96 protein-coding genes, 8 tRNA genes and 2 pseudogenes (2 of these 106 running past the window's edge) are annotated in these 112,964 nt (G+C 61.3%); 50 read left to right on the forward strand and 56 right to left on the reverse strand.

The genetic code is table 11. The annotated features are described in order from the left end of the window. Together brnQ and ACP7CJ_RS04230 are read left to right on the forward strand one after the other, a co-directional pair. A protein-coding gene (gene brnQ / locus ACP7CJ_RS04225; protein WP_276197236.1) for a branched-chain amino acid transport system II carrier protein crosses the window boundary here: on the forward strand, nt 1–994 show its 3' portion. It extends 320 nt beyond the left edge of the window; 994 of the gene's 1,314 nt are visible here — the last part of the coding sequence; its start codon lies off the left edge, out of view; it ends in the stop codon at nt 992–994. Between the two features lie 159 nt (nt 995–1,153). Further along, nucleotides 1,154–1,894 (forward strand): DUF599 domain-containing protein, encoded by a 741-nt coding sequence (locus ACP7CJ_RS04230; RefSeq protein ID WP_276197237.1) that lies wholly within the window; start codon nt 1,154–1,156, stop codon nt 1,892–1,894. 121 nt (nt 1,895–2,015) lie between these two features. Here ACP7CJ_RS04230 and ACP7CJ_RS04235 read toward each other — a convergent pair whose 3' ends face one another. After that, nucleotides 2,016–2,267, reverse strand: a complete 252-nt coding sequence (locus ACP7CJ_RS04235) for a hypothetical protein (protein ID WP_247396461.1) — start codon at nt 2,265–2,267, stop codon at nt 2,016–2,018. A gap of 157 nt (nt 2,268–2,424) precedes the next feature. Between ACP7CJ_RS04235 and ACP7CJ_RS04240 the strand changes: the two genes are divergently transcribed. The 4 genes from ACP7CJ_RS04240 (at nt 2,425) to ACP7CJ_RS04255 (ending at nt 6,139) form a co-directional block, all read left to right on the forward strand. Then, nucleotides 2,425–2,901, forward strand: coding sequence for a PaaI family thioesterase (locus ACP7CJ_RS04240; RefSeq protein WP_276197238.1), 477 nt, complete (start codon nt 2,425–2,427; stop codon nt 2,899–2,901). Beyond that, complete coding sequence (locus ACP7CJ_RS04245) at nt 2,898–3,350, forward strand: PaaI family thioesterase (RefSeq protein ID WP_276197239.1); 453 nt, start codon at nt 2,898–2,900, stop codon at nt 3,348–3,350. The genes ACP7CJ_RS04240 and ACP7CJ_RS04245 overlap by 4 nt, the downstream gene beginning before the upstream one ends. An 89-nt stretch (nt 3,351–3,439) precedes the next feature. Beyond that, a complete protein-coding gene (htpG, locus tag ACP7CJ_RS04250) occupies nt 3,440–5,344 on the forward strand; it encodes a molecular chaperone HtpG (RefSeq protein WP_276197240.1) in 1,905 nt (634 codons plus the stop codon). Nucleotides 5,345–5,410: 66 nt separating this feature from the next. Then, nucleotides 5,411–6,139 carry a dienelactone hydrolase family protein gene (locus tag ACP7CJ_RS04255; RefSeq protein ID WP_276197241.1) on the forward strand — a complete coding sequence of 243 codons (729 nt, stop codon included), beginning with the start codon at nt 5,411–5,413 and terminating at the stop codon, nt 6,137–6,139. A gap of 97 nt (nt 6,140–6,236) precedes the next feature. On the opposite strand, the gene ACP7CJ_RS04260 is transcribed toward ACP7CJ_RS04255, so the two are convergent. Together ACP7CJ_RS04260 and ACP7CJ_RS04265 are read right to left on the reverse strand one after the other, a co-directional pair. Next, nucleotides 6,237–7,103 carry a pirin family protein gene (locus ACP7CJ_RS04260; RefSeq protein ID WP_426099395.1) on the reverse strand — a complete coding sequence of 289 codons (867 nt, stop codon included), beginning with the start codon at nt 7,101–7,103 and terminating at the stop codon, nt 6,237–6,239. Between the two features lie 64 nt (nt 7,104–7,167). Continuing rightward, nucleotides 7,168–7,584 carry an OsmC family protein gene (locus ACP7CJ_RS04265; protein ID WP_276197243.1) on the reverse strand — a complete coding sequence of 139 codons (417 nt, stop codon included), beginning with the start codon at nt 7,582–7,584 and terminating at the stop codon, nt 7,168–7,170. Nucleotides 7,585–7,755: 171 nt separating this feature from the next. Here ACP7CJ_RS04265 and ACP7CJ_RS04270 point away from each other — a divergent pair. Continuing rightward, a pseudogene (locus tag ACP7CJ_RS04270) lies at nt 7,756–8,007 on the forward strand (HAMP domain-containing protein); the annotation flags it as partial. A 92-nt stretch (nt 8,008–8,099) separates the two neighbouring features. Here ACP7CJ_RS04270 and fabB read toward each other — a convergent pair. The 5 genes from fabB to ACP7CJ_RS04295 all read right to left on the reverse strand — a co-directional run bounded on the left by fabB (nt 8,100) and on the right by ACP7CJ_RS04295 (nt 15,046). Further along, nucleotides 8,100–9,320 (reverse strand): beta-ketoacyl-ACP synthase I, encoded by a 1,221-nt coding sequence (fabB, locus tag ACP7CJ_RS04275; protein ID WP_276197244.1) that lies wholly within the window; start codon nt 9,318–9,320, stop codon nt 8,100–8,102. Between the two features lie 11 nt (nt 9,321–9,331). Then, nucleotides 9,332–9,847: a 3-hydroxyacyl-[acyl-carrier-protein] dehydratase FabA gene (fabA, locus tag ACP7CJ_RS04280; RefSeq protein ID WP_247396474.1), complete on the reverse strand. Its 516-nt coding sequence runs from the start codon at nt 9,845–9,847 to the stop codon at nt 9,332–9,334. Between the two features lie 249 nt (nt 9,848–10,096). Next, the gene (locus tag ACP7CJ_RS04285) at nt 10,097–11,998 is read right to left on the reverse strand and encodes an ATP-binding protein (protein WP_426099393.1); all 1,902 of its coding nucleotides are present in this window, start codon (nt 11,996–11,998) and stop codon (nt 10,097–10,099) included. Next, nucleotides 11,995–12,924 carry an ABC transporter substrate-binding protein gene (locus ACP7CJ_RS04290; protein ID WP_426099392.1) on the reverse strand — a complete coding sequence of 310 codons (930 nt, stop codon included), beginning with the start codon at nt 12,922–12,924 and terminating at the stop codon, nt 11,995–11,997. The genes ACP7CJ_RS04285 and ACP7CJ_RS04290 overlap by 4 nt, the downstream gene beginning before the upstream one ends. 1 nt (nt 12,925) lies before the next feature. Further along, nucleotides 12,926–15,046 (reverse strand): TonB-dependent receptor plug domain-containing protein, encoded by a 2,121-nt coding sequence (locus tag ACP7CJ_RS04295; RefSeq protein ID WP_426099390.1) that lies wholly within the window; start codon nt 15,044–15,046, stop codon nt 12,926–12,928. A gap of 195 nt (nt 15,047–15,241) precedes the next feature. Here ACP7CJ_RS04295 and ACP7CJ_RS04300 point away from each other — a divergent pair, with 195 nt between their 5' ends. The 9 genes from ACP7CJ_RS04300 to ACP7CJ_RS04340 all read left to right on the forward strand — a co-directional run bounded on the left by ACP7CJ_RS04300 (nt 15,242) and on the right by ACP7CJ_RS04340 (nt 23,104). Then, nucleotides 15,242–16,267, forward strand: coding sequence for an NAD(P)H-dependent glycerol-3-phosphate dehydrogenase (locus ACP7CJ_RS04300; RefSeq protein ID WP_276197248.1), 1,026 nt, complete (start codon nt 15,242–15,244; stop codon nt 16,265–16,267). Nucleotides 16,268–16,277: 10 nt separating this feature from the next. Then, the gene (locus ACP7CJ_RS04305) at nt 16,278–16,625 is read left to right on the forward strand and encodes a DUF4389 domain-containing protein (RefSeq protein ID WP_276197249.1); all 348 of its coding nucleotides are present in this window, start codon (nt 16,278–16,280) and stop codon (nt 16,623–16,625) included. Beyond that, nucleotides 16,622–17,071, forward strand: a complete 450-nt coding sequence (gene sixA, locus ACP7CJ_RS04310) for a phosphohistidine phosphatase SixA (protein ID WP_426099389.1) — start codon at nt 16,622–16,624, stop codon at nt 17,069–17,071. The genes ACP7CJ_RS04305 and sixA overlap by 4 nt, the downstream gene beginning before the upstream one ends. An 85-nt stretch (nt 17,072–17,156) precedes the next feature. After that, complete coding sequence (locus ACP7CJ_RS04315) at nt 17,157–18,812, forward strand: AMP-binding protein (RefSeq protein ID WP_426099388.1); 1,656 nt, start codon at nt 17,157–17,159, stop codon at nt 18,810–18,812. A 29-nt stretch (nt 18,813–18,841) separates the two neighbouring features. Continuing rightward, nucleotides 18,842–19,285, forward strand: coding sequence for a hotdog fold thioesterase (locus tag ACP7CJ_RS04320; protein ID WP_247408308.1), 444 nt, complete (start codon nt 18,842–18,844; stop codon nt 19,283–19,285). 97 nt (nt 19,286–19,382) lie between these two features. Next, complete coding sequence (locus tag ACP7CJ_RS04325) at nt 19,383–20,186, forward strand: alpha/beta fold hydrolase (protein WP_276197252.1); 804 nt, start codon at nt 19,383–19,385, stop codon at nt 20,184–20,186. After that, a complete protein-coding gene (locus tag ACP7CJ_RS04330; RefSeq protein WP_276197253.1) occupies nt 20,183–21,037 on the forward strand; it encodes an alpha/beta hydrolase in 855 nt (284 codons plus the stop codon). The genes ACP7CJ_RS04325 and ACP7CJ_RS04330 overlap by 4 nt, the downstream gene beginning before the upstream one ends. A gap of 114 nt (nt 21,038–21,151) precedes the next feature. After that, complete coding sequence (locus tag ACP7CJ_RS04335) at nt 21,152–21,970, forward strand: DUF4892 domain-containing protein (RefSeq protein WP_276197254.1); 819 nt, start codon at nt 21,152–21,154, stop codon at nt 21,968–21,970. 72 nt (nt 21,971–22,042) lie between these two features. Continuing rightward, nucleotides 22,043–23,104 carry an AI-2E family transporter gene (locus tag ACP7CJ_RS04340; RefSeq protein ID WP_276197255.1) on the forward strand — a complete coding sequence of 354 codons (1,062 nt, stop codon included), beginning with the start codon at nt 22,043–22,045 and terminating at the stop codon, nt 23,102–23,104. A 64-nt stretch (nt 23,105–23,168) separates the two neighbouring features. Here the strand turns inward: ACP7CJ_RS04340 and ACP7CJ_RS04345 are convergent, their stop codons facing one another. Beyond that, complete coding sequence (locus ACP7CJ_RS04345) at nt 23,169–24,203, reverse strand: sensor histidine kinase (RefSeq protein WP_276197256.1); 1,035 nt, start codon at nt 24,201–24,203, stop codon at nt 23,169–23,171. Beyond that, nucleotides 24,203–24,967 (reverse strand): response regulator, encoded by a 765-nt coding sequence (locus tag ACP7CJ_RS04350; protein WP_276197257.1) that lies wholly within the window; start codon nt 24,965–24,967, stop codon nt 24,203–24,205. Before ACP7CJ_RS04350 ends, ACP7CJ_RS04345 begins: the two co-directional genes overlap by 1 nt. A gap of 259 nt (nt 24,968–25,226) precedes the next feature. Between ACP7CJ_RS04350 and pyrF the strand changes: the two genes are divergently transcribed. Continuing rightward, nucleotides 25,227–25,925 (forward strand): orotidine-5'-phosphate decarboxylase, encoded by a 699-nt coding sequence (gene pyrF, locus ACP7CJ_RS04355; protein WP_253394462.1) that lies wholly within the window; start codon nt 25,227–25,229, stop codon nt 25,923–25,925. A 59-nt stretch (nt 25,926–25,984) separates the two neighbouring features. Here the strand turns inward: pyrF and ACP7CJ_RS04360 are convergent, their stop codons facing one another. Further along, nucleotides 25,985–26,992, reverse strand: coding sequence for an NADP-dependent oxidoreductase (locus ACP7CJ_RS04360; protein ID WP_276197258.1), 1,008 nt, complete (start codon nt 26,990–26,992; stop codon nt 25,985–25,987). 228 nt (nt 26,993–27,220) lie between these two features. On the opposite strand from ACP7CJ_RS04360, the gene ACP7CJ_RS04365 reads away from it, so the two are divergent. The 4 genes and pseudogenes from ACP7CJ_RS04365 to ACP7CJ_RS04380 all read left to right on the forward strand — a co-directional run bounded on the left by ACP7CJ_RS04365 (nt 27,221) and on the right by ACP7CJ_RS04380 (nt 31,679). Further along, complete coding sequence (locus tag ACP7CJ_RS04365) at nt 27,221–27,982, forward strand: SDR family oxidoreductase (RefSeq protein ID WP_247405964.1); 762 nt, start codon at nt 27,221–27,223, stop codon at nt 27,980–27,982. Nucleotides 27,983–28,184: 202 nt separating this feature from the next. Next, nucleotides 28,185–29,597, forward strand: coding sequence for a PLP-dependent aminotransferase family protein (locus tag ACP7CJ_RS04370; RefSeq protein WP_276197260.1), 1,413 nt, complete (start codon nt 28,185–28,187; stop codon nt 29,595–29,597). Nucleotides 29,598–30,656: 1,059 nt separating this feature from the next. Beyond that, nucleotides 30,657–30,818: pseudogene (locus ACP7CJ_RS04375) on the forward strand (HAMP domain-containing protein); the annotation flags it as partial. An 18-nt stretch (nt 30,819–30,836) separates the two neighbouring features. After that, nucleotides 30,837–31,679: a methyl-accepting chemotaxis protein gene (locus ACP7CJ_RS04380; protein ID WP_426120543.1), complete on the forward strand. Its 843-nt coding sequence runs from the start codon at nt 30,837–30,839 to the stop codon at nt 31,677–31,679. Between the two features lie 39 nt (nt 31,680–31,718). Here ACP7CJ_RS04380 and ACP7CJ_RS04385 read toward each other — a convergent pair whose 3' ends face one another. After that, nucleotides 31,719–32,531, reverse strand: a complete 813-nt coding sequence (locus ACP7CJ_RS04385) for an alpha/beta fold hydrolase (protein WP_426099387.1) — start codon at nt 32,529–32,531, stop codon at nt 31,719–31,721. Nucleotides 32,532–32,648: 117 nt separating this feature from the next. Next, entirely contained in the window at nt 32,649–33,419 is a 771-nt protein-coding gene (locus ACP7CJ_RS04390; protein WP_276197263.1) for a hypothetical protein, read from the reverse strand. Nucleotides 33,420–33,776: 357 nt separating this feature from the next. Here ACP7CJ_RS04390 and ACP7CJ_RS04395 point away from each other — a divergent pair. From ACP7CJ_RS04395 to ACP7CJ_RS04410, 4 genes are all read left to right on the forward strand, one after another. Next, nucleotides 33,777–33,852: transfer RNA gene (locus tag ACP7CJ_RS04395), tRNA-Glu, on the forward strand. Between the two features lie 2 nt (nt 33,853–33,854). Beyond that, nucleotides 33,855–33,930: transfer RNA gene (locus tag ACP7CJ_RS04400), tRNA-Gly, on the forward strand. A 104-nt stretch (nt 33,931–34,034) separates the two neighbouring features. Further along, nucleotides 34,035–34,110 (forward strand) — tRNA-Glu (locus tag ACP7CJ_RS04405). 3 nt (nt 34,111–34,113) lie between these two features. Next, nucleotides 34,114–34,189: transfer RNA gene (locus ACP7CJ_RS04410), tRNA-Gly, on the forward strand. Between the two features lie 294 nt (nt 34,190–34,483). Here ACP7CJ_RS04410 and ACP7CJ_RS04415 read toward each other — a convergent pair. Then, the gene (locus ACP7CJ_RS04415) at nt 34,484–36,106 is read right to left on the reverse strand and encodes an acyl-CoA synthetase (RefSeq protein ID WP_247398764.1); all 1,623 of its coding nucleotides are present in this window, start codon (nt 36,104–36,106) and stop codon (nt 34,484–34,486) included. Between the two features lie 261 nt (nt 36,107–36,367). Here ACP7CJ_RS04415 and ACP7CJ_RS04420 point away from each other — a divergent pair, with 261 nt between their 5' ends. Together ACP7CJ_RS04420 and ACP7CJ_RS04425 are read left to right on the forward strand one after the other, a co-directional pair. Next, on the forward strand, nt 36,368–37,867 hold the full coding sequence (locus ACP7CJ_RS04420; RefSeq protein WP_276197264.1) for a PAS domain-containing sensor histidine kinase: 1,500 nt from the start codon (nt 36,368–36,370) through the stop codon (nt 37,865–37,867). 16 nt (nt 37,868–37,883) lie between these two features. Continuing rightward, a complete protein-coding gene (locus tag ACP7CJ_RS04425; RefSeq protein WP_276197265.1) occupies nt 37,884–38,519 on the forward strand; it encodes a response regulator transcription factor in 636 nt (211 codons plus the stop codon). Between the two features lie 6 nt (nt 38,520–38,525). Here the strand turns inward: ACP7CJ_RS04425 and ACP7CJ_RS04430 are convergent, their stop codons facing one another. Together ACP7CJ_RS04430 and ACP7CJ_RS04435 are read right to left on the reverse strand one after the other, a co-directional pair. Beyond that, entirely contained in the window at nt 38,526–39,140 is a 615-nt protein-coding gene (locus ACP7CJ_RS04430; protein WP_247398758.1) for a TetR/AcrR family transcriptional regulator, read from the reverse strand. Next, nucleotides 39,133–39,984, reverse strand: coding sequence for a 3-hydroxybutyryl-CoA dehydrogenase (locus tag ACP7CJ_RS04435; RefSeq protein ID WP_426099386.1), 852 nt, complete (start codon nt 39,982–39,984; stop codon nt 39,133–39,135). The genes ACP7CJ_RS04430 and ACP7CJ_RS04435 overlap by 8 nt, the downstream gene beginning before the upstream one ends. A 161-nt stretch (nt 39,985–40,145) precedes the next feature. Between ACP7CJ_RS04435 and ACP7CJ_RS04440 the strand changes: the two genes are divergently transcribed. Next, the gene (locus tag ACP7CJ_RS04440) at nt 40,146–41,192 is read left to right on the forward strand and encodes an AraC family transcriptional regulator ligand-binding domain-containing protein (RefSeq protein WP_426099385.1); all 1,047 of its coding nucleotides are present in this window, start codon (nt 40,146–40,148) and stop codon (nt 41,190–41,192) included. A 1-nt stretch (nt 41,193) separates the two neighbouring features. Here the strand turns inward: ACP7CJ_RS04440 and ACP7CJ_RS04445 are convergent, their stop codons facing one another. Continuing rightward, complete coding sequence (locus tag ACP7CJ_RS04445; RefSeq protein WP_276197269.1) at nt 41,194–42,213, reverse strand: AraC family transcriptional regulator; 1,020 nt, start codon at nt 42,211–42,213, stop codon at nt 41,194–41,196. A gap of 259 nt (nt 42,214–42,472) precedes the next feature. On the opposite strand from ACP7CJ_RS04445, the gene ACP7CJ_RS04450 reads away from it, so the two are divergent. Then, a complete protein-coding gene (locus tag ACP7CJ_RS04450; RefSeq protein ID WP_426099384.1) occupies nt 42,473–44,251 on the forward strand; it encodes an acyl-CoA dehydrogenase in 1,779 nt (592 codons plus the stop codon). Between the two features lie 43 nt (nt 44,252–44,294). Beyond that, on the forward strand, nt 44,295–45,800 hold the full coding sequence (locus ACP7CJ_RS04455; protein ID WP_426099383.1) for an acetyl-CoA hydrolase/transferase family protein: 1,506 nt from the start codon (nt 44,295–44,297) through the stop codon (nt 45,798–45,800). Nucleotides 45,801–45,852: 52 nt separating this feature from the next. Here the strand turns inward: ACP7CJ_RS04455 and ACP7CJ_RS04460 are convergent, their stop codons facing one another. The 3 genes from ACP7CJ_RS04460 to ACP7CJ_RS04470 form a co-directional block, all read right to left on the reverse strand. After that, nucleotides 45,853–47,592, reverse strand: coding sequence for a dipeptidase (locus ACP7CJ_RS04460; RefSeq protein WP_426099382.1), 1,740 nt, complete (start codon nt 47,590–47,592; stop codon nt 45,853–45,855). Between the two features lie 258 nt (nt 47,593–47,850). Further along, on the reverse strand, nt 47,851–49,590 hold the full coding sequence (locus tag ACP7CJ_RS04465) for a dipeptidase (RefSeq protein WP_426099381.1): 1,740 nt from the start codon (nt 49,588–49,590) through the stop codon (nt 47,851–47,853). 214 nt (nt 49,591–49,804) lie between these two features. Beyond that, entirely contained in the window at nt 49,805–50,431 is a 627-nt protein-coding gene (locus tag ACP7CJ_RS04470; protein WP_426099380.1) for an alanyl-tRNA editing protein, read from the reverse strand. Nucleotides 50,432–50,520: 89 nt separating this feature from the next. Here ACP7CJ_RS04470 and ACP7CJ_RS04475 point away from each other — a divergent pair, with 89 nt between their 5' ends. Next, on the forward strand, nt 50,521–51,453 hold the full coding sequence (locus tag ACP7CJ_RS04475) for a LysR family transcriptional regulator (protein WP_276197275.1): 933 nt from the start codon (nt 50,521–50,523) through the stop codon (nt 51,451–51,453). Between the two features lie 112 nt (nt 51,454–51,565). Here ACP7CJ_RS04475 and ACP7CJ_RS04480 read toward each other — a convergent pair whose 3' ends face one another. Then, nucleotides 51,566–51,973, reverse strand: coding sequence for a PA2817 family protein (locus ACP7CJ_RS04480; RefSeq protein WP_276197276.1), 408 nt, complete (start codon nt 51,971–51,973; stop codon nt 51,566–51,568). Nucleotides 51,974–52,047: 74 nt separating this feature from the next. Beyond that, the gene (locus ACP7CJ_RS04485; RefSeq protein WP_426099724.1) at nt 52,048–54,495 is read right to left on the reverse strand and encodes an acyl-CoA dehydrogenase; all 2,448 of its coding nucleotides are present in this window, start codon (nt 54,493–54,495) and stop codon (nt 52,048–52,050) included. 205 nt (nt 54,496–54,700) lie between these two features. On the opposite strand from ACP7CJ_RS04485, the gene ACP7CJ_RS04490 reads away from it, so the two are divergent. From ACP7CJ_RS04490 to ACP7CJ_RS04505, 4 genes are all read left to right on the forward strand, one after another. Next, the gene (locus ACP7CJ_RS04490) at nt 54,701–55,360 is read left to right on the forward strand and encodes a transglutaminase-like domain-containing protein (protein ID WP_128192615.1); all 660 of its coding nucleotides are present in this window, start codon (nt 54,701–54,703) and stop codon (nt 55,358–55,360) included. A 56-nt stretch (nt 55,361–55,416) separates the two neighbouring features. Continuing rightward, complete coding sequence (locus ACP7CJ_RS04495) at nt 55,417–56,034, forward strand: glutathione S-transferase family protein (RefSeq protein ID WP_426099379.1); 618 nt, start codon at nt 55,417–55,419, stop codon at nt 56,032–56,034. Nucleotides 56,035–56,168: 134 nt separating this feature from the next. Next, nucleotides 56,169–57,101 (forward strand): ABC transporter ATP-binding protein, encoded by a 933-nt coding sequence (locus ACP7CJ_RS04500; protein ID WP_247402100.1) that lies wholly within the window; start codon nt 56,169–56,171, stop codon nt 57,099–57,101. Beyond that, on the forward strand, nt 57,098–57,877 hold the full coding sequence (locus ACP7CJ_RS04505; protein ID WP_276197279.1) for an ABC transporter permease: 780 nt from the start codon (nt 57,098–57,100) through the stop codon (nt 57,875–57,877). Before ACP7CJ_RS04500 ends, ACP7CJ_RS04505 begins: the two co-directional genes overlap by 4 nt. A gap of 132 nt (nt 57,878–58,009) precedes the next feature. Here the strand turns inward: ACP7CJ_RS04505 and ACP7CJ_RS04510 are convergent, their stop codons facing one another. Further along, on the reverse strand, nt 58,010–58,552 hold the full coding sequence (locus ACP7CJ_RS04510) for a TetR/AcrR family transcriptional regulator (RefSeq protein ID WP_426099378.1): 543 nt from the start codon (nt 58,550–58,552) through the stop codon (nt 58,010–58,012). Between the two features lie 91 nt (nt 58,553–58,643). On the opposite strand from ACP7CJ_RS04510, the gene ACP7CJ_RS04515 reads away from it, so the two are divergent. The 3 genes from ACP7CJ_RS04515 to ACP7CJ_RS04525 all read left to right on the forward strand — a co-directional run bounded on the left by ACP7CJ_RS04515 (nt 58,644) and on the right by ACP7CJ_RS04525 (nt 63,026). Next, entirely contained in the window at nt 58,644–59,837 is a 1,194-nt protein-coding gene (locus tag ACP7CJ_RS04515) for an MFS transporter (RefSeq protein WP_426099377.1), read from the forward strand. A 107-nt stretch (nt 59,838–59,944) separates the two neighbouring features. Then, entirely contained in the window at nt 59,945–61,093 is a 1,149-nt protein-coding gene (locus ACP7CJ_RS04520) for a TDT family transporter (protein WP_276197282.1), read from the forward strand. A 58-nt stretch (nt 61,094–61,151) separates the two neighbouring features. After that, entirely contained in the window at nt 61,152–63,026 is a 1,875-nt protein-coding gene (locus tag ACP7CJ_RS04525; RefSeq protein ID WP_426099376.1) for an MFS transporter, read from the forward strand. A 117-nt stretch (nt 63,027–63,143) separates the two neighbouring features. On the opposite strand, the gene sugE is transcribed toward ACP7CJ_RS04525, so the two are convergent. The 3 genes from sugE to rdgC all read right to left on the reverse strand — a co-directional run bounded on the left by sugE (nt 63,144) and on the right by rdgC (nt 65,543). Beyond that, the gene (gene sugE / locus ACP7CJ_RS04530) at nt 63,144–63,458 is read right to left on the reverse strand and encodes a quaternary ammonium compound efflux SMR transporter SugE (protein ID WP_017136389.1); all 315 of its coding nucleotides are present in this window, start codon (nt 63,456–63,458) and stop codon (nt 63,144–63,146) included. A gap of 106 nt (nt 63,459–63,564) precedes the next feature. After that, complete coding sequence (locus tag ACP7CJ_RS04535) at nt 63,565–64,530, reverse strand: bile acid:sodium symporter family protein (RefSeq protein ID WP_276197284.1); 966 nt, start codon at nt 64,528–64,530, stop codon at nt 63,565–63,567. A 92-nt stretch (nt 64,531–64,622) separates the two neighbouring features. Beyond that, the gene (rdgC, locus tag ACP7CJ_RS04540) at nt 64,623–65,543 is read right to left on the reverse strand and encodes a recombination-associated protein RdgC (RefSeq protein ID WP_276197285.1); all 921 of its coding nucleotides are present in this window, start codon (nt 65,541–65,543) and stop codon (nt 64,623–64,625) included. Between the two features lie 159 nt (nt 65,544–65,702). On the opposite strand from rdgC, the gene ACP7CJ_RS04545 reads away from it, so the two are divergent. Together ACP7CJ_RS04545 and ACP7CJ_RS04550 are read left to right on the forward strand one after the other, a co-directional pair. Then, nucleotides 65,703–65,778: transfer RNA gene (locus tag ACP7CJ_RS04545), tRNA-Val, on the forward strand. Nucleotides 65,779–65,797: 19 nt separating this feature from the next. Beyond that, a tRNA-Asp gene (locus ACP7CJ_RS04550) sits at nt 65,798–65,874 on the forward strand. Between the two features lie 210 nt (nt 65,875–66,084). On the opposite strand, the gene ACP7CJ_RS04555 is transcribed toward ACP7CJ_RS04550, so the two are convergent. The 12 genes from ACP7CJ_RS04555 to ACP7CJ_RS04610 form a co-directional block, all read right to left on the reverse strand. Beyond that, nucleotides 66,085–66,840 (reverse strand): ABC transporter ATP-binding protein, encoded by a 756-nt coding sequence (locus ACP7CJ_RS04555; RefSeq protein ID WP_276197286.1) that lies wholly within the window; start codon nt 66,838–66,840, stop codon nt 66,085–66,087. Continuing rightward, on the reverse strand, nt 66,834–67,880 hold the full coding sequence (locus ACP7CJ_RS04560; protein ID WP_276197287.1) for a FecCD family ABC transporter permease: 1,047 nt from the start codon (nt 67,878–67,880) through the stop codon (nt 66,834–66,836). The genes ACP7CJ_RS04555 and ACP7CJ_RS04560 overlap by 7 nt, the downstream gene beginning before the upstream one ends. Further along, on the reverse strand, nt 67,877–69,031 hold the full coding sequence (locus ACP7CJ_RS04565) for an ABC transporter substrate-binding protein (protein WP_426099375.1): 1,155 nt from the start codon (nt 69,029–69,031) through the stop codon (nt 67,877–67,879). Before ACP7CJ_RS04565 ends, ACP7CJ_RS04560 begins: the two co-directional genes overlap by 4 nt. Nucleotides 69,032–69,090: 59 nt before the next feature. Then, entirely contained in the window at nt 69,091–71,505 is a 2,415-nt protein-coding gene (locus ACP7CJ_RS04570; protein WP_426099373.1) for a TonB-dependent siderophore receptor, read from the reverse strand. Between the two features lie 101 nt (nt 71,506–71,606). Then, complete coding sequence (locus ACP7CJ_RS04575) at nt 71,607–72,584, reverse strand: FecR domain-containing protein (protein ID WP_276197290.1); 978 nt, start codon at nt 72,582–72,584, stop codon at nt 71,607–71,609. Further along, nucleotides 72,585–73,100 carry a sigma-70 family RNA polymerase sigma factor gene (locus ACP7CJ_RS04580; protein ID WP_276197291.1) on the reverse strand — a complete coding sequence of 172 codons (516 nt, stop codon included), beginning with the start codon at nt 73,098–73,100 and terminating at the stop codon, nt 72,585–72,587. An 85-nt stretch (nt 73,101–73,185) separates the two neighbouring features. Further along, on the reverse strand, nt 73,186–74,370 hold the full coding sequence (locus ACP7CJ_RS04585) for an aminotransferase class V-fold PLP-dependent enzyme (protein ID WP_426099372.1): 1,185 nt from the start codon (nt 74,368–74,370) through the stop codon (nt 73,186–73,188). Between the two features lie 15 nt (nt 74,371–74,385). Next, entirely contained in the window at nt 74,386–75,630 is a 1,245-nt protein-coding gene (locus ACP7CJ_RS04590; RefSeq protein WP_426099371.1) for an MFS transporter, read from the reverse strand. A 16-nt stretch (nt 75,631–75,646) separates the two neighbouring features. After that, nucleotides 75,647–77,497, reverse strand: a complete 1,851-nt coding sequence (locus tag ACP7CJ_RS04595; protein WP_426099370.1) for an IucA/IucC family protein — start codon at nt 77,495–77,497, stop codon at nt 75,647–75,649. Between the two features lie 37 nt (nt 77,498–77,534). Continuing rightward, the gene (locus ACP7CJ_RS04600) at nt 77,535–78,683 is read right to left on the reverse strand and encodes an NAD/NADP-dependent octopine/nopaline dehydrogenase family protein (RefSeq protein ID WP_276197295.1); all 1,149 of its coding nucleotides are present in this window, start codon (nt 78,681–78,683) and stop codon (nt 77,535–77,537) included. Nucleotides 78,684–78,711: 28 nt separating this feature from the next. Beyond that, the gene (locus ACP7CJ_RS04605) at nt 78,712–79,755 is read right to left on the reverse strand and encodes a PLP-dependent cysteine synthase family protein (protein ID WP_276197296.1); all 1,044 of its coding nucleotides are present in this window, start codon (nt 79,753–79,755) and stop codon (nt 78,712–78,714) included. 14 nt (nt 79,756–79,769) lie between these two features. Then, nucleotides 79,770–81,164: a Y4yA family PLP-dependent enzyme gene (locus tag ACP7CJ_RS04610; RefSeq protein ID WP_276197297.1), complete on the reverse strand. Its 1,395-nt coding sequence runs from the start codon at nt 81,162–81,164 to the stop codon at nt 79,770–79,772. Nucleotides 81,165–81,774: 610 nt separating this feature from the next. Between ACP7CJ_RS04610 and ACP7CJ_RS04615 the strand changes: the two genes are divergently transcribed. The 3 genes from ACP7CJ_RS04615 to ACP7CJ_RS04625 all read left to right on the forward strand — a co-directional run bounded on the left by ACP7CJ_RS04615 (nt 81,775) and on the right by ACP7CJ_RS04625 (nt 85,390). Beyond that, entirely contained in the window at nt 81,775–82,665 is an 891-nt protein-coding gene (locus ACP7CJ_RS04615; protein WP_276197298.1) for an HpcH/HpaI aldolase/citrate lyase family protein, read from the forward strand. 2 nt (nt 82,666–82,667) lie between these two features. After that, complete coding sequence (locus ACP7CJ_RS04620) at nt 82,668–83,093, forward strand: ParB N-terminal domain-containing protein (RefSeq protein WP_276197299.1); 426 nt, start codon at nt 82,668–82,670, stop codon at nt 83,091–83,093. 98 nt (nt 83,094–83,191) lie between these two features. Then, nucleotides 83,192–85,390 (forward strand): TonB-dependent receptor, encoded by a 2,199-nt coding sequence (locus ACP7CJ_RS04625; RefSeq protein ID WP_426099368.1) that lies wholly within the window; start codon nt 83,192–83,194, stop codon nt 85,388–85,390. Nucleotides 85,391–85,824: 434 nt separating this feature from the next. Here the strand turns inward: ACP7CJ_RS04625 and ACP7CJ_RS04630 are convergent, their stop codons facing one another. From ACP7CJ_RS04630 to ACP7CJ_RS04670, 9 genes are all read right to left on the reverse strand, one after another. Beyond that, nucleotides 85,825–86,442, reverse strand: coding sequence for a PqiC family protein (locus ACP7CJ_RS04630; RefSeq protein WP_426099366.1), 618 nt, complete (start codon nt 86,440–86,442; stop codon nt 85,825–85,827). Beyond that, nucleotides 86,439–88,118, reverse strand: coding sequence for an intermembrane transport protein PqiB (locus ACP7CJ_RS04635; protein ID WP_276197302.1), 1,680 nt, complete (start codon nt 88,116–88,118; stop codon nt 86,439–86,441). Before ACP7CJ_RS04635 ends, ACP7CJ_RS04630 begins: the two co-directional genes overlap by 4 nt. Next, nucleotides 88,111–88,725 carry a paraquat-inducible protein A gene (locus ACP7CJ_RS04640; protein ID WP_276197303.1) on the reverse strand — a complete coding sequence of 205 codons (615 nt, stop codon included), beginning with the start codon at nt 88,723–88,725 and terminating at the stop codon, nt 88,111–88,113. The genes ACP7CJ_RS04635 and ACP7CJ_RS04640 overlap by 8 nt, the downstream gene beginning before the upstream one ends. Next, nucleotides 88,722–89,351 (reverse strand): paraquat-inducible protein A, encoded by a 630-nt coding sequence (locus tag ACP7CJ_RS04645; protein WP_276197304.1) that lies wholly within the window; start codon nt 89,349–89,351, stop codon nt 88,722–88,724. The genes ACP7CJ_RS04640 and ACP7CJ_RS04645 overlap by 4 nt, the downstream gene beginning before the upstream one ends. A gap of 319 nt (nt 89,352–89,670) precedes the next feature. Next, on the reverse strand, nt 89,671–90,063 hold the full coding sequence (locus ACP7CJ_RS04650; protein WP_426099365.1) for a hypothetical protein: 393 nt from the start codon (nt 90,061–90,063) through the stop codon (nt 89,671–89,673). Between the two features lie 68 nt (nt 90,064–90,131). Beyond that, nucleotides 90,132–91,865 (reverse strand): FAD-dependent oxidoreductase, encoded by a 1,734-nt coding sequence (locus ACP7CJ_RS04655; RefSeq protein ID WP_426099364.1) that lies wholly within the window; start codon nt 91,863–91,865, stop codon nt 90,132–90,134. Between the two features lie 68 nt (nt 91,866–91,933). Continuing rightward, entirely contained in the window at nt 91,934–92,254 is a 321-nt protein-coding gene (locus tag ACP7CJ_RS04660) for an NIPSNAP family protein (protein ID WP_079443204.1), read from the reverse strand. Beyond that, nucleotides 92,223–94,001 carry an FAD-dependent oxidoreductase gene (locus tag ACP7CJ_RS04665; RefSeq protein WP_426099363.1) on the reverse strand — a complete coding sequence of 593 codons (1,779 nt, stop codon included), beginning with the start codon at nt 93,999–94,001 and terminating at the stop codon, nt 92,223–92,225. The genes ACP7CJ_RS04660 and ACP7CJ_RS04665 overlap by 32 nt, the downstream gene beginning before the upstream one ends. Before the next feature lie 35 nt (nt 94,002–94,036). Further along, the gene (locus ACP7CJ_RS04670; RefSeq protein ID WP_247401665.1) at nt 94,037–94,855 is read right to left on the reverse strand and encodes a shikimate dehydrogenase family protein; all 819 of its coding nucleotides are present in this window, start codon (nt 94,853–94,855) and stop codon (nt 94,037–94,039) included. 145 nt (nt 94,856–95,000) lie between these two features. Between ACP7CJ_RS04670 and ACP7CJ_RS04675 the strand changes: the two genes are divergently transcribed. Then, the gene (locus tag ACP7CJ_RS04675) at nt 95,001–95,774 is read left to right on the forward strand and encodes an IclR family transcriptional regulator domain-containing protein (RefSeq protein WP_247401664.1); all 774 of its coding nucleotides are present in this window, start codon (nt 95,001–95,003) and stop codon (nt 95,772–95,774) included. Nucleotides 95,775–95,803: 29 nt separating this feature from the next. Here ACP7CJ_RS04675 and ACP7CJ_RS04680 read toward each other — a convergent pair whose 3' ends face one another. Beyond that, a complete protein-coding gene (locus ACP7CJ_RS04680) occupies nt 95,804–97,561 on the reverse strand; it encodes an FAD-dependent oxidoreductase (RefSeq protein WP_426099362.1) in 1,758 nt (585 codons plus the stop codon). Continuing rightward, nucleotides 97,558–98,412 (reverse strand): IclR family transcriptional regulator, encoded by an 855-nt coding sequence (locus tag ACP7CJ_RS04685; protein WP_426099361.1) that lies wholly within the window; start codon nt 98,410–98,412, stop codon nt 97,558–97,560. The genes ACP7CJ_RS04680 and ACP7CJ_RS04685 overlap by 4 nt, the downstream gene beginning before the upstream one ends. Before the next feature lie 385 nt (nt 98,413–98,797). On the opposite strand from ACP7CJ_RS04685, the gene ACP7CJ_RS04690 reads away from it, so the two are divergent. From ACP7CJ_RS04690 to ACP7CJ_RS04715, 6 genes are all read left to right on the forward strand, one after another. Next, complete coding sequence (locus tag ACP7CJ_RS04690; protein WP_426099359.1) at nt 98,798–99,622, forward strand: sugar phosphate isomerase/epimerase family protein; 825 nt, start codon at nt 98,798–98,800, stop codon at nt 99,620–99,622. 70 nt (nt 99,623–99,692) lie between these two features. Further along, nucleotides 99,693–100,622 carry a pca operon transcription factor PcaQ gene (gene pcaQ / locus ACP7CJ_RS04695; RefSeq protein WP_247401656.1) on the forward strand — a complete coding sequence of 310 codons (930 nt, stop codon included), beginning with the start codon at nt 99,693–99,695 and terminating at the stop codon, nt 100,620–100,622. Between the two features lie 130 nt (nt 100,623–100,752). Beyond that, nucleotides 100,753–101,472 carry a protocatechuate 3,4-dioxygenase subunit beta gene (gene pcaH, locus ACP7CJ_RS04700; RefSeq protein ID WP_426099357.1) on the forward strand — a complete coding sequence of 240 codons (720 nt, stop codon included), beginning with the start codon at nt 100,753–100,755 and terminating at the stop codon, nt 101,470–101,472. Nucleotides 101,473–101,484: 12 nt separating this feature from the next. Next, nucleotides 101,485–102,087, forward strand: coding sequence for a protocatechuate 3,4-dioxygenase subunit alpha (pcaG, locus tag ACP7CJ_RS04705; RefSeq protein ID WP_276197314.1), 603 nt, complete (start codon nt 101,485–101,487; stop codon nt 102,085–102,087). Nucleotides 102,088–102,359: 272 nt separating this feature from the next. Then, nucleotides 102,360–102,435, forward strand: a tRNA-Val gene (locus ACP7CJ_RS04710). Nucleotides 102,436–102,454: 19 nt separating this feature from the next. Further along, nucleotides 102,455–102,531 (forward strand) — tRNA-Asp (locus ACP7CJ_RS04715). Between the two features lie 221 nt (nt 102,532–102,752). On the opposite strand, the gene ACP7CJ_RS04720 is transcribed toward ACP7CJ_RS04715, so the two are convergent. The 7 genes from ACP7CJ_RS04720 to kdpA all read right to left on the reverse strand — a co-directional run. After that, the gene (locus tag ACP7CJ_RS04720; protein ID WP_276197315.1) at nt 102,753–103,706 is read right to left on the reverse strand and encodes a sensor domain-containing diguanylate cyclase; all 954 of its coding nucleotides are present in this window, start codon (nt 103,704–103,706) and stop codon (nt 102,753–102,755) included. Nucleotides 103,707–103,709: 3 nt separating this feature from the next. Beyond that, nucleotides 103,710–104,723 (reverse strand): response regulator, encoded by a 1,014-nt coding sequence (locus ACP7CJ_RS04725; protein ID WP_276197316.1) that lies wholly within the window; start codon nt 104,721–104,723, stop codon nt 103,710–103,712. A gap of 333 nt (nt 104,724–105,056) precedes the next feature. Continuing rightward, a complete protein-coding gene (locus ACP7CJ_RS04730; RefSeq protein ID WP_426099356.1) occupies nt 105,057–105,749 on the reverse strand; it encodes a response regulator in 693 nt (230 codons plus the stop codon). Further along, nucleotides 105,746–108,397: a DUF4118 domain-containing protein gene (locus tag ACP7CJ_RS04735; RefSeq protein WP_426099355.1), complete on the reverse strand. Its 2,652-nt coding sequence runs from the start codon at nt 108,395–108,397 to the stop codon at nt 105,746–105,748. Before ACP7CJ_RS04735 ends, ACP7CJ_RS04730 begins: the two co-directional genes overlap by 4 nt. 130 nt (nt 108,398–108,527) lie before the next feature. Then, entirely contained in the window at nt 108,528–110,597 is a 2,070-nt protein-coding gene (gene kdpB / locus ACP7CJ_RS04740) for a potassium-transporting ATPase subunit KdpB (protein ID WP_276197320.1), read from the reverse strand. Nucleotides 110,598–110,609: 12 nt separating this feature from the next. After that, the gene (kdpC, locus tag ACP7CJ_RS04745) at nt 110,610–111,269 is read right to left on the reverse strand and encodes a K(+)-transporting ATPase subunit C (RefSeq protein ID WP_426099354.1); all 660 of its coding nucleotides are present in this window, start codon (nt 111,267–111,269) and stop codon (nt 110,610–110,612) included. Between the two features lie 10 nt (nt 111,270–111,279). Next, nucleotides 111,280–112,964 carry the 3' portion of a potassium-transporting ATPase subunit KdpA gene (gene kdpA / locus ACP7CJ_RS04750; protein WP_426099353.1) on the reverse strand. Its footprint extends 22 nt past the window's final position, so only the last 1,685 of its 1,707 coding nucleotides appear in the window; its start codon lies beyond the right edge, outside the window; the stop codon is at nt 111,280–111,282.

A 112,964-nucleotide genomic window follows, 5' to 3' on the forward strand; every position in this document is an offset into this window, starting at 1 on the left:
AGTGGGCCTGGCGCCGTTGACCGGCGAAAGCCCGCTGGCCCTGTTCCTCTACAGCGCTGTGTACTTTCTGGTGGTGTTTTTCGTCTCCCTGTACCCCGGCCGCCTGCTGGACACCGTGGGCCGTTTCCTGGCACCGCTGAAAATTCTCGCGCTGTCCATCCTCGGCATCGCCGCGTTTGCCTTGCCTGCCGGTGAAGTGGGGGTTGCCACCCCGGAATACGTGGCTGCGCCGTTCTCCCAAGGCTTTATCAATGGTTACCTGACCATGGATACCCTGGGCGCGCTGGTGTTCGGCATCGTGATCGTCAACGCGATCCGTTCCCGTGGGGTCGAATCGCCTAAGCTGATCACCCGTTACGCGATCATTGCCGGGTTGATCGCCGGCGTCGGCTTGGCGCTGGTTTACATCAGCCTGTTCCGCCTTGGGGCGGGCAGCCATGAAGTCGCTGCCGGTGCCGCCAATGGCGCCGCTGTTCTGCATGCCTACGTGCAACACACCTTTGGCTCTCTGGGCAGCGGTTTCCTAGCTGTGCTGATCTCCCTGGCCTGCCTGGTCACCGCCGTCGGCCTGACCTGTGCCTGCGCCGAATACTTCAGCCGAATCCTGCCGCTGTCCTACAAGACCCTGGTGGTGATCCTGGCGCTGTTCTCGCTGTTCGTGTCCAACCTGGGCCTGACCAAGCTGATCGCGTTCTCGATCCCGGTGCTCACCGCAATCTACCCGCCGTGCATCGTGCTGGTGGCTTTGAGCTTCTGCAAAGACTTCTGGCAGGAGCAAAGCCGTATCGTGGGCCCGGTGATGCTGGTTTCGTTCATCTTTGGCTGCATCGATGCGCTCAAGGGCGCCGGGCTGGCGGGTTGGATGCCGTCGCAATTGGCTAACCTGCCGTTGAGCGAGCAGGGCCTGGCGTGGCTGGTGCCATCGGTGATGATCCTGGTGGTTGCTGTGGTGGTGGACCGGATGCTCGGCAAGCGCAGCGAAGCCATCGCGTAACGCACGCTTCACGTTGTACCGAAATGCCCCGTATCAATCGATATGGGGCATTTTTTTTTCGTGACGGGCAGTGTCTTTTCCAGTGGGCTAACGTCGAAGGGGTAACGAAAAGCTCCAGCCAGCTCCCACAGTTTCCCTCTACTGTGTATAAGGACCCGCATGCCGTTTATCGAAGCCAACCTGATCCACCTGCTTGCCGCACTCTGGTTTGTTATCTGTTGGGGCGGCTACACCCGTTACGCGACCTGGAAAGCCCGCGACACCGCCTGCCTGGCCAGTGTGCTGCACCTGTATCGCGAAGACTGGATGCGTCGCATGCTGCTGCGCGACAACCGCATCGCCGACGCCAGCGTGATCGGCAACCTGGAGCGTAACGCCTCGTTCTTCGCTTCGAGCACCTTGATCATCCTTGCCGGCATTCTCACGGTGCTGGGGGCGTCCGAGCGAGCCGTGTCGTTGTTGGCGGACATCCCCATGGTGCAGCAGGCGTCCCAGGGCATGTCGGAGATCAAGCTGCTATGCCTGGCGCTGGCGTTTGTCTACGCGTTCTTCACGTTCAGTTGGTGCATGCGCCAGTACAACTTCGCGGCCGTGCTGGTGGGGTCGGCGCCGATGATCGGTGAGCGGCACGTGTCGGAGCAGGAGCGCAAGGCGTTTGCCCTGCGGGCGGCGCGGGTCATTTCGATGGCGGCCAACCAGTTCAACTTTGGCCTGCGCGCTTATTACTTCGGCATGACCATGCTGGCGTGGTTTGTCAGCCCCTGGCTGTTCATGTTGATGAGTGCCGGGGTGGTATTGGTGCTGTATCGCCGGGAGTTTCATTCCGACGTACTGCAAGTGATGGTGTATACGCAGACCGACACGCCGCTGCCGGACCTGGCGAAAGAACCGCTGGTATAGAACGCTGCGGGTTTTGGCCGACTTATCGCGCCTCGCCCAAGGGCTAAATACCTCAGGCAAAGTAAAGCCCGCTATCTAAGCGGGCTTTCTTTTTGCAGCCAAGCTATTTCAAGCCCCGGTATCAAGAACCGGTTGCTGGGGTAGCCGGTGCTGCTTCTTGTGTTGCGGCTTTGTTCGATTCGGCCTGAGCTTTGGCAGCATCGGCGTTTTCTTTCGCAGCGTCGTTCACTTTATCTTGTGCTTTCGCCATATCTTTCTGAGCTTGCTCAGAATGCGCGGCAGCATCTTGGGCTTTGTCTTCGGATTTTTTATCGCAGGCAGCCAGACCGAGTGCGGCGGCCAACATCATGGAAATAGCTAAAGTCTTGCGCATGGGTGTTTCTCCTTAGTGAAGATATCTACTGGCCTTTCGAGCATATGGGGCCAGCATTAGTTCCTTTTATCCCACAGATATATAAAGCATTTTTCCAAGGAACTTTCCCCGACGGTCCATACTCCGCCGGACCCACACTCATAAGAGTCTGAACCGAATGACCGAAAATTCCTTGTTGGAGCGTGCCAAACGCTTTATTTCGGCTCTGCGCCATTGCCAGGTGCTGGGCATTACCGTTCATCACGCCTGCGAGGAGGGGATCACCCTGGTCCTGCCCTACGGCCCGACGATCGTTGGCGACCCCCAGACGGGTGTCATCCATGGTGGCGCGTTGACTTCATTGATGGACACCGCCTGCGGCATGGCCACCCTATGTGTGTTGCCGGAGTTCGAGGTGTGCCCGACCCTGGACCTGCGCATCGACTACATGCATCCCGCCGAACCGCACAAGCCGGTATATGGCTTCGCCCAGTGTTACCGCGTGACCAGCGACGTGATTTTTACCCGTGGTTTCGCTTACCAGGACGACCCGCAACAACCCGTCGCTCACGCGGTGGGCACGTTCATGCGCATGGGCAAGCGCCTCAAGGGCACGCAAGGGTTGGGCAGCACGATCAAGGGAGAGCAGGCATGACTCACTCATTCAAGACGCGTCTGGAGCAGGCCCATGAGTGCGGCAACTATGAGGCGCTGCTCGACCTGATCCCCTATGCCAAGCTGATCGGCATCGAATGCACGCGGATAGGCGATGAGCTGCTGTTCCGCCTGCCGGCCAACAAGGACAACATTGGTAACCCGATATTGCCGGCGCTGCACGGCGGCGTGATTGCAGGCTTTATGGAACTCTGCGCCGCGTTGCACCTGCTGGTGTTCACCGGCGCTCCGGGCTTGCCGAAAATCATCGACTTTTCTCTCGATTACCTGCGTGCCGGCCAGTTTCGCGACACATACGCCAAATGCCAGGTCTGGCGCCAAGGTCGACGGGTGGCAAATGTGGCGATCACCGCCTGGCAAACCACTGCGGCCGAACCCATTGCCACCGCCCGCGCGCATTTCAAGATCGAGGAAGTGCCCCGCCCTTGAAATTCTGGTCTTAGCCCCCAACTTTGATGACAACCCGCCGCCAACCCTCTCGGGCGCGGCCACTGCCATCCAATTGGAGTTTGATGACCATGAGTGTGGAAACTCAAAAGGAAACCCTGGGCTTCCAGACCGAGGTGAAGCAACTGCTGCACCTCATGATCCATTCGCTGTATTCCAACAAGGAAATTTTCCTTCGCGAATTGATCTCGAACGCCTCTGACGCTGTCGACAAATTACGCTTCGAAGCCCTGTCCAAGCCGGAGTTGCTGGAAGGCGGCGCAGAACTCAAAATCCGCGTGAGCTTCGACAAAGACGCCAAGACCGTTACCCTCGAAGACAACGGTATCGGCATGAGCCGTGACGATGCGATCACCCACCTGGGGACCATCGCTAAATCCGGCACCGCCGACTTCATGAAGCACCTTTCGGGTGACCAGAAGAAAGATTCGCACCTGATCGGCCAGTTCGGTGTGGGCTTCTACTCGGCCTTCATCGTCGCCGACAAGGTTGAAGTGTTCAGCCGCCGCGCGGGCCTCGCTGCCAGTGAAGGTGTGCATTGGTCTTCGAAAGGCGAGGGCGAGTTTGAAATTGCCACCGTCGAAAAGGCTGATCGTGGTACGCGTATCGTGCTGCACCTCAAGGCCGCTGAAGATGAATTCGCCGATGGCTGGCGCCTGCGCAATATCATCAAGAAGTACTCCGACCATATCGCCCTGCCGATCGAGCTGCCGAAAGAGCAAGCAGCCGCCGAAGGCGAAGAAGCGCCGGCCGTTGAGTGGGAAACCGTCAACCGTGCCAGCGCCCTGTGGACCCGTCCGCGTACCGAGATCAAGGACGAGGAATACCAGGAGTTCTACAAGCACATCGGGCACGATTACGAAAACCCGCTGAGCTGGAGCCACAACAAGGTCGAAGGCAAGCTGGAATACAGCTCGCTGCTCTACGTACCGGCCCGCGCTCCGTTCGACCTGTACCAGCGCGAAGCGCCAAAGGGTCTGAAGCTCTACGTGCAGCGCGTGTTCGTGATGGACCAGGCGGAATCGTTCCTGCCGCTGTACCTGCGCTTTATCAAAGGCGTGGTCGACTCCAACGACCTGTCGCTGAACGTATCGCGGGAAATCCTGCAGAAAGACCCGATCATCGACTCCATGAAGTCGGCGCTGACCAAGCGCGTTCTCGACATGCTGGAAAAACTGGCGAAGAACGAGCCTGAGCAATACAAAGGCTTCTGGAAAAACTTCGGCCAGGTCATGAAAGAAGGCCCGGCTGAAGATTTCGCCAACAAGGAAAAAATCGCTGGCCTGCTGCGCTTTGCGTCCACCCTGGGCGAAGACGGCGAGCAGGTGGTGTCCCTGGCCGAGTACCTGGCACGCGCCAAGGAAGGTCAGGATAAGATCTACTACCTGACCGGCGAAACCTACGCTCAGGTCAAGAACAGCCCGCACCTGGAAGTCTTCCGCAAGAAAGGCATCGAAGTGCTGCTGCTGACTGACCGTATCGATGAGTGGCTGATGAGCTACCTCAGCGAATTCGACGGCAAGACCTTCGTCGACGTGGCTCGTGGTGACTTGGACCTGGGCAACCTGGATTCCGAAGAAGACAAAAAAGCCGCTGAAGAAGTGGCCAAGTCTAAGGAAGGCCTGGTTGAGCGGATCAAGGCGTCCCTGGGCGATGCCGTCAGCGAAGTGCGGGTTTCCCACCGTCTGACCGACTCCCCGGCGATCCTGGCCATTGGCGAGCAGGACCTGGGCATGCAGATGCGTCAGATCCTCGAAGCCAGCGGGCAGAAGGTGCCGGACTCCAAGCCGATCTTCGAATTCAACCCGGCTCACCCGCTGATCGAGAAACTCGACGGCGAACAGAGCGAAGAGCGTTTTGGCGACCTGTCGCACATCCTCTTCGATCAGGCGGCCCTGGCCGCTGGTGACAGCTTGAAAGACCCGGCCGCCTATGTGCGCCGACTGAACAAGCTGTTGGTTGAACTGTCAGTTTAAACCCGTTGTAGAAAAACCCGCTTCGGCGGGTTTTTTCGTTCTTGTGCACCTTAACTGGAGTAAATGATGAGCCAAGTCACTGTGCGTTCCGTGGTCTATCAGATTGATGGCCAGTCCTATGAAAGCCGCCTGGCCTTCGATGCCAGCCAAACCGGCCCGCTACCGGGCCTGCTGATGGCGCCGAACTGGATGGGGGTGAGTGCAGGTGCCGAAGAGATCGCCAAGAGCGTCGCCAGTAAAGGCTACGTGGTACTGATCGCCGACCTGTACGGGCAAACCGTGCGCCCGTCGAATAACGATGAAGCCGCTGCGGCAATGATGCCGTTGAAGAACGACCGTCCCTTGTTGAACACGCGCATGCAGGCGGCCTTTGAGCAACTGCAAGGCCAGACCGAAGCTGCGGTGGACACGTCCAAATTGGCCACCTTCGGTTTCTGCTTTGGCGGTTGCTGCTCGCTGGAGCTGGCGCGCACCGGCGCACCGTTGAAGGCGGCGGTTTCGTTCCACGGCAGCCTCGACACGCCAAACCCGGCGGATGCGAAGAACATCAAGGGTTCAGTGTTGGTGTTGCATGGCGCCTCCGACCCGCTGGTGCCGAAAGAGCAACTGCCGGCGTTCGAAGATGAGATGAACGCGGCCGTTGTGGATTGGCAGCTGCTGAGCTATGGCGGTGCGGTGCATTCCTTCACCGACCCGCATGCCAATGTGCCAGGCATGATGATGTACGACGCGAAGACCGCTGCGCGGGCGTTCCAGTCGATGCATAACTTGTTGGATGAAGTGTTCAAGGGCTAAGTCTCTAGCGTCTGTCCTGGCCTCATCGTGAGCAAGCCCACTTCCACATTTAACCGCGTTATGCGGTCGAATGTGGGAGCGGGCTTGCTCGCGAATGCTATCTCACAGGCAACTCAATTCTTTCGGTTTCACCGGGCACCGTCGGCCAATCCGCCGCCGCCCAACGCTGCCTGGCCTGCTCGATCACGGCCGGATCGCTCGCCACAAAATTCCAGTTGATCCGGCGTGGCCCATCCAGCGGCGCGCCGCCGAACACCATCAGGTGACAATCGGTCTCGGCAGACAGAGTCATCTCCTGTCCGCTCGGCAGCACCACCAGGCTGTGTACCTCAAGTGGTTCACCGTCCAACTGCACGTCACCCTCCAGCACGTACACCGCGCGTTCCTCATGCTCGTCGGGGATCAGCAGGGTGGTGGCCGTCTGCATCTGCACGTTGGCATACAGCGTGGGCGACAGGACCGGCACCGGTGATTTGAGGCAGAAGCCATTGCCCGCGATCAGGCGGATCTGCACGCCCAGGTTGTCACTGGCCGGCAAGCTAGCCGCCGGATGGTGGCTGTAGTGCCCTGGCCCGGTCTCGTGGTCCTTGGGTGAGGCGAGCCACACTTGCAGCCCGTGCAGGCTGAATCCCTTGACCTTGAGTGCTTCGGGCGTGCGTTCGACATGGGCAATCGCGCTGCCGGCAGTCATCCAGCTCACGTCGCCGGTCTCCACCAACTGGTCCGAACCGAGGCTGTCCTTGTGCTGCAAGGCGCCTTCAAACAGGTAGGTGAGGGTCGACAGGCCGATATGCGGGTGCTGGCGGATATTCATACCGCTGCCCGGCGCATAGCGGGTCGGCAGCATATGGTCGAAAAACACGAACGGCCCGACGCTGCGACATTCCCGCGATGGCAGCGGGCGCAGGATGGGCTGGCCTTCGACATCTTCGAGGCGAGGGCGGATCACGGTGAGGGTGGTCATGGTGCGTCCCAGTCTGAGCGGGTTGGATAGCCCAGAGCATAACCCGCTCGACCAGAGGTTGCCGCTACTGGCTGAAGGCACCTTCCGCCAATTTTGTCTCGATGCTCACCTCGGCGGTGGTCATCAGTTTGTGTATCGGGCAACGGTCGGCGATGCGGTGCAGTTCGTCGCGTTGCTGATCGGTGAGCACGCCCTTGAGCGTCAGTTTGACGTTGAGCACGTACTTGCCCTTTTGCTCTTCGCTGTCGTCGTGGGTGACTTCCACGGTTACGCCGGTCAGCGGGATGCCCTTTTTCTGCGCATACAGCTTCAGGGTCAGGGCCTTGCATGACGCCAGGGCCGCATCGAAATAGCCATGGGGCGAGGGGGCGGAGTCGTCACCGCCGAGGCTTTTGGGCAGGTCGGTGAACAACTCGTGGTTATCGATGTTGAGGCTGTGGCGGAAGTTGTCGGCATTCAGGGTGTTGACGGTAACAGGCATGGCGAACCTCACAAGCGTGGCAGGAAGAAAGTCATGCAGTTATAGAACATGCTGGCACTCAGGCGTTCCAGGATTTTTTCCAGGAAGCTGCGGGCATGATTCCCAGCATTCGCGAGCTTCAGGCGCTCGCGCAGAACGAGCAGGAAATCATTCAGGTCAAAAACAGCCTGCAGCATCGTGCTGTCGCTGGGGCGGTCGCTGAGAGCCGCCCAGAACGTCGTCGGTGGCGATCTGGCCGGCGAGATCAGCCCGAGTGGCCGGGATGAGGCGGCGCGTCTACAACAAGCGCTCAAGGGCATGCAGGAAAACCTTCGCGATACCCTGCGGCGCATTTCCGAATCATCCAGCCCGCTCGCGTCGGCCCCCGAAGAGCTCAGTTGCGTGATCGAAGACGCCACCCGCGGGTTGCACCGGCAGCGCCAGTAAATCGAACAGATGATCGGCGGGATTCAGCAAAAATCCATAAAAAAACCCCGAACCAGTCGGGGCTTTTTCATGTGATCAACCTGCGGGGCTTACTTGCCCTGCCAGCGTTTCAGCACCAGGGTGGCGTTAGTGCCACCGAAGCCGAAGCTGTTGCTCATCACGGTGTCGATTTTTACGTTTTCAACGGTCTTGGTCAGGATCGGCATATCGGCGACGACCGGATCGATCTCTTCGATATTAGCCGAGCCAGCCATGAAGTTGCCTTCCATCATCAGCAGGCAGTAGATCGTTTCGTGAACGCCTGCGGCCCCCAGGGAGTGACCGGACAGGCTCTTGGTGGAGCTGATGGCGGGTGCCTTGTCGCCGAATACCGCGCGCACGCCTTCCATTTCCTTGGCGTCGCCGACCGGAGTCGAGGTGCCGTGGGTGTTTATGTAGTCGATCGGGGTATCCACGGTGGACATGGCCATCTGCATGCAGCGGATGGCGCCTTCACCGCTTGGCGCAACCATGTCGTAGCCGTCGGAAGTGGCGCCGTAGCCGACGATTTCCGCGTAGATCTTCGCGCCACGGGCCAAGGCGTGTTCCAGCTCCTCGACCACCACCATGCCGCCGCCGCCGGCGATGACGAAACCGTCACGCTTGGCGTCGTAGGCGCGGGAGGCCTTTTCCGGGGTGTCGTTGTACTGGGTGGACAGGGCGCCCATGGCGTCGAACAGGAACGACTGGCTCCAATGTTCTTCTTCACCACCGCCGGCGAACACGATGTCCTGCTTGCCCAGCTGGATCTGCTCAACTGCGTTACCGATGCAGTGAGCACTGGTGGCGCAGGCAGAGGAGATCGAGTAGTTCACGCCCTTGATCTGGAACGGCGTGGCCAGGCAGGCGGAAACGGTGCTGCCCATGGTCCGCGTGACACGGTACGGGCCAACGCGCTTCACGCCTTTCTCGCGCAGGATGTCCAGCGCTTCCATCTGGTTCAGGGTGGACGCGCCGCCGGAGCCGGCGATCAGGCCGGTACGCACGTTCGAGACCTGATCGTGGCTCAGGCCGGAATCGGTGATGGCGTCCTTCATGGCCAAGTAGGCGTAGGCGGCAGCGTGGCCGACGAAGCGGTAGATCTTGCGATCTATCAATTCTTCGAGGGGCAGGTCGATGGAGCCGGAAACCTGGCTACGCAGACCCATTTCGGCATATTCCGGGTTGAAGCGGATGCCAGGGCGACTTGCACGCAGGTTAGCGGTGACGGTCTCTTTGTCATTGCCCAGGCAAGAAACGATGCCCAGACCAGTGATAACGACGCGGCGCATGCGGATAACCCTTAAAAGTTTTCAGTGGAAGTGAATACGCCGACCCGAAGGCCTTCGGCAGTATAGATCTCGCGACCGTCGACAGTCACCGAACCGTCGGCGATGGCCAGGTTCAGCTTGCCCTTGAGGACGCGCTTGATTTGAATGTTGTAGGTGACTTTCTTGGCGCTTGGCAGAACCTGGCCAAAAAACTTCACTTCGCCCGAACCCAGGGCGCGACCGCGGCCGGGCAAGCCTTGCCAGCCGAGGTAGAAGCCGACCAGTTGCCACATGGCGTCGAGGCCCAGGCAGCCCGGCATGACAGGGTCACCTTCAAAATGGCAGGCAAAGAACCACAGGTCCGGAGTGATATCCAGCTCGGCGACCAATTCACCTTTGCCGTACTTGCCACCCTCTTCGCTGATATGGGTGATGCGATCCACCATCAGCATGTTCGGGGCGGGCAGTTGCGCGTTACCTGGGCCGAACAGCTCACCGCGACTGCAGCGCAGCAGGTCTTCCCGAGTAAAGGCGTTTTGTTTGGTCATGCGAGCTCCTCAATAATCCCATGCGGCAGGGTAGGGCAAATCTTCCCGATACCGACGACGCGTTCATGCCTCATATCGGCAGCCTACACATAGACTATTGCGTTGTAGTGAAAGTCACAGCGTCAAGGCACTCAATGTACACTTGTTCACTGAAATTATAAACCGGGCCTGTTTAGCGGTCCGTTCGGGTGCCTAAGACTGCCGCACTTTCGTCTTTCACGCCAGTCGCAGTTGGCTAATGGCGCGGCGCTATTGCACCCAGCGCTGCAGGATTTGCTGCAAATCCGTGCGTTTGAACGGCTTGGCCAGGTAATCGTTCATTCCGGCGGCCAGGCAGAGTTCGCGATCGCCCTGCAAGGCGTTGGCGGTGAGGGCGATGATCGGCAGGTCGGCGCAGCCCGGCAGGTGGCGAATCTGCCGGGTGGCTTCGTAGCCGTCGATCAGCGGTAACCGGCAGTCCATCAGGATCGCAGTGAAAATCAGGCTCTCGGCGCTGCGGATCGCCTCGGCGCCGTCGGTGGCCAGGCTCACTTCAAAACCCAGGCTGCGCAGCATGGCTTCGACCACGGTACGGTTGACCGGGTTGTCTTCCACCAGCAACACATGCCGGCCATTGCCCGCGCTGGCTTTGCCTTCGGCGTTGGCGGCAATGGCCGGCACGCTGTGCTGGTTGATGGCCAGCGGGATTTCCAGGGTGAACACCGAACCACGGCCTTCTTCGCTCTGCGCGCGCAGGGTGCCGCCCATGCGTTCGGCCAGGGTCCGGGCGATGGGCAGGCCCAGGCCGGTGCCGCCGTAACGTCTTGAAATGGAACTGTCGGCCTGCTGGAAGGCATCGAACATCCGTTCCAGGCGCTCGGCGGAAATGCCAATGCCGCTGTCGCGCACGGTGCAGGTGAACCACACCAGTTCAGGGTCGAGGGGTTGCCAATGGGGCTCGACGCTGACGCTGCCGTGTTCGGTAAACTTGAGCGCGTTGCCGATCAGGTTCACCAGAATCTGGCGGATACGCGTCGGGTCGCCCTTCACGCGCAACGTGTCCAGGCCCTGCGGGATCGGTAATTCGAGGCTCAGCCCGCGCTGCTGGGCGCTGTGCTGGAAGGCCTGGGCGCAGCTGTTGATCAGGTCCGCGGGGTTGAACGGAATGTGTTCCAGCTCCAGGGCCGCGCGTTCGATGCGCGAGAAGTCGAGGATGTCATTGATGACCTTGAGTAAATGTTCCGTGGACTCGGAGGCCAGCGCCGCATATTCGGTCTGCTCTTCGGTCATCTCGGTGGTTTCCAGCAGTTGCAGCATGCCCAGCACACCGTTCATCGGCGTGCGCAGCTCGTGGCTCATCATCGCCAGGAAATCCGACTTGGCGTTGTTCGCCCGCTCGGCTTCCTCACGGGTCTGGATCAACTGGGCCATGGCCTGCTGCTGTTCGCGGCTGGCCTGGTTGAGGCCTTCGGCAAGGTTGTTGATGTGTCGCGAGAGGTCGCCGAGCTCTGAGTCGTCGACAATCGGCAGCGGGGTCTTGTAGTCGCCTTGCTGGATCGCCTTGACCGCATGGCCCATGGCGCTGATCGGCTGCGACAGGCTGGCGGCCAGGCGCCGCGCGAGCAGGAAGGTAAACAGCAGGGCGAACAGCGCGAGCACGCCGGCCTTGAACAGAATCTCCTGCTGGCGCTGGCTGAAGGCATCGTTGGACATGCCGACGATCACCCGGCCCAGGTAGTCGGCACGCGGCGCCTTGGGTTCGTTGAGGTTGTCCTGGAAAAAGTCATTGCCCAGTTGGATATGTTGCAGGCGGATCGGTGCCTGGAACACTTTGACCGACAGCGAACGGTCGTGATTTTCCGAGGGTTGCTCGACGTACACCAGGATGTTCTCGGCGCTGTCCTGAATCTCCAGAAAACGCACATGGGGCGTGGCCAGCGTCGCGCGCAGCAGGCTGTCGAGCACGTCGTTGTTGCCGGAGATCACCCCATATTCGGTGGCCGGTGCCAATTGGTTGGCGATCAGTTGGCCTGTGTGGTCCAGTTCCTGGCGCAGGTCCTGGATGCGCACGAAGGTGAAGAAACTGATCAATAGCAGCGTCAGTAACAGTGCCGGGCCCAGGGTGATGAGCTGGGTGCGGGTGTTGATGTCCCAACGACGACGCAAGGTCATGGGCGTTTTTCTCCTTCGGCCAGGCGGGCGGCGACGTTGGCTTCGTCGACCTGTTCGATGCCCAGTGAGCGTGCGACTTGCGGGTTGCCCATGACTTTGAACTGTTCCGGGTACAACGTGCGCGCCCAGCCGGTTGGCGGGTGATCGAGCAGGCGGTCGAGCACGGCCAGCCAGTCGGTCTGGTCGCTGTAGGTGCTGGCTAGGCTGCCGGCCTTGACGAACCCGGCATTGGGCCCCACCAGCGGCAGTTGCCGGGCGTAACTGCTCAGCAGCAGGTTCTTCGCGGTTTTCGGGTTGTATAGCTGTGGGTCGTCAAGGCCGAGCAGCACATCGCTGTTTCTGAACAAATGCAGCAGTGGGCGGCTGTCGTTAATGTCGTCCCAGCGTTGGGGCACGATCTCCAGGCCCATCGGCGCGGCGTACTGGCGCAACTCGCGGAGCAGGAATTCACTGTCGGCGCCGTAGAGCACGCCGATGCGCCTGGCCTGGGGCAGGATTGTGGCGATTAGCCGCAGTTGGCGTTCCAGCGGCGGATCACTCCACAACAGGCTGATTTTGGCCGGTATGCCCTGGCCCAGGCGCTGGCGGGCCTGCAGGCGGCTGATGCGCAACACCAGGGTCGACGGGCCCTGGGCATCCTGCAGGCGCCAGTCGAGGCTGGGCAGGTCCAACAGGATCAGGCGCGTACCGGCGGGTAATTGGCTTGGCGCGGGTAGGTCAGTGAGCGGCGTGAACGTCACGTGGTCGTCGGGGCGCTGCAGGGCAAGCGCCTGGACGAACGCCTGCACCCCGGCGCCGTCTTCGGCGGCGGTCAGCAGGATATCGGCGCTCCAGGCCGGTATGCTTAGCAGCAGGCACAGCAGCAGCAGGCCGCGCTGCCAGCGTCTGGTGGGAGAGAGGAGGGGCATCCGTGACTGATCGCCCATGTCAGAACTCTAACTCCGCGCTGAAGTAGAGCACTTGGCGATGGTCGTAGTTGTTGTCGGCCCAGGTGGTGGGCTGGTCATCCAGGCGTTGTTGCAACATGCCGGCCAGCTCCACGTTGGCTTTGCCCAAGGCGATGCGCTTGGCGACGCGCAGGTCGACCCGTTCGAAGCGATAGCGGTTAAGGGCGTCGTCGCCATAGTAGAACAAGGCGCTAGACCAGCCGTGCCCCCATTCGCGCAGCCAGCCGGCCGAACCGCTGTTGCGTGCGGTTTGCGCCTTGTCCAGCGGGTTGCTGGAGCTGGCGTCGACGTAAGCATAGGTCAGCCGCAGGCGGTCGGCGTTGCTCATGCGCCAGTCGAATTGGGATTCGGCGCCGGTAAAGCGCGAGCTGTTGGCGTTGCTGGCAATGTACTGATTATTGCGCAGCGGCGAGCTGATCATGTCGGTGATTTCGTCGTAGAACAGTTTCACGTCCATGTTCAGCCCGATGTCGGCAAAAAAGCCGTTATAGCCCAATTCGCGGGATTTCATCAGCTCTTTATCGAGGTTGCCCGGGCCGCGTGTCGCCACGAAGTACTGTCCGGAATTTTGTCCGTAGGCCGGCGAGCTGAGGTTGGTGACGCGGTAGCTCCAGTTGACGTTGTTCTCGAACATGTCCGGCGAGCGGATCGCTTCGGAGTACACCGCGCGCAGGCCGTGGCGCGGGTTGATCAGGTAGTTGACCGCCACCCGCGGCGTCAGCGAGTTACCGCTCAGGTGGGTGTCTTCGTACATGGTGCCGCCCTGCAGCAACCAATGCTCGCTGGCGCGCCATTCAAGCTGGCCGAACAGGCGCCAGGTGGTGTCATTCTGGGTGCCGTTGAAATAGGTGTCGGAGTCGGCGCGGTCATAGCGATAGTTCATACCGCTGACCAGGCGCAGGCTGTCGGACAGGCTCAGGGTGTCCTGGACCTCCAGGTCGTAGCGGCTTTCGCGGGTGCTTTGGTCGATGTCACCGCACACGCTCTGGCTGGCGCCGTTGCGCCATTGGTCCAGTACTTGGTTGCCGAGTGCTTGTTCGTCGACACTGCCGGGGGGCGCAACACCTTGGCTGTAGGTGTCCATGTGTCGGGCCAATCGTTCGGCGTAATTGGGGTTGAGCTGCCACAGTCGGGTCAGTTCCGGGCTGAACGACACCTTGGCATCACAGGCTTTCCAGATCTGCCGGCGGTCCCATTGCTGGGCGGAGCCCTGGATATACAGGCTGTGTTCGGGATTGAAATCGAAATTCCAACGCAGCGAACCGGCATAGTCCTTGGCGGCAACGTCGGAATTGTTGCCGCCTTCGGTAACCCCCGCGAATATTGGCACGTAGGTATAAGGACGCTGATTGGTCCCTTCCTTGGCATTCAGTTGCCAGTCGATGCTTTGTTGCGCGTTCAGCGTCTGGCTCACCGCCAGACTGAAGCGGTTGAGACGCCGACCGTCACGGCGGTCGGCGCCCACCGCGTTGCTGTCAAAGCCATCGTCCTGCTGCCCGGACATGGACAGGCGCAGGTCGCCGGTTTCCCAGCCCACGCCCTGGCTGGCATAGAAATCATTGATCCCGCGTTCGCCGCGTACCACTTTCATCCTTGAACCGTGGCTGTTAGCCGGTGAGCGCGTGAGGATATTCACCACCGCCATCAACGCGTTGGCGCCGTAGCTGACGGTGTTGGGCCCGCGGAACACTTCGATCCGCTCGATGTCTTCCATGGCCACTGGAATATCGCTCCAGTCCACCGTGGCCAGGCCCGCGCGGTAAACCGAGCGGCCATCGATCAAAACCTGCATGCGTCGCGCATCACTGGCACTGGTGCCGTGGTAGTTCACCGCCGCCTGATTGCCGCTGGTGTAGCCGACCATCATGCCCGGCACCAGCCGCAGCAGCTCGGCGATGTCCCGTGCACCGCTGGCCTTGATCAGTTCGCTGTCGATCACGGTCATGCTGCCGGGCACGGCGGCGGCCGATTGTTTCAGGCGTGTGGCGGTCAGCACCTGCGGCAGCGGTTGGTTGTCGAGGAACAGGTCGTCGGCGAGCGCCACGCCGCTGCACAGCAACATCAACCACAGAGATGAACGGGGAGGAGGGCCCAAATACACGACACGGCCTTGATAATTACGAATAGCCGACCATGTTAACCGAGGCTGGGCCATTTGCCAGTCGTCGCCTTTGCAATTCCCCCGCGCCGATATGGCATTTTCCGACAGGCGTGTGAATTGATACGGGGGCTGGCCGCAAGCGGGGGGCTCCGTATAATGCTGCCATCGCCACTGGTATGGATTAACGGATTGCATATGACTGAACAGCGCCCTATTGCGGTCCTGGGAGGCGGAAGTTTTGGTACCGCCGTGGCTAACCTGCTGGCTGAGAACGGTCATCCGGTGCGCCAGTGGATGCGCGATCCCGAACAGGCCGAGGCCATTCGCGTCCATCGAGAAAACCCGCGCTACCTTAAAGGCATCAAGATTCATCCGGCGGTCGAGCCGGTCACCGACTTGCAGGCGACCTTGGAGGCCTGCGAGCTGTGTTTCGTCGCGCTGCCTTCCAGTGCCCTGCGCTCGGTGCTCGCACCCCACGCCGAACGCCTGGCGGGCAAGCTGCTGGTCAGTTTGACCAAGGGCATCGAGGCGCACACCTTCAAGCTGATGAGCGAAATCCTCGCAGAGATCGCCCCACAGGCGCGCATTGGCGTGCTGTCCGGGCCGAATCTGGCGCGGGAAGTGGCCGAACATGCGCTGACCGCCACCGTGATCGCCAGTGAAGACGAAGCACTGTGCGAGCGGGTCCAGGCCGTGCTGCATGGGCGTACCTTTCGCGTGTACGCCAGTGGCGATCGCTTCGGCGTCGAGCTGGGCGGTGCGCTGAAAAACGTCTACGCGATCATTGCCGGCATGGCAGTGGCGTTGGGCATGGGCGAGAACACCAAGAGCATGCTGATCACCCGCGCCCTGGCGGAAATGACCCGCTTCGCGGTGAGCCAGGGCGCCAACCCTATGACCTTCCTGGGGCTGGCGGGCGTGGGCGACCTGATCGTCACCTGCTCGTCGCCGAAAAGCCGCAACTATCAGGTCGGTTTTGCCCTCGGCCAGGGCTTGAGCCTGGAAGACGCGGTGACGCGCCTGGGCGAAGTGGCCGAGGGGGTCAATACCCTCAAGGTGCTCAAAGCCAAGTCCCAGGAAGCGGGTGTTTACATGCCGCTGGTCGCCGGGCTGCATGCGATCCTGTTTGAAGGGCGCACCCTGAACCAGGTCATCGAATTGCTGATGCGCGCCGAGCCGAAAACCGATGTCGACTTTATTTCCACCAGTGGTTTCAACTGAGGAACGCGTCATGAACGATCCGAAAGCAGCCCCCAAGTACGAGTCCATTGTCCTGCGCATCCTGTGGATGCTGGTGTTTGCCCTGGTGTGGCAAGTGGCGCAGTTCCTGCTCGGTGCGCTGGTGGTGGTGCAACTGATTTACCGGCTGGTCTACGGCGCGCCGAACCTGGGCCTGATGAATGTTGGCGACAGCCTGAGCCAGTTCCTCGCGCAGATCGGCCGCTTCGGCAGCTTTCACACTGAGCAAAAGCCTTGGCCATTCGCTGACTGGCCGACGCCGCGTGCGCCGGAAGGCGAAGCCGCCCACAGCGTGCCGCCGGCACCGCACCCGGTACGTGATGAAGAGCCAAAACTGTGAAACTGTGGATTTTGCGTCACGGCGAAGCTGAAGCGCACGCCCGCACCGATGCTGAGCGCAAGCTGACCGAGCAGGGCCGGGCCGAAGTCTTGCGCAGCGCGGCGCACCTGATCGGCCAGCCCATCAGTGCGATCATTGCCAGCCCGTATGTACGGGCGCAGCAGACCGCGCACCTGGTGCGTGAGGCGTTGGGCTTCGCGCCGGACATCAGCACCGTGCCCTGGCTGACGCCGGACTGCAATCCGCAGCAGGCGCTGGAGAAACTCGACACTGATGACAATGTGCTGCTGGTCAGCCATCAGCCGCTGGTCGGCAGCCTGATCAGCTTTTTGCAGCATGGCCATCAACGTCAGCCGTCGCCGATGTACACCGCCAGCCTGGCAGAGTTGGAGGGGGAGTTCCCGCTGGCGGGGCTGATGAGCCTGGTCGGCGTGAAGCATCCGTAGGCACTTTCGCTGTTTTGTGTGTGCTATATAGTCAGCCGAGCAAGTGCTTGGTTGGCTATCATCGGATCACAAAGGAGCGCGTCCCATGCCCGTCGCTTTTCGTTTGCCGTTGCAGGTCTTCTTCGAACGTGAAGCGCGGCATCCGCGCAAACCCTTCCTGGTGCAGCCCGTCGGCGGCGGCGAGGTGCAGACCCTGAGCTGGGGCGAGGTCGGCCACCAGGCCCGTTGCGCCGCCCATTGGCTGCGCGCCAGGGAGCTGCCCCAGGGTTCGCACATTGCCCTGATCTCGAAAAACTGCGCGCACTGGATCATTGCCGACCTGGCCATCTGGATGGCCGGGCATGTCTCGGTGCCGCTCTATCCCAACCTCACTGCCGATTCCATCGCCCATGTGCTGAAGCACTCCGAGGCGGTGCTGGTATTGATCGGCAAGCTCGATGACTGGCCCGCCATGGCGCCCGGGGTTCCAGCCGACGTGCCAACCATCAGCCTGCCGCTGTGCCCTGCGGGCGACTTTGATTTCAGGTGGGCCGACCTGCAAGCCTACTCACCGATCCCGGATGAGCCGCTACCTGCCGCTTCGGACCTGGCCACCATCATCTACACCTCCGGCACCACCGGTCTGCCCAAAGGCGTGATGCACAGCTTCGATGCCTTGGGCTTTGCCGCCACGCGAGGCACCGAATTGTTCGGCCTGGGGGAGGGTGACCGGCTGCTGTCATACCTGCCCTTGTGCCATGTGGCGGAACGGATGTTTGTGGAGATGGCTGCGATCTATACCGGGCAAACCGTGTATTTCGCCGAAAGCCTCGAGACTTTTCTGACAGACCTGCGTCGGGCGCGGCCGACGGCGCTGTTCGGGGTGCCGCGTATCTGGACCAAATTCCAGATGGGCGTCTACAGCAAGATCCCGGCAACGCGCCTGGACCGCCTGTTGCGGCTGCCCTTCATCGGCAAGCGCGTGGGCCGCAAGGTGCTCGCCGGTCTGGGCCTGGACGCGGTACGCATTGCGCTGTCCGGCGCGGCGCCGGTGCCTGAAGCCTTGCTGCGCTGGTATCAGCGTCTGGGGCTGGATGTGCTGGAGGTGTATGGCATGACCGAGAGTTGCGGCTATTCCCATGTGTGTCGTCCCGGCCAGCAGGTGATCGGCTGGATCGGCCTGCCGTGTCCGGGCGTTGAAGTGCGGATCGACCCGCAGGGCGAAGTGCAGGTGCGCAGTGGCGCGACCATGCTCGGCTACTTCAAGGACCCGGAAAAAACCGCCGAAGCCCTCACCCCCGACGGCTTCCTGCGCACCGGCGACAAGGGCGAGCAGGACGCCGAGGGCCGGCTGCGCCTGACCGGTCGCCTCAAGGAAATCTTCAAGACCAGCAAGGGCAAGTACGTGGCCCCGGCGCCGATTGAAAACCGCCTGGCCGAACATGCGCGGATCGAACAGGTGTGTGTGGTCGGCGACGGCCTGCCCGCGCCGATGGGCCTGTGCGTGCTGTCGGCGGTGGGGCGGGCGGATGTGCGCCAGGCTTTGCACAGCAGCCTTGAGCGCTGGCTGGAACAGGTCAACGCGGCGCTGGACAAGCATGAGCGCCTGCGTCAATTGGTGGTGGTGAAAGACAGTTGGGCGGTGGAGAACGGCTTTCTGACGCCGACCTTGAAGATCAAGCGCAACGTGATCGAATCGACCTACGGCCCACAGTTTCAGGTGTGGAGCGAGCGCACCGAAGTCATTCTGTGGCAGGATTAGGGCCATCATAAAACCAATAGGACAACGGTATGAGCCTGTGGCGCACCCAACCCGATATCGAGCAACTCAATGCCCAGCAGAAAAACACCATCGGTGAGCTGCTGGATATTCGCTTCGAAAGTTTCGACGAAGAGTCCCTGACCGCCAGCATGGTCGTCGATCACCGTACTCATCAGCCCTACGGCCTGCTGCACGGCGGCGCGTCGGTAGTCCTGGCCGAAAGCGTTGGCTCAGTGGCGGCCTACCTGTGCATCGATACGAGTAAGTTCTATTGCGTCGGCCTGGAGGTCAACGCCAACCACTTGCGCGGGGTGCGCAGCGGGCGGGTGACGGCGGTGGCCAAGGCGATTCATATCGGCCGCACCACCCAAGTGTGGGACATCCGCCTGACCAATGATGATGGCAAGTCCAGCTGCGTCTCGCGCCTGACCATGGCTGTGGTGCCCCTGGGCGAGAACCCGCCGGCGCGATAGGCGTGGCGTGAGTGTCATCATTCCTGGCGGTTACGGTCATTGCTGTAACGGCCGGGCGTGGTGACAATCAGTGTCTGTTTTTATAGATGGAACCGGTATGTCGCAGCACGTGTTTTTTGCCCACGCCAATGGCTTCCCTTCGGCCACCTACGGCAAGCTGTTTGCCGGCCTGGCCCCGGAATATGCAGTCGCGCACCTGCCGCAGCACGGCCACGACCCGAGGTTTCCGGTGGACGATAACTGGCAGAACCTGGTGGACGAACTGATCCACCATCTGGAGCAGCAGCCCGAGCCGGTGTGGGGCGTGGGCCATTCCCTCGGCGGCGTATTGCATTTGCATGCGGCCATGCGTTGCCCGCAGTTGTATCGCGGCGTGGTGATGCTCGACTCACCGGTGCTGACCCGGGCCGACCGCTGGGTGATTCGCGCCGCCAAGCGCTTTGGTTTTATCGACCGCCTCACCCCGGCCGGGCGCACCCTGGGCCGCCGTGAAGAGTTCGCCGACCTGGACGCCGCGCGCAGTTACTTCGCCGGCAAGACCCTGTTTCGCAGCTTCGACCCGGAATGCTTCGACGCTTACCTGCAACATGGCCTGCATCAGGTCGGTGATCGCTTGCGCCTGCGCTTCGACCCGGCCACTGAGATCAGCATCTACCGGGGCGTGCCCCACACCAGTCCAGGCCAGGTACGCCAGTTGAAAGTGCCGCTGGCGGTGGTGCGCGGACGTCAGAGCCGGGTGGTGATGCGCCACCACGCCAGCGGCGTCGGTCGCCTGCCCATGGGGGAAATGCTCACCATGCCCGGTGGGCACATGTTTCCCCTCGAACGCCCCCAGGACACCGCGACCTTGCTCAAGCAGCTGTTCGCCCGCTGGGAAGCTCGTGAGCGCAGTTGCGCATGAGTACGCCGGTCGAAGAAGTGCGCCTGAGCCTGCCGCATATCGAATTGGCCGCGCATCTGTTCGGTCCCGAAGACGGTCTGCCGGTGATCGCCCTGCATGGCTGGCTGGATAACGCCAACAGCTTCGCGCGGTTGGCGCCGAAACTGCGGGGGATGCGTATCGTCGCCCTCGACATGGCCGGCCACGGGCATTCGGCGCATCGTCCGACGGGGGCCGGTTATGCCTTGTGGGATTACGCCTACGATGTGCTGCACGTCGCTGAACAACTGGGCTGGAAACGTTTTGCATTACTTGGCCACTCCCTCGGCGCCATTGTCTCCCTGGTATTGGCCGGTGCCTTGCCGGAGCGAGTGACGCACCTCGGTTTGATCGACGGTGTGATCCCGCCGACCGCCACCGGCGAGAACGCCGCCGAGCGGCTGGGCATGGCGTTGCAGGCGCAATTGAACCTGCAGGGCAAGCGCAAGCCGGTCTACAGCAGCCTTGATCGCGCCGTCGAAGCGCGGATGAAAGGGCTGGTGGCGGTCAGCCGCGAAGCCGCTGAACTGCTGGCCCTGCGCGGTTTGATGCCAGTGCCGGGCGGTTACACCTGGCGCACGGACAGCCGCTTGACCCTGGCATCGCCGATGCGTCTGACCGACGAACAAGCCATGGCTTTCGTGCGCCGCGTAGGTTGCCCTACACAACTGGTGGTCGCCGCTGATGGCATGCTGGCGAGACATCCCGAGTTGCTTTCCCAGCTACCCTTTACGGTGACGACCCTGCCCGGTGGCCATCATTTGCACTTGAATGACGAGGCTGGCGCGGTCCTTGTTGCAGACTGTTTCAATCGGTTCTTCTCTGCGCCTTGACTTGGCGCGGTCAACTGCCGAGGCTGGGCGGATTGAAAGGGAGTCAACCATGAACGATCTCAACACCGATCTTGAAACTGCTGCGACCTCCGATGGCCAGGGCTCAACTATCCGATGAGCGTGCGTAAAGGCTGTATCCGTGTTCTGGGGCTGTGTGTGTTCAGCCCGTTGGTGTTCGCCGCCGATGTGCCGGGTAGCCAGGACTTGCCCGCCGTGGCCCGCGAGGTTGACGCGCAAATTGTCGACTACCGCCCCGCCGAAGCAAAAGAGCGCATTTACCCCATGGGCGCGATCCGCAAGATCAGCGGCCAGTTGCGCTACGAGGCCCAGGCCACCGCACGTGGCCAGGTCACCGCCATCACCTATGAACTGCCCGCCGAGCACACATCCAGCGCTGCGTTCACCGCCACGCGTGAAGCGTTGCAGCAGCAGGGCGCGCAACTGTTGTTCTGGTGCCAGGCCCGCGACTGCGGTGAAAGCAGCCTGTGGGCCAATGAAGTGTTCGGTAACGCCAAGCTGGTCGGCGCCGATGGCCAGCAGGAATACCTGCTGCTGCGTCTGGCCGCCCCGCAGGACAATTCCCTGGTGGCGTTGTACGGCATCACCCGCGGTAATCGACGGGCTTACCTGCATGTCGAACAGATTGATGCCAGCGCACCGCTCGGGGAGCTGCTGCCGACCTCCGCCACCCTGTTGCGCGAACTCAGAAGCACCGGCGAGCTGGACTTTCCGGCATTGGGCGCGGACCCGGATGCCACCTGGTTGACCCTGATTTCCCGCGGGTTGAACCTCGACACCACCCTGCGTGTCAGCTTGACCGGACCCCATGCCGAAGCGTGGCGCCAGGCCCTGGTTGACAAGGGGGTGCGGGCCGCACGCCTGGAAACCGGCACTGAGCCAGCCAAAGGCCTGCACCTGCATCTGATACGCTGACCGTAACAGGGCGAACGGACCCGCGCCGTTCGCCTAAACTAGCTGCCTACAGCCTTATCCTAGAGAAAATCCATGCTCAATAACGATCGCCTGCTGGTGCAAATCCTGCTGCTGGTGCTGTTTGGTGCCAGCTTCTGGGTGATGGCGCCGTTCTGGTCGGCGCTGTTCTGGGGCGCGGTGCTGGCGTTTGCCAGTTGGCCGCTGATGGTGTTGCTGACCCGCTGGCTGGGCGGCCGAGAATCCCTGGCCGCCGGCATTCTGACCTTGGGCTGGATGCTGCTGGTGGCGGTGCCGCTGGTATGGCTGGGGTTCAACCTCGCGGACCATGTGCGCGATGCTGTGGCGTTGATCAAGGATATTCAGGTCGACGGTTTTCCTGCGGCGCCGGCCTGGTTGGGGTCGATTCCTTTTGTCGGAGAACGGCTGGTGGCGATGTGGGGGAGCATCGACGAGCAGGGCGCGGCGCTGATGGTCAGCCTCAAGCCGTACCTGGGGCAGATGGGTAATTGGCTGCTGGCGCGCAGCGCGCAGATCGGCGGTGGCATCCTGGAGTTGACCCTCAGCCTGGTGTTCGTGTTCTTTTTCTACCGTGACGGACCGCGCCTGGCACTGTTCGTACACCGCTTGCTGGAGCGCTTGATCGGCGAACGTGCCGGTTACTACATCGAGCTGGTGGCCGGCACCGTGCAACGGGTGGTCAATGGCGTGATCGGTACGGCGGCCGCGCAGGCCGTGCTGGCGTTGATCGGCTTCCTGATCGCCGGTGTGCCGGGCGCGCTGGTGCTGGGTATGGTCACGTTCCTGCTCAGCCTGATCCCCATGGGGCCGCCGCTGGTGTGGATTCCGGCCACGGCCTGGCTGGCGTGGAAGGGCGATTACAGCCACGCGGTGTTCCTCGGCGTGTGGGGCACGTTCATCATCAGCGGCGTGGACAACGTGCTCAAGCCGTACCTGATCAGCCGTGGCGGCAACCTGCCGCTGGTGATCGTGCTGCTCGGGGTGTTCGGCGGCTTGATCGCATTTGGTTTCATCGGCCTGTTTATCGGCCCGACCTTGCTCGCAGTGGCATACAGCCTGCTGATGGATTGGAGTGCGACCCAGGCCCAGGGCCGCCGCGAAGACAACATTCTGTAGCTGATGGGCGAAGGCCGGTGTGGGAGCGAGCAAGCCCGCTCCCACAGTGACCGGTGTTGGCCTTCTAGGCGCGGGGCAACCACATCACGGCGGTCAACCCGCCGCCTGGGGTTTCCTCCAGGCTCAAGCGCCCGCCCAGGCGCTCGACCGCGTCCTTGGCGATGGTCATGCCCAGGCCCACGCCGCCGGAGTTGCGGTTGCGCGAGCCTTCCAGCCGATAGAACGGCTCGAACACCGCCTCACGCTTGTCGGCGGCAATCCCGGGACCGTGGTCGATCACACGGATGACCAGGGCCTCGCGGCCGTCTTCCAGCTCCACGCGGGCGGCGCCGGCGTAGCGCAAGGCGTTGTCGATCAGGTTATTGAGGCACGAGCGCAACGCCATCGGTTGTACCTGCAACGGCGCACTGGTGCCGGCACATTGCACATCGGCACCTTGGTCCTGGGCGTTCTCACTGATCGACTCCACCAGCGCCTGCACATCCAGCCAGTGCCGGCTTTCGCTGGTGCGTTGTTCGTGCAGGTAGCTCAAGGTGGCGTCGAGCATACCGATCATGTCGTTCAGGTCCTGGCGCATCTGGCCTTGCAGCTTGGTGTCTTCGATCTGCTCCAGGCGCAGCTTCAGGCGCGACAGCGGAGTGCGCAGGTCATGGGAGACCGCGCCGAGCATGCGCGCGCGCTGGCCGACTTGTTCGCGAATGCGTTTTTGCATCAGGTTGAAGGTCGACGCGGCCTGCTTTGCTTCACGGGGGCCGGATTCGTCGAGAGGCGGGCTGTCGAGGTCAAGGCTCAAGCGCTCGGCGGCCTCGCTCAGGCGCTGGATCGGCCGGCTCAACAATTTGGCGCCATACCAGGCGGCGATGATCAGCGAGAAAAACTGAAACGTCAGGGGCACCACCGGCCCGCCAAACCATGGGCGAGGACGTTTCTGCAGAGGTCTCAGCGTGCCGTCCGGTTGCTCGACGAAGGTGTCTTTGGTCGGCGGCGGAGGCGGGTCGTAGTGGTGGAACCAGAAAAACGCCAACGCATGGGCCAGTACAATCGCCACTAGCAACACACCGAACAGCCGCCCGAACAGCGTGTTGAAGGCATTGCGCATCAGCCGATATCCCGTGCGTCGAACAGATAGCCTTCACCGCGCACGGTCTTGATCAACTGCGGTGCTTTCGGGTCATCGCCCAGTTTTTGGCGCAGCCGCGAGACCAGCAGATCAATGCTGCGATCGAAGGCCTCGATGGAACGACCACGGGCAGCATCCAGCAACTGCTCGCGGCTCAATACCCGGCGCGGCCGCTCGATAAACACCCACAGCAGGCGGAACTCGGCGTTGGACAGCGGCACTACCAGGCCGTCGTCGGCCACCAGTTGGCGCAACACGCTGTTGAGCCGCCAGTTATCGAAGCGGATATTGGCGCGCTGCTCGGTGCGGTCGTCACGCACCCGGCGCAGGATAGTCTGGATGCGCGCCACCAATTCACGCGGCTCGAACGGCTTGGACATGTAGTCGTCGGCGCCCAGTTCCAGGCCGATGATGCGGTCGGTGGGCTCGCAGCGGGCGGTGAGCATCAGGATCGGGATGTCCGACTCGGCGCGCAGCCAGCGGCACAGCGTCAGGCCGTCTTCGCCCGGCAGCATCAGGTCGAGCACCACCACATCAAAGGTTTCGGCTTGCATCGCCACGCGCATCGCGGCGCCGTCGGTGACGCCGGTGGCGAGAATATTGAAGCGTGCCAGGTAGTCGATCAGCAGTTCGCGGATCGGCACATCGTCGTCGACAATCAGCGCGCGGGTGTTCCAGCGCTTTTCATCGGCGCTCACCGCGCCTTTTTGCTCGTCGTTCAGCGGGACGGAAGGGGTATGCATAGTGCGATCATCTGCCTGGTGGTGGCGGTCAGCATAGGCGCCCAGCCACATGGCTGGAAGTGCTGGTCGTTGGGTCGTGCGGGCGAGGCTAGCGGTAGGGCGTGTTGAGGGCATGTCGTGAATGTATCTGTTTTGATACAAATGCCCGAAATGTCCGCTTGGGCGCGCTTGGTCAGTATTTACCGATCATCGGATCCCGCAACGGCGTCGCTTGCGCTACAATCCGCGCCGATTTCGACTTGCCTGAGAGCCCATTCCAATGTCCGTCTGCCAGACTCCTATCATCGTCGCCCTGGATTACCCCACCCGTGACGCCGCACTGAAGCTGGCTGACCAGTTGGACCCGAAGCTGTGCCGGGTCAAGGTCGGCAAGGAACTGTTCACCAGTTGCGCCGCTGACATCGTCGGCACCCTGCGTGACAAAGGCTTCGAGGTGTTCCTCGACCTGAAATTCCACGACATCCCCAACACCACCGCGATGGCGGTCAAGGCCGCCGCCGAGATGGGCGTGTGGATGGTTAACGTACACTGCTCCGGCGGCCTGCGCATGATGACCGCCTGCCGTGAAGTGCTGGAACAGCGCAGCGGCCCTAAACCCTTGCTGATCGGTGTGACCGTGCTGACCAGTATGGAACGCGAGGACCTGGCAGCGATCGGCCTGGATATCGAACCTCAGGAGCAAGTGCTGCGCCTGGCGGCCCTGGCGCAGAAAGCCGGCCTCGACGGCCTGGTCTGCTCGGCGCTGGAAGCCCGGGCCCTTAAGACCGCCCACCCGTCGCTGCAATTGGTCACCCCGGGGATTCGTCCGGCGGGCAGCGCCCAGGATGACCAGCGCCGTATCCTCACGCCGCGTCAGGCGCTGGACGCGGGCTCGGACTACTTGGTGATCGGTCGCCCGATCAGCCAGGCGGCCGATCCAGCCAAAGCGTTGGCCGCAGTTGTCGCCGAGATCGCCTGATCGATCACCGATCAATAATGTGGGAGGGGGCTTGCTCCCACATTTACATCTGCTGTGTATCAGCTGACTTTCAGCACCAGCTTGCCGAAGTTCTCCCCGTTGAACAGTTTCATCAACGTCTCCGGGAACGTCTCCAGCCCCTCCACGATATCTTCCTTGCTCTTGAGCTTGCCCTGCGCCATCCAGCCGGCCATTTCCTGCCCGGCGGCGGCAAAGTTCGCCGCGTGATCCATCACCACAAAGCCTTCCATGCGTGCGCGATTGACCAGCAATGACAGGTAGTTGGCCGGGCCTTTTACGGCTTCCTTGTTGTTGTACTGGCTGATCGCGCCGCAGATCACCACGCGGGCTTTCAACGCCAGGCGGCTGAGCACTGCGTCGAGAATGTCGCCGCCGACGTTATCAAAATACACATCCACGCCCTTAGGGCACTCGCGCTTGAGCGCGGCCGGCAGGTCTTCGTGCTTGTAATCGATGGCGGCGTCGAAGCCCAGCTCATCGACCAGGAACTTGCACTTGTCGGCGCCACCGGCAATGCCCACCACACGGCAGCCTTTGATCTTGGCGATCTGTCCGGCAATGCTGCCCACCGCCCCCGCTGCGCCGGAGATCACCACAGTTTCACCGGCTTTCGGTGCGCCGGTGTCGAGCAGCGCGAAATAGGCGGTCATGCCGGTCATGCCCAGCGCCGACAGGTAGCGCGGCAGGGGCGCAAGCGTGGGGTCGACCTTGTAGAAACCCCGCGGCTCGCCGAGGAAGTAATCCTGCACCCCAAGGGCGCCATTCACGTAGTCCCCGACCGCGAATTTCGGGGTGTTCGAGGCGATCACTTTGCCCACGCCCAGCGCCCGCATCACTTCGCCGATGCCGACCGGCGGAATGTAGGATTTGCCCTCATTCATCCAGCCGCGCATCGCCGGGTCGAGGGACAGGTATTCGTTGCGCACCAGCACCTGGCCGTCCTGTGGGGTGCCCAGCGGCACTTCCTGGTAGGTGAAGGTCTCCCGCGTGGCCGCGCCGACCGGGCGTTTGGCAAGCAGGAACTGACGGTTGGTCTGGGCAGTCATGGCAAGGACTCTTGAGAAATGAAGCCTGATTGATAGACCCATACTGGCTTGCGGGCAAGGTCGGCGGAGGGCTGCGAATGCTCGTCGATAGGCCTCGATGATAGTGGCGCGGCCGGTCTTATCATTGTGATTCATGCAGCGCTAACCGGCCTTCTGATAGTGCTGACGCGCCCGTCCCGGGGTTGGCTAGACTCGCGCCACGGCTATTTCTCCCATAGGACATCCCCCATGAGCATGACGTTTTCCGGCCAGGTCGCCCTGGTCACCGGCGCCGCCGCCGGTATTGGCCGCGCCACCGCGCTGGCGTTTGCTGCCGAAGGCTTGAAGGTAGTGGTTGCCGACCTCGACGTGGCGGGCGGCGAAGGCACTGTCGCGCTGATCCGCGAGGCCGGTGGCGAAGCGCAGTTCGTGCGCTGCAACGTCACGCTGGAAGCCGACGTGCAGCAATTGATGGCGCAGACCATTGCCGCATATGGCCGCCTGGACTACGCCTTTAACAACGCCGGGATCGAGATCGAGAAAGGCAAGCTGGCGGACGGCACCCTCGATGAGTTCGACGCCATCATGGGCGTCAACGTCAAGGGCGTGTGGTTGTGCATGAAATACCAATTACCGTTGCTGCTGGCCCAGGGCGGCGGAGCGATCGTCAACACCGCGTCGGTGGCGGGGCTGGGCGCCGCGCCAAAGATGAGCATCTACGCGGCGTCCAAACACGCCGTGATCGGCTTGACCAAATCGGCGGCCATCGAATACGCGAAAAAGAAAATCCGCGTCAACGCGGTATGCCCGGCAGTGATCGATACCGACATGTTCCGCCGTGCCTATGAAGCTGACCCGCGCAAAGCTGAATTTGCCGCCGCCATGCACCCGGTTGGGCGCATTGGCAAGGTCGAGGAAATCGCCAGTGCCGTGTTGTACCTGTGCAGCGACGGTGCGGCCTTCACCACCGGCCAGGCCCTGGCGGTGGACGGCGGCGCCACCGCGATCTAGGACTCCAAGCCGCACCGCTCTCGAAAAAGTTTGAGGTGCTGTGGGGCGTTTCCATAGCTGGCAAAACGCCGTGATCCAATGTGTATCAGGAGGTAAATAAGTCAATAAAATCAATACTTTAGTAACTGTTGACGACCTGTTTTGGCGGGCTTCTGTGCTTAACTGTTTTGGGTTGAATAACAGATAGTTAAGTGAGTGGGTCATGGATTTAGGGATCGATCGACAAGCCCTTGTACCGGTGGTGCAGCAAATCGTCAGCGCGGTGGCGGAATGGATTCGCAAGAGCGGGGTCAGCCCCGGCACACGATTGCCGTCCATCCGCCAACTGGCCCTCGACAACCTGCTCAGCCAGTCCAGTGTGATCGAGGCATTCGAGCGCATGGAGGCCCAAGGCCTGCTGACCTCGAAGCAGGGCTCTGGGTTTATGGTGGCGCAGCCGCCGGTGGCTCAGGAACGCCACTGGTATGAAGGCGCGGAGCGAGAGTGGGGCGCTTTTACCGACAGCCCGTTGGGCGAGTTGAAATTGGGCTGCGGCTGGTTGCCGGACGCCTGGCGCGAAAGCGATGACATCAGCTACGCGATCCGCGAAGTCAGCCGCACCGATACCGGAGGCCTGTTCAACTACAGCACGCCACTGGGGTTGCCGGCGCTGCGCGAGCAATTGCTCAAGCGCCTGACCCGAATTCACGTGGTCACCAGCCTCGACCGCATCCTCACCACCCATGGCGCCAGCCACGCTCAGGACCTGTTGATCCGCACGTTGCTCAAGGCCGGCGACACCGTGGTCGTAGAAACCCCTGGTTATGGCAACCTGTTTCGTCAGTTGGCCTTCCACGGCGTCACGCTGCTGGAAGTGCCGCGCACCCAGGGCGGCCCGGACATCCCGGCGCTGGAAGCCCTGCTGCGCCGTCATCGTCCCAAATGCCTGTTTATCAACAGCCTGTATCACAACCCCACCGGCACCAGCCTGTGTCGCAAGGTGGCCGAACGTTTGCTGGAGCTGGCGCACAGCGAAGACTTTCTGATTATCGAAGAAGATGTCTACGCCGACCTGCAACACGCCAGTTGCACGCGACTGTCGGCGCTGCCCCATGAAGATCGGGTGATCTATGTCTCGAGTTTCTCCAAGACCCTCAGCAGTGCCTTGCGCGTCGGCTACCTCAGCGCCAGTTCGCCGATCATTGCGCAATTGGTACACCTCAAGACCCTCACCGGCATCGGCACCTCGCGGTTTGCCGAAGCGGTGATGGCCACGTTGCTGGCCAACGGCACCTATCGCAAATGGGTGCAACGCCTGCGCAAACGCCTGAACACGCAAATGGCCGCGACCTTGCAGGTATTGGAGGATGAGGAATGGCAGGTGTTCGCCGTGCCCGCCGGCGGCATGTTTGTCTGGGCGCGGCCCTGCGTGGGCGACCGTTCGCGGTTGCAGGCGTATGCACGGCAACTGGGTGTGCTGATGTCACCGGGGGCGCTGTTCAGCCCAACGGGTGAACACAGCGAGTGGCAGCGCATCAATGTGGCCTATGCTGCTGATCAGCGGGCCCTGGCGTTGTTCCGCGCTGCCGGGCCTGCCAGATCGACCTCGACCATTCTGAAAACGACGCGGATGTAGCTTTTTGCCATTATTGTGGCGCCAACGACTTGTGTTCAGTGCCTCGTGGTTGCGAATCTCGCTGCTGGGAAACCGGGCTTGATGGCATCCGCCATTGCAAGAGGATTCAAGCGCATGATTTCGGCCGTGCAACGACGTTTCGCCAACCTTGGTATGGCGAAAAAACTGGGTTTGGGCTTCAGCCTGGTGCTGCTGTTGACTGCGTTGGTGGCAGCGATCGGCGTGTGGTCCCTGCAAACCGTTGGCCTGCGTTTCGAGGGCCTCAAGAGCATGTCTGCGCTCAACAGCGGGCTGCTCAAGGTGCGTTTGATCGAGCAGGACTACGCGCTGCACGCCGACCCCAAGTCCGTCGACGCCCTGCATGAACGTGTCGACGCCTTGGCTGCCCTGGCCGGCAGCCTCAAGGCCGGGTCTGCGGCCAACGTGCCGCTGATGACCGAGGTCGAGCAGGCCTTGGCCGCCTACCGCAAGGCGTTCGATGAGTTCGTCGAGCTGACCCAGACCAAGGACCTGGCGCTGGAAATGGCCAGTTGGTCGGTGTCCAGCGTGGCCAATAACCTCGATGTGTTGCAGGCCGGCCTGGCCGACGATGGCGCCTATGGCCTAAAGGAAAGCCAGGGCAAGGAGGGCGCCGAGTTTATCGAGCAGGCGGGGCAGGTCAGTCAGGTTTCACGGTTGATGCTGCAAGCCATGAACGAAGCTCATGTGCGCCTTGATCAGAGCCGCAAAGGCGAGGAAGACAGCGCCGAACAGGGCAAGATCGAACAGGCCGAGCAGGCGCTGGCCCAAGTTGAGCTACTGAAAACCTCGGTCAAGGACTCCGGTTACCAGACGGTGCTCAATGAGGTCGCCGGGCATATCGCCGCGTTCAGCGAAAAACTCGGCGAATACACCGGCCTGCTGGCCCAGGAAAAAGTGGTCTACAAACAATTGCATGATCGCGCCGACCAAGTCGTCAGCCGGGTCGACCAGGCGTATGCCGCTGAAGACCAGTCGATGCAAGCGCAACTGAAGAAAAGCGCGCTGCTGATCATCGGCTCGTCGGCCCTGGCGCTGTTGATGGGGTTGATTGCAGCGTGGGTGATTACCCGGTTGATCGTCGCGCCGCTGCGCCGTGTGATCGCGGTGGCCCAGCAGATTGCGGCCGGCGACTTGAGCGGGCGCATGGAAGTCAGCCGCCGCGATGAAATCGGCCAGTTGATGCTGGCGATGCAACAGATGGGCAGCGGTTTGAGCCAAATGGTCAGCGGGCTGCAAGCGGGTATCGAGCAATTGGCCAGTTCGGCCCATTCGCTGTCCAGCGTCACCGAGCAGACCAACATCGAGGTCAGCAGCCAGAAGGAAGAAACCGAACAGGTTGCCACGGCGATGAACCAGATGACCGCCACGGTCCATGATGTGGCGCGCAACGCCGAAGAGGCTGCACAAGCGGCGCAGACTGCCGATGACAAAGTCGACAGCGGCCAGCAGGTGGTGCGCCAGAGTTTGCAGCGCATCGAATTGCTGGCGACCTCCAGTACCCGCGCCAGTGCCAGCATCGAAAGCCTCAGCGTCGAAATCCAGAACATCGGTAGCGTGTTGAGCGTGATCAAAAGCGTGGCCGAACAGACCAACCTGCTGGCACTCAACGCGGCCATCGAGGCCGCGCGCGCCGGTGAGCAAGGCCGTGGTTTTGCGGTGGTGGCCGATGAAGTGCGGGCCCTGGCCAAGCGCACCCAGCAATCGACCGAGGAAATCGAACGCCTGGTCGGCGCCTTGCGCAGCGCGGCGCAATCGTCGGTGCAGCAGATCCAGCAGAGCGGCGAGTTGGTGAAGCTGGCCGTCAGTGATGCGCTGGAAACCGAAAGCGCCCTGGGCAGCATTGCGGCCGCGGTGTCATTGATCCAACAAATGAATCAGCAGATTGCGGCGGCGGCCGAGCAGCAGAGTTCGGTGGCCGAAGAAATCAACCGCAGCGTCACCAGCATTCGGGCGAGTGCCGATCAATCGGCGTTGAGCATGCAAGGCAATGCCGCGTCGAGTATTGAACTGGCGCAGTTGGGCACGGAACTCAAGGGCATGGTGGGGCACTTCCGCCTTTGATCGCCGCTGGCAGGTCGCGATCAAAGGGCTGGCGGGCGATCAGGCATGGTTGGCGAGGAAGGTCAGCAGCGCTTCATTGACGAAGTCCGGGTTCTCGCGACTGGAGATATGCCCGGCGTCGGGAATCAGGCTCAGGCTGCAGCCGATCAGGCTGGCCATCTGCTCGGACTCGGCGGGCGGGCGCGGTGTGTCCTGTTCGCCGCACAGCACCAGGGTGGTGTCGGCGTCCAGGCGTGACAACTGCTCCAATACATCTTCACGGCTGAAGATCAGCCGGCCCAGGGGCACGATGCTGTCTAGCAGGCGCGCCGCGGGGTAGTCCTGCAAGACCTTGCGGAAATTTTGGTACAGCGCCGATTCGCGGTCGATGCCCGGGCGGAAAAAGATCGGCGCGACCACATCCAGCAGCGGCTCCGGGATAGCGCCGGCGTCTTCAATCATCTTGAACAGCGAGAAGTAGTGCTGGCGCGTGGCCTCGGGCTCGGCGCCGAGGTAGGTGTCCATCAGCACCAGGCTGTTGACCCGCTCGGGTGCCCGCAGGGCCAGGCGCGCGCTCCACATGCCGCCGACCGACAAGCCCACCAGGTTGACCCGGGTAATGTGCAACTGGTCGAGCAGTGCCAGGGCCTGGCGCGCCAGGTCGTCCAGGGATCGCGTGTGTGTCGGCAGCGGCCCGGACTCGCCATGGCCCCAGAGCTCGGGGACGATCACACGATACTGGTGCGACAGCGCTTCGATCTGCGGTGCCCACATGTCTCGGTCCCACAGGTAACTCGAACCCAGCAGGACGACCGGGCCGCAGCCCTGGTCAACATAGTGCAACGGTTGTCCATTAATCACGGCGACAGGCATAACAGGCCTCCAACTTCACGAAGTGAGGGACACTTTTGTACGCGAGTCGACGGCCAGCGGATAGGTACTAAATGATGGCATGTGGCGAGGGAGGGCTCGCCACATGGGGAGGGAGGGTCAGTCGTAGATGACTTTTTTCTTCCACTCGGCGTCGGTTTCGGCGACTTTCAGGCCTTCGGTCAGTTCGTTGACTTCGTCTTCCGCAGGCTTGCTGTTGGTCAGCACCGTAGAGTTGGCGCGCACCAATTGACTCTCCAGCAGTTGCAGTTGCTCTCTGTAGAGCGCGGGCTCGGGCTGCTTGCGCAAGTACTGCACGCCGCGCTCGAAGGCCAGGCGCGCCTGGCCAGGCTGGTTCTGTTGCAGGGCATGCTGGCCGAGGTTGTTGAAGAACTCGATGTGCAGCAGTACCAGGATGTGGCGAATTTCCCTGATCCAGTGCTTGGCTTCATTGGTCGGTAGGAAACCGTCCTGGGCGGCGCGGGTGACTTGGCCGTGCAGGGCTTCCAGCAGGAACCGCACGTCCTTGGCCTTGGCTTCGGTCTGGATCGGGCCGGGCGGGTTGTTGATCGGGATCGATTCGCCTTGGGCCACCAGCGCATTCAGTTCGGCGATCCGCGCCTTGAGCGGTGCGCTGGTCTTGTTGAGGTGCAACAAGCGTTGGTTGACGTTGAGCTCCAGGCGGGTCAACAGCAGCTTGAGCGCAGGCGTCATCAACTGGCCAGGGAAGGTCTCGGTGATCTCACCACAGCGACGCAGCCGGTCATTAAGCTCGATCACGGTGCGTTGCTTTTCCAGTTTGTTGTTTTCCACCGCGTGGTTCATGTAGCCAATGGCGATCAGTATTACGATCCCGGCTATTACCAGCAGGGTGATCATGAGTGGTGTCACCGGTGTGACCTCTTTATAGGGTTTGCTGTTAAGTGTAGTGACTGAGGCATCTGTCGGATAGGACTGTTCGACCAGTTGCCCAGGTAGTTTCTTCTATATACGTAAGCATTCCCTGCGTAGATGCACAATGCCATCAGTTGCTGGATGAACTATAGCGTCTTGTCGGGCGCCAGAATATAGGCGTCAAGGCGCGGACATGCAGAATGCCCGCAAGGGCCGGAAAACGGGGGCGAAGTCATTGATTTAAATAAATTTATCCTTGGGGGTTGACGACCTTTCAATCCATCCATAGAATGCGCGCCACTTACAGCGTAAAGCACACAGCGAAACGCGGTAGGGAGTGAATGTTGTACGTGTGTCCCCTTCGTCTAGTGGCCTAGGACACCGCCCTTTCACGGCGGTAACAGGGGTTCGAGTCCCCTAGGGGACGCCAATGCGGGAATAGCTCAGTTGGTAGAGCACGACCTTGCCAAGGTCGGGGTCGCGAGTTCGAGTCTCGTTTCCCGCTCCATTTTTAAGCAGTGTTGCCCTCGGGCGGCATTGAGTGAAACCAGGACCAAGTCTTCGGACAAGGCCCCTGGGCACTGAAATACACACCATGTGTTTCAGTAGCGTGTCCCCTTCGTCTAGTGGCCTAGGACACCGCCCTTTCACGGCGGTAACAGGGGTTCGAGTCCCCTAGGGGACGCCATTTGCGGGAATAGCTCAGTTGGTAGAGCACGACCTTGCCAAGGTCGGGGTCGCGAGTTCGAGTCTCGTTTCCCGCTCCAATTTTTGATTCGCAGTGTCCATTGGGACTCGGGGTCAGCGAAAAAAAGACGCTTCGGCGTCTTTTTTCGTTTCTGCGATAAATATTGCGTCTCGGTGCGAGCCAGTGCGCCTGATGCTTGCTTGATCTTCTCGGGCTATCCGGCGCGCCTCAACGACGCCGCCCCAAAAAACAATGCCCTCCATAAAGGAGGGCATCGGTTTGAGGCTGGCTGCACAACCCTATCAACTAGCGTCCATGTCGTTCAATCAGACACGACCGTGTATGCGCAGCGTTCGGGCTTGGTGAAAGAGCCCTAGAGCTTTTTCGCCATGTCACGCAGCAAAAACTTCTGGATCTTACCGGTCGAAGTCTTCGGTAGCTGAGTGAAAACCACCGTGCGCGGCACCTTGAAGCCTGCCAGGTGTTCGCGGCAGAAGCCGATGATGTCGGCTTCGCGGATGTTCTGGTGGTCGGCCTTGAGGGTGACAAAGGCGCACGGCGTTTCACCCCATTTTTCGTCGGGGCGGGCGACGACGGCGGCTTCCAGGATTGCCGGGTGCCGGTACAGCACACCTTCAAGTTCGATGGTGGAGATGTTCTCGCCGCCGGAGATGATGATGTCCTTGAGCCGGTCGCGGATTTCGACATAGCCGTCGGGATGGGTCACCGCCAGGTCGCCGGTGTGGAACCAGCCGCCTTCGAACGCTTCAGCCGTCGCCGTCGGGTTCTTCAGGTAGCCCTTCATCACCGTATTGCCCCGCATGAAAATCTCGCCGATGGTGTGGCCATCATGGGGGGTGGGTTCGAGGGTTTTCGGGTCGGCGACCATCACGCCTTCCAGGGTCGGGTAGCGCACGCCCTGGCGAGCCTTGATCTGCGCACGTTCGTCCAGGGGCAGTGCATCCCATTCCGAGTGCCAGGCGCACAGGGTCACAGGGCCATACACTTCGGTCAGGCCGTAGACGTGGATCACCTTGATGCCCATTTCTTCCACGGCGCCGATGACCTTGGCGGGTGGCGCCGCGCCGGCGACCATGGCGTTCACCGGGTGGTCGATGGTGGCCTTGGCCGAGTCGGGCATGTTCACCAGGGCGTTGAGCACAATCGGCGCACCGCACAAGTGAGTGACCTGGTGCTCGCGGATCAGGTTGAGGATTTTCTGTGGGTCGACGCGGCGCAGAAACACATGGACCCCGGCCAGGGCCGTGATGATCCACGGGTAGCACCAGCCGTTGCAGTGGAACATCGGCAGCGTCCACAGGTACACGGGGTGGTTGCCGATCGCCCAGATCATTTGGTTGCCCAGGGAATTCAGGTAGGCGCCGCGGTGGTGGTAGACCACGCCCTTGGGGTTGCCGGTCGTGCCTGAGGTGTAGTTCAGCGAGATGGCCTGCCATTCATCTTCAGGCCACTGCCAGGCGAAGTCCGGATCGCCCTCGGCGAGAAACGCCTCGTAGTCCAGGTCGCTGACGGGCTGGCCTTCGCCGTATTCCGGGTCATCGACGTCGATGACCAGGGGCGGATGGTCAAGCATGCCGATGGCTGCATGCACCACATCGTGGAACTCACGGTCGGCGATCAATACCTTGGCTTCGCCGTGCGCGAGCATGAAGGCGATGGCCTCGGCATCCAGGCGCACGTTGAGCGCATTGAGTACTGCGCCAATCATCGGCACGCCAAAATGCACTTCGAGCATGGCCGGGATGTTGGGCAGCATGACGGCCACGGTGTCGTTTTTGCCGATCCCGCGACCGGCCAGGGCCGAGGCCAGACGCCGGCAACGGCTGTAGGTTTGCGCCCAGGTGGCGCGTATCGATCCGTGGATCACGGCAGGGTAATCGGGATAGACGCTGGCAGTGCGCTCAATGAAGCTTAAAGGCGAAAGAGCAATGTGATTAACGCTAGTCGGCTCGAGGCCTTGGTCGAAAATGGACATGGTGCGGATACCCGGTGGCTGATTATTAGCTCTATTGTTCGAGACGCTGGTAACGGCAGTTAAGCTGACGGTGCCGGCCTTGAGGCTTTATCGTTGGCGCGCCGGTCCCTGCGGGAAAAGCGCAATGACTTCTCCGGCGGCTTTTATATACTGTTCGTGCGGATATATGGAAGTACTACCTGTGTTGTATAGTATATGTACTATATCTTGCTTAAACGCTTCCGCTGACCTCGACGTCGTCCTCCCTGTATAGGTTTCAAGATGATCGGCAATTCCGTGCGCTTACCAAGCGGCTCGCCGCTGCTCGGGCATGACCCGCAGCCGAGTCTGCTGCTGGATGCCCAGGCTCGGCCGCTGGAGCTCAACGCGGCGCTGCAGGCGTTGCTTGAGCAGTTGTCCCTGGCCGATTGTGTGAGCCTGTTGCCGGTCAATTGCTTGCCGCTGGTGCAGGCGTGCCTGGGGCAGCAGCGGGCGATCGAAAACGTCGAGGCGCAGTTCGCCGAGCGCATTCTGGTGTGGACGTTTATTCCTGACCCTGGCGAAAACCGCGTGCTGGCGCGTTGCCGGGAGGCCAGCGCGCAGATTGTCGCCGAGCGCGAATCCACCAAGGCCCGGCGCCTGTATCGGCTGATCATCGAAAACACCACCGACCTGATTTCCCGGCACACCCCGGATGGCGGTTTTCTCGATGCCTCGCCGGCTTCCTGGGCGTTGTTGGGCTACTGGCCGGAGGAATTGCGCGGGACCCTGGCACAACGCCTGTTCCATCGGCAGGGCTTGGCGGGGTTGGTGCGGCGTGCCTGGGAGGGCCTGGAGCAGGACGGTTATTACACCATGACCTATCGCATCCGCCATCGCGAGGGCCATTACCTGTGGTTCGAAACCGCCTGCCGGGCGATCCGCGAGACCTACACCGGCGCGGTGGTGGAGGTGGTCAGCGTGTCCCGCGACATTACCGCCAGGGTCCAGGCCGAGGAAACCACCCTGACCGAGCGCAAGTTGCGCGAGGCCCAGCAGCGTCATCACCAGGACGAACTGGCGCACACTGCGCGCCTGGTGACCCTGGGCGAGCTGGCGTCGGGTATCGCCCATGAAATGAATCAGCCGCTGGCGGCGGTGGTTAACTACGCCAATGCCAGCCAGCGTTATCTGGCTGCCCTGGGCAGCGATTCGCCGGCGGCCGAGCGAGTGGCTCAAGGCCTGGAGCGGATCTCGGTGCATGCCAATCACGCCGCGCAAGTGATCAAGCGCTTGCGTGCGTTTCTGCGCAAGGGACGCAGGCGCATGGAGGCGCTGAACCCCGGCGAGGTGGCCCGCGAAGCCGTCCGCCTGTGTGCCTGGGAGGCCAGCGATTGTCAGGTGACGATCGAGGATCGCTTGCCGGATAATCTGCCGCTGATTTACGCCGACCGGGTGCTGCTGGAGCAGGTGCTGCTGAACCTGCTGCGCAATGCCATTGATGCGAATCGTGAAGCCCATCCCGGCCAGCCTTCGCTCATCGTCATGAGTGCGCTGGCACAACGTGACGGGTGGGTGCAAATCGACGTGAGCGATCAGGGCCCCGGTGTCTCGCCGGCGCAGTTGGAGCAGATATTTACCCCGTTCTATACCAGCAAGGCCAATGGCCTGGGCCTGGGCTTGTCCATGAGCCGCAGCATCATCGAAGGCTTCGGTGGCGAGTTGCAGGCCGAGCCGATGCCGGTCGGGCTGCAAATGTGCTGCCGCTTGCCCGCACTCGCCCAGAGCGGTGCCCCACAATAAGAAGAGGAATCAAGCGATGGTGAGCGTGACGGAACAGGTGGTGTATGTGGTGGATGACGACCAGGGGATGCTCGATTCGACCGTCTGGTTGCTGGAGTCGGTGGGCCTCAAGGCGCTGCCGTTTACCAGTGGCCGCGAGTTTCTCGACGCCTGCGACAGCCGCCTCAACGCCTGCGTGCTGCTGGATGTGCGCATGCCGGGGATGGGCGGCCTGAATGTGCAGGAGCACATGCGCAGCCGCGACCTGCACCTGCCGGTGATTTTCGTCAGCGGCCACGCCGATGTGCCGATTGTGGTCCGCGCGTTCAAGGCCGGGGCGCATGACTTTATCGAAAAACCCTACAACGAGCAGTTGCTGCTCGACAGTGTCCTGCAGGCCCTGAGCAAGGCCGATCATCGCCAGAGCCTCGGTGAAGGACCGGCGCGGGTGCAGGCGCGGCTGCAGCAACTCACGCCACGCGAGCGTGATGTACTACTCCCGCTGGTGAAGGGTTATACCAATCGGGAAATTGCCGAGCAGTTGGGCGTCAGCGTCAAGACCATCGACCTGTATCGCGCGCGGGTCATGAAGCGCATGGCGGCCAGCCATTTGCCGGAGCTGGTGGGCATGGCGATTGCCGCCGGCCTGGTGGACCCCCTGCAATTGCGCTGATCGGCCTCATGCCACGGCAATCTGCAGGCTTGGGCGGTCGCCGGCCCGCGTTGCCAGTACGCGCTCGATGGCGCCGGTCAGTAGGTTTTCCAGTAACTCGGTGCGTTCTGCATCATCCAGCGTCTGCCCGGCCAGCCAGCTCGGCGCATTGTTCAGCAGCGTGGCGATGGCGTGGCCGGCCGCTTGCAGGGCATGGACACTCAGCCGCCGCGGTCGCCCGAGCATTTGCAGCAGTCGATGCTCGTATTGTTCGCGCAACTGCCGGACCCGCAGTTGCTGGTCCTCCGTGAGGCAGCCGCAATCGCGCTCCACCAGGCGGAAATGCCACGGCATCTCTTGATGCAAATTCAGGTGGGCATGAATCAGCCGTTGCAGATTGTCCTGGCGTGAGCGCGGCCGTTGCTCGACGCGCCCCAGGGTGGTCAGCAGTTCTTCGTAGAACTCTTCGATCCAATCCAGCAGCAGATGCTGCTTGCTGGGGTAGTGGTGGTACAGCGAGCCCGGGGTCAACCCCAGGCTGCTGGCCAGCTCGCGCATGCCGACTTGACCGAAGCCTTTGCTGGCAAGCAACTCCAGGGCCTTGTTGCGGTGTTCGCACAAGCGCGAGCGATACTCAGCCATAGGTGTGGAAGCCGCGCCCGGTCTTGCGCCCCAGGTAACCGGCGGCCACCATTTCCTTGAGCAGCGACGCGCTGCGGTATTTGCTGTCCTGGAAGCCCTCATAGAACGCCTCGAGGATCGCCAGCAAGGTGTCCAGGCCGATCAGGTCGGCCAGGGCCAGCGGGCCGATAGGCTGGTTGCAACCCAGGCACATGCCGGCGTCGATGTCTTCGGCGCTGGCCAGGCCTTCCTGGAACACCAGGATCGCTTCGTTGATCATCGGCACCAGAATCCGGTTGACCACAAAACCTGGGCGGTTGCCGGCGGTGATCGCGGTTTTGCCCAGGTGCTGTGCCAGCTTAATGGCCTGGGCGTGGGTCTTATCGCTGGTCTGCAGGCCACGAATCACTTCGATCAGGCCCATCACCGGCACCGGGTTGAAAAAATGCAGGCCGATAAAGCGCTCGGGGGCGTTAACGCCCGCCGCCAGTTCAGTGATGGACAGCGAAGACGTATTGGAGGCAATCACGCACTGCTCATCGACGTGAGCGGCGATCTGTTGCAGCACGCGCCGTTTCAGGTCGAGGTTTTCCGTGGCCGCCTCGATGACCCATTGGGCATTTGCCAGGCTGGTGTAGTCGGTGCTGGTGCGGATCTTGTCCAGGGCCGTATGCTTCTGGGGTTCGCTGAGGATGCCCTTGCTGACTTGGCGATCGAGGTTCTTGCTCACGGTGGCCAGGGCTTTTTCCAGGGCGCCGGCGGAGATGTCCAGCAAGGTCACGTTGATGCCGGCCACGGCGCAGATCTGGGCGATGCCGTTACCCATGGTGCCCGCGCCGATCACGCCGATATTCTGCAGATTCATCGTCAGTCTCTCTTCAAATGTGCGCTGCCGTTGCACGGCAGACATGCCTTGCAATACGGTCTATTGGGCGAGAGTCTAGGGCCCGGCAGTGGGGCGGCCTATGCCGAAACCTGTCAGTTGTATTGGCGTTTATTACCATGTGTACGCGACAGGAACTCAGAATGAAGCCCACGCGGGAAAAGGATTCGGTTGCCGTCTACTTCGTGCAGGTCATGATCCATGCGCTGCGCGATCAGCCGCAGCGGCTGGCCGCCGTGCTGTGCGAAGCGGGCATCGCGCCGGCGCTGCTGACCCAGCCCGAGGCCCGGGTGCCGGCCAGCGCGTTTGCGGCGTTATGGTTGATTCAGATTCGTGAGTTGAACGATGAGTTCTTCCGCCTGGATTCCCATGGCATGCCGCCGGGCAGTTTTGCCCTGATCTGCCGTGGCCTGATCCAGGAGCCGAACCTGGGCAAAGCGCTCCCCCAGTGCCTGGCCAGTTTCGCCCTGTTCCTGCGCGACTTTCGCGGCAGCCTCAGCGTGCATGGCAAGCGTGCGGTACTCCGCCTGGAAGTCGGCGGCGGCGATGAGGACACACGGCGTTACGGTGAGGAAACCTTTCTGGTGCTGATGATCAGCCTGCTGTGCTGGCTGGGTGGACGCCGCGTGCCGATCGATCGCGCCGACTTTCGCCACGCGCGTGCGCCGCTCAGCGACGATCAGTTGCTGTGGGGCTACAACCTGACGTTTGGTGCGGCCCGCACCGAAATCGAATTCGCCAGCAGCTACCTGCGTCTGGCCGTGGTGCAGGACTTGGCGTCGCTCAAGGTATTTCTGCGCAGCGCGCCGCAATGGCTGGTGATCCGGTTTCGCAACCAGGACGGCGTGGCGACCCAGGTCTATCAACGCCTGCGTGGCAGCCACTACAGCCAGTGGCCTGCGCTGGAGGACTTGGCCGTGGACTTGCACATGAGCTCCAGCACCTTGCGCCGGCGTCTGGAGCGTGAAGGTTGCTCGTTTCAGGAGATCAAGGACGAAGTGCGCCGCAGCCTGGCGCTGGAACTGCTCTGTCAGACGCGGGCGGGCATCGGTGAAATCGCCGCGCAATGCGGTTTTCAGGAGCCCAGCGCGTTCCATCGTGCGTTCAAGAAGTGGACCGGCGAAAGCCCTGGGCGTTACCGCGAGCGGGTCCAGGGCAAAGTGTCTCGGCCTGCGCGCCTGGGCGCTTGAGTCATTTGCGGTTGAGCGCTGCGTCGCGGTAAGTCCTGGGTAACTCGCCGGTCCATTGGCGGAAGGCCCGGGTGAACGCCGACGGGTCTGAGAACCCCAGCTGTTGCGACGTCTGGTTGATCGACATCGACGTCTGGCTCAAGTAATGAATGGCCATGTCGCGGCGTACCCCGTCCTTGAGTTTCTGAAACTTGCTGCCTTCGGCCAAGAGCTTGCGCCGCAGTGTTCTTTCCGTCAGGTGCAGCTCGCTGGCGGTGCTCTGGATGGTGGCCTTGGCGAGATCGTCGACGTTCTCCAGGTGGTCCAGCACCCGCCGCGTGTAAACCGGGTAATAGGCGGGACGGGTGAACCAGTCCACCGGCGCTCGCTGCAGGTGATAGGCCAGGGTTTCTGCGGTTTGCACCAGCGGCGCGGTGAGAATCCCGGCGTCGAACACCAGGCAAGTCTCGGGTTGGTCAAAATGCGCGGGGCACGGAAACATCAAGCGGTATTCCGCTGAATGGGCGGGCTCGGGATGATCGAACGTCACCCGCTTGAGCGTGATCCGCTGGCCAATCAGCCAGCTTGGGAACCGATGCCAGAGCAACAGTAAAAACCCCCTCAGCAGGTAGCCGGCGTCCAGGCTCGGGTCACTCAAAGCCATTGAAAACAGGGCCTCATCACCGACGACTTTCAGCTCCAGATGCAGGGAGTCGTTCATCACGTTGTAGAAATGGCTGAGCTTGTAATACACCGAATGCAGGTTATGCGAGTGGATCACTTGCTTGGCCATTATCGCGAAGCAGCCCTTCGGACAGCGCTGTGAACCCGCGCCGAAAAACTCGTCATCACTCAAGCGCCACACGGCCTGCATCAAGCGACTGAACTGGTCGGGGGTGATGCGCAGGTGCAGGTTATCCAGGCGCTTTCGGCTGATGCCGGCTTCCTTGAGCAAGACGTCTTCGTCCAGCGCGAGGCGGCGTGCGGCCGTCATCAGGATGTGGGCGAAGTACATGGAAATGGAATAGCGCTCGATGCCCATCGTTCAGCAGTCCGGCAGCAGGGCAGGCTAGTTTAGCCAAAAGTGGCTGTCCGTTTATGTCTGTTTTTAGACTGATTTGGTAATTGCCACCCAGGGTTGGATCGGAGGAAGCTGAATAGAGCTATGCGCTGCGGGCTCCGTCCCTGCTTGCGACCGTCCCAGGTTTTTTGAGTAGTGGCCGTTTTGGTTAATTACTCAGCTTGGTGGAGTGGGCGAAGGGTGTAGCGGCCTGTTTAACAAGTGAATGAGGAAAATAACAATGAGTGGTTATGCCCATCCGTACCGCGACACCGAATTTGTGCTGGAGGCGTTGGTCGGATTTGAGCAGTTGTGCGCGAGCGCCCAGCTTCAGGATGTCAACAGCGAACTGGTCAGCGCCATCTTGAGCGAGGCAGGCCGCTTGGGTTCCGGCGTGCTGGCGCCGCTCAACCGGGTCGGTGATACCCAAGGTACGCACTTGGGGGAACAGGGCGTGCAAGAAGCACCGGGTTTTGCCGAGGCGTATCGGCAATTCCAGGAAGGCGGCTGGCCCTCGTTGACCGCTGCAGAACAACACGGCGGGCAGAACCTGCCGAACGTGATCGGCACGGCCGTCAATGAAATCTGGCACTCAGCCAATATGGCATTCGCCTTGTGCCCTATGTTGACCCAGGGCGCCATCGAAGCCATCGCCCATCACGGCTCGGCCGAACTGCAAGCCGCCTACCTGGAAAAACTGGTGAGTGGCGAGTGGACCGGGACGATGAACCTGACCGAGTCGGATGCCGGCTCCGATCTGGCGGCCATCAAGAGCCGCGCCGTGCCCCAGGGCGACCACTATCTGATCACTGGCCAGAAGATTTTCATCACCTGGGGCGATCACCAGATGACCGACAACGTCGTGCATTTGGTCCTGGCGCGCCTGCCGGATGCGCCGAGGGGCGTCAAAGGCATTTCGCTGTTCGTGGTGCCCAAGTTCCTGCTCGATGCCCAAGGCCAGCCGGGCGTGCGCAATCGCGTGCAGTGCCTCTCCCTGGAACACAAATTGGGCATTCATGGCAGCCCGACCTGCGTGATGAATTTCGGCGACCCCGAGGGGGCGGTCGGGTATCTGCTCGGCGAGCCGCACACGGGCCTGACCTGCATGTTCACCATGATGAACCACGCCCGTCAGAGTGTTGGCCTGCAGGGTTTGTCGATTGCCGAGCGCGCTTACCAGCAGGCCCGTCAATACGCCAAAGAGCGTCTGCAGGGCACGCGCAAGGACGGCAGCCGTTTCTCGATCATCCGCTTTCCCGATGTGCGCCGGATGCTGTTGCAGATGAAAGCGTCCATCGAAGCGATGCGCGCGTTGTCGCTGGTGGCCGCCGCTGAAGTCGACCGTGCCGCGCATGCGCCCACGCCGGAGCTTGCGCACCATCATCAGGGGCGGGTCGATGTGTTCACCCCGATCGTCAAGGGCTGGTTGACCGAACTGGCCCAGGAAGTCACCTCTCTGGGCGTGCAAATCCACGGTGGTATGGGCTTCATCGAAGAGACCGGCGCGGCGCAGCATTATCGCGATGCGCGCATCCTGACCATCTATGAAGGCACCACCGGCATTCAGGCGCTTGACCTGGTGGGGCGCAAGACCCTGCTGAACCAAGGCGCGTTACTCAACAGCCTGCTCGAGGAGATGGATCAAACCGTCGAGCAACTGCGTCACATCGACGCCCTCGACTATCAGGCAGTGGCGTTGGCCGCCGCGCTTGGCGCCGGGCGCGAGGCCTTGTCGCGGTTACTCGACAACGCCAAGCACGATGCGGATTGGGCCGGCAGCGTCAGCGTCAACTTCCTGATGCTCTTCGGCTACCTGTCGGGCGGCTGGCTCATGGCGCGTTCTGCCCTGCAGGCGCACGCCCAGCTGCAAGCCGGCACGGGCGATGCGGCCTTCCTCAAGACCAAAGGCGTCAGCGCACGCTTCTACGCAGAGCAATTGTTGCCACGGGTACACGCGTTGTTGGCGGCGATCAGCGCTGGGAGCGCGAGCATCATGGCGTTGGATGAAGAGCAGTTCTGACACCGCGTTGGTTTTTGTGCCTAACTTTTTTGAGGTTCACCCCATGCATCACCAGCGCATCCGCCTGGATTCCTTGCACGAAAAAATCATGAGCGCGGCGCAGGCCGCCGCGTTCATTCAAGACGGCATGACCGTGGGCATGAGTGGTTTCGGTGGCGCAGGGGACGCCAAGGCCGTGCCACTGGCGCTCATCGAGCGGGCCCGGGAGCATCCGCTCAAGATCAACCTGATCACCGGCGCGAGCCTCGGGCGTGGCCTGGACGGGCAGATGGCCGAGGCCGGGCTGCTGGCGCGGCGCATGCCGTTTCAAGGCGACCCGGTGCTGCGCAAGGCGATCAACGAAGGCCGCGTGGTGTTTATCGACCAGCACCTGAGCGAAGTGGTCGAACAACTGCGTGACGGCAGCCTGCCCAATCCGGATATTGCGGTGATTGAAGCGGTGGCGATCACCGAACAGGGCCATATCGTGCCGACGTCTTCGGTTGGCAATTCGGCCAGTTTCGCCCAGACGGCGCGGCAGGTCATCGTTGAGCTGAACCTGGCCAGCAGCCCTTATTTTGAAGGGATGCACGATATTTATCAGCCCCACGGGCGCCCTGGCCGGGGGCCGATTCCGGTCATCAGCGCGGATGATCGCATCGGCACCCAGGCCATCGCGATTGACCCTGCCAAGATCGTCGCCATCGTGCTGTGCAATACGCCGGAATCTGCGATTCCCATGCTGCCGCCCGATCATGAGACCCAGGCGATTGCCGATCATCTGGTGGCTTTTTTCGAGCAGGAAGTGGAACACAAACGCTTGGGCAGAAGCCTGGCGCCGCTGCAAGTCGGCGTCGGCTCCATTGCCAACGCCGTCATGTGCGGGCTGATCGATGCGCCGTTCACCGACCTGGTGCAGTACTCGGAGGTGCTGCAGGATTCGACCTTTGAATTGCTCGACGCGGGCAAGCTGAAGTTCGCCTCCGGCTGTTCGATTACCCTGTCCGGCCCCTGTGGCCAGCGGGTGTTCGGCAACCTGGAGAAATACGCCGACCGCCTGGTGTTACGGCCACAGGAAATCTCCAATCACCCGGAAGTGATTCGACGGTTAGGCGTGATTGCCATCAACACCGCGCTGGAGTTCGACCTGTACGGGAACGTCAACTCCACCCACGTTTGCGGTACACAGATCATGAATGGCATCGGTGGCTCGGGAGACTTCGCCCGTAACGCGCTGCTGTCGATTTTCGTGACCAAGTCGATCGCCAAGGACGGTGCGATTTCCCGCGTGGTGCCGATGGTCAGCCATGTCGACCACACCGAGCATGACGTCGATATCCTGGTGACGGAACAAGGGCTGGCGGACCTGCGTGGCCTGGCGCCGAAAGAACGGGCCGAGTTGATCATCAACCACTGCGTGCACCCCGACTATCGCGAGGCGTTGCGCAGCTACTTCAAGGCCGCGTGCGCCAAGGGTGGGCATACGCCGCATGTGTTGAGCAAGGCCTTGAGTTGGCACATCAATCTGCAGGAAACCGGTTCGATGCAGGCGGCCGCCGTCGGCGTCTAGGCTGGGTTTGCGCTTGAAACAAGCCCGCCATTGCGGCGGGCTCCTGCCGCACTCAGAGCTTCGCTAGCTGACCGACCCGCGCCATCATTTCGGTGACGATCTGCAGGTCCAGGAGAAACTGCTCGACCGTCTTGAACTCATGGTGGGTGTGGCCGGTGTACTTACCCTCGAGTCTGGCCAGGCCGAACTGCACGCCGTTGGGCAGGTCATGCACCGAGGTTGCGCCAGCAGAGGCGCCGAACTTGCGTTCCATGCCGAGGTTTTCACTGGCCACGTCCAACATAGCCTTAAGCCATTCACCCTTAGGGTCACGGTGCATCGGTTCGGTGACCAAGTAGTCGAAGGCCACCGCAACGCCGCTTTGCTCACTCCAGGCAGCCAGCTTGTCTGCCATTTCGGCTTTGAGTGCGTCTGCAGACTTGCCCTTCGGTAGACGCAGATTGACCGTCAGCGTGAAGGTATTTTCGTCCATCCCGATAAAGGTCAGTGACGTGGTCAGCGGCCCCATGAACGCATCGGAAAAGCCGATGCCCAGTGGCCCTCCCAGGTAATCCAGGCCCCAGTTGTCGGCGGCGTAACGTGCGGCGTCGGTAATGTGGTTGTACTTGAGCGGGATTTTTCCGTCCAGGCTATGGATGAAGCCCAGCAGCCTGGCGACGGGGTTTACAGCCGATTCGGGTTCGGAAGAGTGTGCGGACACGCCGGTAACGGTGAGTTTGACGTTCCTGCCGACGACCTCGGCGGTCACGTCGAAGTTGCCACCCTTGCGCCTGGCATAGTCGCTACCGGCCTTTTGCAGGCTGGCGGCCAATTCAGCGGGGTGCTCAGCCACCAGCATGGCGACCGACGTCAGCGGAATCTGATTCGCTGCAAGGCCTCCGGTCATCGAGATGATTTCGGCGCCCTTGCCCTGTGCATCGCGCCGGGCAAAGGTTGCCGTGATGGTGCCATAGCCTTTCTCGGCAATCACCACCGGATAACCGCCATCCAGTGCCACGTTGTAGTGGGGCGTTGGGTTGCGTTCGCGGTAGTAGGCGATCGCATCGCCAGCGATTTCCTCGGTGGTATCGACCAGCAGCTTGAAGTTTCTGGCCAGCGGTAGCTGCTCCTCCTGGATGACCTTCATTGCGTAGAGCGCCACCACGATGCCGTTCTTGTCATCCTCGGTGCCGCGGCCATACAAGCGGTTGCCGACCTGGGTGACTGTGAACGGGTCGAGTCGGGTGCCGTCTTCCAGCACCCAGTTCTGCGGGTTGGCAGGCACCACGTCGGCATGCGCGTGAATGCCCACCACTTCATCGCCAACGCCGTTGAGGGTGATCTCATACACGCGGTTGTCGATGTTGCGAAAGGCCAGGTTGAATGACTCGGCCAGGCCCTTGAGCGTGTTGCCGAGCTTGATGAATTCGGGATTGTCGTGCTGGGCAACGCCTTCGACCCGGAAGGTCGGGATGGCCACCAGTTCGCGCAGGGTTTCGATGGCGGCGTCGCCGTACTTCAAGCGGGTATAGAGGCCGAGCAGGCGATAAATCTGGTTTTTCTGCTCGATGGAAAGGTCATCGTTGTCCAGAAAACCGCTGATTGCCGGGCCGAGTTCTCTGCTCATGGGCTGGCGGATCACGCGTAGCTGTCTCAGGAATTCACGGAAGTCCGTGACCGATGAATCACTGAAACTCGCGAGGATGGCCGAGCTCTGCGGCGGGGAAATAGTGGCATGCGTGGGCAGGGCGAATGTTGCGAGGCTGGTGACTACCAGCGCGGCGGTGAGCAGGCGGGTAAGTGATGGGTTCATTATTGTCACACTCCTATCTTCGTAGGCGGTTGGTGATTGCCCGTCGAAGCTAACACTGCGAGGTAGGGGGAGATGTGTTCAGAAGTAGGCTCTATCGCCAATAAACGCGGAGGCTGTGCAGAATCCGATGTTTCCTACGCATGCCTTCCCATGCCTTCCCATGCAAAAACGCCGCTCGGTCGTGAGCGGCGTTTTTGTGGGTGTCGGGCCAGGCGATCAGCGTGATGGGCCCGCCATTGCGGCGGGCTCCTGTCGCACTCAGAGCGTCGGTAGCTGACCGACTCGGCCCATCATTTCGGTGACGATCTGCAGGTCCAGGAGGAACTGCTCGACCGTCTTGAACTCATTGTCGGTGTGCCCGGTGTACTTCACTTCCGGGCGTGCCAGGCCGAATTGCACGCCGTTGGGCAGTTCATGCACGGAGGTGGCGCCGGCCGAACTGCCGAACGCGTGTTTCATGCCCAGGTTTTCCGTAGACACCGCCAACAAGGCCTTGACCCACTCACCTTCCGGGTTGCGGTACATCGGTTCGGCGACCGAGTAGGTGAAGTTCACGTTGACCTTGGTTTTCTTGTCCCAGGCGCTGAGCTTGTCGGCAATTTGCGCTTTGAGTTTCTCCGGCGATTTACCCTTGGGTACGCGCAGGTTCACCGCCAGCTTGAAGGTCTTGTCATCCAGGTCGACGAACGTCAGCGAGGTGGTCAGCGGCCCCATGAAGTCATCGGCGAAGCCCACGCCCAATTTGCCGCCCAGGTAATCCAGGCCCCAGTTGTCGGCGGCATAACGCGCCGCGTCGGTGATGTGGTTGTGCTTGAGGGCGATCTTGCCGTCGACGCTGTGGATCAGCTCCAGCATGCGTGCGACCGGGTTCACGCCGGACTCAGGTTCGGACGAGTGCGCGGAGACCCCGGTGACCGTCAACTGCACCTCTTTGCCGACCACCTTGGCGCTCACCTGGAAGTCAGCGCCATTGCGCTGGGCATATTGCGCACCGGCCTCTTGCAGGCTGGCCGCCAACTCGGCGGGTGTGTCGCTGAGCAACGTGGCGACCGACGCCGAGGGAATCTGGTTGGTCGCTTTGCCGCCGGTCATGGCGATGATTTCCGCGCCTTTGCCTTCACCTTTGCGGCGCGGGAAAGTGGCCATGACCGTGCCGTAGCCTTTTTCGGCAATGACCACCGGGTAGCCGCCATCCAGCGCCAGGTTGTACGGCGGCGTCGGGTTGCGTTCGAAGTAATAGGGGATCGCGTCGCCGGAAGTTTCCTCAGTGGTGTCCACCAGCAGCTTGAAGGTGCGCGCCAGCGGCAGCTTCTCTTCCTTGATCACCTTCATGGCGTACATCGCCACCACGATGCCATTTTTGTCGTCTTCAGTCCCACGGCCATACATGCGGTCGCCGATCAGCGTGACCTTGAACGGATCGAGCCGGGTGCCGTCTTTCAATACCCAGTTTTCCGGCGTCACCGGCACCACATCCGCATGCGCGTGGATGCCTACCACTTCATCGCCGCTGCCTTCCAGGGAGATTTCGTACACGCGGTTGTCGATGTTACGGAACTTCAGGTTGAAGTCTTTCGCCAGGCCCTGGAGCTTGTCGGCGATCTTGAGGAATTGCGGGTTTTTGTACTGCGGCAAGCCGTCGACGTTGAACGTCGGAATTTCCACCAGCTCGCGCAGGGTCTCCGTAGCGGCCTTGGCGTATTTCACCCGTGCATAAATGCCCAGCAGGCGATTGATTTCGTTCTGTTGCTCGGCGCTCAGGGGTTTGTGCTCGAGAAAGGCGCTGATCGCCGGGCCCACATCGCTGGTTTTACCCCGCTCGCCCTGGGCCAGGGTGCCGAGGAAACTGTTGAAGTCAGTGACCGAGGTTTCGCTGAAGCCCTTGAGAATCGCCGTGCTCTGCTGTGGGGTGATGTTGGCGAAAGCGGGGCTGACGAAGGTCGAGAGGCTCGCGGCGAACACGCTGGCGGCAGCCAATTGCTTGAGTGGAAAGTACATGGCGGGACGCATTCCTTTGCTGGTAGTGAGTAGGAAGTTTCTGATCATTAAGTCAGAAATATTTCCACACACTACCATCACCTTGCTTGAGAGTGGCAGACGTTGGTGTAGGAAATTTCTTAGTCAAGCTGCCCAGTTGGTGAGAACCGTCCACATGGGTTTTTGGTGGGTTTTCAATGGTGTTCAGGTCAGGGTTAGCCGGGGCGAGCGCGGTTTAATCCAGGCTATAACGCACCGACAGCGTGCCCTTTTTCTCCGACAGGGCCAGGATCGTCACCTGGCCCAATTCGCCTAACGCCTGCACATGCGTGCCGCCACAGGCATACGCGGGCAATTCACCGAAGCCGACTTCGCGGGTGCGGTCTTCCAGGCGCATCTGGCGCGGGTAGTCGGCGGCGATCCATTGGTTGATCTGCTGTTGAATCGCGTCGGCGTCCATGGCGTGTGCGCTTTCGCTGCGGATAAAGGTGATCTTGCCTTCGCCCGGCCAGTGGTGGGCCTTGATCGGCATCCAGCCCAAGGCCTCGCCGGCGTTGCCGATCAAATGCCCGGCGGAATGCAGGCGGGTGTGCAAGGCGCGGCGCTGTGCATCGACTCGTGCGTTGATCGGGCCCGGTGCTACGGGTTGGTCGAGGTAATGCACCACGCGCTCCGCCTCTTGGGTGACCCGCAGCACCCGGCTGTCGCCCAGCCAGCCGGTGTCGAATGGCTGGCCGCCGCCCTGGGGGTGGAAAATCGTCGACTGCAGCGTGACCGCAAACTGCTCTTCGTGGGCGGTGCAGCTCAGCACTTCAAGCTCGGCGGTCAGGTGGTCGTGGGTGAAAAACAGGCGCTCGGTCATCGTCTACATCCGCATCAAGGTTCTGCGGGCAGTATAAATAGTGCGCCGATGGGTGATAATCCGTTCAATTATCAATGGACCTGTGCGTGATGAGCATCAATCTTCCTTTGCCGCTGCTGGGTGAAATGGCGATTTTCGTCAGAGTGGTGGAAGCTGGCAGTTTTTCCGCCGCGGCGCGACAACTGAGCGTTTCGCCGTCGGCGGTGAGCCGCAGCATCTCGCGTCTCGAACAGGCGTTGGCCACGCGCCTGCTGCAACGCACCACGCGCAAACTGCGTTTGAGCGAGGGCGGCGAAGAGGTGTTCAAGCGCTGCCAGGAGATGGTCAACGCGGCGCGTTCGGTGATGGAAGTCAGCGGTCAGTTCACCCACGAGGCCGAGGGCCTGGTACGGGTCAGCGTGCCCAAGGCGGTGGGGCGGTTCGTGGTGCATCCGCATATGCCGGCGTTTCTGCGGCGCTATCCCAAGGTCGATGTGCAACTGATCCTTGAGGATCGGCAGGTGGACCTGATCGATGACAATGTCGACCTGAGCATCCGGATTACCGACAGCCCGCCGCCGGGCCTGGTGGGGCGGCAATTACTGCCCATCGAACACGTGGTGTGTGCGACGCCGCAGTACCTGGCCGAGCATGGCACACCGAGTCACCCCCATGACTTGCTCGCGCACAGCTGCATCTACCTGGGCGAAACCCCGGGGGACTCGCGCTGGAAGTTTCGCCGGGCGGGCAAGGCAGTCACCGTGGCCGTGCGTGGGCGTTATGCAGCGAACCACACCGGCGTGCGCCTGGATGCGGTGTTGCAGCATGTGGGGATTGGCAGCTTGCCGTATTTCACGGCGCGGCATGCGTTGGATGAGGGGCGCTTGGTGCAGGTGTTGCCCGAGTGGGATTTTATCGCGTCCTACCATGGCGAGGCCTGGTTGCTGCATTCGCCGACGCGTTACCTGCCGCCGAAGGTGCGGGTGTTCATTGATTATCTGGTGGCGTGCATGGCCACGGAGCCGACGTTGCGCCGACGGTAGTGTGGGAGGGGCTTGCCCCCGATAGCGGTGGATCAGTCATGCATGTATTGGCTGACACACCGCCATCGGGAGCAAGCCCCCTCCCACATTGGGTTCTGCAGCGTCTGAATGATCAGTGCTTGCTCTGGTCCTGAGGCATGGCCAGCAGCTGCTTTTCCTGGTTCCAGTCGAACGGTTCGTCGTTCTGTTCGGCTTCAAAGCGCCGCTCTTCCAGGGCCTGGTACAGGTCCAGTTCGTCGTCGGGCATGAAGTGCAGGCAGTCGCCGCCGAAGAACCACAGCAGGTCGCGCGGCACCAGGTGGGCGATTTGCGGGTAGCGCAGGATGACCTGGCTCATCATGTCCTGGCCCAGGTACTGGCTCTCGATCGGATCGATCGGCAGCAGGGCGCGCAGTTCATCGAAACGTTCCAGGAACAGCAGGTGGCTTTCCTCGGGCACCTGTTCGGCTTCGCCGACGGCAACCAGGATGCTGCGCAGGTGGTCGAGCAAGACGAGATGATCGGCAACGACGTTGGACACGAGATAAGTCCTCAAAGCAAAAACGGGCGCGAGAGTATATAGCCCAAGCGCCCGTAATTATATGGCCTAGGGGATCAGCGGACTTTACCCTCGGCCTGGGTCAGCGCTTCTTTGCTGAAATCATCCACGTCGATCACCTTGCGCCTTGCCGCTTCGGCCTCACGCAGGCTTTGCGCTTCGGCAGGTTGCAGCACGCCTGCGTGCAGGGCGGCGTCGATCGCATGTTCGCCGGCAGCCGGTTTGACCTGGCCGCTTTTGAGGGCAGCGTGCAGTTTTTTCTGCAGCGGATGGCTGGCGCCGAGCAAGTCGTAGGCATGTTGCAGGGCGCCCACCGGGTCTTCCACCGCTTGCGGGCGGTAGCAGCCGGCGAGCATTTCTTCCAGGGTCGGGTCGCCTTTGGCGCGGCCCATAACGGCGGCCACTTCGGCATCCAGCGCATCGGACGGCCCGGTATGGCGACGCCCGAACGGGAACACGATGACCCGCAGCAAGCAGCCGAGCAGCTTGTTCGGGAAGTTGCTGAGCAGTTCATCCAGCGCGCGTTCCGATTCTCCCAGGCTTTCTTCCATGGCCCAGGCGAACAACGGTTCCAGGTGATCCGGCGAATCCAGGTCGTGATAACGCTTGAGCGCCGCCGATGCCAGGTACATATGGCTCAGCACATCGCCCAGGCGTGCCGACAGGCGTTCGCGGCGTTTCAACTCGCCGCCGAGCAGCATCATGCTCAGGTCGGCGAGCAGGGCGAACGCGGCAGCCTGGCGGTTCAGCGCGCGGAAGTAAGCCTGGCTCAAGCGGTTGCCCGGGGCTTTTTCGAAGCGGCCGACACCCAGGTTGAGCACCAGGGTGCTGGCGGCGTTGCTCACGGCAAAACCGATGTGCTGCATCAGCAGGCTGTCGAATTCCTTGAGCGCCTGGTCGTGGTCTTCGCGACTGGCCAGGGCCATTTCCTTGAGCACGAAGGGGTGGCAACGGATCGCACCCTGGCCAAAGATCATCAGGTTGCGCGAGAGGATATTCGCGCCCTCCACGGTGATGAAAATCGGCGCGCCTTGCCAGCTACGGCCCAGGTAGTTGTTCGGGCCCATGATGATGCCCTTGCCGCCGTGGACATCCATGGCGTGGCTGATGCACTCGCGGCCGCGCTCGGTCAGGTGGTATTTGAGGATCGCCGACAGCACCGACGGCTTTTCGCCGAGGTCGACGGCGTTGGCCGTGAGCATGCGCGCGCTGTCCATCAGCCAGGCGTTGCCGCCGATGCGGGCGAGGGCTTCCTGGATACCTTCGAAGGCCGCCAGCGGGACGTTGAACTGCTCACGCACCTGGGCGTATTGGCCGGTCACCAGGCTGGTGAACTTGGCCGCGCCGGTGCCGACCGCCGGCAGGGAAATCGAGCGGCCGACCGATAGGCAGTTCATCAACATCATCCAGCCCTTGCCGAGCATGTCCTGGCCACCGATCAGGTAGTCCAGGGGGATGAACACGTCTTTGCCGGAGTTGGGCCCGTTCATGAACGCGGCGCCCAGCGGCAGGTGGCGACGGCCGATGTGGACGCCGGGGGTGTCGGTGGGGATCAGCGCGAGGCTGATGCCCAGGTCTTCTTCTTCGCCCAGCAAGTGGTCCGGGTCATGCGCCTTGAATGCCAGGCCGAGCAGGGTCGCGACCGGGCCCAGGGTGATGTAGCGTTTTTCCCAGTTTAGGCGCAGGCCGAGGGTTTCCTTGCCTTGCCATTCACCTTTGCAGATCACTCCGGTGTCGGGCATGGCGCCGGCGTCGGAGCCGGCCAGTGGGCCAGTCAGGGCGAAGCACGGAATATCGTCGCCACGCGCCAGGCGCGGCAGGTAGTGGTTGCGTTGTTCATCGGTGCCGTAATGCAGCAGCAGCTCGGCGGGGCCGAGGGAGTTGGGGACCATCACGGTGGACGCCAGGTCACCGCTGCGCGTCGCGAGTTTCATCGCCACTTGGGAGTGGGCATAGGCGGAGAAGCCCTTGCCGCCATACTCCTTGGGAATGATCAGCGCGAAGAAACCGTGGGTCTTGATGTGTTCCCAGGCGGCGGGCGGCAGGTCCATGGCCTGGCCGATTTCCCAGTCGCTGACCATCGCGCACAGTTCTTCGGTAGGACCGTCGATAAACGCCTGTTCTTCTTCGGTCAAACGTACCTTGGGGTAGGCCAGCAACGTGTCCCAATCGGGGCGGCCGCTGAACAGCTCGCCGTCCCACCAGACGGTGCCAGCGTCGATGGCATCGCGCTCGGTCTCGGACATTGGTGGCAAAACCTTCTGAAACCAGCTGAACAGCGGTTTGGTGAAGTATTGGCGGCGCAGGTCGGGCAGCAGCAGGGGCGCGGCCACGATCGCAATCAACACCCAGAAGATCAGCAGCAGCCAACCCGGTGCGTGGCTCCACGCGCCCATCGCCAGCAGGTAAACGGCGACCACGCCCAGGGCGGGCAGGGGCGCGGTGCGCCGGTGTGCCAAATAGGCAATGCCGACCACCAGAACCAATATCCACAACAACAACAACATATTCAATCCTCCATGAAACCAGGGGCGAAACCACCAAAGAGCTTAGTCGGCATCCGAGAAAGCGCGGTGATCAGGGTGTGACGCGTTGCACTGGGAGCGCCTTGGGATCACCGATCACCAGGCGCTGGCATTTGGCCGAATCGTCGTTATCTCTGTGGCAGACCTGTCGTTAGACTTAAGGCTTCCCCCGGAGATCAAACGCATGGAAACCTACCTGAATCCCAGCCGCTTCATCGATAGTGACCACCCAGCGGTGGTGGAGTTCGCCGAAAAACATCGCGGTTCCAGCGCGGATTCAGGTGACCAGGCAGTCAGTCTTTATTACGCCGTGCGTGAGGCGGTGCGCTACAACCCCTACACCTTCAGCCGCGACCCCAACACCCTGAACGCCAGCTTCGCCCTGGCTGCCGGCCAGAGCTACTGCGTGCCCAAGGCCACCTTGCTCGCTGCGTGTGCGCGGCACTGCGGCATTGCGGCGCGCATCGGTTTGGCGGATGTGCGCAATCACCTGTCGACGCCGCGCCTGATCGCATTGCTCAAAAGCGATGTGTTCGCCATGCACGGTTATACCGAGCTGTACCTGAACGGTCGCTGGGTCAAAGCCACGCCGGCGTTCAACCAGCAATTGTGCGAACTGTTCGATGTGCCGCCGCTGGCGTTCGATGGGATCAACGACAGTGTGTTCCACGCGTTCAATCGCCAGGGCAAGCGCTCGATGGAGTACGTGGTGGACCATGGGCAATTTGCGGACGTGCCCGAAGATTTCTTCTTTGCCCACCTGGAGAAATGTTACCCGCACCTGTTTGGCGAGCAGATGCCGAGCGTGCTGGGCGATATGCAGGGCGATTTAAGCCGCCCATGAACCGGCGTATGCTGCTGCGTTCATCAAGCCATGTTCATCAACAATAAGGCGCGGTCATGCTGAAGATCTGGGGGCGTAAAAATTCATCGAACGTCAGGAAAGTCCTGTGGTGCGCCGAGGAACTCGGCCTGGACTATGAGGCCATCGATGCGGGCGGCGCTTTTGGTGTGGTCGACACGCCGCAATACCGTGCATTGAACCCCAATGGTCGGGTGCCGATGATCGAAGATGGTGACTTCGTGCTGTGGGAATCCAACACCATCGTGCGTTACCTCTGCGCCAAGCAGGCGTCGAACTGGTACCCGAGCGATGTAAAGGCGCGGGCCAGCGCCGAAAAATGGATGGATTGGACCACCTCGACCCTCGCCGAGCCGTTCAAGGCGGTGTTCTGGGGCATGGTGCGCACCCCGGCGGAAAAGCGTAATTGGGACACCATCAACGCCGGGCGCCAGGCCTGCATCGATGCGCTCGGCACGGTGGAGAAGGCGCTCGCCGCACAGCCCTACCTGTCGGGCGACGACATCGGCATGGGCGATATCCCCTTGGGCAGCTTTATTTACGCCTGGTTTGAAATGCCCATCGAACGGCCTGCCATGCCCCATCTAGAGGCCTGGTACCAGCGCCTGCAACAGCGGCCGGCCTACCGCAAAGCGGTGATGACCGCGTTGACCTGATACTGACTATTAATACAGGTGACTGTACTTGTGCGGCGCGGGCAAGCACCATGCTTGTCTTGCGCCGCCGTTGAACGACGTGCGGTGTAGCCTCATCTATTGTTTCTATTCCCTTCTTTGGTGCGTATTCCGATATGAGTTCCGCTCTGTCCATCCGGCAGCTAACCAAAACCTACGGCAACGGTTTCCAGGCCCTGAGTGGTATCGATCTGGACGTTGCCGAAGGTGATTTCTTCGCCTTGCTCGGCCCCAACGGCGCCGGCAAATCCACGACCATCGGCATTCTCTCGACCCTGGTCAACAAGACCAGCGGCACGGTGAATATCTTCGGGCATGACCTGGACAAATCCCCGGCGGCGCTCAAGCGTTGCATCGGTGTGGTGCCCCAGGAATTCAACTTCAACCAGTTCGAAAAGACCTTCGACATCATCGTGACGCAAGCCGGCTACTACGGCATCCCGGCGAAAATCGCCAAGGAACGCGCCGAGCAGTACCTGACCCAACTGGGCCTGTGGGACAAGCGCGACGTGCCTTCGCGTTCGCTCTCCGGCGGCATGAAGCGACGCTTGATGATCGCCCGCGCGCTGGTTCACGAACCGCGCCTGCTGATCCTCGATGAGCCGACCGCCGGGGTGGATATCGAACTGCGTCGCTCGATGTGGACTTTTCTCACCGAGCTGAATGAGAAAGGCATCACCATCATCCTCACCACCCACTACCTGGAAGAGGCTGAGCAGCTGTGCCGCAACATCGGCATCATCGACCACGGCACCATTGTCCAGAACACCAGCATGCGCAACCTGCTGGGCCAGTTGCATGTGGAAACCTTCCTGCTCGACCTGAAGAACGAACGGTCGGCGCCGCCGCAGTTGCTCGGCTATCCGTGCCGCCTGGTGGACAGCCGCACCCTGGAAGTCCAGGTGGATAAAGCCATGGGGATCACCGCGCTGTTCGGCCAGTTGGCCACACAGGACATCGAAGTGCTGAGCCTGCGTAACAAAACCAATCGCCTTGAGGAGTTGTTCGTGTCCCTGGTGGAAAAAAACCTGGCGAAGGTGGCGGTATGAGTTCTGAACTGCAACCCAACCTCATCGCGCTGCAAACCATCGTCTACCGCGAAGTGAAACGCTTTACCCGGATCTGGCCGCAGACCCTGCTGCCGCCGGCGATCACCATGGTCCTGTACTTCGTGATCTTCGGTAACCTGATCGGTCGGCAGATCGGTGATATGGGTGGTTTCACCTACATGGAGTACATCGTGCCGGGCCTGATCATGATGTCGGTGATCACCAACTCCTACGGCAACGTGGTCTCGAGTTTCTTCGGTAGCAAGTTCCAGCGCTCCATTGAAGAACTGATGGTCTCGCCGGTCTCGCCGCACACCATTCTGATCGGCTACACCCTGGGCGGCGTGCTGCGTGGCTTGATGGTCGGCGTGATCGTGACCTTGTTGTCGCTGTTCTTCACCCACCTGCAAGTGCATCACCTTGGTATTACGCTGGTGGTGGTGGTGCTGACGGCGACGATCTTCTCGTTGCTGGGTTTCATCAACGCGGTGTTTGCGCGCAACTTCGATGACATCTCGATCATCCCGACCTTCGTGCTGACGCCGCTGACCTACCTGGGCGGGGTGTTCTACTCCATCACCTTGCTGCCGCCGTTCTGGCAGACCGTATCGCTGGCCAACCCGGTGCTGCACATGGTCAATGCCTTCCGCTACGGCATCCTTGGGGTGTCGGATATCCGGATCAGCGTGGCGATCACCTTCATGGTCGTGGCCACGGCGGTGTTGTACATCGGTTGTACGCGGTTGCTGGTGAGCGGGCGCGGGATGCGCACGTAACGCCGGATTGCACGCGGAAAAAATGTGGGAGCGGGCTTGCTCGCGATAGCCATGGATCAGTCAGCGATACAGTGACTGACCTAGCGCAATCGCGAGCAAGCCCGCTCCCACATTGGGTCCTGAGTACCGCCTTTATCCCTGCAGCGCCAACTCGATCAGCGCGTGCAGCTCATCCACCGCAAGCGGTGCGGTGGAGAACAGAAGGCGAAACACCGTCGGCGCCGCCAGCAGGTTGACCAGGCGGTCCACGCTCGGCGGCGGCGTGGTGTTCGGGTAGCGCTCGACAATCGCTTGAAGCTGCCCGCTCAGGATGCTCACGCAATACCCCGGTGTCTGGCTGCATTGCACGTCGCGCATCATGTTGCGCCCCGGCTCCGAGCTCATCTCATCCAGGTATTGCTCGGCCCACGCCTGCAGGTCGCCGCGCAGGCTGCCGGTGTGGGCCGGCTCGCTGTCCGGGCGCATGCGCGCCAGGGCCACATCGGCGAGCAGCACGGAGAGGTCGCCCCAGCGGCGGTAGATGGTCGAAGGTGTGACACCCGCACGCGCCGCAATCATCGGCACAGTCACGCTGGAACGCTCATGAGCTTCCAGCAGTTCGCGTACCGCCGAATGGACGGATTCTTGTACCCGGGCACTACGACCCCCCGGGCGGAGGCCTTCTTTTATCGCCATGCGTGCGACCTTAACACAAAGAATTTGCTTTAAGCGGCGGCCAGTAGCACACTGCGCAAAAGCAAAATATTAGCTTTAGCGGAGCGTGCCCATGTCCAGCCTCACTGCTCATCGTTCCAGCCTGGTGTTCCTCGCGATCACTTTGCTGACGTTCCTGGCGGCGTCAAGCGCGCCGACGCCGTTGTATCACCTGTACCAGGAAGGCCTGCATTTTTCCTCGGGCATGCTCACGCTGATCTTCGGCGTTTACGCCTTGAGCTTGTTGGCGGCGCTGTTGACCGTGGGCTCGCTGTCGGATCACCTGGGGCGCAAGCCGGTGATTTTTGCCGCGCTGGTCCTGAATATGCTGGCGATGTTGCTGTTTATCAATGAGAGCGGCGTGGCCTGGCTGATCGCCGCGCGGACGCTGCAAGGTTTCGCCACCGGCATGGCCACTGCGGTATTGGGCGCGGCTTTGCTCGACACCGACCGCCAACAGGGACCGCTGGTCAATAGCGTTGCGCCCTTGCTGGGCATGGCCTGTGGCGCGATGGGCAGCAGCCTGCTGGTGGAATTCGCGCCGCTGCCCACCGAGTTGATCTACTCGACGCTGCTCGCGCTGATGCTCGGGCAGGCCGTGTATGTGTGGCGCCTGCCGGAGACCGTCAGCCGCATCCCCGGCGCGCTGGCGTCATTGCGTCCGACCCTGCACGTGCCGCCGCAAGCGCGCCGGGCGTTATGGCTGTCGTTACCGGTGGACGTGGCGGTGTGGGCCATGGGCGGCTTCTATCTGTCCCTGGCGCCGTCGCTGGTGCGGGCGGCGACCGGCTCGACCTCCAACCTGATCGGTGGCGGCTTGGTGGCGGTGCTGACCTTGAGCGGCGCGCTGATGATCTTCAGCCTGCGCAATCGCCCGGCCAATAAGGTCCTGCGGTTGGGCGCGAGCCTGCTGGCCGTTGGTGTGGCGCTGATCCTCGTGGCGGTTCACAGCGCCAGCCTGCCGCTGTTTTTCATCGCGACGTTGATCGCCGGCAGTGGTTTTGGCGCGGGCTTTCTCGGGGCCTTGCGCAGCGTGGTGCCGCTGGCCTTACCCCATGAGCGGGCGGGGTTGATGTCGGCATTTTACGTGCTGAGCTACCTGGCGTTCTGCCTGCCGTCTTTGCTGGCGGGCAATCTGATCCGCAGTTTTGGGCTCATCGCTACCACGGACGGCTACGGCGCCGTGCTGATCGTGCTGATCCTCGGCGCCCTGGCCGGGTTGCTACGCCAGGATGCATTGCGGGTCGGGTGCAAGGGCAGCGCCTGACGGTATATTGGTAAAATAGATAACAGTTAGAGATATTACCCGTTATATAGATATGTGCTCAGGTTCTACCATGGCCTCAACCTCATGCGAGGAAGAGGATTGCCATCATGACCTGCTCGACCACCCTGAACTACAAACCCTTCAGCCACCTGACCCGTCCGCGGGAAGTGATTCGCCAGTTCACCCCGAACTGGTTCGCCGCCACCATGGGCACCGGGGTGTTGGCGCTGGCGCTGGCGCAACTGCCGGTCAATCTGCCGGGGGTGTACGCCATCGCCGAAGCGTTGTGGCTGTTCACCATCGGCCTGTTCATCCTGTTCAGCGCCTTGTATGCGGCGCGCTGGGTAATGTTTTTCGACGAGGCGCGTCGGATCTTCGGGCACTCTACGGTGTCGATGTTCTTCGGCACCATTCCCATGGGCCTGGCCACCCTTATCAACGGTTTGCTGTTGTTCGGCCTGCCGCGCTGGGGCGCTGGCGTGGTGCCGCTGGCCGAAGCGCTATGGTGGTTGGACGTGGCGATGGCAGTGGCCTGCGGCGTGCTGATCCCGTTCATGATGTTCACGCGCCAGGAACACAGTATCGACCAGATGACCGCCGTCTGGCTGTTGCCGGTGGTCGCGGCCGAAGTCGCCGCCGCCAGCGGTGGCCTGTTGGCGCCGCACCTGGCGGATGCCCACGGGCAACTGGTGATGCTGGTGACCAGCTACGTGTTGTGGGCGTTTTCGCTGCCGGTGGCGTTCAGCATTCTGACCATCCTGATGCTGCGCATGGCCCTGCATAAGCTGCCCCACGCCAACATGGCGGCGTCGAGCTGGCTGGCGCTTGGCCCGATCGGCACCGGTGCCCTCGGTATGTTGCTGCTGGGCGGCGATGCGCCGGCGATCTTCGCTGCCAATGGCTTGCCCGCTGTCGGTGAAATCGCCAACGGCCTGGGCCTGATAGCCGGTATTACCCTGTGGGGCTTCGGTTTGTGGTGGATGCTGATCGCGGTGCTGATTACCCTGCGTTACTTGCGCGCCGGTATCCCGTTCAATTTGGGCTGGTGGGGCTTCACCTTTCCGTTGGGGGTCTACGCCCTGGCCACGTTGAAGCTGGCGAGCGTGTTGCACCTGGGGTTCTTCAGCGTATTTGGCGGTGTGCTGGTGCTGGCGTTGGCGCTGATGTGGCTGATCGTCGCCAAGCGCACGGTGCAGGGCGCCTATAAAGGTGAGCTTTTTGTTTCACCGTGTATTGCAGGATTAGGGAATAAGTAAGCGGGATTAGGTAAAGTCGTGGCCTCAAAAAAAACCAGGCCACGCAGGAACACGGACGATGAGCCACCCCTCACAATTCACCTTGCTGCGCACGCGGCGCTTTTTGCCGTTCTTCATTACCCAATTGCTGGGTGCCTTCAACGACAACATCTTCAAGCAATCGCTGATCCTGGCGATTCTCTACAAGTTGACCATCGACGGTGACCGCGCCATCTGGGTCAACCTGTGCGCCTTGTTGTTTATCCTGCCGTTCTTCCTGTTCTCGGCGCTGGCCGGGCAGTTTGGCGAGAAATTCAACAAGGACGCGTTGATCCGCGCGATCAAGGTCGGCGAGATCGTGATCATGGCCGTCGGCGCCACGGGCTTTTTGTTCAATCATCTGGAACTGATGCTGCTGGCGTTGTTTGCCATGGGCACCCACTCCGCGCTGTTCGGCCCGGTGAAGTACTCGATCATGCCCCAGGCCCTGCGCGAGGATGAGCTGGTGGGCGGCAACGGCCTGGTGGAAATGGGCACGTTCCTGGCGATCCTGGCCGGTACCATCGGCGCGGGGATCATGATGTCGTCCACCCATTACGCGCCCGTGGTGGCGGGGGCGATTGTCGGCGTGGCGGTGTTGGGCTACCTGGCCAGCCGCCGCATTCCGCGGGCCGCGGCGTCTACGCCACAACTGCAGCTGGACTGGAACATCTTCAGCCAGTCCTGGGCCACCCTGCGCCTGGGCCTGGGGCAGACCCCAGCGGTGTCGCGTTCGATTGTCGGCAACTCGTGGTTCTGGTTCGTCGGCGCGATCTACCTGACGCAGATCCCGGCCTACGCCAAGGAATGGTTGTACGGCGACGAAACCGTGGTGACCCTGATCCTCACAGTGTTCTCGGTGGGTATCGCGCTGGGTTCGATGCTCTGCGAAAAACTCTCCGGGCGTAAGGTGGAAATCGGCCTGGTGCCGTTCGGCTCCTTCGGCCTGACGGTGTTCGGCCTGCTGCTGTGGTGGCATTCCGGCGGTATGCCGCAGAACGTGCAGGCCAACGATTGGCTGGCGGTGCTCGGTTACGGCCAGGCCTGGTGGGTGTTGTTCGATATTCTGGGCCTGGGGGTGTTCGGCGGCTTCTATATCGTGCCGTTGTACGCGCTTATTCAGTCGCGCACCGCCGAGAACGAACGGGCGCGGGTGATCGCCGCCAACAATATTCTCAATGCGTTGTTCATGGTGGTCTCGGCGATTGTGTCGATCCTGCTGCTGAGCGTGGCCAAACTGTCGATCCCCGAGCTGTTCCTGGTGGTGTCGCTGCTCAACGTCGCGGTCAACACCTACATCTTCAAGATCGTCCCCGAGTTCACCATGCGCTTCATGATCTGGCTGCTCAGCCATTCCATGTACCGCGTCGAGCATCGCAACCTGGAGCTGATCCCGGACGAGGGCGCGGCCTTGCTGGTGTGCAACCACGTATCGTTCGTCGATGCGCTGTTGATTGGTGGCGCGGTGCGTCGGCCGATTCGCTTTGTCATGTACTACAAGATCTACCGCTTACCGGTGCTCAACTTTATCTTTCGCACCGCCGGGACGATTCCGATTGCCGGGCGCAATGAAGACATCCAGATCTACGAAAAAGCCTTCACACGGATTGCGCAGTACCTGAAGGACGGCGAGTTGGTGTGCATCTTCCCGGAAGGCAAGTTGACCGCCGATGGTGAGATGAACGAATTCCGTGGCGGCGTGACGCGCATCCTTGAGGAGACGCCGGTGCCGGTGATTCCGTTGGCGTTGCAGGGGTTGTGGGGGAGTTTTTTCAGCCGCGATCCTAACAAGGGCGTCTTTCATCGGATCTGGTCGCGGGTGGTGTTGGTGGCGGGTGAGCCTGTTCGGGTAGAGGAGGCGACACCTGCGCAGTTGCAGGCTGTGGTCGGTGTTTTGCGTGGGGATGTCAGGTAGTTCTGTGCTGGAGGTACTGGCCTCATCGGGGGCAAGCCCCCTCCCACACTAGACCGCGCTCGTCAGAACAACTCGGTCAAATGTGGGAGGGGGCTTGCCCCCGATGGCGGTAGCGGCCTAAGCGCTGATCTTAAGCCCCACAAGCCCGCAAATGATCAACGCCACACTGGCCAGCCGGAACAACGCCATGGATTCCCCAAACAGGATAATCCCGGCGATCACCGTGCCCACTGCACCCACGCCGGTCCAGATGGCGTAGGCGGTGCCCAGCGGCAATTCCTTCATGGCCAGCCCCAGCAGGCCGAGGCTGATGGCCATGGCGGCAATCGTCAGGGCGGTGGGCAGTGGCTTGCTGAAACCGTCGGTGTACTTCAAACCGACGGCCCAGCCGACTTCAAACAGCCCGGCGAAAAACAGAATGATCCAGGACATGATGACCTTCCTCTATAAAAGCGGGGTCGTCCCCTGATGTGTACGCGATAGCGTCGCGGGGTCGTCCCCGCAGCGCTCGGTAGAGTGCCGAAGATTGATCGGTCGATCAAGTTTTCGCGGTGTTCTCCAGTGCGCGGCGGTCTTCCTTTTCACTCATGCGGCGAAAGTACGTCGACAGCAGCGCCCCGGAAATATTGTGCCAGACGCTGAACAGCGCACTCGGCACCGCAGCCAGCGGTGAAAAATGCGCGCTGGCCAAGGCAGCGCCGAGCCCGGAGTTCTGCATGCCCACTTCCAACGCCAGCGACTTGCGTTGCGCCAACGGCAGCTTGAACAGGCGGCCGGTGAAGTAGCCCAGCACGTAACCGAAGCTGTTGTGCAGCATCACCACGGCCATGATCAGCAGGCCCGACTCGGCGATCTTCGCCTGGCTGGCGGCCACCACGGCGGCGACGATGATCACGATGCTGACCACCGACACCAGCGGCAGCACCTCCACCGCATGGCGGACCCGCTCGCCGAGCAGCCGTTGTGCGACGACGCCGAGCACGATCGGCAACAGCACCACTTGCAGGATCGACCAGAACAACTCCATGAACGACACCGGCAGCCAGGCCGAAGCCAGCAGCCAGATCAGCGCCGGGGTCAGCAGCGGGGCGAGGAGGGTGGTGACGGCGGCGATGGCCACCGACAGCGCCAAGTCGCCACGGGCCAGCCAGGTCATCACGTTCGACGAGGTGCCGCTTGGGCAGCAGCCGACCAGGATCACGCCGACGGCAATTTCGGGCGGCAGGTTGAAGGCCTGGCACAGCAACCAAGCCACGCCCGGCATGATCACAAAGTGCGCGACCACGCCCAGGGCCACGCGCCACGGATGGCGGGCGACTTCGGCGAAGTCTTCGAGTTTGAGGGTCAGCCCCATGCCGAACATCACCAGGCCCAGCAGCGGGACGATGGCGCTTTTCAGGCCGATGAACCAGCCGGGTTCGACGAAGGCCAGCACGGCAAAGATCAGCACCCAATAGGCGAAGGTATTGCCGACGAAGCGGCTCAAGGTGGCGAGTGCGCGCATGGGGAGGTCCTTTTTTGTGCGGTTTTTGAATCGCTATGCGATCAAATGTGGGAGGGAGCTAGCCCCCTCCCACAATGTGATCTTCACAAGGTTTAGATGCCCTGTGGGGTCTCTTCGCCGCCCAGGGCTTCGATCAGCGCCGGCAGGAATTCGCCGAAGGTCAGCATCATCAGGGTAAAGCTGGCGTCCAGTTGGCCCAGGGCTTCTTCGCCGCCGTCCTGTTCAGCCTGGTCCTGCAGCAGGTCTTCGAACTTCAGGCGCTTGACGGTCATCTTGTCGTCGAGCATGAAGGACAGCTTGTCCTGCCAGGCCAGCGACAGTTGGGTCACCACTTTGCCGGTGGTCAGGTGCAGCTGGATTTCTTCGCCGGTCAGGTCCTGGCGCTTGCAGCGCACGATGCCGCCGTCTTCGTGGGTGTCGCGCAGTTCGCATTCGTCGAGGACGAAGAAGTCATCGGCCGGTTTCTGGGTGGTGACCCAGTCGGTCATGATCGCGGTTGGCGCGGTTTTCACGGTGAGTGGACGCACCGGCAGGGTGCCGATCACTTCGCGCAGGGTCGACAGCAGGTCTTCGGCGCGTTTCGGGCTGGCCGAGTTGACGAGGATCAGGCCTTGTTTCGGCGCGATTGCGGCGAAGGTCGACGAGCGACGGATAAACGCACGCGGCAGGAAGGCCTGGATGATTTCATCCTTGATCTGGTCCCGTTCCTTTTTATAGACCTTGCGCATTTGCTCGGCTTCGATCTCTTCGACTTTCTCTTTCAGTGCGTCACGCACCACGCTACCCGGCAGGATGCGTTCTTCCTTGCGCGCAGCGATCAGCAGGAAGTCACCGCTGACGTGGACCAGGGGAGCGTCTTCGCCTTTACCGAAAGGCGCGACGAAACCGTAAGTGGTCAACTCCTGGCTTGCACAAGGGCGCGCCAGTTTGGTGGCCATTGCAGTTTCCAACGCCTCGGCATCAACAGGCAGATCTTGGGTCAGGCGATAGATAAGCAGGTTCTTGAACCACATGGGGTGAGTCTCTCCTTTATACAAAGGGGGGCATTATTGTCTTGATAGCGGCTGAGGCCAACCCTGCCTAAGCCATTGGAAGGGCTGAAAAAAAAGATTTAAGAAAGTGCTTGCCAGACCTTAGGTCGCTCCGTAGAATGCGCGCCACACCGAAACGAAGGGTGATTAGCTCAGCTGGGAGAGCATCTGCCTTACAAGCAGAGGGTCGGCGGTTCGATCCCGTCATCACCCACCATTCGCTTCATGTGTTACGCGCAGCGGTAGTTCAGTCGGTTAGAATACCGGCCTGTCACGCCGGGGGTCGCGGGTTCGAGTCCCGTCCGCTGCGCCATATTCGGTTACCTGGAACGCTGAACGCCAGGTCACCACAGAAAGCCCGCTCATTGAGCGGGCTTTTTTGTGCCTGGGATTCAGCTCGGCGATCCCAACGCCCGCCACGGTTTTTAAGTACACCGCTGGCACAGCCTTATCCGTTGACTGATGGGGATGGCCTTCGCACACCCGCTCGCCGTTCTGCAGATGGTTAGCGTTGGATACGCCGTCAAGTAATGCCGTCGATCAAAATATGTCGTTGTCCCTGACTGCACTGCTCAATCCGCGCCTCAACCTGGTACACCTCGCGCAGCATGCGTTCGGTGATCACCTCATGACTCGCGCCGCTGCCCTGTGCGGTGCCGTCGGCAATCACCAAGACCTGGTCGGCAAAGCGCAATGCCTGGTTCAGGTCATGCAGGGCGATGAACACGATGACCTGCTGTTTGCGGGCCAATGCGCCCATGAAGTTCAACACTTGCACCTGGCGATGCATATCGAGGGCGCTGGTGGGCTCGTCCATCAGCAGGATTTCCGGTTCGCGCACCAATGTCTGGGCGATGGACACCAGTTGCTGCTGGCCGCCGCTGAGTTCACCCAGGTTGCGAAAGGACAAGTCGCTGATGCCAAGGGCGTCGAGCATTTCGTCCACCAGGTTCAGTTCGTCATCGTGGACGGTCCATTGCGGTGACAATTGCTTGCGGGCCAGGAGCACCGACTCGTAGACCGTCAACCGCGCACTGGCATTCAAGCCCTGGGGCATGTAGCAAATGCCCTGCTTACCCTTTTTCGCGTCTTGCAGGATCACCTGCCCAGGTCCGTCGATCAGCCCGGCCATGCGCTTGAACAGCGTGGACTTGCCTGCGGCATTGGGCCCCACCACCGCGACCACTTGACCGCCGGTGAACGTGGCGGTGGTAACGCCACGGATGATCGTGCGCTCACCGTAGCGGGCACCCAGGTCTTCCAGCTGAATCGTCACCATGAGTTTTTCTTCCCGCTGAGGATCAGAGATATGAAGAACGGCACGCCGATCAATGAGGTGACCACCCCGATCGGGAAGATCGCGCCCGGGATCAGGGTTTTGCTCACCACCGAACTGGCGGACAGAATCAGTGCGCCGGTCAGCAGTGAGGCCGGCAGGAAGAAGCGCTGATCCTCGCCGATCAACATCCGCGCAATATGCGGGCCGACCAGCCCGATAAAGCCGATGGTGCCGACAAAGGCCACGGGGAACGAGGCGAGCAGGCTGACCATGATCAGCGTTTGAAAGCGCAGGCTGCGCACGTTGATGCCGAAACTGGCCGCCTTGTCGTCACCCAGTCGCAGCGCGGTCATGGCCCAGGCGCGTTTGGCAAAGATAGGCAGGGTGATCACGATTACCAGGCAGATCACCCCAAGTTTGGGCCAGGTGGCTTTGGTCAGGCTGCCCATGGTCCAGAACACCACGGCCGCCACGGCTTGCTCGGTGGCGAAAAACTGCACCAGGGCCAATAACGCGTTGAACGTGAACACCAGGGCGATACCCAGCAGCACGATGGTTTCAGCGGTGACCCCGCGACGCATGCTCAGGAAGTGAATCAGCAGCGCCGAGAGCATGGCCATGATGAACGCGTTCACCGGCACCATGTACTGCGCCGCCAACGGAAACAGGGCCACGCCAAACGCCAGGCCCATGGCGGCGCCAAAACTGGCGGCGGCGGAAATGCCCAGGGTGAAGGGGCTGGCCAGCGGGTTATTGAGGATGGTCTGCATCTGTGCCCCGGCCAGTGACAATGCCGCGCCGACTGCAACCGCCATCAGGGCGATCGGCAGGCGGATATCCCACATCACCACGCGAACCTGCGCCGGCGCAGTGTCGGGCGCCAATAGCGCACCGAGCACTTCGCTGAAGCTGTAGCTTGCTGGCCCCAGGGCCAGGTCAAGCAGCACACTGCACAGCAACAGCAGGACCAGGCCGCCGAGGATCAGGCGTTTGCGCAGGATCAGGTGACGGTAGGTGTCACGTTGGGTCACGGTGCTCATGGCTTGAGGCTCACGAAGTAACCCGGCTCATAGGGCACGGGCAGGAATCGCTCGTGCAACTCGCGAAACGAGGCTTCGGGGTCCAGGTCGGCAAACAGTGTCGGATGGAACCACTTGGCCAACTGCTGGATGGCCACGAACTGATAAGGGCTGTTGTAGAACTGATGCCAGATCGCATGGAACGCCTGGTTATCTTGCGCCTTGATGCCGGCATAGGCCGGGCGGTGGGTGTACCAGGCCAATTTGCGCCGGGCTTGCGCCATGTCGGCGCCGGGACCCACACCGACCCAATGGCCACCGGGGGCAAACGCTTCCCAGTTGGCACTGGTGATCACCACCTGTTCCGGGTTGGCGACGATCACCTGCTCGGGGTTCAACTGGCCGAAGGTGCTGGGGATGACGTTTCTGGCGATATTGTTGCCACCCGCCATATCGACGAAAAGACCAAAGTTTTCATTGCCGAAACTCAGGCAGCAATCGTCGGTGTAGCCACCTATGCGCTCGATGAATACGGCGGGTCGAGAAGGCTGCTGCGCGTTGATCACGTCGGTGACTCGGCGAATCTGCTGGTTGCGAAAGTCGATAAAGGCCTCGGCCCGCGCCTCTTTGCCAAACAGTTGGCCGAACAGGCGCATGGTGGGCTCGGTGTTTTGCATCGGATGGTTGCGAAAGTCGACGTACACCACCGCAATCCCCAGGGCGTCGAGTTTCTCGATATAACGGGCATCCTCGGTAGCGTGCTGGGCCTCGATATTGAGAATGATCACGTCAGGGTGCTGGGAGATGGCCTGCTCGATGTCGAAGGTGCCGTCTTCAAAACCGCCAAAGGTGGGGATGTTGGCGATGGCGGGGAATTTTTGCAGGTAAGCGCCATAGGTGTCCGGGTCGGACTGGATCAAGTCCTTGCGCCAGCCAACGATACGTTCGATGGGGTTTTGCGTATCCAGCGCGGCGACCAGGTACAGCTGGCGGCCTTCCCCCAGAATGACCCGCCGCACCGGCAGGTGCACCTTGACCTGGCGCCCAAGCAAATCAGTGACGGTGCTGCGCGTCGTATCCGGCTCGGCCGCCGTCGACTGCAGCGCCCACCCCAACAAACCAGCAAACAGCAGCGCGGCGAAGGCGTGGCTGCGTCGAACAATGGTAACCATGGTTAAAGCCTTTGCAGTGGTCGGGCCGGGTGGCGGGTCAGCGTGCCGGGCCGAAGGTTTCAGAAATCGACCGTGGTCGACAGTAGAAGGGTGCGTGGCGAGCCTTGAGAGAACGCACCATACGAGGCGACGCCCGACCAATATTCACGGTCGAACACGTTCTGTACCGTGGCGCGGAAGGTTGTCGGCCGCTGGACGATGCGCGTGCTGTAGCGCACACCCACGTCGAAGCGGGTCCAGGGATCCAGCTGTTGGGTGTTGGCCTGGTCCACGTATTGGCTGCCGGTGTAAAGCGCGCCGCTGGTCAGCGTCAGCCCCTCGACCCAGGGCACGTCCCACTCGGCCCAGAGGTTGGCTTGAACCTTGGGCACCCCCACCGGCCGATTGCCCCGGTTGGCCGTAACCCCGGTTTCGGTCAGTTGCGCATCCAACAGCATCACGCCGCCGAGCAGGCGCGTGCCCGGGCTGGCCTCGCCGGACACGTTCAGCTCCAGGCCCCGGTTACGCTGTTCGCCTTGTACCGAAAAGGTTGTGCCTGACAGCTCGCCGCTGGGTTTGGTGATCTGGAACAGCGCGAGTGTGGACATGACCGTGCCGTAGTCGAGCTTGACCCCGACCTCATGCTGGCGTGAGACGTAGGGGGCAAAGATCTGGCCTGCGTTCGAGGCCGTGGCTGGGGCGATATCGCCTTTGCTCAAGCCTTCGAGGTAGTTGTAGTAGAACGACACATGATCCCAAGGCCTGACAACTACCCCGAACAGCGGCGTAGTCTTGCCGTCGTCGTAAGCGGTGGTCACCGCACCTGCCTCGTTGTAGTTGTTGGAACGGATGGTCTGTTTGCGCAGGCCGGCAGTCACCTGCAGGCGCTGATCGAGCATCGACAAGGTGTCGGCAACCGCGACGCCGGACAATTCGGTCGCCGAGACTTTTGGCGTTGCAGGCGTGGCAATATCAACCTCGGGTCGCGCGATCGGGTGGTAAATGTTCGACAGCACCGGCGAGCCGGAAATGATGCCGCGCGACAACTCATCGCGATAGCGGGTGACTTGCAGCGTGGTGTTGTGGCTGATCGGCCCGGTGTCGAAGCGCAGTCGCGCGCCGGTGTCGACCGTGTAGCGCCGGACCTTGAATGTGTAATAGCCGGGGATCGACGAGGTGTCACCGGCGGCGTTGATGATGGTCGGGGTCTGGTCGGACAGGCGTGCCACGTTCGACTTCCCACCGCCGGCATGGGCGAACAAAGTCAGTGTGTCACTCACGTCATACTCGCCACCCAGCAATGCCGATTCATCGCGGGTTTTGGACCAGCCCCAATCCTGGCTGACGTTGGTCCGCCCGTTGGCGGCGTGGGGAATAGGTACCCCAGGATCGATCAGAAAAGGCCGTGAGGCCGCGTCAAATTGCTCTTTCTGGGCGATCAGGTCCAGGCTGGTGCGCAGGCGATCTCCCTGGTAATCCAGGGAGATGGCACTTACACCGATGTCCCGTGATTGCTCGTCGATCACGGTGTCACCCTGCTGCACACTGCCATTGACGCGCACGCCGAATCGACGGTCCTCGCCAAACCGTCGACTCAGGTCGATGTGGGTGCCCAATTGTAGGTCTTGGGCATAACTGGCAGTGACCCGAGTCAGGTCATCGTCCAGGGAGCGCTTGGGGACTACGTTGATCACGCCACCGACGGCGCTGTTGGGTGACATGCCGTAGAGGAGGGCGCCGGGGCCTTTGACCACTTCGATGCGCTCGGCGTAGTCGGTGAACACCCGGTAATTGGAGGCCACGCCGTACACCCCGTCGAACGCCAGTTCCCCGAGGTTGCCTTCGCCCACCGGAAAGCCGCGGATGAAGAATGAATCGACTATGCCCCCCGTCTGGCCGGTGGAGCGGACTGAGGCGTCGCGTTCCAGCACGTCGCCCACGGTGGTCGCCTGTTGGTCTTTGATCAATGAGGCGGTATAGGTGCTGAGGCTGAAGGGGGCGTCCATCACATCCGTATTGCCGAGCAGGCCGAGACGCCCGCCCTCGGCCACCTGGCCGCCCGGATACACCGGCGGCAGGCTATCGGTATGCTTTTCTGGAGCATCCACCGTGGTAGCCGATAGCGTCACCCTGCGCAGTGCCAGGGTGTAGCTGCCATCGCTGCGTAACACCATCTCCAGGCCACTGCCTTCGAGCAAGCGCGTGACGGCTTCTTGTGTCGAGTAGGTCCCGCGTAGCTCAGGGCTGACCAGGCCTTCGGTGATCGACGGCTGGAATGACAGGGCAATGTCGGCGTCCACGGCAACGTTTGAGAGCGTCGCGCCGAGTGGGCCTGGGGCAATGTGGTAGGCACGCAGAGCGACCGAGTCCAATGGTGCTGGCGCACCCGCCAAGGCCTGCAGGCACACGGCACCGGCCAGCAACAGGCTGAGCAATACGCCACGCACCATCGGTTTGAACGGACGAGCCGGACGCTGGGGCCGTGCTACGAGCATGAAAGGATGACCCAGTGGACGAGAGGAAAAGGCTGTTCCTACCTTTGCCAGCCGAAATCGAAAAAAGTATCACCCCGGCTGCAGTTTATTTTTACGCGAGATCAGGCAGGAGACAGGGTGACCCAATAACCGCGCAAATGGCTGCTCGCCAGCACGGGGTAGGTGTGTACCAGCATGTTCAAGGTGCGATCGGTATCACTGATTGGAAAGGCCCCGGAAATGCGCAGGTCGGCGATCGAGGGATCACAGCGTAGGAAGCCTCTGCGGTAGCGCGTCAGTTCCGCGACGAAATCGGCCAGGCGCATCTTGTCAGCCATTAACATGCCTCGGGTCCATGAGCCAATGTCGCGATCCGTGGGCGTCAGGCTGCCAAAGGTCTGTGAGGAGAAGTCTGTGCGCTGCCCGGCGTTGACGATCAGCGGCGGGGTCTGGCGGTTATCGGCCAATATCACGCTCACCGCGCCGTCGAGCACCGCGAGGTGAGTGCGTGGGCTCAATTCCCGAACGGTAAAGCGTGTACCCAGCGCCTGCATGCGCCCCTGGCGAGTGCTGATCAGGAAAGGTCGGGGCAGGGTGGCCGTGTCCACGGCGGTCTGCACCAGGATTTCGCCTTCGCGCAGGTGAATAAGCCGTTGGCGGTCGTCGAACACTACGTCGATGGCGGTTTCGGTGTTCAGGGTGATACGCGAGCCATCGGCCAGGGTCAGTTCGCGGCGCTGGCCAACGTCGGTGCGGTAGTCCGCTGACCATTGCTGCGATTGCGCCAGCTTCCAACTTCCCCAACCCACAGGCATCACCGCCAGCAGGATCGCCAGCTTGCCCAAGGCCGCGCGACGCTCCGGGCTGTTCGGCCGGTCCAGCGCCGACATCGCCAGGGAGGGCGGCAGGCCGCCTAACTTGCTCTGCAGCAATTGCGCACGCGACCACGCGCGATCATGCTCGGGGCTGCTGACCTTCCAGCGTTCCCATTCGGCGCGTTCGTGTTCGCTCAATTCGCGCTCGCTCAAGCGCATCAGCCACTCGGCGGCTTCTTCGAGTACCTGAGGGGCCAGGGGCGGTTCCTTGCGCAGGCCGAGCATTCACTCCACCAGCATCAGGCATTGTATGAAGGCCTGCTTCATGTAGCGCTTGACGGTGATCAGCGATACACCCAATTGCTCGGCGATGTCGTCGTACTTGAGGCCGTTGATCTGCGACAGCAGGAAGGCGCGTTTGACCTGCGGCGCAAGGGTATCGAGCATGGCGTCGATTTCGTACAGGGTTTCCAGCACCACGAAGTGTGCCTCGGGCGACGGCGCTTCGTGGGTGGGCACGTTCGCCAGTGCATCCAGGTAGGCGCGTTCCAGTGCCTTGCGCTGGTACCAGTTGATCAGAATGCCCTTGGCCACGCAGCTCAAGTAAGCCCGTGGCTGGTCGATCACCGTGATGTGTGAGGCCAGGATCCGGGTGAAGGTGTCCTGCGCCAGATCCGCCGCGTCCATGGCGTTCCCCAGTTTTCTCTTCAGCGTGGCGTACAGCCAGCCGTGATGCCCGCTGTACAGGGCCTCGATGGCGCGCAGGTGATTGAGGTGATTCGCGGAGGAGGTTTCGCTCATGGCGGCAGGTTTGTTTGTAATTGAGAAGTATTCCCAATGCTAATTGACAAACCGACTTGAGCGCAAGCGCGATCGTATCCCGTGATCAGGCGTATGACAGGCGTATCAAGGCGTCAATCAGTGTGTCGATTTCAGCTTCGGTGTTGTAGGCGTGAAGTGACGCACGGCTGACTTCAAGCAAGCCCCGATGCTGCATGTCGAGCAGGGTCGAGCCCGCCGTCGAGGTGCTCACGTTGATGCGTTTGGGTTGCGCCGCGAGCCACTGTTGAGCCTGCGCGGCGCTGTTGTGCCGGTGACTGAAGGTGACGATGCCGGACTTTACACGGCCCAGGTCCTGCGGGGTGATATCCGCTACTTCGGTCATTCGGTGGCGCAAGTAGCCCGCCAGGTGCTGGATGCGCTGCCACATCGGTTTGATGCCCTGCGCCAACGCATACTCCACTGCCGCACCCAGGCCCAGCTTGGCCGCGACGTTGCACTCCCAATTTTCAAAGCGTCGGGCATCCGTGCGAATTTTAAAGCTATCCGCCGTGAGCAACGAGGCCGCATGCAGGTCAAGAAACGCCGGCTCCAGGCGCTGGCACAGGGACTGCTCGACGTACAGGAACCCCATGCCCCTGGGGCCGCGCAGGTATTTTCGACTGGTGGCGGCGAGCATGTGGCAGCCGATTTTTTGCACATCGATCGGCACCTGCCCCACCCCCTGGCAAGCGTCCAGCAAGAACAACACACCCGCCGCCCGGGCGAGGGCGCCGATCTGTTCGACGGGTTGTACCGGCCCACCGTTGGTGGCGATCATCGGCAGCGATACCAGCGCGACGTGCTCGTCTTCGAGCATTGCCGCCAAGGCCACCAGGCACACCTGGCCCTGTTCATCGTTGGGAAGTACCCGGATCTCGATCCCGCGCTGCTGCCTCAATTGCAGGTACGGGATGTAGTTGCCGGCGTATTCGGTCATTGATGTCAGCACGACGTCACCGGGCTTCAGCGCCAGTGAATAGAAGGCCATGTCCCAGGCTCGGGTGGCGTTTTCGACCACCGCGATTTCATCGGGGCGTGCATTGATCAGGCGTCCGATGGCGCCGTAGACATTCTCCAGTTCAGGCACGCATTGGGCGGCCGCTTCATACCCGCCGATGCGGGCTTCCCGTTGCAGGTGCCTGGTCATGACCTGGATAACCGGGTCAGGCATCAGCGCTGCACCGGCATTATTGAAATGGATCAGTTGCTCGACACCCGGAGTGTCAGCGCGCAGTTGTTCAACGTTCAAAACACAACTCCTTGTTCAGTCGCTGCCCGCAATGCGATTGGAGGGCGCGGCCACCGACCAGTACCGCAACGCAAGCATGGGTATCAGCGCCACTGCATAGGCCAGGCACACGAAAAGATAGGTGTATTGCAGGCCGTAGACCTGGCTCAGCAAGCCACCGATGGAAATGCCGGCAATCGAGGCGAATTGCGCGGTACTTTGCGCAATGCCCAGAACGTAGCCTTGCCGCGAGCTGTCGGCGGTTTTCGAGATCAATGCCATCAGCACGGGGGTGGTCGCTCCCAGCAGTACCCCCCAAATGAAGTAGGCGACGATAAATACCACGGGATTGCGCGTAACGCCTGCCACGGCGGTCAATGCGATGCAGCCCATGACGATGTAGGTGATGCGTTGCAGCGTTTCTTGTTGCGAGCGATGCTCGAAGTAGCGCGACCATGCCGTCGCCGTCAGGATGAAGCCCAGCGCCAGCAGCCCGTAGCACAGGCCGACCACTGAGTTGCTGACCTCGAACGTCGAGCTGACGTACAGCGAGAATGACGTCTGCGGCAGCATGCGTGCCAGCAGCAAAATCCCCATGACGCACAGCAGCGACAGCAGCGGAGAACCGCGCCACACGCGGCCGGTGCCTGCGGCTGGAGTGCTGGCGCTGACCGTCGGGGTTTTTTGCACCGGGGGCACATCCGGTAACGTCACGGCGGCTATTACGGTACAGAGGGCGCATAGCACCGAGGCGACGATGTTGATCCAGAAAAACGTCGCGTAATCGAGGATCATGCCGCCAACGACCGCACCCAACAGTGAGCCCACATTGGTCGATATTTGCAGGATCGCAAACAACCGGGCCCGTCGCGACGGGGCTTCGATACTGACCCCGTAAGCCTGCGCGGGGGCGATGTAGCCGGCAAATGCGCCCTGCAGAAAACGCAGGACCAGGATTACCCATATGTCACTGAAAAGCGCTAGCCCCAGCTGGGTCAAGGACAACCCCGCGAGTGCGCGGATCATCATCCATTTGTGGCCGTAGCGATCGCCGATACGGCCCCAGAATGCGCTGGTCAGCATGATGCCCAGCATCGGCCCGACGTACACGGCGATGCTGGCGAAGCTGAATACCGACTCCGAGGCGGCCAGCCCGCGCAGGTGCACGGGCCAGAACGGCCCGCTCATTTCCATCGCGCCCATAGAGACCAGCTGGATCGCGAACAGAAGGTAAATAAGGATTCTTACACTCGAACCCTGGACGGCACCTGCTTGGGACATGAGACGGCCTCGGCGATTAAACGGCAGCTAGCGGGTTGGTCAGGGTGTGCTGCAAACGGTAGTTGGCATACTGCATCAGGTGCATGCGTAACAACGAACGGGTCGGCCACGGGTCCTCGACAAAGGCCTGGCGCTCCACTTCCCACAGCTGCGGCGATACCCGCTCGCGCACCGCAGCAAAGGCGTTCTCGGTTTCCTCGCGCAATACCGTCCACAGGCGTGTGTTGTCCATTTCGTACTCCTTGGTCAGCCACAGGGCCATTTCATGCAGGTGCGTGAGAAACGCGGCATCGAGCACAAACATGCGCACCGGTTCGATATCGCCGACAAACACCGTCGGCAGAATGCCAGGCTGCACATGCGGCTGTAAGGTATAGCCGCGCTCTTCCAGCAGCGGAGCGTAGGTCCGGCCATCGCCAAAATCGCGGATCAGCAGGCTACGTGGCAGGCCGTCGGGCGAGAACAACACCATGGTGTTCTGTTGGTGCGCTTCAAGGCCGATACCGTACAGCAGATAGATCGCCACCACGGGATGGGTGACGACTTTGGCGTATTGGCGAAACCAGTTCTCTACGTTGGAGGCGCTGGCACGCACCCCGTCACGTTCGATCAGGTCGGTAAACAGTGGCCGACCGCTGCCCGGCAAACGGGTGAACAACGAAGCCACTGTAATTGGCAAGCGATCATCGCTGCGTTCGAACGCTTGCCGGCTGGCACGAAACACCACGGACAGGTGTTTGCCCGGTACGTCGTCCTGGGTGATTGCGTGTCTGTAGCGCACGCCGATTTCTTCCGGGAAGATTTCCAGCTGCTGGTCGAAACCCTTTTCGGCTTCCAAAATTTGCGTGATCAGCGTGCTGATGCGCGGTCCCATATGGATCGACTTGGCTTGCAGGCTGCGCAACTCGCTGGTCATCCACAACGCGATGGGCAACTTGATCAGCGGCGCAGCGTGGTCCAACACCGGCATCATCGTGCGGTATGACATGGTCGGCAGCGTCTGGATATCCGGCCCCTCAGTGATCAGGAGGCCTTCTTCGATTTCCGCAGCAAACGTCTTGAGCACATACGCCTGCAAATGCCAGGCATGAATCGGCAGTGGCAGCCATTGCGTTTCATCCAGACCTTTACCGTTGAGCGCCGCCTTCCATTGTTCCCAGTGCGCCGGGAAGTTGCTGGCGAACCAGCTGTGGTAGCTGGTCACGTGAGGCATGCTTTCACTTTTGGCCATGTCGGCTCGCAAGGCGGCAATCCGCAGGGGAACCTGGGCGTTGAACTCCGGAGACAGCTGCTCGACCTCTGCGTCGCTCAACCCGGGGCGGGCTTTCCAGGTCGGGTAGTAGGGGTGGCCTTCCAGCGAGCCCCACTGATCCAGCAGGATGGCGGCGTCCTTGGTACTCGAGTGGTGGCGCAGGTAATCGGTCAGGCTGGTGAGCCCCTGGTTTTGAGCGGCCTGGGCCAGGCGTGCGTTCCAGTGTTGGCGATACTGGCGTGCGTGGGCGTCGTTCAGCAGGCTGTTTTCCATATCCGACTTGAGCCCGGCCACGCCTTCGTCGCTGGGCTCGAAGTCGAAGCTGTCACGCAGTACATCCAGCAGGTCCTGGTGGCTGGTGATCACCTGGCGCACGCCCTCGGCCGTCAGCAGTACCACGTCACCGTCATTGACCAGTGTGTCGGCCGGCCCCAGCGCAATCTCGGAGAAAAACAGCTGCGCACCGCTCTGCTTGAGCGGGTAGGTGGCCTGGTGGCCCCCGTGGGTAAACGCCAGCGCTGCACGATCCAGAATATTTTCCGCAAACAAGCAACGAATCAGCCGGCGCAGGGCGTTCTTGCGGGAGTAGGCGATCAAGGTTTTGAGGTCATCCATATCAGCTATCTGCTCGTTGAGTCATTCAGTAAAAGGGTTATGCCGTGCGTGGCCATTGGCTCGGGAAGTAATCCAGCGCCGAGTCGCGCAGGCCTTGCATATAGGCAACGCTCCAGTGCAAGACTTCTTCGATATAGGGCACTTTCAGTTCGAAACGCCTGGCCATTTCCACCAGCAGCACCAGGCCGTAGGCGACGTCTTCGTTGAACGCGCGGCTCTCACGCTCGATCACATACCCGGCGCGGTTATCACCGGCAGGTACCATGGGTGCGAGGATGTCGTTGTAGGCCTGGTTGGTGCGCAGAATGGCCAGCATGCTGCTCTGGTCGCGAATCTGATCGCCGTAAGCCTCGACGATTTCCTGTTTCAAGGATTTGACGGACGACAGGTCGACGCCCATGCGCTCACTGATGACCGCGCACAGTGCCTGGCTCTCCTGATCCATGCGCTCCAGGAAGTAAGCGCCCAGTTCGGGGCACTCTGTCCACCAGCACAGGCGCTGCGGGAAAATCTTGCGGTGCCACTGGCCGTAGGGGCCGATCAACCCGTAGATCACCGAGCTGTGCATGATCGGGTTACCGGGTGTCAGGGTGATCTCCAGGTAGTGATCGAGCAGCGTGACGCAAGGGCCGTAAAGCCGCGTGAGGATATCGTGCAGTTGCTGGCGCGACGCCTGGGATTCGCGGGCATGGGTTGCGACATACAACTGGCTTTTGCCGCCGCCCATTTTTATCGACCGGCCAGGTTTGAGCTCGAAGGCCGTATGAGGCACGTCCTTCATACCCCAGATCACCAGGTTCGGATGGTTGGCCAGTGTGGCCTCGGCCAGCCAGTCGAACCCGCAGAAGCCCGGGATCGCACCGATATACACCGGTTTACTGGTGCTCAGATGCGGCGCGATGGCCTGCAACGTTTTAGCGCGGGCATGGGCGGGAACCGTGATGATGACGATATCGGCGTCTTCGACGGCGGGCCTGGCCTCGGTGGTCACCCGATCCAGTCGGGCGTTTAGTGTGCGACCGTCCGGCAGCAGTGCCTGGAGCGGTACCTGCCGGGCGTGATGGTCAACGACTTCCAGGTTGCTGGTCAGCAGCGAAACCAGGACGTCGGGCAGCTGTTTGAACAGGATGGCGTTGAGATGACCGGTCCGGCCACCGCCACAAATGGCGACTTTCAGCGGTTTCATTAAGAGGCGTTCCTTAGTCGAAAGAGGGTCATGCGACGCTGAGTTGCAGCGGGGCGGAGCTGGACTCCTGCCAGTGGTTCTTGCCCAGCCAGGCATCCAGTTGCGAGGCGACGCCGGGGTCCAGCAAGTCACGTTCGTCAAGCCACTTATCGTCGAACACCGTGTGCAGGTATTTTTCGCCGCCGTCGGCAATCGGCACCACCACATTGCCGCTCAGTACGCCTTTGTGAATCAGCTCCAGGGCCTTGAAAATCGCGCCACCGGTTGAGCCGCCCACCAGCAGGGCGAGGTGGCGGGCGATATAGCGGGAGGTCTCGAAGGCTTGTGAGTCGGTAACCTGCACGCCCAGATCGATGCAGCTGTAGTCGAGCACCAGCCCCACCGTATCCCCGGCGGGCGTCCCGGTGCCCGACTGATAGTACGGATAGCCGGGGTGCCCAAAGACGATGGAACCGGCGGGCTCCACGGCCACGGTCACGATGTTGGGGTTGTGCTGTTTGAGGCCCCGGGCAATCCCGGTCATCGACCCGCCGGTACCGACGCAACCGACATACGCTCCGATAACACCTTCGGCCTGCACGATGGTTTCCCGCACAAAGTCGCTGTAGCCGCCGGCGTTGGCAGCATTGTCGGACTGGTTCATGAAGACGGCGCCCGGAATCTGCTCGGCGAGTTCGGCCGCCAAGCGCTGGCGCTCCACCACCGCGACTTCGTCTTCGCGATAGGTCCCCGCGACAAACCGAATATCGGCGCCCAGCGCCTTCATCACTGCGATCTTGTCCTGTGCCGCGTGATGGTCGACCACGGCGATAAATTGCAGGCCAAATTCGACGGCGGCCATGGCCAGGCCGATACCGGTATTGCCCGAAGATGACTCAACCACCACGCCGCCCGGTTTCAAACGTCCGGACTTGAGCGCGGCGAGCACCATATTGCGCGCCATACGATCTTTGATACTGCCGCCGGGGTTATTCTTCTCTATCTTTAATAACAGTCGGGCGTCAGTGCCCGGGATATAAATACCCAACATGGGCGTATTGCCAATCAGCTCGGAAACCTTAGTCAGTATCATATGAAGTGCTGCCTTTAGTAGTCAGGTGAAAACGCGTAGTTACCTTGCGTGCAACAGGTCGCCACCATTCGCCGGGGCAGGGGGTGACGATGAAACTCGTTCTCCAGCAAGTCCATTTGATAACCGGCGGTATTGGCATAAATCAATAAATCACCGGCCTTGGGGGAAACAGTGAAGTTGATCAGCCGTTGGGTGATGACGTCATCATCCAGGCAACTATGCCCGGCAATATAGGCCTGCATCGGTGTGGCTGAAGTGGGCGCCGTGCTGATTAAAATCGGGTCGACCAGGTATTCGGACGCGAACCATGTTTCACAGGCGCTGAAGCTGCTGCCTTCGACAAATAAGACGGTTTTATTGTTGGCCAGTTTTTTGCTGCGTGTAATACGAAACACCGAGATTGCGGCTTGGTCCACCAGGCTTCGACCCGGCTCCAATGCCAGTATGATGCGGTTGGCCTTTAAGTACTGGGCAATGCTCTGTCGCGGCGAGAATGAGCTTTCCAGGAATAACGTCAACCATTGGCTTGCCGTCAAGTTACTGCCGTAAGGGTAATAAGACTTTGGTACTGACTGGTTGTAATAGTGACTTGGCGTATTGTCGTTTTGTAGAAAGCGCTCGTAGGCTTGCGGCTCGATATAGCGGATGGGCAAGCCTCCGCCAATATCGATCATGCTCGGGTTCAATCCCATCTCCCGAGCGGCATCGATGAAGTCGGCCACCTCACGAAAGGCCTGTGCGCGAGAGTCGAACCCGTAGCCACCGAGGTGGAAATGGAAGCCCTCGAAGTCAATAAAGGCCCGAAATCGAGTCAGTAAGTGCAAGCACACCAACAGGTCAGAAGGGCCCATTCCGAAGCGGCTGGTCGCACAGCTTTTGGGTCTGTAACGCAGTAAAACCCTGGCTTTGGTGGCCTCGGCGCGCGTTTCGAGCAGTGTTTTCAAATGGTCGAATTCCTCCAGTGAATCGACGCAGATCAGTGCGCCGGCATGCACCAGCGCTCGATGAAAATCCTGGGTTTTGGCAGGGCCAGTGGCGCACAACTGATCGGCGGGCACACCGGCGCGCAGTGCCGCTCGCATTTCGTAAATGCTGGAAACGTCGACGCCGATCCCGGACGCTTTAGCCGCTTCCAGCAAACAGTGTGACTTGTTGGCTTTGGCGCCATAGAAGATCGAATACTGAACCTCATGCTGTTCCAGCACTGATTGCAATGCGCACGTGTTCAGCGCAAAGGCATGTGGCCATACAAGATTAAGCGGCGAACCATGCTGTGCGACAAGTTCAAGAAGTTTGTCGGGTTGGCTATGTAGCAGTTGTGCGATGCTGGCGTCCAATAATGGATTAAGCATGTGCGAAATATGGACTTCGGTCCGCACTTCATTGAGGCGTGTCGTTGCAATAGACATAACTATCCCCTGGCGCTTATAGCATCGCCATTCATATGTCGATCATTAAAAGAGATCGATGAATGTGGTCTTGTCACTCGTCGTATTTTCAGCGTTTATGCGTTTGGCGGTGGATGCCACACGAACCCAGTAGGCGAAACTGTGGCTTTGATGGCGATAATCGGTTCACAAAACCATTGCATAAGAACCCAATTCCCTAAGGTTTATACGGATGTAGCGACCGGCCACTAACTGCTGGTTTTCTTGATCTGATTCACCGATGAGTGATGGGCAAATGATATCGCTAGGCCACACTTGCGGTGAACGTTAAGAGTTGCATGTATACGAGAAAAGTTTCTCTCGACGGCGTGAACAATATTGCTATCGAGAACGATTATCAAGTAAGGTTTTCAAATATTCCAAATTAATACCCGCTGAAGGTCAGTGCGCGACCGTGTATTTGCCTGCGCTTACGGGCGTTCATCCCTAGTTTAAAAGCGGCGTTAATTCATTGATCAATAAGGGGTTAAACGTTGATCGGCGAGGGCGGCGCCAGAGGCGCAATTTACTCGCCCGAGGCCCCCGAAAATTTTGCAAAAACCACGACTGATGCACGCCAAGGAGAGATGCAATGAACACTGATCGTCCGAGCACCACTGCGATGCTTCCCATCAGCTACCTGTTCGTTCCGGGGAACCGTCCGGAGCGCTTTGCCAAAGCGGTTGAGGCCGCGGCGGATGCGATCATTCTGGACCTTGAGGATGCGGTTCATCCCGAGAGCAAAGCCGCTGCCCGAGGCGCCGTCTGGGCGTGGCAGGAGAGTACGCAGAGCGTTGCGTGCCAGCGGTTTATCCGGCTCAACAGTGTCGGCAGCGCATCGTTCCGCCAGGACCTGACGTGGCTGCGCGACATGCGTTACCCCGAGCGTTGCACCGGGGTATTCCTGCCCAAGGCCGAGGCTCCGCAAGCGTTGGCACGGGTGGTCGAGCAGTTGCTGGCGTGGCATCCCCAATTGCACATCGTCGCGATCATCGAGACGGCCAAAGGTTTGCAGCAAGTGGAGGCGATTGCCGCGATTCCCGGCCTGGCACGCCTGGCATTTGGCTCATTGGATTTTTCCCTGGATATCAATTGCGGCCAGGTGCCTGAGGCGTTTGTGTATGCACGCAACCGCATCGTGCTGGCCTCCCGCACGGCGGATTTACCGGCGCCGATCGACGGGGTGACCCCTGCGATCAACGACCTGGCGGTGGTCGCCCGGGACGCGCTATACGCGCGCTCCCTCGGGTTCGGGGCCAAGCTGTGCATCCATCCCGCGCAGTTGGCGACGGTGCAGCGCGCCTTCCTGCCCGATGCGCACCAATTGGCCTGGGCGGATCGGGTGATGAGTGCTGTGGCCGGCGGTAGCCACGCGGTGCAAGTTGACGGCGAAATGGTCGATCTGCCGCTGATCGAACAGGCGCAACGCCTGCTGGATATGGCCCACCGCTACGCAGCGGTCGCCAAGACCGGGGCCTGCTGAAAATGCCGCCAGGGCAGGGGGGAACCCTGGAACAGGCCTATCAGATTGCTCTGCGACCTGTGTGCGAAGTACTGCAATCGGAGCAGGTGGACCCGGCCAATGTGCAGTGGCTATGCGACTCGATCATCCGCACAGGGCATTGGCTGGCGCCAATCATCGTCGAGCGCTCGCAAGGCATTGTGATGGACGGTAACCATCGCCTGAACGCGGCGTTGCAATTGGGTTTGCATCGGGTGCCGTGCATCCAACTCGACTATGCGGACCCACGGGTGTGCGTAAGGCACTGGCAGACGGGGCAAGCGTTCGAGGTGGCGCGAATTTTCGCCACCATCGCACGTGGCGAGATCTTTGCGTACAAGACCACGCGGCATGTGTTTGACCCGGCGCTACCGGTCATCGCGATACCGTTGGAGCGCCTGTACGAATGAGCTGTGCAAAAAAAACATGTTGGCGGTGATACTTTTTCGCACGTCGACTGGCATTAGGAGTGATTCCCATTTTCTCTCGTTGAAAGGATCCTCTCGTCATGCCTGTTGCCAGCCGACCTTGCGGTGAGCGCGTGTTAGCACTCGCCATCCGGACCGCCCTGTTGAATTTTGTGATGGTCGCAGCAGGCGCCAATGCCTGGGCTGAGACGCAAACGCCTGGCGCCACGGACACCAGTACACCCAGCCTGATCCTGGACGCCACCACGGTTGACGGCCGCTACAACGGCCCGACGGCGCTGCCGGAGGTACTCTCCGGTGGGCAAGTGGCTCGCGGAGCGCGGCTGGGCATGATGGGCAACAAAGACGTGATGGACACGCCGTTCAACGTCACCAGCTACACCGCCAAAACCCTCGCCGACTTGCAAACCGTCACCGTTGCCGATGCCCTGGAGCGCGACCCGTCGGTGCGCTCGACCGGTCAGACGGGCGGTATCGTCGATTCATTTTTCATTCGCGGCTTTGCGATTGGCGAAGGCAACCTGGGTGAACTGGCCTACGACGGTGTGTATGGCGTAGCGCCCAATTACCGGGTCTTTACCGAGTACGCCGAGCGCGTCGAAGTGCTCAAGGGGCCGGGCGCGCTGATGTATGGCATCTCGCCCAACAGTGGCGTCGGCGGTGTCATCAACATCGTCCCCAAGCGGCCACTGGAGGAAGACTTGACCCGTTTCACCGGCAGCTACGCGTCGGACTCCCAAGCGGGCGGGCACCTGGATATCAGTCGGCGTTTTGGCGAGGAGAACCAGTTCGGCGTGCGCTTCAACGGCAGCCTGCAGGGCGGTGATACTGCCGTGAACGACCAGCATCGCGACGTGGGGATCGGTGCGATTGCCCTGGATTATCGCGGCGAGCGGTTGCGGCTGAACCTGGACTACATCAGCCAGAAAGAAAGCTTCGAAGGCGCCTCACGCCCGTTCACCATCGCGCCGGGCGTAGAGGTGCCATCCGCCCCCAATGGCCGCACCAGTCTGCCGCAAAAATGGGGCTGGTCGGACACCAAGGAGCAGTCCGCATTGCTCGGCGGTGAATATGACCTGAACGACAACCTCACCGTGTTCGCCCATGCGGGGGGTGGCAGGTCGGACGTAAAGCGCATGTCCGACCAGGTGCCGCGCATCCTCAATGACGCTGGCGACACCAGCAATACCCCAGGCTATTACAAGTTCAATGTTGATCGTTCTACCGCCGATGTGGGGGTTCGGGGGCAGTTCGCCACCGGCCCGGTGACTCATATCACCACGCTGATGGCCACCCGTTACCAGGATGAATTGTCTCGGGGTATCAATAACGGCACGGAGGTTCTCTCCAACATCTACCACCCGGTGGACACGCCCCAGCAATACATCAATGCCCCGAAGGTGCTGCGCATCTCCGAGTCGGAGCTGTCCGGCGTGGCGCTGACCGACACCCTGGGTTTTCTGGATGATCGTTTGCAACTGACCTTGGGCGTGCGCCGCCAGGACATCGAGTCGCGTAACTACAATGCGGCCGGTGCGGTCAGCTCCCGCTATAAAGACAACGCAACCACCCCTCTGGTGGGCGTGGTGGTCAAACCGTGGGACGACGTGTCTTTTTACTACAACTATGTGGAAGGTTTGAGCAAAGGCGATATCGCCCCGGACACGGCTGCCAACTCTGGGGAAACCTTCGCGCCCTACGAGTCCAAACAGCATGAGATCGGTGTGAAGTACGAACACGGAACGTTCATGACCACCCTGGCGCTGTTCCAGATAGAAAAGCCCAGTGGCGAGGTGGGCGCGAACAATCTGTTTTCGGTGCAGGCAGAACAGCGTAACCGTGGCGTCGAACTGAGCGTGTTCGGTGAGGTGGCGCCGGGCACGCGCTTGATGGGCGGTGTGACCTTCCTGGATGGCGAGCTGACGGACTCGGCCACTGCCGCCAACCGCGGCAATAAACCGGTGGGCGTGCCCGATATCCAGGCCAACCTGTGGGCAGAATACGACACCCCGTGGTTGGAAGGTTTTACCCTCACCGGCGGTGCAATCTATACCGACAGCCAGTACGTCAACCAGGCCAACACCCAAGAGCTGGACGCCTGGACCCGTATCGATGCAGGCGCGCGCTATGCCACCAAAATTGAAGGGCGGCCGACGACCTTCCGCGCCACGGTGCAGAACGTCTTCGACCGTGAGTATTGGTCGGGCGTGGCCTCCTATGGTGCATTTTCCCCGGGGTCTCCGCGCACCTTGCAACTGTCGGCAACTGTCGATTTTTGACCGGCGCCGGTATGCAGCAATCATGCACCCGCAACGAGCCTATCCGTGAACGGCTGAGGTGTTATGGCTTGCGCGGGTGATCCATGCGCTGCTGCTTGCGCAGCGCAATGGCCACACCTCGGCGCCCACGGCGTGCATAACTTTCTGCAAGCGCTCGACTGAGTTGCGCTTCACCCTTGTCGGGAAGACTTGCACGTTCCTGGCGGCCTACGTTGGGACGGTCGGCTCATTACGTTCGACTATTCAAACATTGAACAATACGGCAGCGCCTGGCGGTGGCGGTTTTGTTCGTCCATTCATCGTGAAGCGTCACATGAGTGCGGCACGCACCCATGATTGAGCCTGTCCAAACAAAAAGCCCCGCATCGGCGTAAGTTTTAGCTGCGGCTGATCCCCATACTGATCGCACTCGGTAAAGTTATTCAGGGTGTACATCAGGTTGATGTCTCTGATGGGCATTTAAGGGCTGCGTCTTTCGTCCAGCCATTTGCGGTATCGGCGATAGTTTTCGCCAACAGATCAATCAAGTGTTGATGGGCCAACACCAGGCTTTTCAATTCAACCCCTGCAGGTTGGCGAATCTGGGTGGCGCAGGTCAGTGTGCGACGTACCTGGCCATTACCGCGCAGCTCAAGGCTCCACACCACCTCCTCTAGCGCATATTGCCCCGGCAAAGAGTCAAAGCGGCGTACCTCGGCCTGAATCGACAGCACTGGGCGCTTAGCGTCTTTGCTCATCCCGGCGAGGTCGTGGGTGCCCAGTCGCGATTCAAGTCGATCGGTGAGCGCGTCATGGAACTCTTCTGCCAGCGGCGCGCCCCAGCGGTCGTTTTCCATGATGGCCAGACTGGTTTGGTTCAGGCGCACGACCAGTTGCGGTTGGTCGACCTGCACCGGTACGCGTATGGGGCGAATCTCGAGCTGGAAGGCCGGAGCCGCCACCGGGGTCTCTGACGGCGTGGTACTGCCTTGCAAGGTGTAGGAGTGCATGACCGGGGCGCTACAAGCCGTTAGGCAAACACTGGTGATCAGGATCAAGAGCGGGGTCTTCATGGTTGTATTTCCGGTTCGACGTCACGTGAAGAATGAATCGAGGCCTTGTAGCTGTCGGGTTTGCCCTGCGCTGTTCGGCCACGTATCAGTGCTTCTGGGTTGCGGCTGAGGAAGTCGCTCAACACTCGCACTGAGCGGGCTGTACGCTGAACTTCGTCCATGGCATTGCTGATTTGCAGGCGTGCGGGCGAGTCCTCGGCAAAGCTTGAATTGACGGTGTCCAGGGTCTTCTGTGTCTGTGCCAAGGCGCCGTGCATCTGCGGTAGTACCTCGCCGTTGACCTGCTTCAAGGTCTTCTGCATTTCGCTGAGGCTGCCGTTGAGGTTTTTGGCAATGTCTTCCAGCGGCAGTTTACTGATCTTGTCGACCAGGCCCTCTAGCTGCCCCTGCACTTTGTCTAAGCTGCCTGGCACCGTGGGGATCACCAATGGTCGCGCCGCGAGGTCGAACGGAGTCGGGGTTGCCTTGGGGATGAAGCTCAGGGAAATGTACAACTGGCCGGTCAGCAGGTTGGCGCTGCGAGCTTGAGCGCGCAGGCCGTGCTCGACGAAGGTGGCCATTAGGCGCGCCATGCTGTTTTCGTCTTCCGAGCCCTGATCCTTGAGGAGTGTTTCGTTGGCATGACCCAAGCGGTTTGGGTAGATCACCGCCCCGACCATACTGGGAAAGGTCATGGTTTTAGTGTCGTAGTCCAGATCTACGGACACCACATGACCAATGTTTACCCCCATGAACTCCACGGGCGCGTTCACCTCCAAGCCGCGTAGTGATTGATTGAAGTTCATGCGGATATAACGAGGCTCGCCATCGGGCTGCGCCAAGGCCGCCTCCTGGTCGCCGAACAGTTCGAAGCGAGCATGCTCGGTCGCAGGTTGGGTGGTGGGGCTGTACTTGGGTTCAACGAACGCGATACCGCCTGAAAGGATGGTCGAGAGCGATTGGGTGTTAACCTTCAGGCCGTTTGCCCCCACTGTCAGGTCAATGCCACTGGCATTCCAGAACCGCGTATCGGTGCTGACGAACCGGTCATTGGGCGAGCGCACGAAGATTTCTACGTCGACACCCTTACCGTCTTCCGAGAGCTGGTAGGACACCACCTGGCCGACCTGGATACGCCGATAGTAGATCGGCGAGCCGATGTCCAGGGAGCCGAGGTCGGTGGTGTGCAGGGTGAAGCGCTTGCCTTGTTCGCCGTAAGTGATCGGCGGCGGCGTTTCCTGACCGACGAAGTTTTTCCCGGTTTTCCCCGAGCTGCCCGCATCGGCCCCGATAAAGGCGCCGGACAACAGGGTATCGACCCCGGAAATCCCATTGGCACCGATGCGCGGACGGACAACCCAGAACATCGAGTTTTCGTCGGTGAAGGCACGCTCCGAAGCATCGAGATCGACTTTCGCGACCACGTGGCTGCGGTCGCTGCTCAAGGCAATGGCCGTGACTTTGCCGATCACCACGTTCTTGTATTTGACCTGAGTCTTGTTGGCCTCAAGACCTTCTGCGGTCTGGAAACTGATACTGATCTGCGGGCCCGCCGACAGTGCGTTGTTGATCAACATCGACGCGCCAACCAACGCCGCGACGATGGGCACAATCCACACGAGGGAAACGTTGAAGCGTCGCGTCTTGATTGAGGGTTTGGCTGCGGGCGAATCGGTGGAAACGTGATGATCAGACATCTTCAACCTCTGCATCCCAGATAAGCCGGGGATCGAAACTCATGGCGGCCAGCATGGTCAGCACCACCACCAGACCAAAAAAGACGATACCCAACATCGGGTCGATGGAACTCAGCGAGCGAAACTGCACCAGCGCGGCGACCAGTGCCACCACCAGCACGTCAAGCATGGACCAGTAGCCGATCAACTCGACCATGCGATACAGCCGGCTTCTTCCTCGCATGGCCCAGCGGCTCTTGCGCTGGCAGGTCACGAGCAGCAAGCCCAGAATCAGGAACTTCATACACGGCACCACGATGCTGGCGAAGAAGATCAGGGCGGCGATATCCCAGGACCCACTTTTCCAGAACTCGATGACCCCGCTCATGATGGTGTTGTCGCTGGCGTTGCCTAACATGTTGGTGCGCATGACCGGCAGCAGATTGGCCGGGATGTAGAGCATCAGCGCCGCCAGCAGCAATGCCCAGGTGCGGGCAATGCTGTTGTGTTTGCGCGCATGCACAGGGCCATTGCAGCGGGGGCAGCGGTGTTCATCCCGCCGGCAAATCTGTGCGCAGGTGTGGCAAGGCATCAGGTTCAGTTCGCGGGCGTAGGCTGGCTGGCTCATATAAGTTGGTCCGCCAGGTCGTCCCAAAGACGGTGAATGTCCTTGCCCGATATCAAAATGAGCAACACGGTGAGCATGCCGAGTGCCCACAGTCCCAAGCCCGGATGCACATTCAGCATGCCGGCCAGCTTGACGATCGCGACCAATATCCCGAGTAAACAGACCTCCAGCATGCTCCACGGACGTAAGTGCTCCAGTGTGCGCATACAGGCCCTGAAACCGGGAGCCGCGCGGCCAGCGTTGGCAAACGCCAATAACCAGCACAGCAGTGCAATCTGCAACATCGGCGCGAGGATTATGGTCAGTCCGGCCACCGCAGCCATCGGCGTAATCCGACCGTGAGCCAGTGCTTCTACGGATGCCCACAAGGTGGCTTCGTTGTTCAAGCCTTCCATGCTGATGCTGATGACCGGGAAGGCGTTGGCAAAGGCGAAGAGCAGGGCGGCGGTAATGGACAGCGCTAACAGCGTCTGCACGCTCATCCGCTGCCCGCGTTTGAGCACTGCGCCACAGCGTGTGCACTCAGCTTTCTGCCATCTGTTCAGCGACACCGACTCGAACAGTGAGTCGCAATGCTGACAGATGATCAAGTGAGAAAAAGTATTCATCGGATTGAGGGTTTTCATGACTTATCGCCTGGAAGAGTTCCTCCTTGGAGCGGTAGTGGCGATACAACGTTGACTTGGCGGCGGCCTGAAGAGTGGCGTCCCGTTTGATTTCGGTGAGTACACGCAAGAGGCGGTCTATTCGATACCAGCCTGTACAGTATTGCTTGGCACAAAAGGTCTGTCAAAATATATTTCGGTACGGATTGGTATCGTTATTTCAGTCGCCTGGAACGCTGAATGCCAGATCACCACAGAAAGCCCGCTGATTGAGTGGCTTTTTTTGGGCCTGGGAGTCGGCTCGGCAATCTCAAGATCAGGTCATCGCCGTTTATTGGATCTAGAAGAAATCAGCAATCACCAAGATTTTTTCCGTGGCGAAAAGTGACTCATATATCGCTTCATGTGGAACTTCACGCGCTAACCAAGCGCTTGCGTTGTAGACCCGCGCCTTGTTGAAAAACACTAGGTGCGTCTCGTCTCCACGCTCAAACAGTTTGAATTGTTGCTCCTCCATGTCGGCGCAAAGCTCGTCGAATAGCGTGGGGTCTCTTTTTGACAGCGCGACGACGATATCGGCCCTGTCCAGGCCGGCTTCGCTGGCCGCCCACAAGACGATACGCGTTGCCACCTCCATTTTTTCGCTCGGGGTGCCAGCGTTCAACGCGTGTTGGACATCGGGGTAGCTGGAGGCCAGGCGCGAAGCAATGGTCTTTTTTCTCGTGGCGCTCATGACTGACTCCCGATGACTTTTCTCGATGACTTCGCGTGCGTTCATCTACCCCGGCGATCTGTTTCCCTTTAGAAAGGGGCCGGTTCAGCGGCTGGCTTTCCGTCGACTGACTGGCCGGCAAGAACGCGTGCGGCGATATAACCGAAGGTCATGCCGGGACCGAGTGTGATGCCGCCGCTGGGGTAATGGCCGTGCATGATGCTGTTCATATCGTTGCCCACAGCGAACAGCCCCGGAATCGGCGTGCCGTGTTCGTCGAGTGCGCGGGCATAGGCGTCGGTGTTCAGGCCGGCGAAGGTGCCGAGGCTGCCGGGCACCAGCTTCACCGCATAGAAGGGGCCTTTGTGCAGGCTGCCGAGGGACGGGTTCGGCCCGTGTAGAGCGTCCCCCTGAGCTCTGTTGTACCGCGATTCACCGCGCTGCAAGAGTGGGTCGTGACCTTGTTCCGCACCCAGATTGAAGGCGCTGACAGTCACTTCCAACTGTTGCGCATCGATGCCGCATTTGCGTGCCAGTTCGATCAACGTCGGCGCCTTGAACAGGTAGCCCGCGCGCACGTACTTCGCTGTTGGAAACGGAAAGGGTTTGGACCAGCCCAGGCCATAGCGACGTTGGGCGCGGTGATCGCAGATCAGCCAGGATATCGGCGTTTCTCCGGGCCCCGTGGCGTTAAACAGTGCGCACATGTAGTCGTGGTAGGAGTCCGCTTCGTTGACGAAGCGTCGACCATCCTGGCGCACAGCAATGAAGCCGGGTTTGGCGCGTTCCATCAGGTGCGGAAAACCGCTGAAACCACCGTCTTCGCGCGGCACCCGGGACACGGGTGCCCATGCGGCCGCATGGACGAGGTCGGTCGCCACGCAGGCCCCGGCGCTTTCGCCCAGACGCAGGCCATCGCCGGTATTGCCCTTGGGCGCTGCGCTCAAATGTTCGGTGCCGTTGGGAGCATGCTTGAACATATCGGCGATGCGCTGCTGGTCGTGGGGGAATCCACCGCAAGCGAGCACCACACCACGTCGAGCGCGGATCTCGATCAGGCGCCCGGCAGATTCGACGCGAGCCCCGAGCACGCGCTCACCGTCACGCAGCAGTTCGCGCACAGGCGTGTCAGTCAGCAGGCGAACCTTGCGATCCAGCGCGCTTTTGAGCAGCCGGGCAACCAGGGCGTTGCCGTTCACCAAGTGCAGGCCTCGGCCATGAAGCAGCAGGTCGCGGGCGTGGCGCGCCAGGCGCTTGCCGGCGTAGAGCAATGAGGACGGCGACTGGCGGGCGTTGAGAAAATGATTGAGGTCGGCACCGCCGGCGATGCCCATTCCTGCCAGGCTGATCACGTCGAGCGGGCGTCGGAGTTGGTTGATCCAGGGGCCAAGGCGGCGACCGTCGAACGGTTGCGCACAGACCGAGCGGCCACCGTTTGCGTGGCCTTCGCTGGCGTGAAAATCAGGCATTTTGCTGCCGGAGAAAAACTGCACCTCGGTATGGCGTTGAAAAAAATCGACCATCTGCGGGCCTTGTGCGAGGAACATCTCCACGCGCGGGTCGAGCACTTTGCTGCGCAGTTCATGGCGCAGGTAAGTCCGCGACTGTTCCAGGTCTTCAACGATACCGTCGGCGACGGCCAATGGGTTGCGCGGAATCCACAGCCAACCGCCCGACCAGGCGCTGGTGCCGCCTAGCTGCGGCTCCTTTTCCACCACGATGACGTCGAGGTTCAGGTGCGCAGCGGTCACCGCCGTTGCCAGGCCGGAAGCGCCGGAGCCGACGACCAGAACATCACACAGTAGGGGGGCGCTGATGGACATAGGCATTACCGCGAGAAGAAATGAGGTTGGCCGCTCCCGATCAGAAGCGGCGCAACGCTGCGATGGGGTTATTTGAGCGGCGAAAAATCGGTCGGGCGCAGCAGTCGTGATTCCAGCGTCACCACGGCATCCAGCTCCTTGTTCTGCCGTGCGAAGTCCTGCCAGCGTGGATCGGCCGCCATGGCGTTGCGGCGGGTCATGCGCTCGTCAAGGCTGGCGTAGCCCCAGATGTGCACCACTTGATTGACTTCACCGATTTCGGTGGTGAAAAAACCGACCAGATTGCCCAAGTGTTCCTGCTGCACGGCTAAGGCGGCGCTTTTGTACAGGGCCAGCCAGTCGCCGAGCTTGGTGGGTTTAATCGTGTAGGTGCGCAGTTCGTAATACATGCTGTTCTCCAGTGTGGGATGGGTGTGCGCGGCTGTGGTCGAGCCGCTGAGCGATATCGTTGGCGGCGAGGTAACCGAACGTGATGCCTGGGCCGAGGGTGATACCGGGGCCGGGGTAAGTGCCGTCCATGATCGAATTCATTTCGTTGCCCGCCGCGTAGAGGCCGGGGATCGGTGCGCCGCTGCGATCCAGCACGTTGGCCTGGCCGTTGGTGACCAGGCCGCGTGCCGAACCGAGATCGCCGGTAAATAAACACACGGCGTAGAAGGGCGCCTTGCGCAGGGCTTTCAGGCAGGGATTGGGCTGATGCAGCGGGTCACCCATGTAGCGGTTGTAGGCCGTACTGCCCTTGCCGAATTGGTGGTCGACGCCTTGATCGGCATCCGCGTTGTACTGCGCCACGGTCTGCTCCAGCGTGTTCGCCTCCAGGCCGGCGATGAGTGCCAATTCGCCGAGGCTGTCGGCTCGCAGCAGATAACCGGCGTCGATCAGTGCGCTGTTGTCGACGGGGCGCGGACGCGCCAGGCCCATGCCGTAGCTGTTCATCGCTTCGCTGTCACAGATCAGCCAGCAGGGCGCATTGGCGCCGCCATTGGCGAACATGGCTTCGACGAAACAGTGATAGGAGTTGGATTCATTAACGAAGCGCTGCCCGGCCCGGTTGACCGCAATAACGCCGGGTTTGGCGCGGTCGGTGACCAGATGCGGAAAGCGTTCCACGCTGCCGTCGCTCTTGTGCAGCACCGAAACCGGGGCCCAGAAGAAATTCGACGCCAGGTTGTCGCCGATTGCCGCGTTGACCGAGGCCGCCAGGCGTTGCCCGTCACCGACGTTGGCCGGCGGCGACATGCTCCAGTGCTCCGAATCAGTCGATGGCCGCTGTTCGGCGGCGTGTGCGCTTGCGGCAAACCCCCCCATGGCCAGCACCACACCGCCACGCGCGAACACGGAATGAGTTGTTCCGCGCCTGGAAATCTGCACGCCCTTGACCGAACCCTGTTCAACGATCAAGGCCTCGGGGGTTGCTTGCAGCCACAGGTCGACACCCTTGGCCAGCGCAGTGGTGGCCAGGCGTGCGATCAAGGCGTTGCCCACGGTCAGGCGAGTGCCGCGTGGATGGTTGAGGCGGTCGACGGCGTAACGGCCTATCAGTTTAAGGCAGTGCCAGAGGGATTTGGGCGAGCGCTTGAAGCTGAGGAAGTGCTGGATATCGACACGATTGACCATCATGCCGCCGAAAAGCAGCATGCCGTCCGGCGGGCGTTTGAGGTCTTTGAAATGCTCACCGAGGTGGCGGCCGTCGTACTCGTCGATTTCCAGCGCGCGACCTGTTTGCGTGCCACCCGGCAAGTCCGGGTAGTAGTCGGGCGACAACGGTCGCAGGCTGTACTTGAGTTCGCTGTGGGTTTCCAGGTAGCGCAGGGCTTCACGGCCGTGTTCGATGAAGGCATCGATCAACTGCGGGTTGTAGCCGCTGCCGATCACCTCTTTCAGATAACGGCGCATCTGTTCGGCGGGCAGGCAATGCCCGGCGGCCCGGGCCTGGTCGGTGTCGTGCAGCCACACCGCACCACCGGAAATCGCCGACGTACCGCCGAAGGCCTCGGTCTTTTCCACCAACAACACCTTGAGGCCGCGGCAACTGGCAGTCACCGCTGCGGCGAATCCGGCCGCGCCGCTGCCCAGGACAATCACGTCATAGGCCAGCTCGGCATGGGCGGAGGGCAGGGAAGTCTTCGTGTTCATTATTGTTATCGCCTGTTAAGGACGCCCCCGGAGAGTCAGATCTCCAGCGGCGTCACGCCCATGAAGTGACCGAGGTTGCCCAACTGCGCCAACGCCATTTCCGGCCCGGTCTGGATCGGGCAGCCGAGGCGTCGGGCCATGGCGAGAAACGGTGTCACCGCCGGTGATGTCACGACATCCGCCACCAGGGTTTTGGCGTTCAGGGTTTCCATCAGCGCAGTTGGCAACGGCATCGGGCCGTTGTCATTGGTTGCACTCATGCCGACGGGCGAGGCGTTGACGACCAGGTCGAAGTGCTCGAGCGACGCCGGGCTGGCGCTGATCACAATCTGCGGGAAGGCACTGCGTAGAAGGTCGCCGAGCACCTCGACGCGCGCATGGCTGATGTCGCTGATGACCAAATGGCTGACCCCGGCCTGGCACAACGAATACGCGATCGCGCTGCCGACGCCGCCGGTACCGATCACCAGAACCTGTTGGTCCTTGGGGTTGAAACCGTGCTTGCGCGCAGCGTTGAGAAAACCTTCGCCGTCGACGATATCGCCCACCAGTCGACCGTCGGTCTCGCGGCGGATCACATTGACCGAGCACAGCGCCGCCGAGCGTTCACTGACGCCGTCCAGGCGGCTGGCCAGCAGTTGCTTGTAAGGAACGGTGACCACGCATCCGCGCAGGTTTTGCCAGCCGCGCAGGGTCTGGACGAAATCATCCAGGGCGCTCTGTGCAAGGTCGATGGCGAGCATGGCGACGTTCTGCTGGTGGTCGGCGAACCAGCGATTGAAGTTTTCCGGCGATTTCACCTGGGCTACAGGTGAGCCGACGATGGCGACCAGTTCAGTCGAACCCTGAATCATGGGAGGTACTCGCTTATTAGCTGTGTTGTGCCGCTGATACTGCAAGCGGTGAAGGCAGCGAACAATCGAGCTTGTGAGGGATTAGGTTGATAATCGCAGTGTCAGTGCGATAATCGCAGTCTATGCACGATAAAGAATCCGAGTGATGAAAAAACCCACCATCCACCCGCGCGATTTGATCGTCGGCCTGCAAAAAGGCCTGGCGCTGTTGCAGTTGTTTTCCCAGGAGCATCCGCGCCTGAGCGTGCCGCAAGTGGCGCGCATGGCCGATATGACCCAAAGCGCCGCGCGGCGTTTTTTGCTGACCTTGGTGCATGACGACTTTGCGCAGACCGATGGCCGCCATTACTGGCTGACCGCGAAGGCCTTGCGTATTGGCCAGGCTTATGTCGATTCCGCGCTACTGCCGCGCATGCTGCGGCCCATCGTCGAGCAGGTGGCGCGAACCACCCAGGAGCATGTGTCGGTGGGTGTTCGCGACGGTGATGACATTGTGCATGTGGTGCGCAGTCGCTATAGCCACATCACCTCGATGTCGATTCGTCCCGGTTCACGGGTGCCGATGTATTGCACCGGCAGCGGACGGCTGTGGTTGGCGAGTTTTTCGCAGGAGGCGCTGTGCGCTTACTTCCAACGCAACCCTCCTCGAGCCATCACGCCTTATACGCTCACCGACGAAGCACTGATCCGCCGCGAAATCGCCCTGGCGGGCGAGCGTGGTTACGTGATGGTGGATCAGGAATATGAAGTGGGCATGCGCGTGCTGAGCGTGCCGCTGCTGGATCGGGAAGGGCAATTGCAGGCAACGCTGACGCTGACGACTCACGCGTCGCGCATGACGGTTGAGGACATGCGCGAGCGGTATCTGTCGCCGCTGTACGAAGGGCAGGCGCTGCTGCGGCCGATCATGACACTTTGAATGTCAGAACAGGCTTCAGTTGAACGGCGTTACGCGACGTCCTGGGCGTTCGAACTCGCATCGGTTGAATGCTGCGCAGCGGCCGCATGAAGCCCGGCGATATAGCCGAACGTCATGGCCGGCCCGAGGTTGATCCCACCGGAAGGGTAGTAACCGCCCATGACGCTCGCCATGTCGGTGCCGACTGCGTAAAGACCGGTGATAGCGGCTCCACTGCGGTCCACTACCTGGGCATGGCCATTGGTCTTGAGGCCCGCGAATGTGCCGAAGCTGCCAGGGCGGACCTTCACGGCGTAGAACGGGCCGTGTTCGATCGGGGCCACGCAGGGGTTGCCTTCGGTAATAAGGGGATCGCCTTGTTTGCGGTTGTAAGGCGTGGAGCCCCGACCGAACGCTGGGTCCTGACCGTTGCGGGCGTGCTCGTTGAAGTTGCGTACCGTTTCAGACAACCCCGCCGGATCGATACCGCAGGCTTCGGCCAGCGCATGGATGGATGCGGCGCGTTGCAAATACCCGCTGCGTACCGACGGCCCCACCGGTAGCGGGAACGGCCGCGAATGACCCAGCCCGAAGCGGCGCTGGAAGCGGTGATCGCAGATCAGCCAGGACGCCACTTCTTCGCCTTCTGGCGCCGCGGTCATCATGGCAGCGGTGTAATCGTAGTAGCCGTCGGCTTCGTTGACGAAGCGCTTGCCGGTGGACAGCACGCCAATCAGGCCGGGTTTGGCGCGGTCGATGATGTGGGGGAAATGCCCCGTGCTGCCGTCCGCGTGCGGGACCAACGAAACCGGCGCCCATGCGGCGGGTGATGCAACGTCTACCTCCAGCACGCCGCCGGCAGATTCGCCCAGTGAAATGCCATCGCCCGAACAATCGACAGGGGGCAAGGCCAGGTGGTCGTTGTCTGTCGGCGTGCGCGGGAAAAGCGCCTTGCGCCGACGCATGTCGTTGGGGAAACCACCGGCTGCCAACACGACGCCCCGGGTGGCATAAATGTGCGTGGTGCCGTCTGGCGTGTCGACGATAGCCCCCAAGACCTTGCCTTGATCCAGGATCAATTGGCGAGCGGGGGCGGACTCGATCAGCGTCACACCGCGATCGACCGCCGATTTGGCCAGGCGTGCGACCAACGCCTGGCCGTTGACCAAGTGCATGGCCCGACCGTGGAAGGCCAGATCTCGCAGGTGGCGTAGAAAACGCTTGCTGACATGGATAAAGGATTTGAGCGATTGGGTCATACTCAAAAAGGCCGCCAGATCGGGGCCGGCCATGATCGGCATGCCGAGGAAAGACGTCTCTCTCATGGGTTTGCGCATGCGTCGGATCAACCGCCCCATGTTTCTCGCATCGTAGGGCGCCGCGATCACCTGATGGCCTTGAACGGCGGCGCCGGGAACATGCCCATGAATGTCGGGGATGCCGTTGCCATCGACCCATTTTAACGCGGTGTTTTCTTCAAAGAACGCCACCATCCGTGGCGCATTGTCCAGAAAAGCATCGACCCGTTCGGCGTTGTAGCGTGAACCCAGTTCATTCTTCAAATAGGTGCGCGGTTGCTGTGGATCTTCATCAATACCCGCGCGCTTGGCCAATGGGTTGCCCGGAACCCACAGCCATCCACCCGACCATGCCGTCGCGCCGCCGAATGTTGCATGCTTTTCCACCACGATGACCTTAAGGCCCTGGGACGCGGCGGTCACGGCGGCGGCAAGGCCGGAAGCGCCGGAGCCGATCACTAACAGATCACAATCGAGACGTCTTGACCTGGCGTTGTTCTGGGTGTTCACACTGAGTCACCTTGACTGATATTCATTGCGGTGAGCCCTGGACTCATCAGGGCGGGAGACCCCGGAATCAACTGCTGGATTTCTGCTACAGCAGCGATGAGTGACGGGGCGATTTGATGCAGCCGCGCTTCGGAAAGCCGGAAAACCGGGCCCGCAACACTGACCACCCCAATCACCTTGCGGCTGATTGGGTGAAACAGGGGGACAGCGATGGCTGACATCCAGTCGGCAAATGTCTGAATGGCCATCGCATAGCCGAGGGTCCGTGCCGATTCGATTCTTGGCAGCAATGCCTCAACGGTTTGCGGGGCAGAGGGACCATAGTCCTGGGCCAGACCGAAGCCCTGTCGGCCGACCAGTGCCAACGCCTGCTCGTTATCCAGGGTTGCCATCCAGGCATAGCCGCTCGCGGAGCATGAAAGCTTGGCCGCCATGCCCATGTCCGGGTCATAACGCAGCCCGGAGCGTGCGCCTTGCGCACGCGCAACCCAGGTCAGCCGATCCTCGTCCACCACGGACAACCGCACCAGCTCACCGACTTCTGCCGCCAGACGATTGAGCACCGGCTGCACCGCATCAACCGTCCCGTCCGCGCTCAGGTGGGTGAAGGCGAGGACCTGCAACTTGGAGGTCAGCACATACGTGCCACGTTCCTGCTCCTGGCGTGCATAGCCGGTTTCACACAAGGTGTTCAGCAGGCGATGGGTTGCGCTACGAGGGATGCGCAGCTGTTCCGCAATCGCGGTCAGCGGAATCCCTTCACCGCTGTTGGCCAGCATTTCCAGAATGGCCAGACCACGGTCAAAGCGCCCTACGTAACTGCTTTCGGTGTGACTCGCTGCACTTGGCATAACCTGGCTCCTCAGTGGTTTTGTGACGCCCGTCGTTTCGCTGGAATTGGCTTTCGATAATTCTGGAAAACTATTCCAGTTACGCCAGCAGTGTCAATTCGCCCGGTTACGCCGACAGGGCGCAAGTCCCGGATTACGGGGGCTTCGGGGGGGAGTCTTATTTAGTGTTCGGTTTTTAAGGAAGAATGATCAATCGGAAAATCAGGCTTTTGTGCGGTTATCGAACACAAACCAACCGCGCAAATTGCTTTCCTTTCTGCGTGTTTTTTCCACTTGATTTAAAACTGGAACTCAGTTCTAACTAAAAAAACACAGCGGCTCAGGTCGTCACTTTTCGTGACCGAAGCACGTCGCTTTTTTTGGAATTCGAGAACGAGAGTCGACCATGAGCGAACAGATATTTTCCCTGGCTGCCCTGACCGTGCTGGAGCTGTCGCCTCCGGACATGGTCGAGGTCGCTGCCCGCGCCGGATATAGCCATGTCGGCTTGCGGCTGGAACCGGCAACGCCGCAAGAACATCACTTCCCCTTGATGGCAGATGCCGAGTTGCGGCATCGAACGCGCCAGCGTCTGCGGGACACCGGGATCAAGGTGCTGGACATTGAGATCCTGCGATTGAAGCCGGAAACCCGCGTGCAGGATTTCCTTGGCCTTCTGGAAGTCGGTGCCGAGTTTGGCGCGACTGAATTGTTGATCGCCGGCAACGACCCGGACGAAGCCCGCCTGGGCGATAACTTCGCTGCGCTGTGCGATATGGCGGCACCGCTCGGCATCCATCCGCACCTGGAGTTCATGCCTTGGACAGACGCACGCGATCTTTCGCAGGCATGGCGCATCGTCGAGAGCGCTGCACGTCACAACGGTGGGGTGCTGATTGACGCGTTCCACTTCGATCGGTCTGGCTCATCGCTCACGGAACTGGCCGCCGTCACGGCCAAGGCGCCGCATCGTTTCCGCTACGCACAGCTGTGCGACGTGGCGGGACCGCGCCCCGACGATATGGATGAAATCCTGCGTCAGGCGCGCAATGAACGACGTTTTCCGGGTGACGGCGATTGTGACCTGCACGGCCTGTTGAGCGCGCTGCCCGCCGGTATCCCGCTGAGCCTGGAGACCCCCTCTCGGCAGTTGTTGGAGCAAGGCGTTAGCGCTTTCGACCGGGCGAAGATGGCGCTCGACAAGGCTCATCACGTATTGCAACGGCGCTGATTGGCAGCGTCGCCCGGACATCGGGCGTACACTTTCGCGGCACCGGACACCTCGAAGGCGGCTAAATACGTTGAATATCGACACCCGAATCAAATTCCGCCATCTGGTGTGCTTTCTCGAAGTGGCGCGCCAGGGCAGCCTGGCGCGCGCCTCGGAAAAACTGGCGATCAGCCAACCGGCGCTGTCCAAGACCCTCAAAGAACTCGAAACCCTGCTGACCGCCACTTTATTTGTGCGCAGTAAAAGTGGCGCGGCGTTGACTGAAGCCGGGGTGGCTTTCCTGCGTTATGCCGGGCCGAGCGTACAAGCGCTGCGTGAAGGGGTGAATAGCCTGCGTTCCGGCGAGCATGAGCCCTTCACCGCGCGGCTCGGCGTGTTGTCCACCGTGGAAAGTTTGCTGGTGCCCGAGGTCGTCTGTCGTTTGCATGCCCGGCATCCGGCGTTGGTCGTGAGCGTGGTGACCGGGCCAAGCGCGTACCTGTTGTCGCAATTGCGTGTGGGGGAGCTGGACCTGGTGGTCGGCCGCATGACCGATAGCCCGCAGATCCTGGGGCTGATGTTCGAACATCTGTACAGCGAGTCCATGACCCTGGTGGTGCGTAACGGCCATCCGCTATTGGCTGACCCACACGCGCATGAACACATCGAAAATTATCCGCTGGTGTTGCCGCTGGCGGGGACGACGATTCGCAAATTCGCCGACAGCCTGTTTGTGCAACACAGCATCAGCCCACCGCGCCAGCGTCTGGAAACCCTGTCGTTGATCTTGAGTCGGCGTTATGTGCAGTGCAGTCAGGCGATCTGGGTCGCGCCTTTTGACGCGGTCAGGCAGGACCTGAGTCGAGGTGACCTGGTTGAGTTGGAGTTGGGTATTCGCGAACCCGGTGGTTCTGTGGGGCTGTGCAGCAATCCTGCGTTGACGATGTCCATGGCGGCTCAATGGTGCGTGGAGGTGTTGCGCGAGGTGGGTGAGGAATATCGCGAGGGTTGTTATCCATAACCATTTGGATATGGATAGGCTCGGTTTTTTCAGTTTTGGATGGCGTCTTATCAAGGGAGACTAGGTTGTTGAGTGCTGTTTAGGCAGCGTTAACCGCTGATTTTTATCCATAACAAAAAAGGAAACCGACATGTCTGATGCGGACAACAGCCGTTTCGTCATTCGTGACCGTAATTGGCACCCCAAAGCCCTGACGCCTGACTACAAAACCTCAATCCTGCGTTCCCCGCGTCAGGCGTTGGTGAGCATCCCTCTATCCCAGTCGGAAACCAGCGGCCCGGACTTTTCCCACCTGAAGATGGGGCAGCACGATAACGATCTGCTGCTGAACTTCAATCACGGGGGTTTGCCCATCGGCGAGCGCATCATCGTCGCCGGTCGGGTCTGTGACCAGTACGGCAAGCCGATTCCCCATACCCTGGTGGAAATGTGGCAAGCCAATGCCGGTGGTCGCTATCGGCACAAGAAAGACAGCTATCTGGCCCCCATCGACCCTAACTTCGGTGGCGTCGGCCGTGCCTTGACCGACCGCGAGGGCAACTACAGTTTTCGCACGGTCAAGCCTGGCCCGTATCCGTGGCGCAATGGTCCCAACGACTGGCGCCCGGCGCATATTCACTTCTCCATCAGCGGCCCGTCGATTGCCACGCGATTGATCACCCAGCTGTATTTCGAAGGTGACCCACTCATCCCGATGTGCCCGATCGTCAAGTCGATCGCCAATCCGGATGCGGTGCAGAGCCTGATCGCAAAGCTTGATATGAGCATGGCCAATCCCATGGATTGCCTGGCTTATCGCTTTGATATCGTTCTGCGCGGTCAGCGCAAGACCCACTTCGAAAACCGTTGAGGAGGCACGCCCATGCCCGTTGAACTTCTGCCTGAAACCCCGTCGCAAACCGCCGGTCCCTACGTGCATATCGGCCTGGCGCTGGAGGCGGCGGGCAACCCGCCGCGCGAGCAGGAAATCTGGAACGAAATGGCCAAACCCGGTGCGCCGGGTGAGCACATCCTGTTGCTGGGCCATGTCTATGACGGCAACGGTCACCTGATCCGCGATGCGTTCCTGGAATGCTGGCAGGCTGACCACGAAGGCGTTTACGACAGCGACTACAACCTGGAAAAGCCCTTCAACAGTTTTGGCCGCACGGCGACCACGGAGACTGGCGAGTGGCAGATCCATACCGTCAAGCCGGGCACCCTGAAGAACGCTGCGGGTGTAGGGATGGCGCCGCACGTCAATGTTTCGCTGTTCGCGCGGGGTATCAATATTCACTTGCAGACCCGTGTGTACTTCGACGACGAAGCCCAGGCCAATGCGGTCGATCCGGTGCTGAATCTGATCGAGCAGCCGCAACGTCGGGAGACGCTGGTCGCCAAGCGTTGCACGGTTGATGGCAAGTTGGCTTATCGTTTTGATATCCGGATACAAGGCGAAGGAGAAACGGTGTTCTTCGACTTCTGACGGATCACTCCAAAAAGCCCGCTCATTGAGCGGGCTTTTTGCTGTCTGGGCTTTGGAAAACCCGGTGCGGGGTGGCCTGATAACGGGTCATCAGGTCCACCAGCCCACGCCGCCGCCAAGCGTCAGGTAAGCGTAATAGCGCCGCGTTTGGCCCAGAAGAACCCCGTTTTTACCGGGGCGCGCCGCTCATTGGAAAATATTCTAAATAAATTGCATTTAAATCAACACATTGCGGATTTTTCGTATATGATGCGGCCCACACCGAAAGTGAAGGGTGATTAGCTCAGCTGGGAGAGCATCTGCCTTACAAGCAGAGGGTCGGCGGTTCGATCCCGTCATCACCCACCATTCGCTTTATGTGTTACGCGCAGCGGTAGTTCAGTCGGTTAGAATACCGGCCTGTCACGCCGGGGGTCGCGGGTTCGAGTCCCGTCCGCTGCGCCATATTCGGTTACCTGGAACGCTGAACGCCAGGTCACCACAGGAAGCCCGCTCATTGAGCGGGCTTTTTTGTGCCTGGGATTCAGCTCGGCGATCCCATCGTTTATTGGCGGGACAAGCACTTGCGTATTTCCCTGGGCGCCTATCGCCGACGCGTGCCTCAAGTCGGCTAGTCGGCGCAGAGAGGCCGCTCAGTCGTCGTAAAACCAGGCACTACGATCACGCTACTCATACACCGACACCCGATTGCGCCCGGCCTTCTTCGACGCAAACAGCGCATGGTCCGCCCAGGCGATCAGGTCGGCATAGTTGATCGAGGGCTGGCTCAGGTCGGCCACCCCCAGGCTGATGGTGAAACGGATGCTCTGGCCGTTGTGCAGCACTTCCAGCCCTTCGACTGCCTTACGCAGACGCTCGGCGAACACCCATCCATTGGTTTTATCGGTGTCCGATAGCACCACGGCGAACTCTTCACCGCCATAACGCCCAGCCATATCGGTTTCGCGCGCATGTTCATGGATCAGCCTGGCGATTTCTTCGATGACCTTGTCGCCCGCCAGGTGACCATAGGTGTCGTTGATCCGCTTGAAATTGTCGATATCCAGCATCACCAGGCTGGTGGCATTGCCATAACGCTGGTGCCGCGCATAGGCGCCTTTCAGGCTTTCTTCCCAGTAACCGCGGTTGTACAAGCCCGTCAGCCGATCGGTCCTGGAGAGTTGCTGCAATTGCGCATTGGCGGCCTGGAGTTGATGCCGGTTGGTGGCGACGTCAGTGACGTCATAGATCACCAGGCAAATATGCTTGATTTTGCCGTCGGTGGAGCGCAGCGGTAACAACGTGGTGTTCTGGTACATGAACTCTTCCTGGCCGGTGATCGGCTGGTAGTTCTTGAACCGCACCAGATACGGGCGCTGCTCCCAGATAGTGAACGCGGGTGTGCCCAGGGTCGCGACGCTTTCCACCTTGCGGCTGAACCATTGCGGGTCGATTTCGGGAAACAGACTCAAGAAATTCTGATTTTGGGCGTCCTTGGGCTGCAACCCGGAGCGGTTCTCCATGAAGGTGTTCCAGACCTGCACGCAATAGTTGCGGTCGAGCACCACAACACCGACGTCGATGTTCTGGACGATTGCCAGCAACCAGTGAAACTCGTTCAGATCGAGAGAATCGTTCATGGCTTAGTTCGTCAAGTAGGCGAGTTTGTGGGTCAATCGTTCGATTGAGTCTTCTGTGAACAGCAACAACAGGTCGAAACGAATATCGTGCCCTTCCAGGCTGTAGCTGATTTCCACGGCCAGGGTCTTTTTCCAGCGCTTGCGGTTGACCTGGATCAGCTCATCGATGCTTGCGTGCTGGCCGAGGATCTGCGGGTGACCTTGAGAAAACACCACATCGATCTGTTCGGCAATGCTGCTCAGGCAGGCACCGATCAGAACGCTGGAGAGGTCTAGCAGCATTTCCATGTCCGAATAATCGCTGCTGTGGCGCTTCATCAATTGCGCTATGTCGGTGATTTCCGAGTCGTGAAACATCAGCAGGGCTTCGCCAGCGATGCCACTGCCGATAAAACCCTGGCAAATGGCTGTGAGTTCGTTGCAACTGCTGGCATCGGTCAGCGCCATGTGCAACTCGCCGACTTCGAGTATGTTCACGTTCGGTACTGGCAACTGCACAAAGACGCCCAACACCTTGGCTATCAGGGCGGCCGCCCGGCCGATGGCAACGTTGATCGTTTCGCGGAACACATCGTGAAAACTGATGGCCGTGTTCGCTATCCGACGATTCCCCGGCGACGCGTTGCCGGGTTCTGTCAGGAGCCCCAACTGACTGAGTGTCTGGCGCAGCTCGCTTTCGTCGAAAGGCTTTTTCAGGAACGCCAGCGCGCCCAGCTCAAGCACGCGGCGCACCGCTTCTTCCTGAATGTCGCCGGAGATCACGATGACTTGCGCCTTCAATCCTTCCGCGCGTAAGGCGCTCAATACCTGATAACCATCCATTTCCGGCATGGTCAGGTCGAGCAGCACCACCTGCCCCAAACCCCTGCGTATGGCATCCATGGCCTCGCGCCCATTCCCCGCCTCTGTGACCGAAACCGGCCAGTCCGCCGGTAGAGCCCGTAACACCTGCTTACGGGCCATGATGGAGTCGTCACATACTAGTAGGGGAATCACTGACAAAAGATTGGCACTCATCGGCGTTGAATATCAGGCAAAGCACTGCGGCCCATCATGCCCCATAAGCATGCCAATACCACCTTATTAAACAGGGCTTTATTGAGCGCGACAGCCGAGCCAGTCACTATCGGCCCGCCAACCCCGGCGCCTCACGAATGATGAAGTGATCCAAGTTTTCACCAGGGGCGCTGAACACCCCGAACGTCTGTTTGCATGTCCAGATGCTTCGATTACACCGGGCCATCGTGCGCACGGTTGAGTTTGATAATGTGAGGTTCCGATAGACGCTCGGGCATTGCATCAAGACGCTGCGGTGCGCACATTGCTGTCTGGGGTTTGATCGCTGTCAGCTCAAGGCGCAATCAGCCGGTAGCCCACCTGCAACTCGGTAATGAAGTACTGTGGCTGCGCCGGGTCCACCTCCAGTTTTTGCCGCAAATGCGCCATATGCACGCGTAGGTAGTGGGCGCGGTCGACGTAATCCAGGCCCCACACTTCCAGCAGCAGTTGCCGGTGAGTCAGTACCCGACTCTGGCCGCGAATCATCGCGCAGAGCAAGCGGTACTCGATGGGCGTCAGGTGTACCGGCTGGCCCGAGCGCGACACTTCATGGGTCGCCAGGTCGACTTCAATCTCGCCAAACGTCACCTTGCTGGTCGCCACCACGGTGCCGGTCTGCCCATGCCGGCGCAGTTGGGCGCGGATGCGTGCGAGCAGCTCGGGCACGCCGAACGGCTTGGTCAGGTAGTCATCGGCACCCGCGTCCAGGGCGGCGACTTTTTCTTCTTCGCGGTCACGTGCCGACAGCACCAGGATCGGCACCGCGAGCCAACCGCGCAGTTCGCTGATCAGTTGTTTGCCGTCGCCATCCGGCAGGCCGAGGTCGACGATCACCAGATCCGGCTGACGGCTGGCGGCGTGGATCAGCGCACGTTTGACGCTGTCGGCCTCGAACACCTGAAAGCCTTCATCTTGCAGGGCAATGCCGACAAAGCGGCGGATGTTGGCCTCGTCTTCAACAATCAGAATGCGTGCAGTGCTCATAGGAATTCCATGGACGGCGGGGTGCCCGCCGGTAGCGTGATGATGAAATGCATGCCGCACACGCGGCCGGGGTTGGCGTCGATGCGCCCGCCGTGGGCCTCGACGATGCGTTTGGCCAGCGCCAGGCCCAGGCCGATGCCGGCGACGGACGACTCCTGCTGGCCGCGCGTGAAGGGCTCGAACAGATTGGCCGGGGCGCTACCTGGGCCGGTGTCGCTGACCTCCAGCACAATGCTCTCGCCGACCTGGCTGGCGGCCACGCTGATGAGCGTGCCCGGCGGGGTGTACTTGGCGGCGTTGTCCAGCAGGTTGACCAGCACCCGTTCGATCAGCAGCGCGTCGACTTCCACCAACGGCAAGTGCGCGTCGAGCGTGGTGTTTACGCGGTGCTGCGCCAATGGCTCGCGCAATTGGCGCAGGGCGCTGCCGACGATTTCTTCCAGCGAGTGCCATTGGCGGTTCAGGCGCACGCCGCGCTCTTGCATGCGTGCCATGTCCAATAGGTTTTCGATCAGGCGCTGCATGGACGTGGCTTGTTCGTGAATGCCGTGCAGCAGTTCGGTCAGTGGCCCCGGCGGGGCGTGGGGCAGGGCGGTGTCGGCGGCGCCGATCAGCGTGGTCAGCGGTGTGCGCAGGTCGTGGGAAATTGCCGCGAGCAGGGTGTTGCGCATTTTTTCGCCTTCCATCTGCACCAACGTGCTTTGCGCCACTTCAACGAAATGCACGCGCTCCAGCGCAATCGCCAACTGGCTCATGCAGGCTTCCAGCAGGCGGCGTTCCTGCGGATCGTTCAAGCGTTCGCTCTGGGCCAGTTCCAGCACCAGCACACCGCGCACGCGCATCGGCGCTTTGAGCGGCAAATAGCAGCCCTTGGCCGCCGAAAGGGTGTCGGTGCCGTGGCCGGCGGGGTGGCCGTGGTCGTAGGTCCATTGGGCGATGCTGTCGTCGATCGGCAACCCGCCCGCGCTGACGCTGTGTACGCCATCGGCGGCGTCCGGCAAGGCCAGGCCGACCCGTGCTTCGAAGACGCCGCTGAAGGTGCGTAGCGCGACTTCGCTGATGTGCTCCACGGTCAGCGCGGCCGACAGGTCGCGGGCCAAGCGCGCCAGGGAGGTTGCGCGGCGTTCGCGCGCGGCGGCGGTGCGCGCTTCGTGGCGCAGGCGCGCGGTGAGTTGGCCGGTGATCAGGGCGATGCCGAGCATCAACGCAAAGGTGAAAAAATACTGGGTGTCGTTGACGGTGAATGAATAGCGCGGCTGTACGAAAAAGAAGTCAAAACACAGCACCGCGAGCATCGCGGCCCACACGCCGGGGCCGCGTCCATAGCGCAGCGCAACCAGCACGACCGTGAGCAAAAACAGCATGACCACGTTGGCCAGGTCGAACACCTGCAACAGCAGGGCGGCGACGGCGCTGGCGGCGAAACAGGCGAGGCTGGCCCAGACGTAGGCCAGTCGAGTGCCGGGCCGTGCCGTGGGTTTTTCGAGCGCGGCGGGCTTGCCCGGCAGCAGGCCGTGGGCGATCACGATCTGATCGATTTGCGGATGGTGGCGGCTGATCCGGTCGCTGACCGACTGATGCCAGAACTGCCACCTGCGGCGCGGATGATGGCCGAGTACCAGGCGATTGGCGTTGTGCTCGCGGGCGCAGGCAACCAGGGCTTCGGCGACGTCCATGCCCGGCAGTGTGGCCGTGTCGGCGCCGAATTCGCTGGCCAGGGCCAGGGTTTTCATTGCGTTCAGGTAGCGCTTGGCGCCGCGCCCTTGGGCCGAAGCGACGTGGACGACAATCCAGTCCGCTTCCAGTTTTTGCGCCAGGCGCGCCGCTTCACGCACCAGGCGTTCATCGCCGGCGTCACCGGCCACGCCGACCAGCAGCCGTTCGCGGGCCGGCCACAGGGTCTTGATCGATTGTTCGCGGCGGTACACGCGCATCTGCGCGTCGACCCGGTCGGCGGTGCGCCGCAGTGTCAGCTCGCGCAGCGCCAGCAGGTTGCCCTTGCGGAAAAAATTTTGCGACGCACGCGCGGCTGCCGGGCCCAGGTACACCTTGCCGTCCTTGAGGCGTTGCAGCAGATCGTCCGGCGGCAGGTCGATCACCACCACTTCGTGGGCGTTGTCGAACACATGGTCGGGCACGGTTTCCCGCACGCGGATGCCGATGATCCCACTGACCAGGTCATTCAGGCTTTCCAGGTGTTGGACGTTGAGGGTGGTCCAGACATCGATGCCGGCGCTGAGCAGTTCTTCCACGTCTTGCCAGCGTTTGGGGTGGCGCGAGCCGGGCACGTTGCTGTGGGCCAGTTCGTCCACCAGCACCACGGCGGGGTGGCGGCGCAGGGCGGCGTCGAGGTCGAATTCACTGAGTGCGAACTCGCGATGCTGCAGCGCGGCGCGGGGCAGTTGTTCCAGGCCATGCAGCAGCTCGGCGGTTTCTGTGCGGCCGTGGCTTTCCACCACCCCGGCCAGCAGGTCGCGGCCCAGGGCGACTTCGCGTTGCGCTGCAGCGAGCATGGCGCAGGTCTTGCCCACCCCGGCGTTGGAGCCGAAGTAGATACGCAATTTGCCGCGCAAGGCGGCCTGTTCTTTCTGTTGCACCCACGCCAGCAGGGCGTCGGGGTCGGGGCGTTCGTCGTTTAAGGCGGGCATGTCATTCCTCTGGTTGTCTGTAGGAGCGAGCTTGCTCGCGAAAAACCTGAGGGTGCCGCTGGGTGTCAGGTTTCCCGCGTTAGCGTTAACGCCCTTCGCGAGTAAGCTCGCTCCTACAGTGGTTGGCGCGTTATACGAGGCCCAACCCCGTCAGCAACAGGTCGATCAGCTTGATCCCGGCAAACGGCACCAGCACCCCGCCCAGGCCATAGATCAGCAGGTTGCGGTTGAGCAACGCCGCCGCGCCGATCGCGCGGTAAGTCACGCCGCGCAGGGCCAGTGGAATCAGCGCAACAATGATCAGCGCGTTAAAAATCACCGCACTGAGAATCGCCGAGTTGGGGCTGGTCAGGTGCATCACGTTCAATGCGCCGAGCTGTGGATAGGTCGCGACAAACGCCGCCGGGATGATTGCGAAGTACTTCGCCACGTCGTTCGCCACGCTGAAGGTGGTGAGGGCGCCGCGCGTCATCAGCATCTGTTTGCCGACCTCGACCACTTCGATCAGCTTGGTCGGGTTGCTGTCGAGGTCGACCATGTTGCCGGCCTCTTTGGCGGCCTGGGTGCCGCTGTTCATCGCCACCGCCACGTCGGCCTGGGCCAGCGCCGGTGCGTCGTTGGTGCCGTCGCCGGTCATGGCCACGAGCTTGCCCTGGGCCTGGTAGTCGCGGATCAATTGCAGCTTGTCTTCCGGGCGGGCCTCGGCGAGGAAGTCATCCACGCCGGCTTCCACCGCAATGGCGGCGGCGGTCAGGCGGTTGTCGCCGGTGATCATCACGGTCTTGATGCCCATGCGCCGCAACTCGGCGAAGCGCTCCTTGATGCCGCCCTTGACCACGTCCTTGAGTTCCACCACACCCAGCGCCTTGGCGCCGTCACTGACCACCAGCGGCGTGCTGCCGCGCCGCGCGACTTCATCGACCTTGGCCTGCAAGGCTGTCGGAAAACTGCCGCCCAAAGCCTCGATATGGTTGCGAATCGCGTCCGCCGCGCCCTTGCGAATCGCCCGGCCTTCGGGCAGGTCGACGCCGCTCATGCGGGTTTGCGCGGTGAAGTGGACAAAGCTGGCGCCGAGCTGGTTGATGTCCCGCGCGCGGATGTCGAACTTCTGTTTGGCCAGGACCACGATGCTGCGGCCTTCCGGGGTTTCATCGGCCAGGGACGCCAGTTGCGCGGCGTCTGCCAACTCGGCCTCTTTTATCCCCGGCGCCGGCAAAAAGCTGCTGGCCTGACGGTTGCCCAGGGTGATGGTGCCGGTCTTGTCCAGCAGCAACACGTCGACGTCGCCCGCCGCTTCGACCGCGCGCCCGGAGGTGGCGATGACATTGGCCGACATCATCCGGCTCATGCCCGCCACGCCGATGGCCGAGAGCAGGCCGCCGATGGTGGTGGGGATCAGGCACACCAGCAACGCCACCAGCACCGTGGCGCTGACCACGCTGCCGCTGCCGCTCATGGCCACGGCGAAGATCGAGTAAGGGCTCAGCGTGGCGATCACCAGCAGGAACAACAGGGTCAGGCCCACCAGCAGGATGTTCAGGGCCACTTCGTTCGGGGTCTTCTGGCGCTTGGCCGATTCGACCATCGAGATCATGCGGTCCAGAAACGACTCGCCGGGGTTGACGCTGATACGCACCACCAGCCAGTCCGACAGCACGCGTGTGCCGCCGGTGACCGAGGAAAAGTCGCCACCGGCCTCGCGAATCACCGGCGCCGATTCGCCGGTGATCGCGCTTTCGTCCACCGACGCCACGCCTTCAATCACCACGCCATCGAGCGGCACCAGGTCGCCGGCTTCGATCAGCACCACGCTGTCCTTGCGCAGCAGGCTGGCTTCGAGCGGTAACCAGGCGCTGCCATGCTGGGGTTGTTGCAGCAACTTGGCCAACGTCTGGCGCTTCATCCCACGCAGGCTGGCCGCCTGGGCCCGGCTGCGACCTTCGGCCAAGGCCTCGGCGAAGTTGGCGAACAGCACGGTGAACCACAGCCACAAGGTGATGCTGAGGATAAAACCGCTGGGCGCTTCACCCTGGCCACCCAGGGACTGGAACCACAGCAGGGTGGTGAGGATGCTGCCCAGGTAAACCACGAACATCACCGGGTTTTTCCATTGCGCCTGGGGCAGCAGTTTCTTCAGCGCATCCCCACACGCGGTGAGCACGATGGTGCGATCAAACAGAGGTAAACGAGCATTCTTCATGAGGGAAATCTCTTACTCACTGGCCGCAATAGGGGGCTGACGCGATGGCAGGCGGGCGTCTAGCGCAAGGTTGAGTTGCAGCACATTGACCCGTGGTTCGCCGAGCAGGCCGAAGGTGCGCGCACGGGTGTGTTGGTCGACCAGTTGCAGCAACTCGGCTTCGGGGATCTGCCGCAGGCGCGCCACCCGTGGCAGTTGCAGCCGCGCATTGGCCAGCGAGATATGTGGGTCGAGGCCTGAAGCGGAAGCGGTGACTGCGTCCACTGGCACCTGGGCGTCTGCGCCCAGGCCGTTGTCCTGGCGATAGGCGTGGACGCGTGCGGCGACCTGGTCCAGTAGTTTCTGGCTGGTCGGCCCCAGGTTGCTGGCGCCGCTGGAACCGGCGTTGTACGGCTGCGACACGCTTTTGCTCGGGTCTTGCGGGTCGGCGCCGAGGGTCATGCTCGGGCGGCCATGGAAGTACTCCGGCCGGGTGAAGTGTTGGCCGATCAGGGCCGAGCCCATGACCAGGCCGTCGCGTTCAATCAGCGAGCCACGGGCCTGGAACGGGAACATCAGTTGTGCGGTCACGGTGGTGAACGCCGGGTAGGCGAACCCCGTCAACAGCATGAAAAACACCGCCGAAACCAGCACCGGGCGCAACAGCCCTTTGAATATCGATTGAGTCGTCATCCACGTGTCCTCAGTTGTACGTCTGGCCGGACAGCAACTGCAGTTGCTCCACCAGCGGGCCGAGCGCGAGCGCCGGCAAAAAGGTCAGGCCGCCGACCACCAGCACCACGAACACCACCAGCAGCATGAACAGCGGGGTCGCGGTGGGAATGGTGCCGGCACCGGCAGGTACGGTTTTTTTCATTGCCAGGGAACCGGCCACGGCGAGCATCGGCAGCAGGGTGAAGAAGCGCCCGATCAACATCGCCAGGCCGATGGTGGTGTTGAAGAACGGCGTATTCGCGTTCAAGCCGGCGAAGGCCGAGCCGTTGTTGGCGGTGCCGGAGGTGTAGGCGTAGAGCACCTCGCTGAAACCGTGGGGGCCGAGGTTGTTCAGGCTGGCCAGGGTGTCGGGCCACAGGGCGGCGAGGGCGGTGAAACCGAGGATGCTGATGGGGTGCGCGAGCACCGAGAGCATCACCAGTTTCATCTCCCGTGCCTCGATTTTCTTGCCGAGGAACTCGGGGCTGCGGCCGATCATCATGCCCACCAGGAACACCGTCAGCAGGGCGTATTGGATCAGGTTGATAAAGCCCACGCCGTCGCCGCCGAACACGCAGTTGAGCATCATCTGCGCCAGGGGCACGAAACCGCCCATGGGGGTCAACGAGTCGTGCATGGTGTTGACCGAACCGGTGGTCGCCGCTGTGGTGGTGGCGATGAACAGGCTGCTGTCGGCGATGCCGAAGCGCAGTTCCTTGCCTTCCATGTTGCCGCCGCTTTGTTCCAGCGACAGGCTCTGGTTGGCGCCGGCCTGGGTCAGCAGCGGGTTGCCGTTTTGCTCGGCGCCGTAGACCAGTGCGAGGAAGCCGATGAACATCACCAGGAAGGTGCCGAAAAACACCCAGCCCTGGCGACGTTGCAACAGCATGCTGCCAAAGGTGTAGGTCAACGCCGAAGGGATCAGCAACATGCTGAGGATGTGCAGCGCGTTGGTCAGCGGCGTCGGGTTTTCGAACGGGTGCGCGGCGTTCATGCTGAAGAAACCGCCGCCGTTGGTGCCGATGTGCTTGATCGATTCAAAGCTGGCCACCGCGCCGACAATCAACTGTTGCTGCGCGCCTTCGAGCGTTGTGGCCAAGACCTGGGAGGCGAAGGTCTGCGGCATGCCCTGCCAGACATACACCAGCGCCATACCCACGCACAGCGGCAGCATCACGCGGTAGAGCGTGCGAGTGAAGTCGACCCAAAAGTTGCCGATATCGCCCGAGCTGGAGCGGCTCAAACCGCGAATGAAACCGGCTGCGGCGACCACCCCGGAGGTGGCGCCGACGCACATCAGAAAGGTGATGACCGCCATCTGGCTGAAGTTCGACAGGCTGCTCTCGCCCGAGTACGCCTGCCAGTTGGTGTTGGTAATAAAGGAAACGGTGGTGTTGAACGCCAGGTCCGGCGTTTGTGCGGCCAGCCCCAACGGGTTGATCGGCATCACCGCCTGCAGGCGCAGGACCCAATAGCCCAGCAGCATCATCGCCGCGTTCGACAACAACAGCGCCGAACCGTAGCGTGCCCAGCCCATGGTTTCCCGTGGGTCAATGCCCAGCAGGCGATAGGTATAACGTTCCGGCAAGGCATGGTGAGCCCCGGTGAACACCCGGGTCAGCCATTTGCCCATCAGTACTGCGAGTCCCGTCATTACCCCCAGGACCAGCGCAA

It is taken from the genome of Pseudomonas sp. PSPC3-2 (genome assembly GCF_049897085.1).
Lineage (GTDB): Bacteria > Pseudomonadota > Gammaproteobacteria > Pseudomonadales > Pseudomonadaceae > Aquipseudomonas > Aquipseudomonas paraveronii.

Bases quoted from the DNA above. Each gene is read 5' to 3' on its own strand.
- ACP7CJ_RS04230 (WP_276197237.1), top strand. From the start codon at position 1,154: ATGCCGTTTATCGAAGCCAACCTGATCCACCTGCTTGCCGCACTCTGG.
- ACP7CJ_RS04235 (WP_247396461.1), bottom strand. From the start codon at position 2,267: ATGCGCAAGACTTTAGCTATTTCCATGATGTTGGCCGCCGCACTCGGT.
- ACP7CJ_RS04240 (WP_276197238.1), top strand. From the start codon at position 2,425: ATGACCGAAAATTCCTTGTTGGAGCGTGCCAAACGCTTTATTTCGGCT.
- ACP7CJ_RS04245 (WP_276197239.1), top strand. From the start codon at position 2,898: ATGACTCACTCATTCAAGACGCGTCTGGAGCAGGCCCATGAGTGCGGC.
- htpG (WP_276197240.1), top strand. From the start codon at position 3,440: ATGAGTGTGGAAACTCAAAAGGAAACCCTGGGCTTCCAGACCGAGGTG.
- ACP7CJ_RS04255 (WP_276197241.1), top strand. From the start codon at position 5,411: ATGAGCCAAGTCACTGTGCGTTCCGTGGTCTATCAGATTGATGGCCAG.
- ACP7CJ_RS04260 (WP_426099395.1), bottom strand. From the start codon at position 7,103: ATGACCACCCTCACCGTGATCCGCCCTCGCCTCGAAGATGTCGAAGGC.
- ACP7CJ_RS04265 (WP_276197243.1), bottom strand. From the start codon at position 7,584: ATGCCTGTTACCGTCAACACCCTGAATGCCGACAACTTCCGCCACAGC.
- fabB (WP_276197244.1), bottom strand. From the start codon at position 9,320: ATGCGCCGCGTCGTTATCACTGGTCTGGGCATCGTTTCTTGCCTGGGC.
- fabA (WP_247396474.1), bottom strand. From the start codon at position 9,847: ATGACCAAACAAAACGCCTTTACTCGGGAAGACCTGCTGCGCTGCAGT.
- ACP7CJ_RS04285 (WP_426099393.1), bottom strand. From the start codon at position 11,998: ATGACCTTGCGTCGTCGTTGGGACATCAACACCCGCACCCAGCTCATC.
- ACP7CJ_RS04290 (WP_426099392.1), bottom strand. From the start codon at position 12,924: ATGGGCGATCAGTCACGGATGCCCCTCCTCTCTCCCACCAGACGCTGG.
- ACP7CJ_RS04300 (WP_276197248.1), top strand. From the start codon at position 15,242: ATGACTGAACAGCGCCCTATTGCGGTCCTGGGAGGCGGAAGTTTTGGT.
- ACP7CJ_RS04305 (WP_276197249.1), top strand. From the start codon at position 16,278: ATGAACGATCCGAAAGCAGCCCCCAAGTACGAGTCCATTGTCCTGCGC.
- ACP7CJ_RS04315 (WP_426099388.1), top strand. From the start codon at position 17,157: ATGCCCGTCGCTTTTCGTTTGCCGTTGCAGGTCTTCTTCGAACGTGAA.
- ACP7CJ_RS04320 (WP_247408308.1), top strand. From the start codon at position 18,842: ATGAGCCTGTGGCGCACCCAACCCGATATCGAGCAACTCAATGCCCAG.
- ACP7CJ_RS04325 (WP_276197252.1), top strand. From the start codon at position 19,383: ATGTCGCAGCACGTGTTTTTTGCCCACGCCAATGGCTTCCCTTCGGCC.
- ACP7CJ_RS04330 (WP_276197253.1), top strand. From the start codon at position 20,183: ATGAGTACGCCGGTCGAAGAAGTGCGCCTGAGCCTGCCGCATATCGAA.
- ACP7CJ_RS04335 (WP_276197254.1), top strand. From the start codon at position 21,152: ATGAGCGTGCGTAAAGGCTGTATCCGTGTTCTGGGGCTGTGTGTGTTC.
- ACP7CJ_RS04340 (WP_276197255.1), top strand. From the start codon at position 22,043: ATGCTCAATAACGATCGCCTGCTGGTGCAAATCCTGCTGCTGGTGCTG.
- ACP7CJ_RS04345 (WP_276197256.1), bottom strand. From the start codon at position 24,203: ATGCGCAATGCCTTCAACACGCTGTTCGGGCGGCTGTTCGGTGTGTTG.
- ACP7CJ_RS04350 (WP_276197257.1), bottom strand. From the start codon at position 24,967: ATGCATACCCCTTCCGTCCCGCTGAACGACGAGCAAAAAGGCGCGGTG.
- pyrF (WP_253394462.1), top strand. From the start codon at position 25,227: ATGTCCGTCTGCCAGACTCCTATCATCGTCGCCCTGGATTACCCCACC.
- ACP7CJ_RS04360 (WP_276197258.1), bottom strand. From the start codon at position 26,992: ATGACTGCCCAGACCAACCGTCAGTTCCTGCTTGCCAAACGCCCGGTC.
- ACP7CJ_RS04365 (WP_247405964.1), top strand. From the start codon at position 27,221: ATGAGCATGACGTTTTCCGGCCAGGTCGCCCTGGTCACCGGCGCCGCC.
- ACP7CJ_RS04370 (WP_276197260.1), top strand. From the start codon at position 28,185: ATGGATTTAGGGATCGATCGACAAGCCCTTGTACCGGTGGTGCAGCAA.
- ACP7CJ_RS04380 (WP_426120543.1), top strand. From the start codon at position 30,837: ATGGTCAGCGGGCTGCAAGCGGGTATCGAGCAATTGGCCAGTTCGGCC.
- ACP7CJ_RS04385 (WP_426099387.1), bottom strand. From the start codon at position 32,531: ATGCCTGTCGCCGTGATTAATGGACAACCGTTGCACTATGTTGACCAG.
- ACP7CJ_RS04415 (WP_247398764.1), bottom strand. From the start codon at position 36,106: ATGTCCATTTTCGACCAAGGCCTCGAGCCGACTAGCGTTAATCACATT.
- ACP7CJ_RS04420 (WP_276197264.1), top strand. From the start codon at position 36,368: ATGATCGGCAATTCCGTGCGCTTACCAAGCGGCTCGCCGCTGCTCGGG.
- ACP7CJ_RS04425 (WP_276197265.1), top strand. From the start codon at position 37,884: ATGGTGAGCGTGACGGAACAGGTGGTGTATGTGGTGGATGACGACCAG.
- ACP7CJ_RS04430 (WP_247398758.1), bottom strand. From the start codon at position 39,140: ATGGCTGAGTATCGCTCGCGCTTGTGCGAACACCGCAACAAGGCCCTG.
- ACP7CJ_RS04435 (WP_426099386.1), bottom strand. From the start codon at position 39,984: ATGAATCTGCAGAATATCGGCGTGATCGGCGCGGGCACCATGGGTAAC.
- ACP7CJ_RS04440 (WP_426099385.1), top strand. From the start codon at position 40,146: ATGAAGCCCACGCGGGAAAAGGATTCGGTTGCCGTCTACTTCGTGCAG.
- ACP7CJ_RS04445 (WP_276197269.1), bottom strand. From the start codon at position 42,213: ATGGGCATCGAGCGCTATTCCATTTCCATGTACTTCGCCCACATCCTG.
- ACP7CJ_RS04450 (WP_426099384.1), top strand. From the start codon at position 42,473: ATGAGTGGTTATGCCCATCCGTACCGCGACACCGAATTTGTGCTGGAG.
- ACP7CJ_RS04455 (WP_426099383.1), top strand. From the start codon at position 44,295: ATGCATCACCAGCGCATCCGCCTGGATTCCTTGCACGAAAAAATCATG.
- ACP7CJ_RS04460 (WP_426099382.1), bottom strand. From the start codon at position 47,592: ATGAACCCATCACTTACCCGCCTGCTCACCGCCGCGCTGGTAGTCACC.
- ACP7CJ_RS04465 (WP_426099381.1), bottom strand. From the start codon at position 49,590: ATGTACTTTCCACTCAAGCAATTGGCTGCCGCCAGCGTGTTCGCCGCG.
- ACP7CJ_RS04470 (WP_426099380.1), bottom strand. From the start codon at position 50,431: ATGACCGAGCGCCTGTTTTTCACCCACGACCACCTGACCGCCGAGCTT.
- ACP7CJ_RS04475 (WP_276197275.1), top strand. From the start codon at position 50,521: ATGAGCATCAATCTTCCTTTGCCGCTGCTGGGTGAAATGGCGATTTTC.
- ACP7CJ_RS04490 (WP_128192615.1), top strand. From the start codon at position 54,701: ATGGAAACCTACCTGAATCCCAGCCGCTTCATCGATAGTGACCACCCA.
- ACP7CJ_RS04495 (WP_426099379.1), top strand. From the start codon at position 55,417: ATGCTGAAGATCTGGGGGCGTAAAAATTCATCGAACGTCAGGAAAGTC.
- ACP7CJ_RS04500 (WP_247402100.1), top strand. From the start codon at position 56,169: ATGAGTTCCGCTCTGTCCATCCGGCAGCTAACCAAAACCTACGGCAAC.
- ACP7CJ_RS04505 (WP_276197279.1), top strand. From the start codon at position 57,098: ATGAGTTCTGAACTGCAACCCAACCTCATCGCGCTGCAAACCATCGTC.
- ACP7CJ_RS04510 (WP_426099378.1), bottom strand. From the start codon at position 58,552: ATGGCGATAAAAGAAGGCCTCCGCCCGGGGGGTCGTAGTGCCCGGGTA.
- ACP7CJ_RS04515 (WP_426099377.1), top strand. From the start codon at position 58,644: ATGTCCAGCCTCACTGCTCATCGTTCCAGCCTGGTGTTCCTCGCGATC.
- ACP7CJ_RS04520 (WP_276197282.1), top strand. From the start codon at position 59,945: ATGACCTGCTCGACCACCCTGAACTACAAACCCTTCAGCCACCTGACC.
- ACP7CJ_RS04525 (WP_426099376.1), top strand. From the start codon at position 61,152: ATGAGCCACCCCTCACAATTCACCTTGCTGCGCACGCGGCGCTTTTTG.
- sugE (WP_017136389.1), bottom strand. From the start codon at position 63,458: ATGTCCTGGATCATTCTGTTTTTCGCCGGGCTGTTTGAAGTCGGCTGG.
- ACP7CJ_RS04535 (WP_276197284.1), bottom strand. From the start codon at position 64,530: ATGCGCGCACTCGCCACCTTGAGCCGCTTCGTCGGCAATACCTTCGCC.
- rdgC (WP_276197285.1), bottom strand. From the start codon at position 65,543: ATGTGGTTCAAGAACCTGCTTATCTATCGCCTGACCCAAGATCTGCCT.
- ACP7CJ_RS04555 (WP_276197286.1), bottom strand. From the start codon at position 66,840: ATGGTGACGATTCAGCTGGAAGACCTGGGTGCCCGCTACGGTGAGCGC.
- ACP7CJ_RS04560 (WP_276197287.1), bottom strand. From the start codon at position 67,880: ATGAGCACCGTGACCCAACGTGACACCTACCGTCACCTGATCCTGCGC.
- ACP7CJ_RS04565 (WP_426099375.1), bottom strand. From the start codon at position 69,031: ATGGTTACCATTGTTCGACGCAGCCACGCCTTCGCCGCGCTGCTGTTT.
- ACP7CJ_RS04570 (WP_426099373.1), bottom strand. From the start codon at position 71,505: ATGCTCGTAGCACGGCCCCAGCGTCCGGCTCGTCCGTTCAAACCGATG.
- ACP7CJ_RS04575 (WP_276197290.1), bottom strand. From the start codon at position 72,584: ATGCTCGGCCTGCGCAAGGAACCGCCCCTGGCCCCTCAGGTACTCGAA.
- ACP7CJ_RS04580 (WP_276197291.1), bottom strand. From the start codon at position 73,100: ATGAGCGAAACCTCCTCCGCGAATCACCTCAATCACCTGCGCGCCATC.
- ACP7CJ_RS04590 (WP_426099371.1), bottom strand. From the start codon at position 75,630: ATGTCCCAAGCAGGTGCCGTCCAGGGTTCGAGTGTAAGAATCCTTATT.
- ACP7CJ_RS04595 (WP_426099370.1), bottom strand. From the start codon at position 77,497: ATGGATGACCTCAAAACCTTGATCGCCTACTCCCGCAAGAACGCCCTG.
- ACP7CJ_RS04600 (WP_276197295.1), bottom strand. From the start codon at position 78,683: ATGAAACCGCTGAAAGTCGCCATTTGTGGCGGTGGCCGGACCGGTCAT.
- ACP7CJ_RS04605 (WP_276197296.1), bottom strand. From the start codon at position 79,755: ATGATACTGACTAAGGTTTCCGAGCTGATTGGCAATACGCCCATGTTG.
- ACP7CJ_RS04610 (WP_276197297.1), bottom strand. From the start codon at position 81,164: ATGTCTATTGCAACGACACGCCTCAATGAAGTGCGGACCGAAGTCCAT.
- ACP7CJ_RS04615 (WP_276197298.1), top strand. From the start codon at position 81,775: ATGAACACTGATCGTCCGAGCACCACTGCGATGCTTCCCATCAGCTAC.
- ACP7CJ_RS04620 (WP_276197299.1), top strand. From the start codon at position 82,668: ATGCCGCCAGGGCAGGGGGGAACCCTGGAACAGGCCTATCAGATTGCT.
- ACP7CJ_RS04625 (WP_426099368.1), top strand. From the start codon at position 83,192: ATGCCTGTTGCCAGCCGACCTTGCGGTGAGCGCGTGTTAGCACTCGCC.
- ACP7CJ_RS04630 (WP_426099366.1), bottom strand. From the start codon at position 86,442: ATGAAGACCCCGCTCTTGATCCTGATCACCAGTGTTTGCCTAACGGCT.
- ACP7CJ_RS04635 (WP_276197302.1), bottom strand. From the start codon at position 88,118: ATGTCTGATCATCACGTTTCCACCGATTCGCCCGCAGCCAAACCCTCA.
- ACP7CJ_RS04640 (WP_276197303.1), bottom strand. From the start codon at position 88,725: ATGAGCCAGCCAGCCTACGCCCGCGAACTGAACCTGATGCCTTGCCAC.
- ACP7CJ_RS04645 (WP_276197304.1), bottom strand. From the start codon at position 89,351: ATGAAAACCCTCAATCCGATGAATACTTTTTCTCACTTGATCATCTGT.
- ACP7CJ_RS04650 (WP_426099365.1), bottom strand. From the start codon at position 90,063: ATGAGCGCCACGAGAAAAAAGACCATTGCTTCGCGCCTGGCCTCCAGC.
- ACP7CJ_RS04655 (WP_426099364.1), bottom strand. From the start codon at position 91,865: ATGTCCATCAGCGCCCCCCTACTGTGTGATGTTCTGGTCGTCGGCTCC.
- ACP7CJ_RS04660 (WP_079443204.1), bottom strand. From the start codon at position 92,254: ATGTATTACGAACTGCGCACCTACACGATTAAACCCACCAAGCTCGGC.
- ACP7CJ_RS04665 (WP_426099363.1), bottom strand. From the start codon at position 94,001: ATGAACACGAAGACTTCCCTGCCCTCCGCCCATGCCGAGCTGGCCTAT.
- ACP7CJ_RS04670 (WP_247401665.1), bottom strand. From the start codon at position 94,855: ATGATTCAGGGTTCGACTGAACTGGTCGCCATCGTCGGCTCACCTGTA.
- ACP7CJ_RS04675 (WP_247401664.1), top strand. From the start codon at position 95,001: ATGAAAAAACCCACCATCCACCCGCGCGATTTGATCGTCGGCCTGCAA.
- ACP7CJ_RS04685 (WP_426099361.1), bottom strand. From the start codon at position 98,412: ATGCCAAGTGCAGCGAGTCACACCGAAAGCAGTTACGTAGGGCGCTTT.
- ACP7CJ_RS04690 (WP_426099359.1), top strand. From the start codon at position 98,798: ATGAGCGAACAGATATTTTCCCTGGCTGCCCTGACCGTGCTGGAGCTG.
- pcaH (WP_426099357.1), top strand. From the start codon at position 100,753: ATGTCTGATGCGGACAACAGCCGTTTCGTCATTCGTGACCGTAATTGG.
- pcaG (WP_276197314.1), top strand. From the start codon at position 101,485: ATGCCCGTTGAACTTCTGCCTGAAACCCCGTCGCAAACCGCCGGTCCC.
- ACP7CJ_RS04720 (WP_276197315.1), bottom strand. From the start codon at position 103,706: ATGAACGATTCTCTCGATCTGAACGAGTTTCACTGGTTGCTGGCAATC.
- ACP7CJ_RS04725 (WP_276197316.1), bottom strand. From the start codon at position 104,723: ATGAGTGCCAATCTTTTGTCAGTGATTCCCCTACTAGTATGTGACGAC.
- ACP7CJ_RS04730 (WP_426099356.1), bottom strand. From the start codon at position 105,749: ATGAGCACTGCACGCATTCTGATTGTTGAAGACGAGGCCAACATCCGC.
- ACP7CJ_RS04735 (WP_426099355.1), bottom strand. From the start codon at position 108,397: ATGCCCGCCTTAAACGACGAACGCCCCGACCCCGACGCCCTGCTGGCG.
- kdpB (WP_276197320.1), bottom strand. From the start codon at position 110,597: ATGAAGAATGCTCGTTTACCTCTGTTTGATCGCACCATCGTGCTCACC.
- kdpC (WP_426099354.1), bottom strand. From the start codon at position 111,269: ATGACGACTCAATCGATATTCAAAGGGCTGTTGCGCCCGGTGCTGGTT.